At 65.1% G+C, this 110,779-nt stretch carries 89 protein-coding genes and 1 rRNA gene (2 of these 90 cut by a window edge); 47 read left to right on the top strand and 43 right to left on the bottom strand.

What is annotated here, in order from left to right; genetic code table 11:
• A 16S ribosomal RNA gene (locus ACYQ01_RS15580) occupies positions 1-570 on the bottom strand; it reaches 981 nt to the left of the window's first position.
• 827 nt (positions 571-1,397) lie between these two features.
• On the opposite strand from ACYQ01_RS15580, the gene ACYQ01_RS15575 reads away from it, so the two are divergent.
• Genes ACYQ01_RS15575 through ACYQ01_RS15560 form a run of 4 tightly spaced genes read left to right on the top strand, consistent with a single transcriptional unit; the run spans position 1,398 to position 6,642 of the window.
• Entirely contained in the window at positions 1,398-2,507 is a 1,110-nt protein-coding gene (locus ACYQ01_RS15575) for a PP2C family protein-serine/threonine phosphatase (RefSeq protein WP_459934779.1), read from the top strand.
• A gap of 12 nt (positions 2,508-2,519) precedes the next feature.
• The gene (locus tag ACYQ01_RS15570; protein WP_459934778.1) at positions 2,520-3,248 is read left to right on the top strand and encodes an ATP-binding protein; all 729 of its coding nucleotides are present in this window, start codon (positions 2,520-2,522) and stop codon (positions 3,246-3,248) included.
• 10 nt (positions 3,249-3,258) lie between these two features.
• Positions 3,259-4,398, top strand: a complete 1,140-nt coding sequence (locus ACYQ01_RS15565) for an STAS domain-containing protein (RefSeq protein ID WP_459934777.1) — start codon at positions 3,259-3,261, stop codon at positions 4,396-4,398.
• A gap of 9 nt (positions 4,399-4,407) precedes the next feature.
• Entirely contained in the window at positions 4,408-6,642 is a 2,235-nt protein-coding gene (locus ACYQ01_RS15560) for a chemotaxis protein CheA (protein WP_459934776.1), read from the top strand.
• A gap of 366 nt (positions 6,643-7,008) precedes the next feature.
• Here ACYQ01_RS15560 and ACYQ01_RS15555 read toward each other — a convergent pair whose 3' ends face one another.
• The 3 genes from ACYQ01_RS15555 to ACYQ01_RS15545 form a co-directional block, all read right to left on the bottom strand.
• Positions 7,009-8,796 (bottom strand): methyl-accepting chemotaxis protein, encoded by a 1,788-nt coding sequence (locus ACYQ01_RS15555; protein ID WP_459934775.1) that lies wholly within the window; start codon positions 8,794-8,796, stop codon positions 7,009-7,011.
• A 65-nt stretch (positions 8,797-8,861) separates the two neighbouring features.
• Positions 8,862-9,998, bottom strand: a complete 1,137-nt coding sequence (locus ACYQ01_RS15550; protein WP_459934774.1) for a glycosyltransferase family 4 protein — start codon at positions 9,996-9,998, stop codon at positions 8,862-8,864.
• A gap of 210 nt (positions 9,999-10,208) precedes the next feature.
• A complete protein-coding gene (locus ACYQ01_RS15545) occupies positions 10,209-11,321 on the bottom strand; it encodes a glycosyltransferase (RefSeq protein WP_459934773.1) in 1,113 nt (370 codons plus the stop codon).
• 115 nt (positions 11,322-11,436) lie between these two features.
• On the opposite strand from ACYQ01_RS15545, the gene ACYQ01_RS15540 reads away from it, so the two are divergent.
• The 3 genes from ACYQ01_RS15540 to ACYQ01_RS15530 are packed head-to-tail and all read left to right on the top strand — an operon-like array spanning position 11,437 to position 15,595.
• Positions 11,437-12,921 (top strand): B12-binding domain-containing radical SAM protein, encoded by a 1,485-nt coding sequence (locus tag ACYQ01_RS15540; RefSeq protein WP_459934772.1) that lies wholly within the window; start codon positions 11,437-11,439, stop codon positions 12,919-12,921.
• The gene (locus ACYQ01_RS15535; protein ID WP_459934771.1) at positions 12,918-14,456 is read left to right on the top strand and encodes a glycosyltransferase family 4 protein; all 1,539 of its coding nucleotides are present in this window, start codon (positions 12,918-12,920) and stop codon (positions 14,454-14,456) included. The genes ACYQ01_RS15540 and ACYQ01_RS15535 overlap by 4 nt, the downstream gene beginning before the upstream one ends.
• Positions 14,456-15,595 (top strand): glycosyltransferase, encoded by a 1,140-nt coding sequence (locus ACYQ01_RS15530; RefSeq protein WP_459934770.1) that lies wholly within the window; start codon positions 14,456-14,458, stop codon positions 15,593-15,595. The genes ACYQ01_RS15535 and ACYQ01_RS15530 overlap by 1 nt, the downstream gene beginning before the upstream one ends.
• Before the next feature lie 66 nt (positions 15,596-15,661).
• On the opposite strand, the gene ACYQ01_RS15525 is transcribed toward ACYQ01_RS15530, so the two are convergent.
• Positions 15,662-16,906, bottom strand: coding sequence for a diguanylate cyclase (locus ACYQ01_RS15525; protein ID WP_459934769.1), 1,245 nt, complete (start codon positions 16,904-16,906; stop codon positions 15,662-15,664).
• A gap of 296 nt (positions 16,907-17,202) precedes the next feature.
• The gene (locus tag ACYQ01_RS15520; RefSeq protein ID WP_459934768.1) at positions 17,203-17,619 is read right to left on the bottom strand and encodes a MarR family winged helix-turn-helix transcriptional regulator; all 417 of its coding nucleotides are present in this window, start codon (positions 17,617-17,619) and stop codon (positions 17,203-17,205) included.
• 233 nt (positions 17,620-17,852) lie between these two features.
• On the opposite strand from ACYQ01_RS15520, the gene tpx reads away from it, so the two are divergent.
• Positions 17,853-18,368: a thiol peroxidase gene (tpx, locus tag ACYQ01_RS15515; protein WP_459934767.1), complete on the top strand. Its 516-nt coding sequence runs from the start codon at positions 17,853-17,855 to the stop codon at positions 18,366-18,368.
• A gap of 1,717 nt (positions 18,369-20,085) precedes the next feature.
• On the opposite strand, the gene ACYQ01_RS15510 is transcribed toward tpx, so the two are convergent.
• A complete protein-coding gene (locus tag ACYQ01_RS15510; protein ID WP_459934766.1) occupies positions 20,086-21,042 on the bottom strand; it encodes a lytic murein transglycosylase in 957 nt (318 codons plus the stop codon).
• A 103-nt stretch (positions 21,043-21,145) separates the two neighbouring features.
• Between ACYQ01_RS15510 and ACYQ01_RS15505 the strand changes: the two genes are divergently transcribed.
• Complete coding sequence (locus tag ACYQ01_RS15505; protein ID WP_459934765.1) at positions 21,146-21,640, top strand: C40 family peptidase; 495 nt, start codon at positions 21,146-21,148, stop codon at positions 21,638-21,640.
• Between the two features lie 58 nt (positions 21,641-21,698).
• Here the strand turns inward: ACYQ01_RS15505 and ACYQ01_RS15500 are convergent, their stop codons facing one another.
• Positions 21,699-21,911 (bottom strand): dual CXXC motif small (seleno)protein, encoded by a 213-nt coding sequence (locus ACYQ01_RS15500; protein ID WP_459934764.1) that lies wholly within the window; start codon positions 21,909-21,911, stop codon positions 21,699-21,701.
• A 130-nt stretch (positions 21,912-22,041) separates the two neighbouring features.
• Between ACYQ01_RS15500 and ACYQ01_RS15495 the strand changes: the two genes are divergently transcribed.
• Positions 22,042-22,263: a hypothetical protein gene (locus ACYQ01_RS15495; RefSeq protein ID WP_459934763.1), complete on the top strand. Its 222-nt coding sequence runs from the start codon at positions 22,042-22,044 to the stop codon at positions 22,261-22,263.
• Between the two features lie 14 nt (positions 22,264-22,277).
• A complete protein-coding gene (gene proB / locus ACYQ01_RS15490) occupies positions 22,278-23,420 on the top strand; it encodes a glutamate 5-kinase (RefSeq protein ID WP_459934762.1) in 1,143 nt (380 codons plus the stop codon).
• Between the two features lie 259 nt (positions 23,421-23,679).
• Here the strand turns inward: proB and ACYQ01_RS15485 are convergent, their stop codons facing one another.
• The 3 genes from ACYQ01_RS15485 to ACYQ01_RS15475 form a co-directional block, all read right to left on the bottom strand.
• The gene (locus tag ACYQ01_RS15485) at positions 23,680-24,012 is read right to left on the bottom strand and encodes a hypothetical protein (RefSeq protein ID WP_459934761.1); all 333 of its coding nucleotides are present in this window, start codon (positions 24,010-24,012) and stop codon (positions 23,680-23,682) included.
• Positions 24,009-24,284 carry a hypothetical protein gene (locus tag ACYQ01_RS15480; protein WP_459934760.1) on the bottom strand — a complete coding sequence of 92 codons (276 nt, stop codon included), beginning with the start codon at positions 24,282-24,284 and terminating at the stop codon, positions 24,009-24,011. The genes ACYQ01_RS15485 and ACYQ01_RS15480 overlap by 4 nt, the downstream gene beginning before the upstream one ends.
• Before the next feature lie 367 nt (positions 24,285-24,651).
• Complete coding sequence (locus ACYQ01_RS15475; RefSeq protein ID WP_459934759.1) at positions 24,652-25,485, bottom strand: TatD family hydrolase; 834 nt, start codon at positions 25,483-25,485, stop codon at positions 24,652-24,654.
• An 87-nt stretch (positions 25,486-25,572) separates the two neighbouring features.
• Between ACYQ01_RS15475 and ACYQ01_RS15470 the strand changes: the two genes are divergently transcribed.
• The 5 genes from ACYQ01_RS15470 to ACYQ01_RS15450 all read left to right on the top strand — a co-directional run bounded on the left by ACYQ01_RS15470 (position 25,573) and on the right by ACYQ01_RS15450 (position 31,504).
• Entirely contained in the window at positions 25,573-27,039 is a 1,467-nt protein-coding gene (locus ACYQ01_RS15470) for a cyclic nucleotide-binding domain-containing protein (protein WP_459934758.1), read from the top strand.
• A gap of 67 nt (positions 27,040-27,106) precedes the next feature.
• The gene (gene murJ / locus ACYQ01_RS15465) at positions 27,107-28,648 is read left to right on the top strand and encodes a murein biosynthesis integral membrane protein MurJ (RefSeq protein ID WP_459934757.1); all 1,542 of its coding nucleotides are present in this window, start codon (positions 27,107-27,109) and stop codon (positions 28,646-28,648) included.
• Positions 28,649-28,655: 7 nt separating this feature from the next.
• A complete protein-coding gene (locus ACYQ01_RS15460; protein WP_459934756.1) occupies positions 28,656-29,864 on the top strand; it encodes a DUF1015 family protein in 1,209 nt (402 codons plus the stop codon).
• A 5-nt stretch (positions 29,865-29,869) separates the two neighbouring features.
• Complete coding sequence (locus ACYQ01_RS15455) at positions 29,870-30,637, top strand: tRNA1(Val) (adenine(37)-N6)-methyltransferase (protein ID WP_459934755.1); 768 nt, start codon at positions 29,870-29,872, stop codon at positions 30,635-30,637.
• A 144-nt stretch (positions 30,638-30,781) separates the two neighbouring features.
• Positions 30,782-31,504 (top strand): acyltransferase, encoded by a 723-nt coding sequence (locus ACYQ01_RS15450; protein WP_459934754.1) that lies wholly within the window; start codon positions 30,782-30,784, stop codon positions 31,502-31,504.
• A gap of 132 nt (positions 31,505-31,636) precedes the next feature.
• Here ACYQ01_RS15450 and ACYQ01_RS15445 read toward each other — a convergent pair whose 3' ends face one another.
• From ACYQ01_RS15445 to ACYQ01_RS15425, 5 genes are all read right to left on the bottom strand, one after another.
• Positions 31,637-32,098, bottom strand: a complete 462-nt coding sequence (locus tag ACYQ01_RS15445) for a hypothetical protein (RefSeq protein ID WP_459934753.1) — start codon at positions 32,096-32,098, stop codon at positions 31,637-31,639.
• Between the two features lie 233 nt (positions 32,099-32,331).
• Positions 32,332-33,678, bottom strand: coding sequence for a DUF1501 domain-containing protein (locus ACYQ01_RS15440; protein ID WP_459934752.1), 1,347 nt, complete (start codon positions 33,676-33,678; stop codon positions 32,332-32,334).
• Positions 33,679-33,700: 22 nt separating this feature from the next.
• Positions 33,701-35,173, bottom strand: coding sequence for a DUF1800 domain-containing protein (locus tag ACYQ01_RS15435; protein ID WP_459934751.1), 1,473 nt, complete (start codon positions 35,171-35,173; stop codon positions 33,701-33,703).
• Positions 35,174-35,343: 170 nt separating this feature from the next.
• The gene (locus ACYQ01_RS15430; protein ID WP_459934750.1) at positions 35,344-36,432 is read right to left on the bottom strand and encodes an acyltransferase family protein; all 1,089 of its coding nucleotides are present in this window, start codon (positions 36,430-36,432) and stop codon (positions 35,344-35,346) included.
• A gap of 400 nt (positions 36,433-36,832) precedes the next feature.
• Entirely contained in the window at positions 36,833-37,159 is a 327-nt protein-coding gene (locus tag ACYQ01_RS15425; protein WP_459934749.1) for a hypothetical protein, read from the bottom strand.
• A gap of 233 nt (positions 37,160-37,392) precedes the next feature.
• Between ACYQ01_RS15425 and ACYQ01_RS15420 the strand changes: the two genes are divergently transcribed.
• Entirely contained in the window at positions 37,393-37,719 is a 327-nt protein-coding gene (locus ACYQ01_RS15420; protein WP_459934748.1) for a hypothetical protein, read from the top strand.
• 183 nt (positions 37,720-37,902) lie between these two features.
• Here the strand turns inward: ACYQ01_RS15420 and ACYQ01_RS15415 are convergent, their stop codons facing one another.
• The 6 genes from ACYQ01_RS15415 to ACYQ01_RS15390 all read right to left on the bottom strand — a co-directional run bounded on the left by ACYQ01_RS15415 (position 37,903) and on the right by ACYQ01_RS15390 (position 45,649).
• Positions 37,903-38,772, bottom strand: coding sequence for a cell division protein FtsX (locus ACYQ01_RS15415; RefSeq protein WP_459934747.1), 870 nt, complete (start codon positions 38,770-38,772; stop codon positions 37,903-37,905).
• Entirely contained in the window at positions 38,769-39,476 is a 708-nt protein-coding gene (locus ACYQ01_RS15410) for a cell division ATP-binding protein FtsE (protein ID WP_459934746.1), read from the bottom strand. The genes ACYQ01_RS15415 and ACYQ01_RS15410 overlap by 4 nt, the downstream gene beginning before the upstream one ends.
• Before the next feature lie 109 nt (positions 39,477-39,585).
• Positions 39,586-41,820 (bottom strand): vitamin B12-dependent ribonucleotide reductase, encoded by a 2,235-nt coding sequence (locus ACYQ01_RS15405; RefSeq protein ID WP_459934745.1) that lies wholly within the window; start codon positions 41,818-41,820, stop codon positions 39,586-39,588.
• Positions 41,821-42,082: 262 nt separating this feature from the next.
• Complete coding sequence (locus tag ACYQ01_RS15400; RefSeq protein ID WP_459934744.1) at positions 42,083-44,047, bottom strand: molybdopterin biosynthesis protein; 1,965 nt, start codon at positions 44,045-44,047, stop codon at positions 42,083-42,085.
• A 142-nt stretch (positions 44,048-44,189) separates the two neighbouring features.
• Positions 44,190-45,182 (bottom strand): GTP 3',8-cyclase MoaA, encoded by a 993-nt coding sequence (gene moaA, locus ACYQ01_RS15395; RefSeq protein ID WP_459934743.1) that lies wholly within the window; start codon positions 45,180-45,182, stop codon positions 44,190-44,192.
• A gap of 233 nt (positions 45,183-45,415) precedes the next feature.
• The gene (locus tag ACYQ01_RS15390) at positions 45,416-45,649 is read right to left on the bottom strand and encodes a hypothetical protein (RefSeq protein WP_459934742.1); all 234 of its coding nucleotides are present in this window, start codon (positions 45,647-45,649) and stop codon (positions 45,416-45,418) included.
• 313 nt (positions 45,650-45,962) lie between these two features.
• Between ACYQ01_RS15390 and ACYQ01_RS15385 the strand changes: the two genes are divergently transcribed.
• Entirely contained in the window at positions 45,963-46,760 is a 798-nt protein-coding gene (locus tag ACYQ01_RS15385) for a 2-amino-3,7-dideoxy-D-threo-hept-6-ulosonate synthase (RefSeq protein WP_459934741.1), read from the top strand.
• A gap of 223 nt (positions 46,761-46,983) precedes the next feature.
• On the opposite strand, the gene ACYQ01_RS15380 is transcribed toward ACYQ01_RS15385, so the two are convergent.
• From ACYQ01_RS15380 to ACYQ01_RS15370, 3 genes are all read right to left on the bottom strand, one after another.
• Positions 46,984-47,298 carry a hypothetical protein gene (locus tag ACYQ01_RS15380; RefSeq protein WP_459934740.1) on the bottom strand — a complete coding sequence of 105 codons (315 nt, stop codon included), beginning with the start codon at positions 47,296-47,298 and terminating at the stop codon, positions 46,984-46,986.
• Positions 47,299-47,401: 103 nt separating this feature from the next.
• Entirely contained in the window at positions 47,402-48,358 is a 957-nt protein-coding gene (locus tag ACYQ01_RS15375; RefSeq protein ID WP_459934739.1) for an SU10 major capsid protein, read from the bottom strand.
• Between the two features lie 95 nt (positions 48,359-48,453).
• Entirely contained in the window at positions 48,454-49,437 is a 984-nt protein-coding gene (locus tag ACYQ01_RS15370) for a hypothetical protein (protein ID WP_459934738.1), read from the bottom strand.
• Positions 49,438-49,901: 464 nt separating this feature from the next.
• Between ACYQ01_RS15370 and ACYQ01_RS15365 the strand changes: the two genes are divergently transcribed.
• The 4 genes from ACYQ01_RS15365 (at position 49,902) to ACYQ01_RS15350 (ending at position 55,803) form a co-directional block, all read left to right on the top strand.
• Positions 49,902-50,168 carry a hypothetical protein gene (locus ACYQ01_RS15365; protein WP_459934737.1) on the top strand — a complete coding sequence of 89 codons (267 nt, stop codon included), beginning with the start codon at positions 49,902-49,904 and terminating at the stop codon, positions 50,166-50,168.
• A 1,085-nt stretch (positions 50,169-51,253) separates the two neighbouring features.
• The gene (locus ACYQ01_RS15360; RefSeq protein WP_459934864.1) at positions 51,254-52,276 is read left to right on the top strand and encodes a molybdopterin-binding protein; all 1,023 of its coding nucleotides are present in this window, start codon (positions 51,254-51,256) and stop codon (positions 52,274-52,276) included.
• 78 nt (positions 52,277-52,354) lie between these two features.
• Positions 52,355-55,072, top strand: a complete 2,718-nt coding sequence (locus ACYQ01_RS15355) for a molybdopterin-dependent aldehyde oxidoreductase (RefSeq protein WP_459934736.1) — start codon at positions 52,355-52,357, stop codon at positions 55,070-55,072.
• Positions 55,073-55,176: 104 nt separating this feature from the next.
• Positions 55,177-55,803 (top strand): NAD(P)-binding protein, encoded by a 627-nt coding sequence (locus ACYQ01_RS15350; RefSeq protein ID WP_459934735.1) that lies wholly within the window; start codon positions 55,177-55,179, stop codon positions 55,801-55,803.
• A 149-nt stretch (positions 55,804-55,952) separates the two neighbouring features.
• Here ACYQ01_RS15350 and ACYQ01_RS15345 read toward each other — a convergent pair whose 3' ends face one another.
• Complete coding sequence (locus ACYQ01_RS15345; protein ID WP_459934734.1) at positions 55,953-58,175, bottom strand: ATP-binding protein; 2,223 nt, start codon at positions 58,173-58,175, stop codon at positions 55,953-55,955.
• A 200-nt stretch (positions 58,176-58,375) separates the two neighbouring features.
• Here ACYQ01_RS15345 and ACYQ01_RS15340 point away from each other — a divergent pair, with 200 nt between their 5' ends.
• The 7 genes from ACYQ01_RS15340 to ACYQ01_RS15310 all read left to right on the top strand — a co-directional run bounded on the left by ACYQ01_RS15340 (position 58,376) and on the right by ACYQ01_RS15310 (position 70,948).
• Positions 58,376-59,068, top strand: coding sequence for a response regulator (locus ACYQ01_RS15340; protein WP_459934733.1), 693 nt, complete (start codon positions 58,376-58,378; stop codon positions 59,066-59,068).
• A 340-nt stretch (positions 59,069-59,408) separates the two neighbouring features.
• Entirely contained in the window at positions 59,409-64,106 is a 4,698-nt protein-coding gene (locus ACYQ01_RS15335; protein ID WP_459934732.1) for a DUF4347 domain-containing protein, read from the top strand.
• Between the two features lie 149 nt (positions 64,107-64,255).
• Positions 64,256-66,274: a TolC family protein gene (locus ACYQ01_RS15330; protein ID WP_459934731.1), complete on the top strand. Its 2,019-nt coding sequence runs from the start codon at positions 64,256-64,258 to the stop codon at positions 66,272-66,274.
• 24 nt (positions 66,275-66,298) lie between these two features.
• The gene (locus ACYQ01_RS15325) at positions 66,299-67,075 is read left to right on the top strand and encodes an efflux RND transporter periplasmic adaptor subunit (RefSeq protein WP_459934730.1); all 777 of its coding nucleotides are present in this window, start codon (positions 66,299-66,301) and stop codon (positions 67,073-67,075) included.
• Between the two features lies 1 nt (position 67,076).
• Entirely contained in the window at positions 67,077-68,447 is a 1,371-nt protein-coding gene (locus tag ACYQ01_RS15320; protein WP_459934729.1) for an efflux RND transporter periplasmic adaptor subunit, read from the top strand.
• Entirely contained in the window at positions 68,447-70,567 is a 2,121-nt protein-coding gene (locus ACYQ01_RS15315) for an efflux RND transporter periplasmic adaptor subunit (RefSeq protein ID WP_459934728.1), read from the top strand. Before ACYQ01_RS15320 ends, ACYQ01_RS15315 begins: the two co-directional genes overlap by 1 nt.
• Before the next feature lie 90 nt (positions 70,568-70,657).
• Entirely contained in the window at positions 70,658-70,948 is a 291-nt protein-coding gene (locus ACYQ01_RS15310) for a hypothetical protein (RefSeq protein WP_459934727.1), read from the top strand.
• Between the two features lie 206 nt (positions 70,949-71,154).
• Here the strand turns inward: ACYQ01_RS15310 and ACYQ01_RS15305 are convergent, their stop codons facing one another.
• From ACYQ01_RS15305 to ACYQ01_RS15260, 10 genes are all read right to left on the bottom strand, one after another.
• Entirely contained in the window at positions 71,155-72,489 is a 1,335-nt protein-coding gene (locus ACYQ01_RS15305) for a sigma-54-dependent transcriptional regulator (RefSeq protein ID WP_459934726.1), read from the bottom strand.
• Positions 72,482-73,696 (bottom strand): two-component system sensor histidine kinase NtrB, encoded by a 1,215-nt coding sequence (locus tag ACYQ01_RS15300; RefSeq protein WP_459934725.1) that lies wholly within the window; start codon positions 73,694-73,696, stop codon positions 72,482-72,484. The genes ACYQ01_RS15305 and ACYQ01_RS15300 overlap by 8 nt, the downstream gene beginning before the upstream one ends.
• Positions 73,696-74,838 (bottom strand): iron-containing alcohol dehydrogenase, encoded by a 1,143-nt coding sequence (locus ACYQ01_RS15295; RefSeq protein WP_459934724.1) that lies wholly within the window; start codon positions 74,836-74,838, stop codon positions 73,696-73,698. Before ACYQ01_RS15295 ends, ACYQ01_RS15300 begins: the two co-directional genes overlap by 1 nt.
• A 559-nt stretch (positions 74,839-75,397) precedes the next feature.
• On the bottom strand, positions 75,398-76,579 hold the full coding sequence (locus ACYQ01_RS15290) for an iron-containing alcohol dehydrogenase (protein ID WP_459934723.1): 1,182 nt from the start codon (positions 76,577-76,579) through the stop codon (positions 75,398-75,400).
• A 557-nt stretch (positions 76,580-77,136) separates the two neighbouring features.
• Positions 77,137-79,464, bottom strand: a complete 2,328-nt coding sequence (gene feoB, locus ACYQ01_RS15285) for a ferrous iron transport protein B (RefSeq protein ID WP_459934722.1) — start codon at positions 79,462-79,464, stop codon at positions 77,137-77,139.
• A 3-nt stretch (positions 79,465-79,467) separates the two neighbouring features.
• Positions 79,468-79,707 (bottom strand): FeoA family protein, encoded by a 240-nt coding sequence (locus ACYQ01_RS15280; RefSeq protein WP_459934721.1) that lies wholly within the window; start codon positions 79,705-79,707, stop codon positions 79,468-79,470.
• A 17-nt stretch (positions 79,708-79,724) separates the two neighbouring features.
• A complete protein-coding gene (locus ACYQ01_RS15275) occupies positions 79,725-80,045 on the bottom strand; it encodes a hypothetical protein (protein ID WP_459934720.1) in 321 nt (106 codons plus the stop codon).
• A gap of 336 nt (positions 80,046-80,381) precedes the next feature.
• The gene (locus ACYQ01_RS15270) at positions 80,382-83,456 is read right to left on the bottom strand and encodes an efflux RND transporter permease subunit (RefSeq protein WP_459934719.1); all 3,075 of its coding nucleotides are present in this window, start codon (positions 83,454-83,456) and stop codon (positions 80,382-80,384) included.
• Positions 83,453-84,610, bottom strand: coding sequence for an efflux RND transporter periplasmic adaptor subunit (locus ACYQ01_RS15265; protein ID WP_459934718.1), 1,158 nt, complete (start codon positions 84,608-84,610; stop codon positions 83,453-83,455). Before ACYQ01_RS15265 ends, ACYQ01_RS15270 begins: the two co-directional genes overlap by 4 nt.
• A gap of 32 nt (positions 84,611-84,642) precedes the next feature.
• Entirely contained in the window at positions 84,643-85,260 is a 618-nt protein-coding gene (locus ACYQ01_RS15260; RefSeq protein ID WP_459934717.1) for a TetR/AcrR family transcriptional regulator, read from the bottom strand.
• Between the two features lie 375 nt (positions 85,261-85,635).
• On the opposite strand from ACYQ01_RS15260, the gene ACYQ01_RS15255 reads away from it, so the two are divergent.
• Both ACYQ01_RS15255 and ACYQ01_RS15250 read left to right on the top strand, forming a co-directional pair.
• Positions 85,636-86,649: a diguanylate cyclase domain-containing protein gene (locus tag ACYQ01_RS15255; RefSeq protein WP_459934716.1), complete on the top strand. Its 1,014-nt coding sequence runs from the start codon at positions 85,636-85,638 to the stop codon at positions 86,647-86,649.
• 243 nt (positions 86,650-86,892) lie between these two features.
• Positions 86,893-87,282, top strand: coding sequence for a SpoIIAA family protein (locus ACYQ01_RS15250; protein ID WP_459934715.1), 390 nt, complete (start codon positions 86,893-86,895; stop codon positions 87,280-87,282).
• 133 nt (positions 87,283-87,415) lie between these two features.
• On the opposite strand, the gene ACYQ01_RS15245 is transcribed toward ACYQ01_RS15250, so the two are convergent.
• Positions 87,416-88,576, bottom strand: coding sequence for an NADH:flavin oxidoreductase (locus ACYQ01_RS15245; protein WP_459934714.1), 1,161 nt, complete (start codon positions 88,574-88,576; stop codon positions 87,416-87,418).
• Positions 88,577-89,022: 446 nt separating this feature from the next.
• On the opposite strand from ACYQ01_RS15245, the gene ACYQ01_RS15240 reads away from it, so the two are divergent.
• The 11 genes from ACYQ01_RS15240 to ACYQ01_RS15190 all read left to right on the top strand — a co-directional run bounded on the left by ACYQ01_RS15240 (position 89,023) and on the right by ACYQ01_RS15190 (position 100,755).
• Complete coding sequence (locus tag ACYQ01_RS15240) at positions 89,023-89,424, top strand: bacteriohemerythrin (protein ID WP_459934713.1); 402 nt, start codon at positions 89,023-89,025, stop codon at positions 89,422-89,424.
• Between the two features lie 142 nt (positions 89,425-89,566).
• Positions 89,567-90,376: a PAS domain-containing protein gene (locus tag ACYQ01_RS15235; RefSeq protein ID WP_459934712.1), complete on the top strand. Its 810-nt coding sequence runs from the start codon at positions 89,567-89,569 to the stop codon at positions 90,374-90,376.
• A 73-nt stretch (positions 90,377-90,449) separates the two neighbouring features.
• Complete coding sequence (locus ACYQ01_RS15230; protein ID WP_459934711.1) at positions 90,450-90,926, top strand: STAS domain-containing protein; 477 nt, start codon at positions 90,450-90,452, stop codon at positions 90,924-90,926.
• A complete protein-coding gene (locus ACYQ01_RS15225; RefSeq protein WP_459934710.1) occupies positions 90,913-91,341 on the top strand; it encodes an anti-sigma regulatory factor in 429 nt (142 codons plus the stop codon). The genes ACYQ01_RS15230 and ACYQ01_RS15225 overlap by 14 nt, the downstream gene beginning before the upstream one ends.
• The gene (locus ACYQ01_RS15220) at positions 91,332-91,922 is read left to right on the top strand and encodes a SpoIIE family protein phosphatase (protein WP_459934709.1); all 591 of its coding nucleotides are present in this window, start codon (positions 91,332-91,334) and stop codon (positions 91,920-91,922) included. The genes ACYQ01_RS15225 and ACYQ01_RS15220 overlap by 10 nt, the downstream gene beginning before the upstream one ends.
• Positions 91,919-95,065: a PAS domain S-box protein gene (locus ACYQ01_RS15215; RefSeq protein ID WP_459934708.1), complete on the top strand. Its 3,147-nt coding sequence runs from the start codon at positions 91,919-91,921 to the stop codon at positions 95,063-95,065. Before ACYQ01_RS15220 ends, ACYQ01_RS15215 begins: the two co-directional genes overlap by 4 nt.
• 231 nt (positions 95,066-95,296) lie before the next feature.
• A complete protein-coding gene (locus tag ACYQ01_RS15210; protein ID WP_459934707.1) occupies positions 95,297-95,845 on the top strand; it encodes a SiaB family protein kinase in 549 nt (182 codons plus the stop codon).
• Positions 95,846-95,860: 15 nt separating this feature from the next.
• A complete protein-coding gene (locus ACYQ01_RS15205; protein ID WP_459934706.1) occupies positions 95,861-96,241 on the top strand; it encodes a DUF1987 domain-containing protein in 381 nt (126 codons plus the stop codon).
• A gap of 4 nt (positions 96,242-96,245) precedes the next feature.
• The gene (locus ACYQ01_RS15200) at positions 96,246-98,312 is read left to right on the top strand and encodes an HD domain-containing phosphohydrolase (RefSeq protein WP_459934705.1); all 2,067 of its coding nucleotides are present in this window, start codon (positions 96,246-96,248) and stop codon (positions 98,310-98,312) included.
• An 82-nt stretch (positions 98,313-98,394) separates the two neighbouring features.
• Positions 98,395-99,402 (top strand): transporter substrate-binding domain-containing protein, encoded by a 1,008-nt coding sequence (locus ACYQ01_RS15195; protein ID WP_459934704.1) that lies wholly within the window; start codon positions 98,395-98,397, stop codon positions 99,400-99,402.
• A gap of 12 nt (positions 99,403-99,414) precedes the next feature.
• Positions 99,415-100,755, top strand: coding sequence for an ArsB/NhaD family transporter (locus tag ACYQ01_RS15190; protein WP_459934703.1), 1,341 nt, complete (start codon positions 99,415-99,417; stop codon positions 100,753-100,755).
• A 359-nt stretch (positions 100,756-101,114) separates the two neighbouring features.
• On the opposite strand, the gene ACYQ01_RS15185 is transcribed toward ACYQ01_RS15190, so the two are convergent.
• Together ACYQ01_RS15185 and ACYQ01_RS15180 are read right to left on the bottom strand one after the other, a co-directional pair.
• Positions 101,115-101,570, bottom strand: a complete 456-nt coding sequence (locus ACYQ01_RS15185; protein WP_459934702.1) for a Spy/CpxP family protein refolding chaperone — start codon at positions 101,568-101,570, stop codon at positions 101,115-101,117.
• 108 nt (positions 101,571-101,678) lie between these two features.
• The gene (locus tag ACYQ01_RS15180) at positions 101,679-102,464 is read right to left on the bottom strand and encodes a hypothetical protein (protein WP_459934701.1); all 786 of its coding nucleotides are present in this window, start codon (positions 102,462-102,464) and stop codon (positions 101,679-101,681) included.
• 296 nt (positions 102,465-102,760) lie between these two features.
• Between ACYQ01_RS15180 and ACYQ01_RS15175 the strand changes: the two genes are divergently transcribed.
• The 4 genes from ACYQ01_RS15175 to ACYQ01_RS15160 all read left to right on the top strand — a co-directional run bounded on the left by ACYQ01_RS15175 (position 102,761) and on the right by ACYQ01_RS15160 (position 106,348).
• Complete coding sequence (locus tag ACYQ01_RS15175) at positions 102,761-103,918, top strand: MlaE family ABC transporter permease (RefSeq protein ID WP_459934700.1); 1,158 nt, start codon at positions 102,761-102,763, stop codon at positions 103,916-103,918.
• 63 nt (positions 103,919-103,981) lie between these two features.
• Complete coding sequence (locus ACYQ01_RS15170; RefSeq protein WP_459934863.1) at positions 103,982-104,698, top strand: ABC transporter ATP-binding protein; 717 nt, start codon at positions 103,982-103,984, stop codon at positions 104,696-104,698.
• A 22-nt stretch (positions 104,699-104,720) separates the two neighbouring features.
• Entirely contained in the window at positions 104,721-105,734 is a 1,014-nt protein-coding gene (locus ACYQ01_RS15165) for an MlaD family protein (protein ID WP_459934699.1), read from the top strand.
• Between the two features lie 8 nt (positions 105,735-105,742).
• Positions 105,743-106,348, top strand: a complete 606-nt coding sequence (locus ACYQ01_RS15160) for a PqiC family protein (protein WP_459934862.1) — start codon at positions 105,743-105,745, stop codon at positions 106,346-106,348.
• Positions 106,349-106,456: 108 nt separating this feature from the next.
• Here ACYQ01_RS15160 and ACYQ01_RS15155 read toward each other — a convergent pair whose 3' ends face one another.
• Positions 106,457-107,107, bottom strand: a complete 651-nt coding sequence (locus ACYQ01_RS15155; protein ID WP_459934698.1) for a class I SAM-dependent methyltransferase — start codon at positions 107,105-107,107, stop codon at positions 106,457-106,459.
• A gap of 3 nt (positions 107,108-107,110) precedes the next feature.
• A complete protein-coding gene (locus ACYQ01_RS15150; RefSeq protein ID WP_459934697.1) occupies positions 107,111-108,337 on the bottom strand; it encodes a BtaA family protein in 1,227 nt (408 codons plus the stop codon).
• A 196-nt stretch (positions 108,338-108,533) separates the two neighbouring features.
• Here ACYQ01_RS15150 and ACYQ01_RS15145 point away from each other — a divergent pair, with 196 nt between their 5' ends.
• Positions 108,534-109,304, top strand: a complete 771-nt coding sequence (locus ACYQ01_RS15145; protein ID WP_459934696.1) for a gamma-glutamyl-gamma-aminobutyrate hydrolase family protein — start codon at positions 108,534-108,536, stop codon at positions 109,302-109,304.
• 256 nt (positions 109,305-109,560) lie between these two features.
• Here ACYQ01_RS15145 and tatC read toward each other — a convergent pair whose 3' ends face one another.
• Both tatC and secF read right to left on the bottom strand, forming a co-directional pair.
• Positions 109,561-110,697, bottom strand: a complete 1,137-nt coding sequence (tatC, locus tag ACYQ01_RS15140; RefSeq protein ID WP_459934695.1) for a twin-arginine translocase subunit TatC — start codon at positions 110,695-110,697, stop codon at positions 109,561-109,563.
• On the bottom strand, positions 110,694-110,779 hold the final stretch of the coding sequence (gene secF / locus ACYQ01_RS15135) for a protein translocase subunit SecF (RefSeq protein WP_459934694.1). It continues 1,003 nt past the right edge of the window; only the last 86 of its 1,089 coding nucleotides appear in the window; its start codon lies beyond the right edge, outside the window; the stop codon is at positions 110,694-110,696. Before secF ends, tatC begins: the two co-directional genes overlap by 4 nt.

Genomic DNA, 110,779 nt, shown 5'->3' with positions numbered 1-110,779 from the left:
ATTCCGATTAACGCTTGCGCCCTCCGTATTACCGCGGCTGCTGGCACGGAGTTAGCCGGCGCTTCCTCTGAAGGTACCGTCAGGCCTAGAGCCTATTCGACCCAAGGCGGTTCTTCCCTTCTGACAGAGGTTTACGACCCGAAGGCCTTCTTCCCTCACACGGCGTCGCTGCGTCAGGGTTTCCCCCATTGCGCAATATTCCCCACTGCTGCCTCCCGTAGGAGTCTGGACCGTGTTTCAGTTCCAGTGTGGCTGATCATCCTCTCAGACCAGCTACCCATCGTAGCCTTGGTGGGCCATTACCCCGCCAACTAGCTAATGGGACGCGGACTCATCCTCAAGCGATAGCTTGCAAGCAGAGGCCATCTTTGAACCCTCGTTGAAAAGGATTGTCATACGGTATTAGCGGCGGTTTCCCATCGTTATTCCGTACTCAAGGGTAGATCATCCACGCGTTACTCACCCGTGCGCCGCTCTACTCAGGAGCCGAAGCCCCCTTTCTCGCACGACTTGCATGTGTTAAGCACGCCGCCAGCGTTCAATCTGAGCCAGGATCAAACTCTCCAGTTTGAAATCCTTGTAGCTTGCTGAAACCCTCCCGGGTCCGAAAACCCAGGGGGTGTGGCTAATCGTAATTCACCCGACTCGCTATTTAATTGTCAAAGAACTTGTTCCGCGTTTCCTTGCGGCGGAAGGTGGTTCTTACTCCGACCTTCCCGGCGGTGTCAACGTTTTTTTTCGTCGACTTCTTTCAATTCGCTCCGGGAAGCATGCTTCCCTCGGCGGCTGGTCTGTCTAAGTGCTTCCAGCGTTTTTGTCAACCACTTTTTTTTTCAAGTCGTCAACTTTTTTTCTCGCCCCGATCCGGTTTCCCTTTTCGCGGCGGGCTCGGCTATTTACTGCCACCGGGCCTCGCTGTCAACATCTTTTTTCTCGCCAGCTTCATTTTTCAATTCCGCTTCAGGTCTCCCCTCGCGGGCGCCCTCTTGCGGGCGGGAGTGGCTACCTACGTTCGACCGGCCCGTTCGTCAACAACTTTCTTTCAAGTTCGTGACTTTTCCGCTTTCGCGGATGAACCGTCTCCGTCTGTGCCGCGTCCCATTCGGCGGATCGCTCCACCTCGTTTTCAATCCCTTCCCGGAAGCTCCCCTCGGCGGCGGATTGTCCATCCATACCTTATCCGATTGGTCCCCTCCACTCAGGGCCGCCAAGCAGCAACTTCGTTCCCGCAGGCAGGAGGCGCTTTGTATAGACCTCCCCCCCACCTGTCAACGGGTTTTTGGCATTTCTTTCTCAAATCCCTTGCGACCCACAGGGAGAAATCCCGGCCAACACCCTTTATCCTCCGCTCAAGCCGTGCTATTACTTGAAAAACTGAACCCTGACCCCCAACAACTATGGATGAAGCTCCTCTGATTTTAGTTGTCGACGACGAACAGATCAACCGCTCCCTTCTTCGCTGGTCTCTGATCGACGCCGGTTTTCGCGTGCTTCTGGCATCCAACGGCCCGGAGGCCAGACTCCTCGCCCTGGCCGAAAACCCGGACTGCATCATCCTCGACATCCTCATGCCCGAGGAGTCCGGATTCGAAACCTGCGCCAAACTTCTGGGGAATCCGGCCACGCGCGACATCCCTATCATCTTTCTCTCCGGGATGGATGCCGTGGACGACAAGGTGCGCGGCCTCAAGATCGGCGCGGTGGACTACGTGACCAAGCCCTTTTCCGGCGAGGAAGTGGTGGCTCGCGTCAAAATCCACCTGCGCCTGCGCCAAGCCAACCGGGCGCTCATCGCCGAACAGGCGGCCAAGCTGTCCCAGATCCGCGACGCCCAACAGGCCATCCTGGTCAGCCCCGGGGAAATGCCCGCCGCCAAGTTCGCGGTGCGTTACCGGCCCGCTCTGGAAGCCGGCGGCGACTTCTACGACGTCTTTCCCCTGGGCCCCAGCCGATACGGCTATTTCGTGGCCGACGTGGCCGGCCACGACCTGGGCGCCAGCTTCATCACCTCGTCGCTCAAGGCCCTCATCCGCCAGAACAGTGGCCCGCTGTACGGACCGGACGACACCCTGCGCACCATGAACGGCGTGCTGCTTTCGGTGCTCGCTCCGGGCAAGCACCTGACCGCCGCCTACCTGACCGTGGCCCGTCCTTCCGGTCGATGCCGTCTGGTCAACGCCGGGCACCCCTGCCCCATCCTGGTCCGGTCCACGGGCGAGGCGGAAGTGGTTTCCGGCGCGGGCGACGTGCTGGGGGCCTTCGAAAGCGTGCATCTCGAAATAATGAGTGTGGCCGCCAAGCCCGGCGACCGGTTCTTCCTGTGCACCGACGGCCTGCTCGACCTGGCCGGACGCAACCAGGAAAAGGCCCTGGCCCGCCTGGCCGAAGTGTGCGCCAAGACCTGCGGCGCTTCCCTGGAGGAAGCCGCGGACCAGGTGGTGAACGCCCTGCTTCCCGGCCAAGCCCCCTCGGTGGACGACATCGTGCTCATGGCCGTGGAGGTGTAGCCGGTGGAAGACATGATGGACACGCCGCTGCAAGTCTGGACCGAGGGCAACCGCTCGCGTATCGTCGTGCCGGCCACCCTGGACGCCGCCGAAGCGGCCGTCGGCCTGTTACGAGAGCGATGGACGCGTTTGGGCCTGAGCAAGGAGACGCTCTTCAAACTGGGACTTGTGCTGCGCGAAGCCCTAATCAACGCCGTGACGCACGGAAGCGCCGGCGACCCTTCGAAACGGGTGAGCGTGCATACGCTCACGGGTTCCGGCGGGGCCACGATAACGGTCAGCGACCAAGGGCCCGGTTTCGACTGGCGCGCACGCCTGCCCGATTGCGACACGCCGCCCGATCCGACTTGCGCAACCGGGCGCGGGTTGTGCATTATGCGTCTCTATGCAACGAGCATGCGCTATAACGAACCCGGCAACGCCCTGACCCTCACGGTGTCATGGCAAGAGGAATCGCCCATGAAGAATTCCGCCGTGGCCTCCGGTCCGTCCGTGGTGGCGGCCAACGCCCAAGTTTTCAAAGACAAGTGCCTCGAAGCCCTCTCCACGGACCCCGCCTCCCTGACCGTGGACTGCCGGGAACTGGAACAGATCGACTCCGTAGGCATCGGGGTGCTCATCCAGGCCCACAACTCGGCGTCCAGGTCTGGCGGCGCGCTCACCCTGGTGGACGTGTCGGACGATATTCTCTCGCTTCTTCGCGCCATGCGCCTCGACAAGCATTTCCACATCAACCCGTAAAGGGGCCGGGATGGACAACAGCGACTTTCTCGAATCCTTCATCGAGGACACGCGGGAGCACCTCGACGACATCGAGACCAACCTCATGGATCTCGAACAGGCCGGGGACAACGCCAGCGAAGAGCTGGTCAACACGGTGTTCCGGGCGGCGCATTCCATCAAGGGCTCGGCGGGGTTTCTCGGCCTCTCCAACGTGCGCGACCTGGCCCACAAGCTGGAAAACATCCTGCACATGGCGCGCAACAGGGAAATCGTCATCGACAAGCGCATCGTTTCGTCCCTGCTCTCCGGATTCGACCGGCTCAAGTCCCTGGTGGCCATGGGGGCCAAGTCCGAAGAGGAGAACATCGAGGCCAACCTGGCCGAGCTGGCCGCCTTGACCGAGGACTTGCTGCCCGAAGAGCGCAAGGACCAGCAAAATCAGTCCGCCCAGGTCTCGCTTCCAGGCGGCCCCATGATCTTCTCGCCGGACCTGCTCTCCCTGAAAAACGCCCTGAGCGGGGGGAAATTTCTCTATTTGGTGGAATACGACCTCATTCACGACGTACACGCGAGAGGCAAGACCCCACTGGACATCATCCGCACCATGGAGTCGAGCGGCCTCATCGTGGACTGCCGCGTGGATCTGGGGCCGGTGGGCGACCTGGACGCCCCGCTCTCCAACAAGCTCCCCTTTTACGTGCTGTTCGCCACCATCGTCGAACCAGATGTCGTCGGCTACCTTTTCGCCCTGGATTCGTCGTGCATCCATCTGCTCGACCCAGAAACCTTTTTCGGAAAGCCCGAGGCGGCGGACCAGCCCCGTCGCGAAAACCTCTTCGGCTTCGAGGCCCTGGTGAACGAAAACGCGCTCACTCTGTCCGGCCCCGAGGAACTCACCCTGGACGCGCTGGGCGATCTGCGCCAAGCCCTGATGGCCGCCCTGGCCCGCAATCTGGACGCCGTGCTGGACGTGAGCCGGACCGTCTCCGTGGACACGGCCCTGGTGCAGTTGCTCTGCGCGGCCCACCGATCCTTCATCGGGGCGGGACGATCGTTCTCCCTGTCCTCGCCCACAGCGCCCGTCTTGGCCGAACGTCTGGCCCGGCTGGGCTTTTGCGCCGCGACCATCGAACACTGCGGCCAGCCGACCTGCCCGTTTCCAGCCTAGGAGCGCCCCGTGAGCATCGATTCGGAAAGCATGGCCCTGTTTCGCGAGGAAGTGTGCGAACTCCTCGCCCAGTTGGACACCTCGCTCATGGCCCTGGAGCTTCAACCCGACAGCGCCGAAGCCATCAACGACACCTTCCGCGTGGTCCATACCCTGAAAAGCGACTGCGGTCTGGTGGGACTCGCCGACATGGAGAAGCTGCTCCACGACCTGGAGACCCTCTACGACTCCGTGCGCCGCGGCGACCTGCTCATCGACAAGTCCGTCATGGACCTGACCTTCGCCATAAAAGACCGCGTGGCCTCCATCCTTCAGGACGAACAGACCGATCGGAACGAAAACACGGACAGCGCCCTGTCGCTTTCCCTGGCGGAACTGCTCGAACGCGTGGCCGACGAGCAGGGTGCGCAAACGCTCCGGCCGGAGCCTGAGGCCGAGGACCGGGAGGCCGCGCCCCCGCGGGAGCTCCCGGAAGAGGCCTCCGAATCCGGAGAGAGCCGGACCTACCGCATCCGCTTCGCCCCCGCTCAGCCAGGCCTGTTCGATTCCCTGGCCCCGGTGTCGCTGCTCGACGAACTGCGCTCCCTGGGAGAGGCCCGCGTGGTCCTTGACAGTTCGAACGTGCCCTCCCTGAGCGCTCTTCGTCCAAACGACTGCCACCTGGTCTGGGACATCGAACTCACCACCGACGCCACCGAAGACGCCATCCGCGACGTGTTCGTGTTCCTCGACGACCAGTCCGGAGTGCGCATCGAGCCCCTGGAGGGCCAGTCGCCCCGGCCGATCCTTGCGCCATGTCCCGCCCCGGCGGTCGAGCCGGTGGCCGAAGGCCCATCCGGTCCCGAGCCGTCGGAAGGCGTTCTCGCCCCGGCTTCGCCCGCGTCGCACGACGCCTCCCCGGTCTCCGCCGAGCCTCGGCCCGCCGCGCCGAAACCGCAAGCGGCCCCAGCCGACGCCCCGGGATCGAGCCCGGCGGGCAAGCCCGCGCCCGACGCCCAGGCCAAGGCCGACTCCGACGCGCCCCAGGCCCCCAAGGCCAAGGCGACCAAGGCCCCCACCGCCAAGTTCGCGGCCCGGGAGCCGTCCCAGAGCCTACGAGTGGAGGCGGCAAAGCTCGACAATCTGGTCAACCTGGTCGGCGAGCTGGTCATCGCCCAGGCCAGGCTCACCCAGATCGCCTCGCGCACGGGAAAAAGCGACCTGACCGGCGTGGCCGAAGAGATCGAACGCCTGGTGTGCGAACTGCGCGACAACACCTTGAACATCCGCATGTTGCCCATCGGCACCACGTTCAGCCGCTTTCGCCGCCTGGTGCGCGATCTTTCCTCCGAGCTGAACAAGGAAATCGAGCTGGTGACCGAGGGTGGCGAAACCGAACTGGACAAGACCGTCATCGAACAGTTGGGCGACCCCCTGGTGCACCTCCTGCGCAACTCCATGGACCACGGCATCGAGATCCCGGAGGAACGCGAGGCGGCCGGCAAGCCCCGGCGCGGCTCCATCGTGCTCTCGGCCCGCCAGGCGGGGGGCGCGGTCATCATCCGGCTGAGCGACGACGGCCAGGGGCTCAACGCCGAGCGGATACGGGCCAAGGCCGTGGAACGCGGCGTCATCCCGCACGACGCCAGGCTTTCCGAACAGGAAACCTTCGAGCTCATCTTTTCCCCCGGGTTTTCCACGGCCGAGAAGGTCACCAACGTGTCCGGCCGGGGCGTGGGCATGGACGTGGTGAAACGCTCCATCGAGACCCTGCGCGGCAAGGTGGACATCACCAGCACCCGGGGGCAGGGGACGGTCATCACCATCTCCCTGCCGCTGACCCTGGCCATCATCGACGGTCTGCAGGTGCAAAGCGGCGCGGATCTGTTCATCATTCCGCTGACAATGGTCGAGGAATGCGTGGAATTTCACGCCGACAGTCGCAAGGGCTTGGAGCGCAACCGCACCATCAGCCTGCGGGGGGAGATCGTCCCCTTCGTACGCCTGCGGGAAACCTTCGCCATCCAGGGCCAGCCCCCGGGCGTGGAGCAGATCGTCATAACCCGACACGAAAACGGCCGAACCGGCATAGCCGTGGACAACGTGGTGGGACAGCAGCAGACCGTCATCAAGAACCTGGGGCGCTACATCGGGCGGATCGACGGCATTTCGGGCGCCACCATCAACGGGGACGGCTCCATGTCGCTCATTCTGGACGTGCCCCAACTGGTGGAAAGCGTAGTCCGCCAGAATCTGGACGGCTAGGAGCCTGAAAAATCCTTGCCGGCTGCGTTGCTGCGAAAAACGCAACCCCTCAACGGATGCCCAATACGCTTCGGGTCTGATCGGGTCTGCTTTTTTCTCGCGCCGTGCCAGCGAGTTTTTTGAACAGTCTGCAAAAATCGACTTTTTGGGCGGCCTGCGCGGAACCTCCCGGGGATGTCGCCCCTGAGGTCCGAGGGAAATGCCGCTTCAAGGGCCTTCGCTCTGCCCTGAACGACCGACGCCGCCTGTTTCAGGCCGTGCGTTGATCAAGACGCCCCGGAGGGGACGAAACGACAAAAACCGGGAAAGGTTCGTTGCAAAACGCCCCTTTCCCGGTTGTGCTTTTGGCGTGTCGTCGCCGAACGGCTAGTGGCTGATGCCGTCGATGAGCTTTTCGAGCTTCTGGGCCAGTTCGGCCAGGCCGGCCACGGCCTTGGACGAGCTGCTCATGCCGCTGGTGGTTTCGGTGCTCACCCGGCGGATGTCCTCCACGGCGCGGTTGATTTCCTCGCTGGCCGCCGACTGTTCCTCGGCCGCGGTGGCGATGGAGCGCACCTGGTCGGAGGTGTGGATCACCAGTTCCACAATGCGCTTGAGCGCCTCCCCGGACTTGTTGGCCAGGTCGGTGGCCAGGTCCGCGGCCTGACTGGAGGCCTCAACGCTTTGCACGTTGGCCTTGGCGCCGTTCTGGACCGCTCCGATGACCTGTCCCACCTCCTTGGTGGCGTTCATGGTCTTTTCGGCCAGCTTGCGCACCTCGTCGGCCACCACGGCGAATCCGCGTCCGGCTTCTCCGGCGCGAGCCGCTTCGATGGCGGCATTCAGGGCCAGCAGGTTGGTCTGGTCCGCTATGTCGGAAATCACGTCCAGGATGCGGCTGATGTCTTCGGCCTGCTTGCCCAGGGCGGTCATCTGGCTCTTGAGCTCCTGGGCCTTGTTGTTGACTTCCTGAATGGCCTCCACGGCCCGGGCCACGATGGTCGCGCCGTTTTGGGCCTCGCTCTTGGCGGTGTCCGCCGATTCGGCGGCCGCGCCCGCGTTTCGGGCCACTTCCAGCACGGTGGCGTTCATTTCCTCCATGGCCGTGGCGGTCTCTTCGGTGCGCTGGTTCTGAATTTCGGCGCCCTCGGTAACCTCTTCCACCTGGGCGGCCAGGGCCTCGGAGGCCGTGGCCACCTGCCGGGCGATCTCGGCCGAGTCCGCGGCCACGTGGGTCATCTGGCCGAGCAGGCTGGTGACCTTGGATTCCTGGGATTTGGCTTCGGCCATGGCGACTTCGGCGTTGCGCCTTTCGATGTCGGCTTCGCGCGACTTTTTGTCGGCTTCCCCGATCTTGGCCTTGAGGTTGTCCACCATGGTGGCGATGGCGGTCTTGAGCACGCCCAGCTCCGCGGTGAACAGCCCTTCGGGCTTGGCCTCCAGGTCGCCCTTGGCCACGGCTCCGGCGTAGACCTGAATGCTCGACAGGGGCCGCATGATCTGCGCGCCGGTCAGCCACCAGGCCACGGCGACGATGAGCGCGAGCACCGCGAGGGTGGCCAGTCCCGCCACCACGCCGGCCTGGCGTTCCTGGGCGTCGGCCCGGGCCAGGGATGAAATAATCTCGAAAGCGCCATGCATGTCGCCCACCCGCCAGCCTTCCTTGACGCCTCCCAGGGGGTCCTTTTCGCCCTTGGGGTCGCCATGGCAGAGCAGACAGTCCTTGGTGAGATATATCGCCCGAAAATAGCGGATTCTGCCCGGTTCCCTGATCACGGTTTCCTGTTTCCCGGACTTCTCCATTTCCCGCAACACCTTGCGTTCCAGCTCGGTGGGCTCGTTGGCGGGATTGCGGGGATTTTCCTTGGGGACGCGGAACTCGTAACCCAGTTTCGAGGCGTTTTCCTGCGCCATGTTGATGGCCGCGATGACCGGCACGGCATCCAGGAGCTTGTCCTTGGGGATCTGGTCGAACGGGCGCATGACCCCGCTTTCGAGTTTGGCGGCCATGTCCTTGCGCGCGGCTTCGGCCATGAAGACCACGCTCCGGGCTTCATTGAGTATGCCCTGCTCTGCGGCTTCGGTGATGGAACGCATCTCCATGGCCAACATGCTTGCGGCGAGGACGATGGGGCCGGCAACGGCGATGAGAAGAATTTTCCACTTGATGCTCATGTCATGTCTCGCGGGGAGCCAGAGGTTAAACGCAAGAATACGCAAAAAACGCTATGGCTTCGTTTTCATCGCCGGTCAAGGGGCAGACGCAAAAAAGACTGCGCCGCGACCTGGGCGCTGTCGGCCCAGGAAAAGCGCTCGGCCTGGACCAGGCCCTTGGTCCGCATTTCGTCCGCCAGGCCCGGCGTTCGGGCCAGACGGAGCATGGCCTGGGCCATTTCCTCAGGATCGGAGGGATCTTCCAGATACAAACAGGCCTCGCCCCCCACTTCCGGCAGGCTGGAGGAACGGGCCGTGATCACCGGACATCCGCAAGCCATGGCCTCCAGCACCGGCAAACCGAACCCCTCGTAAAGACTTGGGTACACGAGGGCCAGGGCATTCGAATACAGCCCGGGAAGATCTTCGTCCGGCACGTAGCCCAGCTCCACCACGCGCGCCCCGCCCGAATCGCGTCCGCTCCAGCCGGACCAGCCGGCCAGGACCAACGGGATGTCCAGGCCGCTCTTGGCCAGGGCCGGTGCGATCACCTGGGGATTTTTGCGCGGGTCCTTGGTGCCCAGGAACAGGAAATACGGTTCGCCCGGCGCCAGGCCCGGAACCGTCTTTCCCCCCGGTCGGGGATGAAAGCGGGTTTGGTCCACCGCGTTATAGGTAACGTCGGTACGCGAGGGGTCGATGCGCAGCCAGGTGGACATTTCCTGCCGGGTGAAGCGCGACACCGCGAAAAAACGCGACACCCGCTTGAGACGGCGTTTAAAAAAGAGGGCGTTGTAGAGCACCCGTTCGCGCGGATGGTGTTCGGGATAGCGCAGGAGGGACAGATCGTGGATGGTGAACACGGTCTTGACCCCGCGCGGGGCCAAAAAGGGGAAAAACGAGGCCTCGTGGTAGATGTCGAACCCCTTGGCCGCCTGGCGAAAGGCCCATTCGCGCCGGGCGTGCACGGCCAGGCGAACGCCAAGCCCCACGGCGGCCGGCATGCGCCAAAGCAGGCTCGTCAGCCGGGAGCGCCCGGACACGTCCTTCGGAGGGGGCGGCATGGCGGACACCGCCTGACGACCGTCGAAATAGGCGATTTCGAAATCCCGGCCGTGATCGTTTTCCAGTTGTTCGTACAGGCAGCGCAGGTGACGACCGATGCCGGTGTTGACCGTTGTCAGGGGCAAGGCATTGACGATGAGCTTTATTTTTCGGGCCACGCGGGATTCCTTGGCGATCGTGCGGGTATCGTGGTTGAGCGCTGGCCCGTTTCGGGTCAAAAGCGCGCGCCCCTCACGGGGCCGAGTCGGCAAAAAACGGCCGGCGTCGCGCCGGCGGAGCCGGTCCGACGCGCGTCGGGAACGCCCTGGCAAGTTCGACAAACGAAACCGGGACCGCGCAGGCGACGCCCCGGCCACAGCGAGACGTTTTCAATCCCGGCGGCAAGCCGCCAGGACCTCTTCCACCACCTGGCGCATGCGGTTTCGAAAAACCGCGTCGTCGAACAAGGCGGCGCGCTCGTGACAGGCCTGGCGCATGGCCAGGGCCCGCTCGGCGGTCATGGCGCGCACGGCCTCGGCCACGGTCTGGGGGCCGGGATTGGGCGGCAGGAGCAGCCCCGTCACGTTCTCCTTCACGGTTTCCAGCAGCCCCCCCTCGGCGACGCCGATAACCGGCTTGCCCGCGGCCATGGACTCCACGGGAGAGATGCCGAAGTCCTCGCTCCGGGGGATGTAGACCGTGGCCAGGCATCGGCCCATCAGGTCGACCAGGGTTTCGGGAGCCACCCAGCCGAGCACCTGGATATTGGGGCTCTGCGCGGCCAGGGCCCGCACGCGTTCCAGTTCGCTGCCGCCCGAAACCACCACCAGGCGCTTGTCCGGCATGGCGACAAAGGCTTCGACGATCACCTCCACCCGCTTGAGCTGGTCCACCCGGGCGGTGGAGAGGTAAAAGTCCTCCTGTCCCTTCCAGGCGTAGGCCGCGGTGTTCACCGGTGGAGAAACGATCACCGAATCCAATTGCAGGTAGCGGCCCAGACGCGAGGCCACGTTTTGCGAATTGGCCACAATGCGGTCCATGCTCCGGGCGGCCTTGACCCAGGCCCGGCCGAAAGCGGCGAGAAAGGCCTTGTACAGGGGGGCCTTGAGCGCGCGCTGGCGGGAAAGATAGAACTGGCGCTGGTCGAAAAGAATGCGCGGCGGCGTGTGACAATAGAGGATCTTCGGCCCGGCCGTCCGCCGGTACGCCATGGGGGCAAGCGACCCGCTGAACACGGTAAAAGGGGGCTTGGACTGGGGAAACTCCGAAAAACACCGCCACAGGCAAGCCGTTTCGGACCGTTTGGCCAAGCCGGGATGGCGTTCGAGGGCGCGCATGTCCATGGGCGGGCGGCCGGCGAAATAGTGCGGCGGAAAGGCTTCGGGAACAAAGCGCGCGGTCCAGAGCATGCCGGAAAATTCCTGGGCCAGAAGCGCGGCGACCCGCTCTCCCCCGCCGGGAAAAGTGAAGGCGTCGTGCAAAATGAGGGGACTTGGGCGCATTGGCGTTCGCGTTTTTTTGGGGTAGAAGCCGGTTGGCCGTTGTACGTAGCGGCGTCGGGGGCACCCTGGCAACTCTTTTCGCAGCCAACCTCAACCACTTCGAAGTTCAATACCTATGAATATTCTCGTGGCCAATCTGGCCGGCGTCAAGATCGAAGCCGACGGCTCGGTCAAGCACTTCATCAAGGCTGGCTCGCGCTGGCCCATGACCATCGGCAAGTCCCGCACCGTGGACTATTATCCCTTTCCCTTCTGGCTGGCCTACACCTCGGCCCTGCTCAAGCGCGACACGCGCGCCAACGTGCAGGGACTCGACGGCGTGGTGCTCGACAAGACCGGCGACGAACTGCTGGGCGAGGTCGTGGCCCGCAAGCCCGACCTTCTGGTGGTGGAACTGGCGTCGCTGACCCTGGCCGACGACCTGGAGTTCCTGGCCCGGGTCAAGAACGCCACGGGCTGCAAGATCGTGGTGTGCGGCAATTACGCCACGGTCCGCGACAAGGAACTTCTCGACCAAAATCCCCAGCTCGATTTCGCCGTGCGCGGCGAATACGAGATGACCGTACGCGACCTGACCCGTGCGCTCATGGACGAGGGGCAGATCGAGGACGTAGCCGGACTCACCCGGCGCGGCCCGGACGGCAAGGCCGTGCAAAACGCGCCCCGTCCGCTGCTGGAGAACCTGGACGAGCTGCCCTTTCCCGACCGGGACGACTTCCCGGCCACGATCTATCCCGACTTCACCCTCTATTCGCCCTGCATCAACGTGCTGTCCAGCCGGGGATGCCCCTGCGGCTGCGTCTACTGCCAGGAGCGCCACGTCATGTACGCCTCCCCCAAGTACCGCGCCCGCTCGGCCCAGTCCGTCGTGGAGGAAATGATCCTGTGCCGGGACCGCTTCGGAGCCAGACAGTTCTACTTCGACGACCAGAGCTTCGTGGTGCGCAAGAAGCACGTTCTCGAAGTGTGCGCCGAAATCCTGCGCCGCAAGCTCGGCGTGCCCTGGACCGTCATGGGCGACGCCATGTTCGTGGACCGCGAAATGCTCGAAGCCATGGCCAAGGCGGGCTGCATCGGCATGAAGTTCGGGGTGGAGAGCGCCGACAAGGGTATCCTCAAGAACATCGGCAAACCCCTGGACCTGGAAAAAGCCAAGACCGTGGCCAAGTGGTGCAAGGAGTTGGGCATCCGCACCCACGCCACCTTCTGCCTGGGCCTGCCCGGCGAGACCGAGGAGACCATCAAGAAGTCTCTGGCCTACATGGAAGCCCTGGACGTGGACACGGCCCAGGTCTCCAAGGCGGTGCCCTATCCGGGCACGCCCATGTACGACTGGGCCCTTTCGCACGGTTTTCTGGCCACTACCGACCTCAACCGCTTCGACGGCATGGGGAGTTCGGTCATGAGCTACCCCGGACTGCCCTCGACCGAAATCGACCGCTGGTACGCCCTGTTCTCGCGCCGGGTGGCCCGCAAGAAGCTCTTCAAATACCTGTTCGAGCCGGGCCAGAGCTTTTCCATCATGGCCGAAATGTGGCGCAGGAAAGGCCCCCTCAGCTTGTCCAAGGCCCTGTGGACCTTCGTGAGGCGCGCATTTTGACGGTTGCGGTTCTCACGGTCTTTGGCGCGGCCCTGGGCTGCGCCCTGATTTTCACGCCGGCCGCCGCGGCTTTCGGGCGGGTTTTCGGTTTCATGGACGCCCCGCAAGGGCGCAAGATCCATTCCACGCCCATTCCCCGGTCCGGGGGCCTGGCCCTGCTCCTGTCGTTCTTTGCCGCCCTGGGCGCGGCCTGGCTCACCGGCGACCACCAGATCCGCCGCCTCCTGGGCGACCAACAGGCCTGGGCCGTCCTGGGCGGCGGCCTTTTCATCTTCGGCGTGGGCTTCGTGGACGACCGCCGGTCCCTGCCGGCCAAGGTCAAGCTGCTGGCCCAGATCGCGGCGGCCAGCCTGTGTTTTTATTACGATGTGCGCATCGGCTCGTTTAGTCTGGGCAAGTTCCTGTTCGTGGACTTCGCCCTGTTCTCCTACGTGCTCACCGTGTTGTGGTTCGTGCTCTTCATCAACGCCATCAACATCATCGACGGCCTGGACGGCCTGGCCGCCGGGGTGGTGTTCTTCGTGTGCGCGGTGCAGGCGGTGCTGGCCACCATGCGCCAGGACGCGGCCACGGCCATGGTCTTCGCGGCCCTGGGCGGATGCTGCCTGGGATTTCTGCGCTACAACTTCAACCCGGCCTCGGTGTTTCTGGGCGACGGCGGCAGCTACTTCCTGGGCTACACCGTGGCGGCCTTTTCCGTGCTCTCGTCGGTAAAGTCCCAGGTGGGCGCCACCATCCTCATGCCCATTCTGGCCTTCGGCGTGCCCCTGCTCGACACAGTGACCTCGCCGCTTCGCCGCTTTCTGCTGGGCAAGAACATCTTCGAGCCGGACCGCCAGCACGTGCATCACAACCTGTTGGCCAAGGGCTGGTCCCAGCGCAAGGCCGTGGTCTTTCTCTATGGCGTGACCGCCTTCCTGGCGGCCATGGCCCTGATCATCGTGAACATGCGCGACGCGCCCTCGGGGCTCATCGTCCTGGTGCTCGGGGGCGGACTCATTCTCTTCGTGCGCAAGGCGGGGTATTTCAGCTACTTCGCCATGGATAAGATCTTCGGCTGGATTCGCGACATTTCCGACGTGGCCGGCATGAGCCACGACCGGCGCACGTTTCTCAATCTTCAAATCGAAATCGCCCAGTCGCACTCCCTCGAACAACTCTGGACCGCAGTCTGTCTGGCCCTGGAGCGGTTGCACTTCGATCTGGCCGAACTCGAAATCACCCCGGACGCGGCCCACGCCTGCCGCCTGGACGCCTCCCCCCGCCCCGAAAGCCCGATCCGCGACGCGGAGGGCGGCCTGATGTTCGAATGGAGCCGCGAAGGCCTCAAGACCGACAGGCGCGATTACCTTTGCCGCCAATCCCTGCTCAAACTGGAGTTGCCCCTCATGGGCAAGGACGGCCATTCCCTGGGTTCACTCTGGTTGGTCAAGGATCTGACCAACGATCCCCAGACCGATTTCACCCTGCGCCGGGTGGAACATCTGCGCCGAAGCGTCATCTCCACTCTGGAACCCCTGCTGGCCAGGTCGTGATGCGCGTCCTGCAACTGGGCAAATACTTTCCCCCGGCCACGGGCGGCATCGAGACCGTCACCTGGGAGCTGGCCCAAGGCCTGGCCGCTCGCGGCGTGGATTCGGACGTGCTCTGTTTCCATCCCGGCGGCCCGGACGCGGTGGAAGACCACCACGGCTACCGGGTCTACCGGGCGGCCACCCCCCTGGTGGCCCTGTCCACCCCCCTGTCCTGGCGCGCCGTGGCGCTTTTGGCCAGGTTGGCCCCGAACTGCGACATCGTGCATGTGCACTGCCCCAACCCCATGGCCTTCCTGGCCCTGTGGCTGGTCCGCCCCCGCGCGGCCCTGGTGTTGCAGTGGCACAGCGACGTGATCCGCCAGAAAACGGCGGCGGCCCTGTTCCGGCCGCTGGAGCGCTGGGTCATCAAGCGGGCCTCGCGCGTGATCGGGGCCACGCCCGCCCACCTGGAGGCCTCGCCCCACCGCGACCTCTTCGCCGGCAAGGGGTGCCTGGTGCCCTTCTGCATAGACCCCGCCCCGTTTCGCACCCAAAACGCCGACCCCGCGACCCTGGACCGGCTCAAAAAGCGCCATCCCGGCAAAAAGGCCGTGTTCGCCCTGGGGCGGCTCATCTACTACAAGGGATTCACCCACCTGCTGGACGCCGCCGCGCTCCTGCCCGACGACTGGATGGTGCTCATCGGCGGGGAGGGCCCGGAGCGCGACGCCCTGGCCGCTCGGCTGCGCGAGAAGGGCCTGGAAGGCAAGGCGGAATTGGTCGGGGCGATCCCCCGGGAAGAGCTCGGCGCCTACTACGCCTTCTGCAGGGTGTTCTGCCTGCCCTCCACCCACCGTTCGGAGATGTTCGGCATGGTGCAGCTCGAAGCCATGGCCGCCGGACGGCCCATCGTGAGCACGCGCATTCCGGGCTCGGGCGTGCCCCATGTTAACCGCCACGGCGTGACCGGACGCGTGGTCCAGCCCGGCGACCCTGCGGCCCTGGCCGAGGCATTCCGCGACATCGACGCCGATGCAGCCCGCTATCAGGCCATGAGCCGGGCCTGCCTGGAAACCTTCGCCGCCCACTACACCCGCGAGGTGTTCATGGACGGCGTTTTGGACTGTTACCAGACGGCGTTGGATTCCACAGGTCGATAGCCCTTTTTCGTGACTGCGCGGCAAACGCCTTGGCGCGGACGCGGACAAACGCGCCCGGGGAACGCTTCAGGCCGTTTCAACCCGGTTGCGGCCGTGGGCCTTGGCCGCGTACAGGGCCGAATCCGCGCGGCGGATGATGTCTTCGACGGAAGCGTCCCCCGCCAACAGGCCGGTGAGGCCCAGGCTGATGGTGACGGATCGTTGCGCGTCCAGACCGGAGCGTTCCGCCAATTCGCCCTCCACCCGGCGTCTGATCCGTTCCGCCAGGGCCTGAGCGCCCCGGGCGTCGGTTTCGGGCAGCACCAGTAGGAACTCCTCCCCCCCCAGTCGCCCGAACAGGTCATAGGGCCGTATGGTCTCTTGAACGATGACCGCGAGTTGCTTGAGGACGACATCGCCCATGATATGGCCGTACCGGTCGTTGATATCCTTGAAGTGGTCCACGTCGATCATGAGGCAGGCGGCCGGGCGTTCGTTCCGGCTTGTCCGGGCGAGCTCGTCGTTGAAATGTTCGAGCACGTGGCGGCGATTGCTTATGCCGGTCAGGGGGTCGATGTGGGCGATGGCGTTGAGGGCTTCCCGGGCCATGTCCAGGCGCTTTTTCAGAAGCCGAAACGCCGTGTAGAGCAATCCGAGCAGGGAACAGGTCGTAAGGACGGAAAGCGCGATGATGACGATCATGTTTTGGCGCAACGCGCCTTCCAGGTCGGTGATGTCGAAAGAGACGTCCAATCCTCCCCGGACGTCGCCCACCTTGTAGCCCTGCTTGGCGTGACAGCTCAGGCAGGACGGCTCGATCAAGAGCGCGGACATGTACCGGAACCGGCAACCGCCTTCGCTGCGAACCTTCTCGAAATATTCGTGCTTTCCCTGCTCAAGGACCTTGAGTCCCCGCTGTTCGAACGCGTCGGGCTTGTTGGCGGGGTTCAGCAGCTTGTCGCTGGTGATGCGAAAGCTGAACAGATCGTTTCCGTGGGACAGGTCCGAAATCTCGCGCAGCATGTAGGCCGGATTTTGCAGGGTGTAGGTCTTGCCGTTGGTGGCGTAAATATCCGGGTCATGCAAAAAGGGGTTGGACTGCACCCCTGCGGACTTTTCCACGAACACGCCGCTGTGGTTGGCGTTCCACTTGCGGGTGATGATCATGGCCTGGACCAGGGAACTTCCGTGCAGGCGCATCTCTTCGTTGAGAAGGGACCGGCTGCGAATGGCCAAGCCAAGGAAAATGGTGGAGATGAACAGCGTGACAATAAGCCCGCTGGAGAAGAGAAAATGTTTGTAGGCCTTGGTTTCGAGCGTGTCCATATTCATACCGCGGAGGCTTCAACCGAATAGTGCGAAATATTTCAATGTTTTTAATTATAGCAAAATCTATGCGCTCTGTAAACCGCAGACCTCCCCTTCCGCAACGCGGGACCCGCGACCGTGACGCGTCGCCAGACCGATGAAGACGCACGGACAGCGATGTCCCCGCATGTGCCGAAACCGTATGGGGGCATAGGCAGCGCATTGCCCTCATACGGCGCAATCCATGGGAAACGCGGGAGATAGCCGGAGGAATAACGGAAGGCCGGGCTCATGTCCCAGACTCCGGGCGCATCACCCGTTCAAAAGGCCTGGTTCATCTTGACCAAAAGCGCGCCCAGGTTTTCCACTTCCTCCCGAGACAAGACAGCGGTGAGGTCGCGGGTCAGCCCGATGTGCAAGGCGTGGTGCTCCCCGAACACCGCCCGCCCGGCCTCGGTCAGGGTGACCAGAATGGAGCGCCGGTCGGTCTCGTGGGGTATGCGGACCACCAGCCCGCGTTTTTCCAGTCGGTCCACGGTTATGGTCAGGGTGCCGGTGGTCACCCCCATCTTGGCCGCCAATTCCTTCATGCGCAGGCTGGGAGACTGGCCAAGAATCTCCAACGTGTGCATCTGGGGCAGGGAAAGTCCGCTGCCGCGCACCACGGCCGCCTCCCACGAGGAAAGCTTCTCGTAGAATTCGATGACCTGGGCGCTCAAGATTTCCAGTTCGTCCATTCCTTTTTCTATCCCGGCTCGCGGGCTTTCGCAACGGTGCGCTGCCCTGCGAGGCGACCTCCCCCTTTTGGTCGCGGACCACGTTGCCGGGACGCCCGGGGTGTGCCATCATGGGGACAGGGCGAAGCGAGCGCAAACAGGTTTCGCCGCGCGTCACTTCGCTCTTACGTGAAAGGCGCTTCCAGTATAACGTATAGTTCCAAATTAAGAATAATTCTCGAAGGAGATACCTCATGAGCGACCGTACAGGCCTTGTCACCATGCTGGGCAACCCCATGACCCTGACCGGAACCCCTGTGCTGGTGGGCAAAAAGGCCCCCGACTTCGCCCTGGTCGACAACGATATGGCCCCCAAAACCCTTGCCGACTACGCCGGCAAGGTGCTCATCGTGTCCGCGGTGCCTTCGCTGGATACCCCCATCTGCGACATGGAGACCCGCCGCTTCAACGCCGAGGCCTCGAAACTCGGGTCGGACGTCATGGTGCTCACCGTGAGCATGGACCTGCCCTTTGCCCAAAAGCGCTGGTGCGCCGCCGCCGGCATCGACCAGGTGGTCACGCTCTCGGACTACCGCGACGCCTCCTTCGGCCAGAACTGGGGCGTGCTCATCAAGGAGCTGCGCCTGCTGGCCCGGTGCGTGTTCGTGGTCGCCAAGGACGGAACCGTGAAATACATGGAGCTGGTGCCGGAAATCGCCTCCGAACCTAACTACGACGCGGCCTTGGAAGCGGCCAAGGCGCTGATGTAGTGTTTCGCGAGCGGCAATCGCACGCGGAATTTGCACGAATCGCAGGTTGAAAAGCCGGTAAACACGGGGAGATTCCGGGCGCAAGGCCGCAAAAGCATTGCGCTGGCGGGCCGGCGTCGAAGAGATGCCTCCGGCGGCCAAAGGGCTCGCGCCCTCTGGACTCCCCCTCGGCTTCGCGACGCGAACAGACGAATCGCGTTGTTTTGCAGAAGCCTGCCTGTTTTTCGTACACGCAGTGCGAGACGCGAAGGATCAATACTTACAAATGCCGCCAGGGCGAAAGCCCTGGCGGCCTTTTCGCGTTGCGGAAATAAGGGACGGGCAGAGGCCTTGCCCATAACCGGCCAAAAATCCGCCCTGCCGGTCACAACGGATTATTCCGACAAGCGAACCCAGTTTGTCGTTGCGTGGCGCTATGGTTGCTTTGGGCCTCTATCTCTTGCTCGGTCTTGTGGATGCCGACTCCGTTGGCTTCAACGTCCTTGAGCGAAAACGCCCTGGACCTTTCGCCGCTCTAGCGTGCTGGCAAATCGAAAATGTCATGCCCAAGAATCCCTGCGCCTCGTTGGCGAAATCAGCCAACCGAATCCAGTTGGGGCCGTACTCCCGGTGAGCAGAAAACTTACCGGACGTGGCGGGTCTCAGAATCTTTGTGTTTTTCCATCTGATCCTGTCCCCCCAATCGGAGCTCCTTCGCCCTCTGACAAGGTTCAAACGGACAAGCTATAGTATATGCGCAGCACCTATCAGGTCTTCATTTCGACGTCCAGCAGGACGAAGGAGGAAAATCGAAAGTATTTTCCTTTTATCTCATTATGTTCGGGTGTTGTTGGTTCAACAGATTGGCTCCGTCTTTCCTGGGGGCTCATAACACCACGAATTATTGAGAGAAATATAATGCACCTTCAATATTGACCGGTGCGTGCAAGTACTGTAAGAAATTATTTATAAGGTTGATTAAATTTCAGGCAGAAGTCCATGTTCAAAAGGTTTGCCAAGTCTCTGAGAGATCCGCTCTCCGCGCCTTCTGATTGGGAGCAAATTCCGGTGTGGAAAGCACTTGTACTGACGGTTTTACCCGTTCTGCTGGCGCTTCCTCTAAGCTATGTTGTCATAGTAACAATAAATAGATTTGTACGGGGATGAAATGTATCGAGGCGGAAGCTATTTGTTTTATTTTGTCGACATGTTGCTTTCCTCTGTTTATATCTTTGTTGTTGCATTTTATTTTTTAGGAAAAATTTTTGTATGGTGTATCTAATGTGAAATCATGCCCGAGCGCTTCTACGATTCACATTAGAATTGACGGTGATTTATGTTTGTTTGTATTACTATTTCATACTTCCATATTTCGCCATATGTAATAAATAAATGCAAAAACCACCTCATAGGTGCGTATTGATTTTCTCGATGAATCCTCCGACGCTCCTCCCACGCCAAGGGGGGAACCAATTGGTCCTGCTCGACAAGCCGAGCGGCAGAACGCCATGTGGATCTGCTGCCGCTGGAAGTCACGCCAATTAATTGAGCTTCGTATTGAACCAGTTGACCAAACACGGGTGGTCAACTGGCCGTTGAGAGAGTCAATTCTTACAGAAGAGTTCAAAAGACTTGCGACTGCGCGCAAGAAAAAGTCCAGCCTGAAACGTAGTTCCTATACGCAAGAACTTGGCTTTTTTTGAAACAACGCAGTCAGCGAGAAGTTTTCAACAGGCCGCTAAAGCGCCGACGCCTGGCGCTTGCCAACCGGGGGAGCTGTTCTGGCCTGGTGCAGCCGATCGGCCACGGTCATGACGGCCAGCACGTAGAGATCGGAGTGGTTGTAGGCGTAGATCACGGCCTTTTGCCGTTCGGTGTCGATTCCGGGCTTCCAGCCGTGGCCCACCAGATAGTTCGCGATGCTCACGATGGCGTCCTCGGCCTTGAACAAGTCGGCCTGAGGCGCGCCGTTGAGGGCCACGCCGAATTTCAGGGCGTTGGTGGGCATGAACTGACAGATGCCTATGGCCCCGTAGATGGAGCCGGGGATGGTGAGCGGCGACTGTCCCAAGGCCTTGGAGTACAGAATCAGGGCCTTGAGTTCGGCGTACGCCCAGTCGGACTTTTCCTTGGCCGAGGCGTCGGCGAAGGTCGCCCGTTCCGGGGCCGTGCCCAGGCGCTTGAGGTGGGGCCGTATGCTGGCCAGGGAGTCGCAGGCCGCCATACTGGCCAGCACGGGAAAGGCCTGGTCGTTGCCCAGGAAGGTGCCCAGCTTGGTTTCCACCAGCATGAGCGCCACAATGACGTCTTGCGGAACGCCGTAGCGGTCCTGGGCCTGGCGCAGGGCGGCGGCGTTGGTCCGGGCGAAATCGTTGGCCCAGTTGAGCACCCAGGGTTTGAGAAAATAAGCGTAATTGCTGCGTTGCAGGGTGCGCTTGCTGGGTGGCCCCTTGGGCTCGAACTGCTTGGTGAGCATCCGGTCCACTTTGTGGGCCATGATGGAGGCGTCCAGATTGACGGAAGGATCTTGAAACAGGGCGGCCATTTCGGTCCGGTCGAAGCCGTCGGCCGCGAGCCGGTCGATGAGGGGAATCCAGGCGGAGTCCTGCGCCGTGGCCGGGCGGCTGTCCGCTGTGACGGTCAGGGCCAGAAGGACCAGCGACGCCAGCAGGGCGTGTCGGAGGATGTTGCGCATTTGGGACGCATCATGCCCGATATTCGCCTCGATGTCCACTGCCGCGGGCCTTGCCTGGCGAAGCCGGCAAGGGTATGGGGCGGCCATGGGGACCCCGGAGGCCATGCGTCGAAAAGGCGAGCGAAACACTTCGGGCCTGCTGCTCGCGGTCCTGGCCCTGGTCGTGCTGGCGGGATGCGCCGGCGAGATCCCGGGCCCGCAGCGCCGCCAGGTATACAAGGAAAGCGTGCTCGAAACGGCCCGGCAACAGATCGGCGTGCCCTACCGCAGCGGAGGGGAGTCCCCCCGCGAGGGGTTCGACTGTTCGGGGCTCGTGCAGTGGACCTACGCCCGGCACGGCGTCAAGCTGCCCCGCCGCACGGAGGACCAACTCAAGGCGGGACGCCCGGTCTCCAAAAGCGACCTCATCCCCGGGGACTTGGTGTTCTTCAATGTCAGCCGCAAACGCTGGGGGCTGCACGTGGGAATCTATTCCGGCAAGGGGCGCTTCATCCACAGCCCCACGCCCGGCTCCCGGGTGCGTGAGGAATCGCTGGACATCCGCTACTGGGTGCGCACCTACATCGGAGCCAGACGCGTCGACTCCCTGTCCCGCTAGCCGGCCCGAGAAAAAGCCGATTCGCGCGGCCTGTTCAACGCAAAGCCCGGACCACGCGCTACATGCGGTTGACGGGGATGTTGGCGTAAAACTCTTCCCAGTCGTCCTCCATGAGGTCGGCGAAATCCTCCAGTCCGTAGACGCTCTGGCAGCGCACGCAGCGCAACAGCGCCCGGGTGCAACGATGGCCCGGCCGCAACGAACCGCCGCAGCGGGTGCATACCGGAGATTTGCGAACTGTCGACGTGGGGGGAACGGAAACGGTGTGCATGAGGTCTTCCTGAAACGAAAGAGTATGCGCGGGAAGCATCCCGCGTCCGGCCAGCAGTAGTCAATCGAACGGAAAAAGGCTAGAGTCGAATCTATCGGCCGAAACCTCGGCCGCAAGGAAGCGTGCCCCGATGATCGACATTCTCGGCTCCACCGGCGTCCCGGACGACCTGACCGGAACGCCCCTGCTCCAAAAGGTCGCCGGCCTGGTAAACCAGGACTTGGCCGTGGCCGCGGGACGGTATTTCTCGGGGTTTTCCGCCCGGCAACAGGCCATGGGCCTGCGCCAGGGCGTTTCGCTGTTGCGCGTTCCCGAAGTCGACCTGGGCGCGCTCATGGACCTGGGCTCCTGACAGAATTTCCCCCCATGCATGACTCGTTCTCCAAAATTCGCCCGGCCTTGACCAAGGCCAAGCGCGTGGTGGTCAAAGTCGGCAGCGCCGTGCTCACCTCGGGCAACGGCCTCGACATGGACGTGGTGGCCAGCCTGGCCAAGGACTTGAGCGCCATGCAACGGCAAGGGCGCGACGTGCTGCTCGTCAGCAGCGGAGCCGTGGCCGCCGGCAGGGCCGTCATCCGCCAGCGCGAGCTTTCCGCCCTGCCCGACCGCCAGGCCGCCTCGGCCATCGGACAAAGCCGGCTCATGCACGCCTACGACCAGTGCTTCGCCACGCACGACGTGGTCACGGCCCAACTGCTGCTCACCCGAGACGACCTGGAGCACCGCGAACGCTGCCTGAACGTGCGCCATACCCTGCGCACGCTCTTTTCCTGGCGCGTGCTGCCCATCATCAACGAAAACGACACCGTGGCCGTGCAGGAACTGGTCTATGGCGACAACGACAGCCTTTCCGGCTTTTTGGCCGGCATCGTGGGGGCGGACCTGTTCGTCAACCTCACCTCGGCCAAGGGAGTCTTCGAGGGCAACCCGGCCGTGAACCCGGACGCCAAACGCCTGAGCCTCATCGAGGACATCGCCTCCCTGGACCTGGAAACCCTGTGCCAAGGCAAGACCGACGCCGGAACCGGCGGCATGTACTCCAAGCTGCTGGCCGCCAAGCGCGTGGCTCAACTCGGCGTGCCCACAATCATTGTGGCCGGACGCGAACCGGACCGCCTGCGTCGCGTCTTCGAGGGCGAAGACCTCGGCACCTGGGTGCTGCCCGAAGGCCGCGCCATCAACCGGCGCAAATACTGGCTGGCCTACGCCTCGGACCCCAAAGGCGAATTGCGAATCGACCAGGGCGCGGCCAAGGCCCTGCGCCAGGGCGGCAAAAGCCTGCTGCCCGCCGGCATCGTGCAGGTCGATGGAGAGTTCGAAAAGGGCGCGGCCGTGCGCATCCTCGACGACCAGGGACACGCTGTGGGCGTGGGCCTGGCCAACTACGAAGCCGCCGACCTGAACAAGATCATGGGGCTCAAATCGAACCGTATCGCGCAGGTGCTGGGACAAGCCCCCTACCCGGAAGCCATCCACCGCGACAACATGGTGCTGGACGCCGCGCTGTAGGCAGCGAGCGAAGGAAGAATCACGAGGGAAGATCGGGGGAGGCACCCTTGTGAACAAAAGGCGCCTCCCCCGAACCCCCTCCTCCAAAAAACTTCTCCGTGGGGGGAAGGGGAGCAAAACGCGCCAGCAGTATCGGCGCCACGTTGTTCTCGGCGCTACGTTGCGGGGAAACAGGCCATGCGGGGGAGCGGGTCGTACAAGACGGCGTGTTCCCCCGATGCAATTTGTGCGGTCCGGTCGTCGCGTGGGCCGCCGGGATCTACCAGTTGCCCTCGCCCTTGGTGTGTTCGAGAATGTCGTCGTAGCGGAAGGTCTTGGCGCTGTGCCCTCCGTGAGCCAACTCGATACGCGTGAGACTGCGTTCGTCCTCGTCAAAAAGGTCGAGATGACCGCCTTCCCCCGGAGCGAGCAACACGGCCGCCGCTTCGAGAAAGGGATCGGGATCGAAATAGAACCCCTCGTGCTCGATTTCCAGCCGTTTGCCCTCTATGCCGCCCGCGTCGTCGGGCAGGACGGCCAACAACGCGGCAAGCGTGGCCGGCGAGGACGACTCCACCTGACCATAGACCCGCAGAACCGTGCGAACGCTCAATGCGTGGAGGCTTCACCGGCCTCGGCCAACAACTGGTCGGCGATGCGCAGGTCGTAGAGCAGCAGGGGATTGGCCGCGCGCCCGCGCTCCTTGTACAGGGCCGCCGCGCGTTGGATCTCATCGTAGGGCACCCAGCCGTGGCGATCCCACACCTCGGGCAGGTCCAGGTTGTGCATCCGAAATTCCACGGCTCCGAAAATCTTGCGCACGTACATGCGAATGCGCTTGTTCTCGGGAGCGGGATAATAGTACAATCCGCGGTCGTCCTTCATGAGGGGCTCCTTGAAAAAGCCTCTTTTACCCAACCGCGCCCCAAATGAAAAGTGCGGGGAGAAGCGGAAACGTTGGGAAGGAAGAGGAAGGTTTGGGGGAAGGGACCTTTTGTCAACAAAAGGTCCCTTCCCCCAAACCCCCATCCTCCCAAAAACTTCACGTTGGGGTGCGTAGCCCGCGCGGCGCGGTGTCGGCCGGCCCGGGGCTGGCGTTCGCAATATCCGCCCCCCTACGAACCCCACGCCAACCACAGACAAGCCAAAAAGTTTTTTGGTGGGGGGAGATCGGGGAGGGGAGCCCCTTTTTTTCAAAAAAGGGGCTCCCCTCCCCGATCTCCCCCCCCTTCCCCCTCTACCGATTCCCCGCCTATTCCAGCGGCGCAAGTCCGAAAAAGGAGCGAGCGTTGTCGCCGGTGACGCGCCAGACGTCTTCCACGGGAAGGTTTTTCACCTTGGCGACGCAGGCGGCGGTAAAGACGTTGAAGGCCGGTTCATTGGGCTTGCCCCGATAGGGTTCCGGGGTGAGGAAGGGCGAATCGGATTCGAGGACCAGGCGTCCCAGGTCGATCTCGGCCACGGCTCGTCGCAGGTCTTCGTTTTTGGGGTAGGTCACGGGTCCGGGAACGGACAGGGTATAGCCCCGCGCCAAGAGTTCGCGGGCCACGTCGGGCCCTTCGCCAAAGCAGTGCCAGAGCACCCGTTCGCCCGGGAACTTGCTGTCATCAAGCACGCGCAGGCTTTCGGCCGTGGCCTGGCGGCTGTGGATGACCACGGGCTTGTCGAACTGGCGGGCCAACTCCAACTGCTCGCGGAAAAGCGGGAGTTGCACTTCCGGCGAGGTGTGGTCGCGATAGAAGTCGAGACCGATCTCTCCGACGGCCTTGAGTCGTTGGTCCTTGGCGAAAAATTGGGCCATTTCGGCCAATTGATCCATGGAATCGGCCTTGACGTCGTTGGGATGAATGCCCAAAGTGAAGTCGACGCCTGCATGCGCTCCCAGTACGGAAGCTCCCGCCCGGTAGGCCTCAAGTCCCAGGAATACGTTGACGATTCGGTCCACGCCGGCCAGTTTGGCCCGGTGGACGGTCTGGGCGATCTTGCCCGGGTCGAGCCAGTTGTAATCGAGGTGGGCGTGGGTTTCCACCCCCACCGCGGGCAGTCCCAGGGACTGCGGGTCCGGTCGCTGAGTATGTGCGCTCATGGCCGGCGGGTATACCAAGCGGACGCCGCACGCAATGAAAAAACCGCCCCGCTGCCGAGGCGGGCAAACTCCCGAAGAAAAAAACATATGTCTGATTGGATAGCTTCCCTGGTTGGCTCTGTCGACGCACGCCATGCGGCGGCCCTGTGGCGCGCCGGGGCGGCCGGCGTCCTGGGTCTGGCGCTTTCGGCCCTGCACGTTCGTTTCAAGGACAAGGGCGCGGCCGGCGTGATCGACCTGTTGCGCTGGTTGGCCCTGCTTTGGACCCTGGAGACCCTGCGCCCTGTGATCCTGACCGGCCGTTTGGAGGCCCTGACCCTCACCGTGGAGGGGCTCTTCGCCTGGCTGGCGGTTCGGGCCGCCCTGCACGGGGTGTACGCCGAAATATTTCTCGGCCGGGTGCGACGCGTCACGGTCAACCCCATCGTGCTCAATCTGGTGTCGTTCGCCGCCATGGGCATGGTGGTCCTCTGGGTGCTCAACACCGCCTTCGACGTCCGCCTGGGCGCGCTGCTCACCTCGTCCGCCATACTCACCGCCGTGGTGGGCTTTTCCATGCAGGACACCATCGGCAGCCTGTTTTCGGGTCTGCTCATCCATATGGAGAAGCCCTTCAAACCGGGCAATTGGATCAAAACCGGCGACCAGGAGGGCAAGGTCGTCGAAATCACTTGGCGGTATACCAAACTGCGCACCCTGGACGAGACGCTGGTGCTCATCCCCAACAACGCCATCGCCAAGGAGCGTCTGACCAACCTGACCGAGCCCATCCCCCAGGTGCGGCTCATGCAGGACGTGCCCGCCCCGTTGGGCATTCCGCCGGTCAAGGTGCGAAGCGCCCTGGAAAACGCCCTGCGCAAGTGCTCCCACGTGGCCGCGCGTCCGGCCCCGTCCGTGCGCCTGTGCGAAATCACCCCGAGCCGGGCCGTCTACCGCCTGGCCTACTTCATTGAGGACTACGCCCAGTCCCGCGCGGCCCGAAACGAGGCGCTTTCCGCCGTATGGTACGAATTTCTGCGCCAGGGGATCGACTTTCCCGCCGAACGGCGCGAGATCATCCAGTCGAAAACCTGTTCCGCCAACGCGGGCCAGACTGCGGAGATGCTTGCCCAGGCGCCCCTTTTCTCGGGCATGCAGCCCGCGGAGCTCGAACTGTTGGTCAGTTGTTCGGCCAACCGGTCGTACCCGGACGGAGCGGTCATCGTACAGAAAGGCCAGCGCGGGGACACCTTGTTTCTCATTGTTTCGGGCCTAGTTTCCGTGCGCCTGGGCGACCGGGAGTTGTCCCGCCTGGGACCGGGCGAGGTGTTCGGCGAGATGGCCCTGCTCACCGGAGAACCCCGTCAGGCCGACGTGGTGGCCATGGAACGCACCGTGTGCCTGGAAGTGGACCGCGAGGCCTTCCGCGTGGTGCTGGAAAAAAACCCCGTGCTCTCCAACAACGTAAAAAGCGTCTTCAAGGCCAGGGACGGCGAACGGCGCGCCAAGCCCAGCCAGACCCGCAAGAACGGCGACGAGGGTCTGTTCGAGGTGTTCCGCAAGCTCTTCTGGTGAACGCGGGGTCGCCCCGGAACGCCCGGCCCGCTGGACGCCGGAGCCGCTTTGCCCTAGGGTCCGCCGCATGAGCGCGCACGTCAAACAGATCGCCAAGGACGCCTCCATCGTGGGCGGAGCCACCCTGCTGTCGCGGGTGCTGGGATTTTTCCGCGACGTCATCGTGGCCGCCGTGCTTGGCGCGGGTCCGGCCGCCGACGCCTTCTACGTGGCCTACCGCCTGCCCAACATGCTGCGCCGGCTCTTTGCCGAAGGGTCCATGACCATGGCCTTCGTGCCGGTGTTCTCCAGGCTGCGCCAGGAAGGCGGAGACGCCCCGGCCTTCGCCATGACCCGCTCGGCCCTGGCCTGGCTGCTCATGATTTTGGGCGTGGTCACCGCGCTGGCCCTGTGGCAGGCCGAACCCATCACCCTGCTCATCGCTCCGGGGTTCGCCAAGGAGCCGGCCCAGTTCGCCCTGACCGTGGATCTGGTGCGCATCGTGTTTCCCTACATCATTCAGATTTCCATCGTGGCCCTGTGCATGGGCGCGCTCAACGCCATGGGCCACTTTCTGGCCCCGGCCCTGGCCACCAGCGAACTCAACACCGCCATCATCATCGGGGCGGGCGTGGCTTGGCTCTTCGGGCTCAACGTCCCCCACGCCCTGGCCTGGTCGGTCATCGTGGGTGGATTCGGGCAGATTCTCATGCAGGCCCCGGCGCTCAAGCGTTTCGGATTCCGCTGGCGCGGCCCCTGGCGGCTGGCGGACAAGGGCGTGATCGACATGGGCAAGCTCATGCTGCCCACCGTGTTCGGCGCGGCCATCTACCAGGTCAACATCGTGGTGGGCACGCTTCTGGCTTCGTTTCTGCCCGCCGGCTCCATCTCGGCCCTGTACTACGCCGACCGGCTGGTGCAGTTTCCCCTGGGCGTTTTCGGGGTGGCCGTGGGCACCGTGGCCCTGCCCAGCCTGGCCCGCCTGGCCGCCCGGGCCGACCACGGCGAATTCGCCACGACCCTGCGCTCCTCCGTGGACCTCACCCTCTTCATCTGTCTGCCCGCCACGGCCGGCCTGGTGGCCCTGGCCGATCCCATGGTGCACGTACTCTTCGGCCGGGGAGCCTTCACCCCCCAGGCCGCCCAGGCCACCTCGGCCGCGCTCGTCGCCTACTGCGTGGGCCTGCCGGCCTTCGCCTGCGTGCGCCCCCTGGTCTCGGCCTTCTACGCCCTGTCCGACACCAAGACCCCGGTGCGGGTGGGCGCGGTGTGCCTGGTCGTCAACGTGGTCCTGGCCGTGGGACTCATGTTTCCCTTCGACCAGGTGGGCTTGGCCCTGGCCACGTCGATTTCCTCTTGGGCCAACGTCTGGCTGCTCGGCCGGGAACTCGGCCTGCGCTATCCGGGGCTGTGGCGTCCCTCGCGCACGCTGGCGGTCTCCACCGCGCTCTCGGTGCTGGTGGGCCTGGGCGCGCACCTGACGGCCGATCACCCCTGGCTGTCCCTGGGGCTCATTCTGGTCTGGGCCGCCGCGTACATGGCCGCCTCCGCCCTGCTCAAAGTGGAGGAAGCCACGTTGCTGCTGGGCTTTCTCAAGAACAAGACCCTGGCCAGGCTGCGTCGCGCGTGAGACTCCGGTGCCGGTACTCGCACCCCTAGCCTTTTCCCATTTCGACTGGCGAAACCCCGACCTGTCCCCGGACAAGACCTGCGCCCCGCCCCTGGAAAGCCTGACTCCGGCCGACAAGGCCCTGTACGCGGCCAAAAGCCCCTACAACATCGTGCATGCGGACCAGCCGCACGCCCCCCGAGCGGCCGCACGCCTGATCGGGGCGTGGCGCGACCAGGGCGCGCTCATCAAGCGCCAACCCGCCTACTATCTCATGCGCAGCCACTTTCCCGATCCGGCCGATCCCGACCGGCCCCTGGTGCGGTGGAGCGTGTTCGGCGGGCTGCGGGTGGGCAGCCCCGGTGTGCTCCCCCTGGAGACCGCGGGGCCCCAGGACGTGGCCATACGCCTGGCCGCCCTGCGCGAAGCCAAGGCCCAGCTTTCGCCGATTTTCGCCCTGTTCGACCTGCCGGACGTTCACCTGGCCAACATGGGCCGCGAGGTGCAGGGCCTGCTCCAACCCCTGGCCGTGCTTCGCGACAACGACGCCGTTCACCGACTCTGGCGCCTGCCCGCCCGGCACGAATCGGACCTGGGCCGGGCCCTGGCCGGAGCCGAGGTCATCGTGGTTTCGGGAACGGAATTTTTCGAGGCGGCCCGCATTCATCGAGAAGAACAGGGCGGCGGCGAGTTCTATCCCTGGGACTTCGCCTGCGCCTGCCTGGCAAGCGTGTCCGAGCCGGGCCTGGTCGTCCAGGCGCGCCCCGTGCTCATCGGCCCCCACTCCAAAGTGGATTTTTCCTTCGCCTTGCAAGCCGCGACCGAACGTTTCGACATCCTCCCCATGGAGGACCTGTCCGAACTCCACGCCTGTCCGGACCAGGGCGCGTTCGCCCTGGAACACAAGGGCGTTCTCCACCTGTTGCGCCCCAAATCCAAGCCCGACCTCGCGCCGGTGCGGCAGGTGCTGGACGCCCTGTCCCAGCGCCAGGCGCTATGCGTTTTCTGGCGGCGCTACCTGCGCCTCGGCGGACACCATACCCCCAAAACAGCGGACGACCCGACCCAGGCCCGCCTGGCCCAAGCGGAAGAACGGGCCCAGGCCGCGCTCTATCCCAAGCCCCCCACCCCCCGCACCCTGGTCTTGGCCGCACGTCTGGGCGTGACCCTGCCCCCCGGAACCGTACGGCTGGCCGCCGCGCCCCCGGCCGGACTCGTCACCCACCTACCGCGTTGATCGCCATGAATTCGCCAGAAGACGCCAGGGCTTTCTTTCCCCGGGGCCTGGTCCAGCCCCGGACCGGATACCGCTTCTCCCTGGACCCGCTGCTTTTGGCCGCCTTCGTCAAGCCCGGCAAGCGCGCCCGACTGCTGGATCTGGGCGCGGGCTGCGGCGTGGCCGGCTTGGCCGCCCTGCTCCTCAACCCGGAACGCGACCTCATCGTCCTGGGGGTGGACATCGACCCGGAGCAGGCACGGGCCTCCCGACAGAACGCCCGTCTGTTGGGCTTCGCCGACGCCTGCCAGACCCAGGAACTGGACCTGCGCCGCGTGCGCGAAGTTCTGCCGCCCGAAGGATTCGACCTGGTCCTGGCCAATCCGCCCTATCGCCCCCTGGGCACGGGGCACGTCTGCCCGAATCCCGGCCGGGCCGGGTCACGGGACGAATCCACCGCCACCTTGCGGGACTTTCTCCAGGCCGCGTCCTTCACCCTGGCCAACCGGGGCCGTTTCGCCACGGTGTTTCCGGCGTGGCGGCTCGTCGAATTGCTGGCCGGATGCCAGCTCGCGCGCCTGACGCCCAAACGGCTGCGCCTTGTCCACTCGCGCCTGGAGGAAAACGCCCGCCTGGTTCTTCTGGAGGCGGTAAAAAACGCGGGCGAGGAACTGACCGTGGAGCCTCCGCTCGTCCTCTACGAGAACACGGGCAAAGACACCCGGCTCACCGACCGGGCCCTGGAATTCTGTCCATTTCTGGGAGCGGGACGAGAGCAATCGCCCCCGCTGTAGCGACCGCAAAAAAGGACTTGTCCGTGCGCCCTCCCCCGGCGATAACGTCGACGGCGGACGCGCATGCAGCGTCCCGTACGTCGCGCGCGGGCCGAGACTCAATCCGGCAACGGCGCGGGAAACCCGAAACGCGAAGGAGCCGGCATGGCGCTATGGTTTTCGAAAAGGCTCAATCACATCGGTGAAGTCCTCGACCGCATCGAGGACCCGGAAGCCGTGCAGGCGGCCCTGGGCTTCCTGGAAGCCCCTCCCATGGAGCTCAACACCATCTGCCGCATGCGCCTCTACGCCGAAACCCTGCCCAAGGCCCAGGAGTGCCCGCTTACCACGGCGCAACGCCATCTCCATTTTCTGTGGGACTACTTCGACAAACTCCCGCTGTCGCTCATCGTGGGGTTCGCCATTCCGTTCCGCCGGCTCCTGGCCGAGCGCTTGTTCGGAAAATGCGGCCCGGCGCTCATCGCCGAAGAAAACGTCCGCTTCAACTTCGGACCGCTGCTCGAAGTGGGCGAAGGCGTGTTCTTCAACCGCAACGTGTTCATCGACTCCAAGGGCGGGGTGAAACTGGGCGACGGCGTGGCCCTGGCCGAAGACGTGCGCATCATGACGCACACCCACAGCGAGTCCTCGCACATCGAGCGGGAATACAAGCCGGTGGTGGTGGGGGACTACGCCAAGGTCTATTCCGGGGCCATGCTGTTTCCCGGCGTCACGGTGGGACGCCAAGCCATCGTCGCGGCCGGGGCGCTGGTGACCCGGGACGTGCCGGACAACATGGTTGTGGCCGGACGCCCGGCCCAGGTAATCCGGGAAAGACGCACCGAAGGCAAGGAAGGGGCGGATCTGGACCACATCTGGCTGTTCTGAACCAACTCGCGCGCGGGTTTGGGCAAAGGCCGCCCGGCGGCTTTTCCCGCCACGCCCCGCCGAACGTTCTCCAGGCCCGCCGCGCCGGGGGAAGGAGGGGAGTCCCTCCCGCGCGGCGCGGCGGACCGGCCGTCACGTCTGCGGCTGCTCGACCAGGGGCTGAATCACCCCTCCCCGCAGGGCGTTGCGAAACCCCGGGGCCTTTTCGATCAAGTCCAGGATGAGCAGCACGGCGTACATGTTCTTGCGGTTGGTGGCGTCCACCGCCTGCAAGACATAGTTGCGCAGATGCGAGCAGGCCTCGCGCAACTCCGACTGGCTCCGGGGTTGTCCCTCAAGCGCCGCGTCGAGCAGGTTCAAGAGCAGGTAGGCCCATACGTCCTCGTAATAGAGGTAGTAGTTGAGCACCTCCCTGATCTTGAGCACACCGAAGACCACGTTTTCCAGCTTGCTGTAATCTCTGGACCAAATCTGGCTGTCGTTGATGTGGGGCTCCCCGGACCCGGGGTCCTGGGGCGGGGCATCGACCTGATACTTTCGGGTGAGATACGCTTCCAATGCAATAACCTTGGCCATGGGCGACTCCTTGGGCATGAGGACATCCTTGTCTGACCGCGCCGGGCGCGGACTCTTCCCTAAGGCCTCTGTTCGGTTGAACCGTGGAAAACTTAACCCCCGGAACGCCCTCCGGGTCGGGCGAAGCCGACGGCAAGCGGAGGAAATCCGCCCAGGTGACACACGCCCGGACACCCCGTCCACGGTGGCGGCCAAGAGCCCCCCGCGGCGATAGCCGGAAAAACGGCCCGCCGAACGGGCCATCCGTTTCGTCAGGATTTGGGAAAGAGGTCTTTAAGGCTGCGCGTGGGAAAGTAGCCGGGCAACACCCGGGAAAGACCCTCGCGGGGCAGACCGAAATGGCTCAGACAGATTTCGGCCACCACTTCCCGGCTGTCGACGGTTACGGCCAAGTCGGCTCCATCCGTCAGTTTTTCGGGTTCAAGGCCCGGCCAGTCACCCAAAAAACGCCCTCCGGCCGTTCGTCCGCCAAACACCATGGCCATGCCGCCGTAGCCGTTTTCCGTGCCCCCGTAATCGTTTTCCGCCAGGGACCGGCCAAACTCCGAAACGACCAGCACCACCGTGTCGTCGAGCGCAGGCCCCAGGCCCGTGGCCAGCCCGGCCAATCCCCGGCCCAGGGAATACAACACCTCGGCCAGGTGCCCCTTGCCGGCGCCCTGGGCCGTATGGCTGTCCACCCCGCCCAGCCCCAGGAACACCAGTCGCGTCGCGGGTTTTTTCTTGACGTATTCCACGATTTTTCCCGCCAGGTCCGGCAAGGCGTGCACCGAGGGCGCATCGCCCGTAGACCCCCGTATCTCGCGCTCCAGGGCGGTGAGCTTGCTGCGCAACAGGACCTGGGACTGGCGATAGGCCTTGTCCAGCGGACTTCCGCCCGTATAGAGATGGTCCAGCGCGGCAAAGAACTCGGGGCGCTCGACCGGCCAGCCGGCCCGGGGGAACCCCTGGGGCGCGATGTTCACCGTGCCGCTCCCTCCCTGGCAGATGAGCGGAGTCCGGGGCGCGAGGGACAAGGTCTTGGCCCCCGAGCCCAGAAGCGGCAAAAGCCGTCCTATCCAGCCGTCGCGGGGATAGCGGTCCAGGGGCAGACCGGATTCGAAGGCCTTCTGCGCGTCCAGATGCACCCGCTGCGGGGCCGGAAGGCCCACGCCGCGCACCAGGGCCAGGCCGCCGGACTTCCAGAAATCGAGCAGGGGGGCCAAGGCCGGATGCAGGCCGAAATCCCCGGCCAAGGGAAGCGCTCCCCCGGGTTGTCCGGGCGGGGGCAAGGCGATGGAGGGCCGTTGGCCGTAGTAGCGGGCCAGGCCCACCGGGGGCACGGCGGAGAGCCAATCCAGCCCGCCGCGCAAAAAGATCGTGATCAGCCGTTTCACGCCGTCGCTTTTGGGTCCGGCCTGGGCTTGGCCATTTTCCCGCGAGACGGGAGCGTCGCTCCCCGGACCGCCCGGGGGGGTGGCCGTGTCCGGCGCGGGGTTGTCGGGCGCGGTCCCGTCCCGCTTCCGGCCGGGCTGGGGCGCGGCCGTTCCCAGACGCGCCCCGCCCAGGGCGCACAGGGCCGAGGCGGTCAGGGCGGAGAGAAAACGGCGGCGATTCACGGGGCGCTCCTTGGCGTTTGGTTCAATACGACTGGGCCTGCGGTCCGGCCAGCAGCACCGCGGCCTTGAGATGCAGGGTGCAGGCGTCCATGACCCGGCGCGTCTGGGCGTCCGGTTCAAACCCCAGGGTTTTGGCCAAGAGGCCCGGGTCCAGGGGCGCGGGAGGCTTGTAGGCCGCCGGCGGCGCCACCGGGTCCGGTCCCCAGCCGTCAAGCGTCCCCTCCCCGGCCTTGGCCGCGAACAGCAGACGCTTGAGCTGCCCCTCGGCGGTGAGCCAGGAGTCCCGGTCGTCCTTGTATCCCTGGGAGCTTGGACAGTCGTAGAGGGGCTGCCCCATGTCGGCGATGGTCCGGACCAGGCCGGAAACGTCCGTCACGGGACGCCCGGCGGCCCGCACGGTCCCCAGCACATAGCGCAGGGGCGGTTTGAAGGCGTCGCCCATGACCTTGGGATCGAAAAATTCCCGACTGTCGAAAAGCGCGGCCAACACGGCCTTGATGTCGCCCTTGGTATCCAGAAAGGATTTGACCAGACGTTCTTCCAGATCCTTGCCCGGATCCTGGCCCAGAAAGCGCCGGGCCAGCTTGCGGCTTATGAAGTGGGCCGTTTCGGGCCGAAGGGCCAGAAGCTCCAGGGCTTTCTCGCCCTCGTGTATGCCCCCGCCCTTGATGACCACGCCCAGCAGGGTCTTGTCCCTGGATTCGTGTCGACGTTCGTCGAAAACAAAGCCGTTGCGATCCGTGGCCGCGCGCGGCGAGCCGATGCTCCAACCGGCCAGCATCCGGGCCAGGGCCACGACGTCGGCGGGCTTGAAGCTCCTGGGCCCCATGGTCTGGGAGGCGAGGATCTCGCGGGCGTGGGCGTCGATGAGCGGCCTGGGCCGTCCCTTGCCCTGGGGGCTCTCCGGCGCGGCGCTTTGCCAGTTGTCGTAGGCGATGAGCATGGCCGGATGCTTGGTCACGGCCAGGAGCAGTTCGGGAAACTTGCCCATGGCGTTTGGCCGTATGGCCTCCCGTTCGAAGGAGCCCACCCAGAGATGGTCGAGCCCCTTGCGGGCCGAGATGTTGAAGTGATTGTACCAGAAGTCGATCATGAGCTCCTGGAGTTGACGCGGCGAAAGGATGGCCCGCCAGAGTTTGGCCTGGGCCGCTTCGTTCAGCACCACGGCGGCCTTTTTGCGGGCGGCCTTGATCTCGTCCAGGGTGGGGCGGGTGCGGGGACCGCCGGGAGCCTTGGGGCCGTACGCCCGAAAAAGGCGGACGGTATCCATCTCCTGGGTCTTCAGGGGAGCGATGCGCCGAAGCAACTCGTCCGGCTCGGCCAGGGTCTCGGGAGCGAGCTGCTCGGCCACCCAGGCCCTGACGCCCATGGACGCGGCCCGGTCGATCTCGCCCGGGGCCGGGCCGAACGTGAGACGGTTGACCGCATGCGCGGCCTGCGCCCGGGTGTCGACCTCCTGGGCCATGGCCCAGGACCCGAACGTCAGGACTATCAAAACTCCCAGTAGCCAGAATCGCGCCGCCATGGGCAAGCAGATAGCCCGAGCCGGGAGGGGATGGCAATTTTTTTCGGACCGTTTGGCCGAACCGCCGGGGCCGGAAGGGGCGAATCCGAGGCCGCCGGCGCCACCCGCCGCATCCTCGCCCAAAGGCCTCTCGCGGCCTCTCAGCGTCGCCGTCTCGTCCCTCCGGGCAAGCGGCTCATGACCCAGGCCGTGGCCTTTTCCAAAAACGCGGCTTCGCGCACGGTGACCAACCACGCCAGGACCATCAACGTGAAAAAGCGCAGCCAGGGAGAAAAGGCCTGGGTCACCAGATCCAGATAGCTCATGATGGGCTGATGGAGCAGGTAGATGGCGTAGGAGGCCAGCGAAAGCCAGAGCACCATGGGCCGTCGTCCCAGGCTCGCCGTGTGCGGCAGGGCGAAGAGAACGACGAAAAGGGCCATGGTCCAGGCCAATCCGGCGAACCAGGGCGTGGGCGCGCCGGAGACAAGCGAGAGCGCAAGGCACAGGGCGCAGGCCCCGAAGATGAGCCCGGCCAGGGATTTGTCCACGATCCAGACCCGGCCCGGGCATTCCCGCCACAGGCTGGCCATCCACATGCCGACGCAAAATTCCGGCAGGCGCGCGGGCAGGTTGACCGAAAAGAGAAAGGACACGGTCGAGCCCAGACCGTCCGGCGCGCCACGGCTCCACATCTGGAGCAACTCCATGAGGGGCCAGGCCACCAGAGTGACGGCCAGGGTCACGCGAGCCGGACCAAACCGGCGAAAATACTTGAGCAGCAGCGGAAACGCCAAGGTGAACTGGAGCATGAGCCCCAACCACCAGTAGGCCGCGGTGTTGGAATAAAACGACTGCGGCCACAGGGAGTCGAGGAACAACAAATGGCGCAGGACGTCGGGGATCCAGTCTCCGGGCGCGGTCACGCGAAAGACCACGGCGTTGGCCAGGGCCACGAAGGCCACGCACAGGTAGTACCGGGGGCACAGGCGCGACAGCCGGCGAGGGAGATAATCCCTGTAGCGGGGAACCGGTGCGGCCTTGTCGCCCATAAAAGGCAGGGCCAAAAGAAAGCTGGTCATGAGGTTGAAGGCCACCACGCCCAGGGAAAGGTCCGAAAAGAAATGGCCGAGCACCGTGCCCGCCAGGGCCTGGGTCAGGGGCGCGTTGCCCATGGCGGCATGGTGGACGAAAATACCCGCCACGGCCAGCGCCCTGATGGCGTGCAACTGGGGAATGTCTTTGCTCACGCGGGCCTCCTTTTGCGCTGGCCGTTTGTACGCGAGGCCAGGGTTCAGGGCAAGGCGCGGGGGAGCGATCCTGTGTGGAAATCCGGCCGGTTCGCCCTGGGGAAGCCGTAACGAGAACGGCGACGAGAGCGCACGTGTCGCGCTTCGGCCGGGCCACGCGCGGATCCGTGCGCACTTCCGCATCGGACGTTGGGAGAGACTCAGGCCTCCCTTAACAGCCCGCCCCAAAAGTCGAGTCTTGCAGACTGTTCAAAAAACGTGCTGTCAAGGCGCGAGAAAAAGTCAAGCCCGAAGCGGAGTTGGCATCCGTTGAGGGGTTGAGTTTTTCGCAGCAACGCAGCCAGCAAGGATTTTTCAACAGGCTGTTAAGGAGGCCCGCAAACTTTCCGAGAAAAGACGGCTACCGTTCGGTGGCCATTTCGGTCTTGCGATCGTACTCGCGTCGTTCGGACAGGGCTTTCTGGTATTGCGCGTTCAAATGCTTGTAGGCTTCCAGGGCCTTGTCCTTGGCCTGCCGATAGAGCGCGGCCTGTTCCGGCATGCCGTCCTGAACGGCCTCGCGCTCGGACATTTCATACCGCTGGTAGGCGTAGAGTTGGTTTTTGGCCTTGTGCTCCATTTTTTCCAGCTGTTCGCGAGTCCAATAGTCGCGGGCCTGAACAGGGAGAGCCAAGCCCGATCCGAGCAGAACGAACGCCGCAAACACGGCGGCCGCGAAACGTTTCATAAGCGAAATCCTCCTCTGCGGAATACCCCGGACTGACGCCCCGAGGGCCTCCATCACTTTGAAAAGGGTAGCATGGGCCGCGACCGCGAACAATCGTTAGCATATTACTCTTTGTTCATGTACCCGTAATCTCCGGGAGATCTTTTCCGGCCGGGAAAGCGAAAAGGGGTTGTCCCTGGTACGGAAGAATTGGTAGGGTCAAAAAAACAGCGCAGCGCGCAGGCGAGGCAGTCATGAACGCATCAGTTAGAAAATGGACCTGGGCGGCCGTCTTGGCCTTGTCGCTAACGGGTTTCGCCCTGCCGGCCCTGGCGGAAACGTCCGACGACTATATGGACCTTCTGCCGGATCAACTCGAAGAGCGCATCGCCCAGGAACGCCAAGTCTACAAGCGCACCATGGACGAACTCAGAATCTTGGAAAACGGTCCCATGGACAAGTCGAGCGAGCTCTACCGCACCCAGCTCGACCGACTCATCGGCGAAGCCGAACGCAGCAAGGTGACGCTCGACTGTCTGAAGGAAGCCTTCAAGGCCAGAAAGCAGGAATTTCGCCGCTGATCAGGGCGACGCTTGGTCTTTTCCGGCCGGGCCGCGGACACCGGTGTCCGTTGCCCGGTCATTTTGTTTGGGCTTTTTTCCGCTGAAAGGCGCGCAACGGCCTCACGCCCGAAGCGTCGCGGCAGATGTCGAGGCCCGAACCGTTGAGAAGCCGGGCGGCCGACGGCGAATGGTCAACACCCGCTACTCCCTGGCCGCCAGCCATCCGCCCAGAGCGCTCATGGCCAGGGTCATCCCTCCCATGACCAGGGCTTCCTCGATGGGCGGCGGGGACAGCCTGATCCACAACGGGGCCTCGTACAACACTCCGGCCAGGGCGGTTTGCAGAAGCTTGAGCGCTCCCAGGCCCGCCACAGCCCCAACCAGACCGGTGCAGGCGGCGCTCACGGCCCAGGGCAGACGCACGAACCACTCCTGCGCCCCCACCAGACGCATGATCTCCACCTCGGCGCGCTGCCCCTCCAGGGTGAGACGGGCCGCGAAGTACGCCACCAGGGCGATCACCAGCGAAAGCGAAACCGAAAGCGGAGCCAGGGCCTTGATCGACAACGCCCGCAGGGCCAGGGCCACATCGAGCTGCAAAGGGCTCATGCGCACCTTGTCCACTCCGGGCAGGGCGCGCAGTCGTTCGAGAAAGGCCCGGGCCTGGCCGGTATCCGGGCTGTTCACGGAAAAGGTGACCAGGGCCGTGGCCGGCATGGGGTTGACGCCCCCCAGCCACGAAAAGTCATAATCCGGCCCCAACGTCTTCTTCAGGCTTTCCAGGGCCAGCTCGGGAGTGAAAAACACCGCGTCGCGCACGCCCTCCGTTTCCCGTATGTCCTCCCACTGCTTGCGCACCTGGGCCGCGTCCGTTCCCGGCTTCCAGTAGGCCTGAAACTGGGCGCTGCCCTGGTGACGATACAGATGGCGGTCGAGATTGTGCAGAAACATGCCGAACGCGCCCGCCAAGAAGCAGGTCAGGGCCAGGGCCGTGGCGGCCATGGCGTGCACGCCGGGATTGTGGGCGATCTGGGCCAGGGCCCGGGCCAAGGCCCGCTTGAGAAGAATCACGGCAGGGCCTCCCAGCCGGCCGGTTTGTCGAATCGACCGTCGCCGCCGGCGTCGGCCACCAGATGGCCGGCTTCAAGGTGCAGCACCCTGGCCCTGGGGTTGGCCCGCACCAGATCCTGGTTGTGGGTGGCCATGAGGATGGTCACCCCATGGGCGTGGAACTGCTTGAAGACTTCCATGAGCTGGCTGGACATGGCCCGATCCAGGTTGCCGGTGGGCTCGTCGGCCAAAATCACCTGGGGACCGCCGGCCATGGCCCGGGCAATGGCCACGCGCTGCTGTTCGCCGCCGGAAAGGCTCACGCAGGGCAGGTCGGCCTGGCGTTCGAGCCGCAGGGAGACCAGAACCGAATCCACCCGGCGGGCGATGGTCTCGTTCGGCAGGCCGCGCACCTCCAGGGGAAGGCGCACGTTTTCGCGCACCGTGCGGTCGGGCAGGATCTTGAAATCCTGAAACACCACCGACACGTCACGTCGCAGAAACGGCAGATCGGCCCGGCTCAGGGTGCGCAGGTCGAACCCGGCGATGAACCCCGCCCCCTGGGAGAGGGACAGTTCACCGTGCAGCAGACGCAAAAGGGTGGTCTTGCCCGCGCCGGAGGGTCCGGTCAAAAAGGCGAATTCACCCTTGTTCACGGTAAAGCTCACCGCGCGCAACGCGGCGTGCGCCCCGAAATTGTGGGAGAGCGATACGGCCCGTATCATGGCCCTGTGCCTGCCTCGTGATGCGGTCTCGAAAAAGGATGCCTATGCTTTTTCCGGCCAAAGTAAAGGGGGGCGCCCTCCCCGGGAAGCGCGCCCCGTGCGCCCGGCGTCATCCGCAGCGGGTGAACCCGCAGGACTTGCAGTTGAAGCAGCCTTCTTCAAACGTCAGGGGTTCCCCGCACTCCGGGCATGCGGGATGGCCAAGCGATGCCGCGTCCTGCGGTACGGACCGCCCCTGGAGATATCTGGTCTCCAGGACCCAGGCCACGGCGTCGGGCAGGGAGAGCAGAAGTCCTTTCTTCCGAAAAACCGGATTCTCCCCGCCGATCCCCTTGAGCTGCCCCACGATGTCGGCCACGTCCACCCCGGAGCGTAGCGCCAGGGAAACCAGACGCCCGATGGCCTCGGCCTTGGCCGTGATGGACCGGCCGGACTTGCCGATGGTGGCGAACACCTCGAAGGGTTTGCCGTCCACCTCGTTGACCGTGAGATAGAGTTCGCCCAGGCCGGTATGGATCTTCTGGGTGAAGCCGCTCACCACGTCCGGGCGCTTGCGCACCTTGGACTCGGGACGGGAGTCGGACTGGCCCTGCCGGGACTGGTCCCCCGTGCACAGCACCTGGGCCGACTTGCACCCGTCGCGGTATACGGTGACGCCCTTGCACCCCTGCTCGAAGGCCATCCAATAGATGTTTCGGATTTCCTCGGCCGTGGCCTGGTTGGGCAGGTTCACGGTCTTGGACACGGCGTTGTCCGTGTATTTCTGAAACGCGGCCTGCATCTTGAGATGCCACACCGGTTCGATGTCCATGGCCGTGACGAAGATCGTGCGCACTTCCTCCGGGATGTAGGCAACGTGCTTGACCGAACCTTTGGCCGCCACCTCCTCCATGAGCGCGGGGGAATGGCAGCGGGCTTTTTTCACCGCGGCCTCGAAATAGGGATTGGATTCCACCAGCCTTTCGCCGTCCATCACGTGGCGGGCGAACGACAGGGCGAACAGCGGCTCCACGCCCGAGGAGCAACCGGCCAGAATGGAGAGCGTGCCCGTGGGCGCGATGGTGGTCGTGGTGGCGTTGCGGAAAGGTCCCTGCTTGGCGGCGGCGTAGGTCGAACGCTCAAAGTTGGGAAACGCGCCCCGCTCCTGGGCCAATTCGGCGGACACGGCCCGGGACCGGGTCTGTACGAAGTCCATCACACGTTCGGCCAGGCGCAGGCCCTCCTGCGAGTCGTAGGGCACGCCCAACTGATAGAGCAGGTCGGCAAAACCCATGACGCCCAGTCCGATCTTGCGGTTGGCCCGCACCATTTCGGAAATTTTCTCCAGCGGATACACCGAAGCGTCGATGACGTTGTCCAGAAAACGCACGGCCAGGCGCACCACCCGGTCGAGTTCTTCCCAGTTCACCCCGTCCGGCGTGTCGGCGGCCATGAGGGCCAGGTTCACCGACCCCAGGTTGCAGGCTTCGTAGGGCAGCAGGGGCTGCTCGCCGCAGGGGTTGGTGGACTCGATTTCTCCCACCTCCGGCGTGGGATTGTCGCGGTTGATGCGGTCCAGGAAAATGATGCCCGGATCGCCCGACTCCCAGGCCTTTTGCACCAGGATGTCGAACACCTCCCTGGCGTTGAGCGAGCCCGTCGCCTCTTGGGTGTTGGGGGCCACCAGGGGATAGTCCTCCTGGGCCTCCACGGCGCGCATGAAGGCCTCGGTGAGGGCCACGGAGATGTTGAAGTTGTTGAGCTCGCCCTCGCGCTCCTTGCAACGAATGAATTCCAGGATGTCGGGATGGTCCACACGCAAGATGCCCATGTTCGCCCCGCGCCGGGTGCCGCCCTGTTTCACCTGCTCGGTGGCGGTGTTGAAGATGCGCATGAACGACACCGGCCCGGAAGCCACTCCGCCCGTGGAGCCCACCCGGGCGTTTTTCGGCCGCAACCGGGAAAAGGAAAACCCCGTGCCCCCGCCGGATTTGTGGATCATGGCCGCGTTCTTCACCGCGTCGAAGATCTCGTCCAGGGAGTCGCCCACCGGAATGACGAAACACGCCGCCAACTGGCCGAGTTCGGTGCCGGCGTTCATGAGCGTGGGCGAATTGGGCAAAAACTTGAAACCCACCATCAGGTCGTAGAAGGCGCGGGCCAGTTCGTCCACGGTAAAGGGCGACTTGGCGTACTTGGCCTCCTCGGCGGCCACGGACCAAGCCACCCGCCAGAAAAGCTCCTTTTCGGTCTCCACGGGTTCGCCCTGGGGGCCCTTGCGCAGGTAGCGCTTGGCCAGGACGATCCTGGCGTTTTCGTTCAAGTCTGGTTCCGGCAGATCGGCGGGGACATCCACGACGGACATGGGCGGGCTCTCCTTGCAACAAAAAATATGTGTGACGCCTTGCGGCTGTGTGGAAAATCTCGGACTGTTTGAAGCAGCGACCGGGTGTAAACCAACTCCCACAGGAAGAAAAGCGGGATGCGCGGCCGGGCGTGGACGCCCTGGGGCACCGCGCTTCCCATCCGCTTGCCCGCACACGAAAAAGATCGCATCACGGTTGCCGAACGCAAGGCCCGGCCCCGGCCGGCATCCCGGCGTCGCGGCTCTTCGCGCTCCGTGCGGCTCAGTCTCCCGCGCCCTGCCCGGCTCCGGGCAGGCCCATGCCGGCGTACATGATCCGCCCGGTCCAGACCGTTTCGTAACCGCCCAGGGCCGCCACCTTGGCCTTGAAGGCCTCGGAGCGCATCACGTGCAACAGCATGTCGATCCGCGTCTCCTCCAGGTTGGACGTGGCCAGGGCCAAGTCGTAGCGCTCCCGGGCCAAGGGAACAAAGTCCAGGCCAAGGGCCTTGGCCGCGGCGAAAACGCCCAGGCCGCAGTCCGCCGCCCCGCTCTGCACGTTGGCGGCCACGCCCATGTGGGTGGTTTCCTCGTGATCGTAGCCGCGCACCCGGTTCGGGTCCATGCCGGCCCGCTTCAGGTGATGGTCGAGCAGAATGCGCGTTCCCGATCCCGGCTGTCGATTCACGAAAACCACGTCCGCTCGGGTCAGGTCGGCCACACCGGCGATGGCCTTGGGGTTTCCCGAGGCCACCATGAGTCCCTGATGCCGCACGGCCAGGTTGACCAGGGTCGCGTCAAAGCGGGGCAAGTGCTTTTCCAGGAAGGGAAAATTGAAATCCCCGCTCTCGGGATCGAAAATATGGGTCCCGGCCAGCAGAGTGAATTCCCGGGCAAGAACGTCCAGACCTTCCGCGCTGCCCACGTGGCTGGAGGCCAGGCGCAGGGGGATGTCCAGGCGCATGAGCTCGTCGGCCAGCAGATCCAGGATGACATCGTGGCTGCCCACGACCAGCAGGGTGTTCTCCAGCTCCTCGGGCTCCACGAGCAGTTCGGCCAGGACGATGTCGCCCCGCGCCAGGCCTTCCCTGTCGGCCGGGATGCGGGTCACGGCCTGGGCCCGGGTCAGGGCCGAGACCAGCCCGACCTCTCGCGCCAGGGGAATGGCGCAGAGTTCGAGCCCCACCCGCCCCACGCACAGGCGCAAGAACTCGGTCATGCCCAGGCGTGAAACCGCGTCCCGGGTCAAATACATGGGAATCTGGCGACGCTTGGGCGGGTCCTGTCGGCTGAGCCAGGACGCCAGGGGGGCCAGAAGCTCCTCGAAACAGACCACCGCGCCCGCGGGGCGGCCCGGAGCGCCCACCACCAGCTTGCCCCTGGCCACGCCCAGCAGGGAAGTCCGGCCCGGAATAGCGGCCACGCCCTGCACCAGCACATCGCCGAACCGCTCGATCACACCCTTTGTATGGTCCCGCTTGCCGGCCGAGGACCCGGCCACCAGCACCACCACATGGGCGCGGGAATCCAAAGCCCGCTCCAACGCCCGGCTGAGCGTCTCCACATGGTCCGACGCCGGCGGGTAGCGCCTGGCGTCCAGTCCCCAGAGGCCGGCCATGGCGCAAAGCATCACCGAATTGCTCTCCACCACCTGGCCCGGACTCGGATTGGGCCGCTTCGTATAATCGAGCACCTCGTCGCCCGTGGGAATCACGGCCAGGCGCACGCGCTCGTAGACGTCCACCTCCCACACGCCGCAGGAAAGCAGGGCTCCCAGGTCGTAGGGCGTGAGCTTGCGCCTGCGTGGCAAGACCAGCTCCGTGGCCACGATGTCCTCGCCGATGCGACGCACGTGGGTCCAGGGCAGGACGGCCGTTTCGACGAGCACATGTCCATCCTCGCCCTGGGTCACGCACTCGCCCATGACCACGGCGTCCATGCCCTCGGGCAGGGGCTGGCCCGTGTTGACCGGAACGTAGTCCCGCTTGGGGGCCAGACTGACGGGATGGTCCTTTCGGGCGGCCGCGGTGTCTCCGGCGCGCACGGCCACGCCGTCCATGGCCGCGCAGTGGTGCAGCGGCGAACTGAACCGAGCCACCACCGGACGGGCGGTCACCCTGCCCAGGGCTTCGGCCGTGGGGACGCGCTCCATCCCCACCAGGGTCTTGCGGTCCAGGGCGGACTTGAGAATATCCAGAGCCTCGGCGAGGGAAACGTTCTTCTGGGCGATGCTCGGCTTTCTGTTCATAGCGTGTGTACCGCCTGGGTTGTTCCGGTTGCCAGGCCGCCCTGGTCCGCCGGAATGCGTGCGAGTTCTCGGGCCGGACGCCGGTTTGGGCAAAGCGGCCCGCCCCGGATGTCGACCGGTTGGAAACGGGCCGTCTCCGCGTTCATCCGCCGATGGCGGTCATGGCCTTGCGGCAGACCGCGCGGGTCGATTTGGCCATCAGGATGTCGCGCCCGACCGGCTTGCGGGCCAGGGCCGCCCGGATGACCCGCTCCACGCTGGCTTCGGACACCTTGGAATTTCGCAGCATGGGGCGCAACCGGTATTCCCTGTCGCTGTACAGACAGGGGCGCAGCCGGCCGTCGCTGGTCAGGCGCAGCCGGTTGCACTGGGCGCAGGCGTGCCCCGAGATCCCGGAAATAACGCCCAGGCGTCCCAGTCCACCGGCAATGCGCCACATTCTGGCCGGGCCGGCGTCGGCGACCGTTTCCGCTTCGGGCACCAGTTCGACGTGCCGCGAGGCCTGGGCCAGAATGTCCTGGCCCGACCAATAGAGAGAGCTCTCCCAGGCCGTGTCCAGTCCGATGGGCATGAACTCGATGAAACGCACGTCCAGCGGCGCCTGTGTGGCCAGTTGAAGAAAGTCGGGAAGTTCCGCGTCGTTTATGCCCTTGAGGGCCACGGCGTTGATCTTCACCGTCAGTCCGGCCTCCAGGCACTCGTCCACGGCCCGGCGGGCGCGGTCGAAGAGGTCGCAACCGGTGATGCGGCGAAAGGTTTCCGCCCGCAGGGAGTCCAGGGAGATGTTCACCGCGCGAAGCCCCAATCCGGCCAAGCGCCGGGCATGTCCCGGCAGCAGGGTGGCGTTGGTGGTCATGCGCAGGTCCAGGTTCGGCCACGAGTCGGCCAGACGGCCCAAAAAGCGGTCGAAACCGCGCCTCGTCAGGGGTTCGCCGCCTGTAAGGCGCACTTTCTTCAGCCCCTGGGGAACGAGCAGGCCAATGAGATGCAGGTGCTCTTCGTAGGAAAGCAGCCCGAAATGGGGCATTTCCTTGAAGTCGCGCACCGGGCGGCAGTAAAGGCAACGCAGGTTGCAGCGATCGGTCACGCTGACCCGCAGATAGGTGACCACACGTCCGTGGCCGTCGGCTAGCATGCGCGTCGTTCTCCTGGTTAGAGGGGGGAGGACAAGCTGCTTCACTCCGGCATCTACGCTCAAGCGGGAAAAGTGGCAATCGAACGGACGCGCGCAACACGCAAGGCGCCCCCGGGAAAGACCAGAACGGCTCGCGCCGAAAACGGCGCGGACACGCCCGCCCCAAGGGAAAACGCCGCGTCGGCAAGGACGGGACCCGGCGCGGTCCCAACCCGGACCGCGCCGAACAAAGGCTATTTCACGTCGTAACCCTTGGCTTTCATGCACTCGTCAATGCGTTTTTCGCGCAGTTCGTCGGGGCTCTTGCCCTTGGGAACCAAGGCCGCGGCCAAGGCTCCCTGGCTCAGGCACTCGTCGTAGTCGGCCTGGGCCTGGGCCTGTGTTTTGTTGGAATTGCTCACCGAGGGTCGTCCCGAACACGCGGCCAGAACGAAAACCATCAGCGCAAGAACGCACACTTTGCTCATCGCCACTCTCCCTATCCTCAGGAAATTTTGACATAGTAGGCGCGTGCGCCCCACGGGTCAACAACGGTTCTTGACAGACCATGCGAAGCGGTATAGCTAGCTTTTCATGCGCTCGAATATTTCATCCCTTTTTGGTCACTCGTATTATTACGCCTACGGGTTCCGCGTTTGCGGGGCGTGGCTGGGCGCGACCATCTAGGGTACACCACAAAAACCAAGCGCCTATCCACGGGGCCGCGAACGCAAGGTTCGCGGCCCTTTTTTGCAAGCCGCGCAACCTGGCCCCGCAAGGCGACACCTCAGGAGGTGCGGCATGCACATCGGAAAATCCATTCGCCTCGAACGTATCGTCAATCGCGACACCGGACGCGCCATCATCGTTCCCCTGGACCACGGCGTCAGCGTCGGCCCCATCACCGGGCTCACCGACGTGCGCGACACCGTGACCAGCATCGTGGAAGGCGGAGCCAACGCCGTTCTCATGCACAAGGGCCTGGTGCCCTGCGGCCACCGGGCCCGGGGTCGCGATATCGGTCTGGTGGTGCACCTGTCGGCCTCCACCAATCTTTCACCCTTTCCCGGGGCCAAAACCCTGGTCTGCTCGGTGGAAGAAGCCATACAACTCGGAGCCGACGCCGTGAGCCTTCACCTCAACCTGGGCGACGAGTCCGAACGCGACATGCTCTCCGGCATGGGCGAAGTCACCCGTCAGGCCTCCCACTGGGGCATCCCGGTGCTGGCCATGGTCTACGGGCGCGGCCCCAAGATCGCCAGCGAATTCGACCCCGAGGTGGTGGCTCACTGCGCCCGGGCCGGCATGGAGCTCGGCGCCGACATCGTGAAGGTGCCCTACACCGGCGACCCCGAATCCTTCTCGCGCGTGGTGGACGGAGCGTGCGTGCCCGTGGTCATTGCCGGCGGTCCCAAAACGCCCACCACCCGGGCCTTTTTGCAGATGGTGCACGATTCCGTGCAGGCCGGCGGCTCCGGGCTGTCCGTGGGGCGCAACATCTTCCAGCACAAGGACCCCACCCGCCTGCTCCAGGCCCTGGGCAAGATCGTGCACGACGGCTGGGACGTGGACCAGGCCATGGTCGGGCTAGGCGAATAGCCTCGGCCTGGCCGGACTGACGGTCGCGCCCGGCCCGCGCGAGTCCCCCGCGGGACGAAACGAGCGCCGCGCGTCGCGCATGGCCGCCAACGCCACACGCCGCCAAAACGCCGGAACCTTCGAAGGGTTCCGGCGTTTTTTTTAAAAATAACCAGATGCGGTCGCCGTTATCACGGACCTGCAAAGCGGCGCGGCCGTCTCCTGGGCGCGCGCGGTTTCCCCCTCACCAGGCCCCGACCTTGCGTCCGGTCACGGTGGAGGCGTTTCGGGTCTCGTCGTTGACCAAAAATTCCGGATGCTCCCGCAGGAACCACTCCATCTGGTCCTGGTCCAGGGAGAGGGCGTGCTCGGCGGCGCTGAAATCGCCGCGAGGCAAGTACACCGGAATGAGCGCGGCAAGGCGGCAATCCTTGAAAAAGCCCTTCTGGTCCTCGGGCAGCGAGCGCAAAAACCTGGCCAGGGCCAGCACGGGCAGGTTGTTCTGCACGGCTTGCGTGCGCAGTTCCTCGTCGGTGAAGGTAATGCGGTGTTCGATCATGAAAATACCGTTCGGACCCGACCCGGCGGCCGGGTCCGTTTGTTGTGAGTCGCAAGGGCAAGGGGGCCGCCCGGAGCGATTTTCCGGGCGGCCCGGCAAGGGGCTAGTCCGTGGCGCACTTGGCGCACTTGGCGGCGCTCTTTTCGTTGTGCATCACGAAGGTGGCCTCCACGACGGACTGGAACTTTTCCGAGTCGCCGCTCTTGGCCAGGCGGTTGCACCGCATGGGGCGCAGGTAGGCGATCTTGCAGCGCTCCGGATCGTAGACGTACACCCGGTCGTACATGGCGCCGCTGTCCTCGTCCTTGGCGATGTAGCGGTCGATGGTCACCTTCATGCGTCCGAACGGAGTTTCCAGGACCATGACGGCCATGACGAGGGTCTTTTCCGTGGCGTTGGTGTTGACGGTAACGCGTCCGGCCTGGTTCCAGTTGGCGATCTTGCGGGCCTGCACCGGTCCCACGAGAATCACGGACGGCTCGCCGCCGGCCTCATAGCAGCTCTGGGCCATCTCCATGAGCTTGTTTTCGCCGAAGTCGTTGGTGGCGCTGAAGTCCGCGTAGGACTTGTCGTTGCTGGACACAAAGCCTTCCAGGCCCTTCATCTGCCGGGCCGCGCCCGCGTCGCCGGCGCTGGAGGCCGCGTTGTTCAGCGCGGCGTACTCCAGTTCGGTGGCCAAGTACTTGAGGGACTTGCTCACCTCGTGAAGCGACTGGGCCTTGCGCCCGATGAGGGTCACGGCCTCCAGCGTGCCGGACACCTTGAAGCTGTCTTCAAGGATCTGGCAGTAGTTGGCCATGCGCGCCGGGGTGATGCGGGCCGTGGCCACGGCGTCGGCGCCTTCCAGGGCCTTGTTGGCCCCGGTGGGGGTTTTGAGTTCGTCTTCGAGCCATTCATGCAGCACGTTGGCCGCCCGGGCCTTGCCGATGGAGGCGATAAAGGGCGTCTTGTGCGGCGTTATGGTCTGAATCTGGCCTTCGACATCCTGAAAGACGGTGTCCTTCATCTCGCGAACGCCCGGAGACTGGTTGGAATAGTACGACGTAAGCACGTCAGCCATGCTGAGGGTCCTCCTTTGGAGAAGCGGGTTGGTGTTTCGTCCGCCTGAGGGCGGGCCTGGAAAGCGTCACGGACGGTCCGATGCCCGGCGGGGGCTCAGCGGACCATCCTGTCGGCCACGCCAAGCAGATCAAGGTAGCGTTCCATGTCGCCGGGGCCGGCTCCCTGGGCGTTCATGCGGGCCTTGAGCGCGGCCAGTTGCGCCGGGCGCGACCCCCTCGGCGCGGCGGAGTCGTCCATCACGCCGGGGTTTTCCAGGGACGGGGCGGCCATGCGTCCGGCCACGGCCCTACGCACGGCGGCGCGGGGATCGCCCTGGAAGTCGTCCGGAAAAGGATGGGCGCCGGCCCCCTGCGGGTCGAAACCCTCCTGATCCGGAAAGCCTTCCGCCCCCTGGGCCTGTCCCCGGCTCGAAGCCTGGCCGGCCGACATGGCCACGAACTGGCGCATCTGGCCGTAGAGCTCCAGGAACTTGCGCGGGTCCTGGTCCACCTCGGGGATCAGACGGGCCAGCACGCCTGGGGGCTGGTGGCGCAGAGAATCGACCAGCAACCGGTAGGTGCGTTCGAACAGGGGGTCGGACTGGGATAGGGCGCGCAGAAAATTCTGGTTTCCGTATTGCATGGACTGGGCCTTGGCTTGGGCCCGGGCCTGTTTTCTGGCCATGCGGGCGCGTCGCGCCGCGATCAGGTGCTTGTGGACGCCATGGGCCACATCCCACTTCATGCGCTCCAGCGGATCGTAGGGCGGAGGTCCGAAGTCGGCCGGACCGAGGTCGTCGTCCCGGTCGTCGTCGAGTTCGCCTTGCAGGGCGGAAAAGTGGGCCACCATCCGGGGATCGGCCAGCAGGCGCTCCACCACGGTCTCGAAGCCGGGAAGGTCCCGCGCGCCGGAACCGGCTTGCGCCCAAAGGCGGTCGGCGTCGGGTCCCTGAACGTCGCGACCGGACTCCCCGGAGACCATACGGGCGGCGGCCTGTTCAAGGGCGCGTCTGAGCGAGGCGGGCATGCCGTCGGTATCGGGCATGGACTGGGCATACGGATCGACGCCCTGCGGGGCGGCGTTTGGCATGTAGGGCATGAAGGAATATCCTCCTGTGTTTTTCTTCGGTCTTGGCCGAAGTGCCCGCAGACTATTCAGGAGGATATTTTTTGCATCCCATATAGGGCTATATGGGAAAAAGCGGGAATTTTCTCGAAGGCGAGGGCTTCGTTTCCGGATATGCGGCCACCAGGGCGTGGACGCCGCCCCACCGGTTCCCCTGCCCCAGCCTGTTTCCCGGCTCTCTTGCGAGGAGTCCTTCCAGCCCCGGCCTCGGGGCCATAGGGTCACGCCTGTGCAAAACGCGGGATGTGCAGGGAGGCATGTGCAGAGTTTTGCACGCCTTTATTTCCTCGCAGAATGGTATGGAATGATGAAATAGCAGAAAAACCATACGCCGCTCCACCTGGCACTCTTCCTGCTTTATTCGTGATGGTCGTGCGCAACACCCCGAGCGGGTTGCACACGGCCATCAACCTGCAACGCGAAAAAGGAAAACAGCGATGAAGCGATTTCTTCTGTTGGCCATGGTCATTTCCGCTTTGGGCCTGTCCACCCAGGCGTTCGCCCAGGCCGCTCCGTCCTGGGCCGGCGGGTGGAGCACCGATCTGATCGACGGACCCGGGTACGGGGCGCAAACAGCAGTCACTCCCAGCGGAACCGGAACCTGCGTGCCCCTTCTCAACGGCCAAGGGTACGGCCCCGGTAACGGAACCTCCCCCCAGCCGCAGGACGGCACCGGTTTCGGCAGTCCCTGGACATCGCGCTAGTGTGGGATCCACGAAATACGCGCAGACGTGTTTCGTGGAGCATGCCATGAAACGCTTCTTTTTCTCCTGGAAAAACAGATGCGCGCTTTTCCAGGACGCCCACGCGCGCATAACCCGAGGCGCTCCGGCGCCGACCGGCCGGGCGGGCCACCAAGGGACTTTCCGTTCCAGACGTACGCGCTTCCCACGGCGCGACGCCGCGGACGAACGCGATGTCCGGGAGGGAACCCTGCCCTTCGCAACGCCACACCCAAGGCGACCTGCCCGCCGGTTTCAGGAAAACGCCCTCCTCGCCCCCATGGCCGGGAGGAGGACGGAGCGCGGGAGACGCGCTCCGCCGGATCCAGCCCGCAAGAACTCCAGAAGCGACGCAACGATGTCTCCGGCTGAAAGCGCTTCTCCCAAACACCATACGCTGCCGGGCCAGGAACGGGGAAGAACATGGTTTTCTTCCTTGCTCCACCCTGTTTCTTGAATTTTCTTTCCGTCGTTCTGTTTTCCTCTGATCGCGTTTCCCTTCTCCCAAAAATTCTCCACTTTTTTTCAACACGATTCCCAGCCGGAGCGTGATGTTGTGTGTCATTTTTACCCACTCCGGCGCATGCCCTGTCCCCTTTTGACCCACAACGGCCAACAGCCTTGAATACTTGTATTTCCTCTCAAGCAGCCCAATCAAATGACGCAACGCCTCCTGGCGAGACGGTCATTTCTTTTGCTTTTTCCCGGGCCGCCCCGCCCACTCCAAGGGAACATGCCGTTATAAAAGGACTCTTCTCATGGCGCGGACTTTGCTTTCAGGAAATATCCCAAGCGACGCCATGCTGAAGCTCCCCCAGACGCCAGGCAGTGACGCAGCGCTCGGCAACGGCACAGGTCCGTACATCACAAAAGTTTTATGCTAGAATAAACATACGTCTCGCGCCGGAGACCCGGTTGAAGGTTTTGCATTCGCGCAACCGACCAATCCGGCAAACCGCTTCCCCGTCGCGGCCGCTGGCCGTTCGAAACGGCTCCCGGCCCGGGATGAAAGCGCACCCCGAAAATCACCAACCTCCAGGAGGAAATCCGTGCGCATGTTGAAAGGCCTGAAGGCCATCCCCGTCGAGGAGTCCGTGGGCACGGTGCTGGGGCACGACATCACCCGTATCGTGCCCGGGCAATGCAAGGGCGCGGCGTTTCGCAAGGGACACGTCATCACCAAGGAGGACATCCCCGCCCTGCTCACCGTGGGCAAGGAACACATCTTCGTCCTGGACCTGGCCCAAGGACTGGTCCACGAGGACGACGCCGCCCTGCGCCTGGCTCGGGCCGCCGCCGGACCGGGCATCGAGCTCTCCGCCCCAAGCGAGGGCAAGATCACCCTGCGCGCGGCCCGACCCGGGCTGGTGTGCGTGGACGTGGAACGCCTGAACCGGCTCAACGCCCTCCCAGACATGGTCATGGCCACCATCCACACCCATCAGCAGGTCATGGCCGGGCAACCCCTGGCCGGAACCCGCGTGGTGCCCCTGGTCATCGAGGAGGAAAAACTCGCCCGGGCCGAGCTCGTCCTGGCCGACGGTCCCCTGATCGCGGTCAAGCCCTTCGCCACGCTTCGGGTGGGCATGGTCACCACCGGCAGCGAGGTCTTTCGCGGACGGATCAAGGACGCCTTCGGACCCGTGGTGCGCAAGAAATTCGAGCGGTTGGGCAGCACCATCATGCGCCAGATCGTCGTGCCCGACGACATCGCCCAGTCCGTGGCCGCCATTCGGGGGCTGCTGGCCGAGGGCGCCCAGATGATCGTGGTCACCGGCGGCATGAGCGTGGACCCGGACGACCAGACCCCGGCCGCCATTCGCGAGGCCGGAGGCAAGGTGGTGCGCTACGGCGCGCCGGTCCTGCCTGGGGCCATGTTTTTGCTGGCGCGCATCGGCGCGGTCTGGACCCTGGGGCTGCCCGGCTGCGTGATGTACCACAAGGCCAGCATTTTCGACCTGATCGTTCCCCGGCTCCTGGCCGGCGAGGACGTAAGCGAGGCCGACATCGCCGCGCTGGGACACGGCGGGCTCTGCCTGGGCTGTCCCGAGTGCTCCTACCCGGCCTGTCCGTTCGGCAAGGGCCACTGAACCGGCGGCTCGCATCCGCGTCGGGAACCCCGCGCAACAACGTGCAACAACGCGTCGACCCCCGAGGAGGCACAGACGATGATCAAAAAGTATCTGAGCATAAACGGAAAATCCCAGTTCGTGGTCGTGGACCAGGAGGAAACCCTGGCCAACGTCCTGCGCGGCCAGCTCCATCTCACCGGCACCAAGGTGGGCTGCGGCGAGGGCCAGTGCGGGGCCTGCAACGTGATCGTAAACGGCAAACTGGTGCGTTCCTGCGTGACCAAGATGAAGCGCGTGCCCGAAAACGCGGCCATCTACACCATTGAAGGCATCGGCCAGCCCGGCAATCTGCATCCCCTGCAACTGGCCTGGATGGTGCACGGCGCGGCCCAGTGCGGCTTCTGCACCCCGGGTTTCATCGTGAGCGCCAAGGTCCTGCTCGACGCCAACCCCGACCCCACCCGCGCCGAGGTGCGGGCCTGGTTCCAGAAAAACCGCAACGCCTGCCGCTGCACCGGCTACAAACCCCTGGTGGACGCGGTCATGGACGCGGCCAAGGTGTTGCAGGGCAAGCTCAAGCCTTCGGAGCTGGCCTTCAAGCTGCCCGCCGACGGACGCATCTGGGGCACCAACCTGCCCCGGCCCAGCGCCGAGGCCAAGGTCAGCGGCACCTGGAAGTTCGGCGCGGACATGGGCTTCGACCTGCCCGACGACACCCTGTGCCTGGCCCTGGTGCAGGCCGAGGTTTCGCACGCGCTCATCAAGGGCGTGGACGCCTCGGAAGCGCTCAAGATGCCCGGCGTGCACAGCGTGCTCACCGCCAAGGACGTCAAGGGCAAGAACCGCATCACGGGTCTGATCACCTTTCCCACCAACAAGGGCGACGGCTGGGACCGTCCCATCCTCTGTGACGAAAAGGTCTTCCAGTACGGCGACGCCATCGCCATCGTGTGCGCGGACACCGAAAAGCACGCCCGCGAGGCGGCCAAGAAGGTCAAGGTCGACCTGGAGGAGCTGCCCGCCTACATGAGCGCCCCGGCGGCCATGGCCGAGGACGCCATCGAGATCCATCCCGGCACGCCCAACGTGTACTTCACCCAGAAGATCGTCAAGGGCGAGGACACCAAGCCCGTGTTCGCCAACGCCCCCGTGGTGGTGGAGGACGACTTCTACGTGGGACGCCAGCCCCACATGCCCCTGGAGCCCGACGTCGGGTTCGCCTACACGACCGACGACGGCAAACTGGTCATCCACTCCAAGTCCATCGGCGTGCACCTGCACCTGTACATGATCGCCCCGGGCCTGGGCGTGGAGGCCGACAACCTGGTGCTGGTGCAAAACAACGCCGGCGGCACCTTCGGCTACAAGTTCAGCCCCACCATGGAAGCCCTGGTCGGCGTGGCCGCCCTGGCCACCGGACGCCCGGTCTACCTGTGCTACGACTGGCGCCAGCAGCAGACCTACACCGGCAAGCGCTCGCCGTTCTTCATGAACGTGCGTTTCGCCGCGGACAAGAACGGCAAGCTCCTGGGCATGGAGTCCGACTGGTCCGTGGACCACGGCCCGTATTCCGAGTTCGGCGACCTGGTCACGCTGCGCGGCGCGCAGTTCATCGGCGCGGGCTACGCGATCCCGAGCATCCGGGGCGAAGGCCGCACGGTGTGCACCAACCACGCCTGGGGTTCGGCGTTTCGCGGCTACGGCTCGCCCCAGAGCGAGTTCGCTTCCGAGGTGCTCATGGACGAGCTGGCCGAAAAGCTCGGCATGGACCCCCTGGAGTTGCGCTACATCAACTGCTACCGCAAGGGCGACACCACTCCCACCGGCCAGGACCCCGAGGTCTACAGCCTGCCCGAGATGATCGACATCATGCGGCCCAAGTACCAGGCGGCCAAGGCCAAGGCCAAGAAGAACTCCACCGCCGAGATCAAGCGCGGCGTGGGCGTGTCGCTTGGCGTGTACGGCGCGGGCCTGGACGGCCCCGACACCTCGGAATGCTACGTGGAGCTCAATCCCGACGGCACGGTCACCATCTTCAACTGCTGGGAGGACCACGGCCAAGGCGCGGACATGGGCACCCTGGCCACGGCCCACGAGGGCCTGCGTCCGCTGGGGCTCAAGCCCGAACAGATCCGGCTGGTCATGAACGACACCAGCCTGGCCCCCAACTCGGGCCCGGCCGGCGGCAGCCGCTCGCAGGTGATGGTGGGCAAGGCCATCGAGGCCGGATGCCAGCTTCTGCTCGCGGGCATGCGCAAGTCGGACAAGACCTTCCGCACCTACGACGAAATGGTGGCCGAAAAGATCCCCACCAAGTACACCGGCCAGTGGACCGCCCCGGCCACGCACTGCGACGAGAACGGCGTGGGCAATCCCTTCAGCTGCTACATGTACGGCCTGTTCCTGGCCGAGGTGGCGGTGGAAGTGGCCACGGGCAAGACCCAGGTGGAAAAGATGACCCTGGTGGCCGACCTGGGCTCCCTGGCCAACAAGCTGGTGGTGGACGGACAAATGTACGGCGGCCTGGCCCAGGGCATCGGCCTGGCGCTGACCGAGGATTTCGAGGACATCAAGAAGCACGCCACCATGGTGGGGGCGGGTTTTCCCTACATCCAGCAGATCCCCGACGACCTGGAGGTGATCTACGTGGAGACGCCGCGTCCGGACGGTCCGTTCGGCGCATCGGGTTCGGGCGAGCTGCCGCTCACCTGCCCCCACGCGGCCATCGTCAACGCCATCCACGACGCCTGCAAGGTCAGAATCACCAAGCTCCCCGCCCTTCCCGAAAAGGTCTTGGCGGGACTCAAGGGGTAGAAGGCATACCATGCGGGCGTCGACCAATCCCCGACGCCCGCAAACGCAAACCCGGGGAAAAGCGGGGAGACCCTCCGCCTTTTCCCCGGCCTGCCGGGGGACGTATGGAACAAACCGATTCCCGCCGCCTGGAAGACCTCCCCGTACGGGAGCATCCACCCGTCAAGGTTCGCAGGGCCGCCGTCCTGGGCTGCGGCCTGGCCGCCCTGATCTGCGCCTGGGACCTGGCCCGCAAGGGCGTGGGCATCACGGTGTTCGCTCCTGGCGAGCGCCTGGGCGGACGCCTGGCCGAACTCGGCGAGGAGGCCCTGCCCGCCAAGGTGCTGGAAGGCGAACTCGCCCGGCTTATGTCCATGGGCGTGGCCTTTCGCCTGGGCGCGCGCCTGACGCCGGAAATGTTGCGGGGTGTGCTGACGGAATACGACGCCGTGTTCGTCGAGGGCGGCGCTGCCGCCGGCCCCTCCCCGCGCGGACGGCGCGCCCCCGCGGACCCGGAGATTGCGCCCCGGGAGGCCCCGGAAGCGACCTGGCCGCAGAAGGCCACGGGCCTCGATCCGACCCTGCGGGCCAAGGTGTTTTGCTGCGACAGGCCCAGGCCCGACGGCCGACACTCCACATTGGACGAGGTGGCCGAGGCCAGACGCGCGGCCAGCGCCATGGACCGGCTCATGACCGGGGGGCGGTCCGCGCCTCCCTCCTCTTCCGGCCCATATTCCAGATTCGTGCGATAGAGCGTCTCGCGGCGAAGGCCCTGGGTCCGGGCGGCCGAGAGGAGTCGCCCGGTGGGCCACGCCGACGGCCGGCGGGGAGTCGACGCCGATCTCGCGGCCCCCGGTGCTTCAAGGGATGAAACAGAGACGCCGCCGTCCCGGACAGGCGCTCAGCGGACGTTTTCCCGCGCGGCGACCGGACCGGCTGGCGCCCCCTGGTCGGCGAAAGCGCCAAGTTCCCGAAGCAGGATGCGCAACCCGCTTTGCAGTCCCGGCGAAAGCCGTGACAACACCTCGCGGTCGCCCTTTTCAGCGGACAACTCGGCCTGTTCCAGGGTTTGCGCAAGCCTGACGGCCCCCAGCCCGGCGGCCAGGGACTTGAGCGAATGGGCCTTGCCCGAAAACAGCGACAAGTCCTTGTCGTTCAAGGCATTGGCCATCTCCTCGATCTCGCCGGCCAAAAGCCTGGCCACGTTGGCGCAATACAGACGCAATTCCGCCTGGTTTCCCCCGGCGTAGGCCAGGGCCACGGCCCAGTCGATCATGCCGGCCGTCCCGTCGGCGGCGGATTCCGGGCGTTTGGCGGCGTAACGGGACAAAACCCGGGCCAGATCGTCCGGGTTGACCGGCTTGGCCAGGTGAACGTCCATGCCCGCCTCCAGAAAGCGCTCGCGTTCCCTCTCGAAAGCGTGCGCGGTCATGGCCACGATGGGAATCCGCCTTTTCACGGGATCGGAAAGCGCCCGAATGCGCCTTGTCGCCTCCACTCCGTCCATGACCGGCATCCGCACGTCCATGAGAACCACGTCGAACTCGCCGTTGTTCACGGCCTCGACGGCTTCCCGGCCGTTTTGCGCGCACTGTGTCGCGTGGCCGGCCCGGGTCAGGATGCGGGAAAGCGAAAGGCGAATGGGCTCGAAGTCCTCCACCAGCAGGATGCGCAGCGGCGAAAGCTCGGCCAGCAGGTTCAGGTTCGGCAAGGGCGTCGTCTGCCCGCCCAGGGCAGCGACGACCTCGCCCGTGGGCCTTTGCAGCGTGACCGCGAAAGTGAACCGGCTGCCGACGCCCGGCTGGCTTTGCACGGTGATGTCGCCGCCCATGGCCCTGGCTATGCGGCGGCAGATGGCCAGGCCCAGTCCGGCCCCGCCCAGGGACGGGTCGCCGTGAACCTGGGTGAATTTGTCGAAGATGTTCTCCACCTCGCCGGCCAAAATGCCGATGCCGGTATCCTCGACCACCAGGCGCAGTGCGGCGCGGCCGCCTCCGACCTCGCACACGTCGAGAGTGACCGCCACGCGTCCGGCCGGAGTGAACTTGACGGCGTTGCCGACCAGATTGAGGGCCACCTGGCGCAGACGTTTGGGGTCGCCCAGCAGGAGGCCGGAGGCCCGGGCCGTATCCAGAAGGAAATCCAGCCCCTTGCGCCTGGCCAGAACCTCCAGGGGATAAAGCGCCTCGGCCATCAGCCTGGACGGATCGAACGCCGACTCGTCGATCAACTCTCCCCCGACCTCGACGCGGCTCACGTCCAGCAGGTCGTCGATCAGGGCGGCCAGACTGTCGGCGGCCTGCAGCGCCGAGGTGACGTATTTTTGCCGAACCGGATCGAGGTCGTCGATTTCCAACAAGCGCAAGAGGCCGCTCAGGCCGGCCAGGGGAGTGCGCATCTCGTGGCTCATGTTGGCCAAGAACTCGCTCTTGGCCCTGGAAGCCGATTCCGCCGCGTCCTTGGCGGCGCGCAGGTCGTTCAGCAAGCGCTCGCCAAGCATCATGATCAGGCCGAGGATCAAGGAAATCACGTAGACGATCTGGAGAAGCAGCATCCACCCGGTCGTGCCCTTGCCGGAAAGGAACTTTCCGGTTTCGCCGGTTATCACGGGTTGCGCGGCGAAGGCGAACAGGGCCAGGGCGTTGATGACGTGGAGCCAGCCGAAAAGCCGTTGGGAACGGCCGAATTTGCCCTCCCCGCCCGAGAGAAGTTCGTAGCCCATGGCAGCCATCAAGAGGGAGACGCACAGGCGGATGAACAACGCGCGCACGCAGAAGCCGGACCGCTGCGCAAGCAGCCAGGCCATGCCGCAAGAGGTGAACAGCACGCCCAAGGCGACGACCCTGACAAGGGGCGGTCGGTCCAAAAAGCGTCGAACCCCGGTCCAGTACAGGGCGTAGGCCAGAATCAGGCAGGTGTTGCCCAGCACGATGGAGAAGAAATCCGGAATGACTTCCCGGGCCCCGCTCAGGAAAAGTCCCACCAGCAGGACGGTTCCTCCGGCCAAAAAGGAGCCCATCCCCGGAACCGGATATCCCAGCCGGTACAAAAAGACGAGGAAGCCCTGGCCCATCAGCAACGTCATGCACAGGACCAGGAGGAGGGTTCGGACGTCGAGTTCCATGTCGTCTCTTGCCGAAAAGTCCGGATTGCGCGTAGCGAGGGCGAAACCCTACCCGCCCCGAAAGTATCTGTCCAGCCAACCCGGCTGCGGGCATGGTGGTTTGGCGGAGCCAATCCACAAGGCCTCACCTGTTTCCTGGACCGTTTTCCGGTCCAGGCCCCTTGCGTCGCCGCCATTTTTTTCCGTATGTTTCACGAACCATGCTAGAGAAAATCCTTTTCGTGGACGACGACCCCATCGCCCTGGAAGGGCTCAAGCTGGCGGCGGGCGGGATGTTTGACGCAACGTACGCGCTTGGCCCCGAGCAGGCCCTGGAAATAGTGGAAAAGCGGGGACCGTTCGCAGTCATCGTCTCCGACTTGAAGATGCCTGGAATAAACGGCGTGCAGTTCTTTACCCAGGTGCGTCGCAGCCACCCCGAAACGATACGCATCATGTTGACCGGAGTCCAAGACATGGACGCCGCGGCCAACGCGGTCAATGTCGGAGAAGTCTACAGATTCTACACCAAGCCGTGCAAACCGGAAACCCTGCGGGAGGCGTTGCGGTCCGGCATAGAGAAATACAATTCCGGAACGCTCCAGAGCCAGGACGCCTACGAACTTCGCATCAAAGACATTTTCAACGAACTGCAACGATCCACGGCAGAGTCTGCGACACGCGCGCTGCGATCGGGAACCAAGTTTCGCCTCAGCCCGAAAGAACTCTGCATCGCCAGCTTCATATGCGCCGGAGCCTCGACAAAAGAAATAGCCGTCGCGTTGAGTCTCTCCGCCAGAACCGTGGAGAGCCATCGCGAGAACATCAGAAAAAAATTGCGGCTCACACACCGCGAGACAAACCTGCGGGCCTATCTCCTCTCCCTGCTCGACGGCGCCGGCTGGAGCCCGTAACGGCCCAAGGCGCGATTCGCCGCGCGCCCCGCCAAGGCGGCGAACCAAGGCCCCCCGGCCGGTTCGGGCTCCATCCTCAGGGCTCCGTATTTTTTCCGTAGTGCCTGAACGCCCCGAACGTTGTAGCATTAAGCAACGTGGTCCGCATTGAAGCGCGGGACGCCAAAACTCGCGGCGTTCCAGCATCCCGCCGGTCCGGAAGGATCGCCCCCCCTTCAGCGCCGACCCGTCGAACCCTCGGAGCGGGGCTGGATCAAAGCAGTCTTTCCTTCCCCCTTCCATGCTCTTCTTGCCTCGTCCCGCCGGGTGAACCCGATCCTTATGCTTATGGAGGTATGGTATGGGACTTTGCTTCATGCGCCTTGAAGACCGTATCGTCCTGGACGGAGCGGCAGCGGCCGTTATCCTGGCCGCGACCTCCACCCCCGCCACGGACACGGGATCGTCCTCCGGCGACACGTCCTCCACGGACGCCAAGACGACCACGGACTCGGATTCCTCCTCCAAGACCGCCTCGGACGGCGCCCAGGCGGCCGACGCCCAGACCGCAACGGATTCCAGCTCGTCCACGGACGCCACGACGACCACGGACAGCGCCTCGTCCACGTCCGACGCCAGCGCGGACGCCAGCGCGGCCGACAGCGCGGCGGACGCCTCCGATTCGAGCGCGACCGGCGTCAGCACGGCCGCCACGACCACGACGAACTCCGCGGCCACGGACGCGACCGACGACAAGACCGCCTCCCCTTCCACGGCCGACGCGTCCGCCGGCTCCGTCACGGTGGTGGGGCCGGATGCGAGCGATACGGATTCATCGTCCTCCACGACCTCCGAGCCCTCCACGCAAACGTCCGAGTCCAGCGGCGCGCCCAGCGCCGAGTCCACTTCGTACGATTCTTCGTCAGACTCCTCTTCAGGCGACGGCGCGACGTCGAGCGTCCAGTCCGACCAGGGCGCGTCCCCCCCTGATACGGCCCTGGCCGGCAACGACGCCGACACCGCCTCCACGCCCCAGGACGACGCCTCCGCGGCCCAGACCGCGGACGCCGACACCGCCCTGGACAACGCCACCACCAGCGACGCAGCGTCCCCCTCGCGCGTCCTGGTGGTGGCCTCGGACGTGGCCGACGCCCAAGGCCTGGCCGACGACGTGAACGCCGACACGGTCTGCGTGGTCTACGACGCGTCCACGGCCACGACCACCGACGTCCTGGACATGGTGAGCCAGGCCCTGGACGGGACCAAGGCCCAGAGCATCGCCTTCGCCACCAACGGCCTGGGCGCCGGACAGATGGAGCTGACCAAGGACCTGACGATCAGCCTGGACACCCTGGACAGCGACCAGAATTTGCAGGACTTCTGGCAATCCATAGGGTCCATGGTGGAAAGCGACGGGCGTATCGACATTCTGGCCTGCGACGCGGGCGCCGGCACCGAAGGCGCGGCCATGGCCTCGGCCATCCGGGACCTCTCCGGGGTGGACGTGGCCGCTTCGGTCAACACCACCGGCGACACGGACTTGGGTGGCGACTGGACCCTGGAGACCCGCAACGTGGACGTCGCCACGCTGTATTTCGACACCACGAAGCTCAACACCTACACGGGAACCCTGGACAGCGCGGCCGCCGCGTCGGCGATCGCGGGAAGCGCGACCACCGCCTCGACCTCCGCCCCGACTTCCGCCGCGTCGGGGGCGGTCCGGGTGATGGCCGTCTCCTCGGCGGTGGCCAACGCCCAGACCCTGGCCTCGGACGTGGCCGACGGGGTGATCGCCCTGGTGTACGACGCGGCCGACACGGCCGAGCACGTTCTGCAACTGATCACCCAGGCCCTGAACGGCCAGCAGGCCGAAAGCATCGCCTTCGCCAGCCACGAGAACGCCACTGGCTCCTTCGACCTGGTGGACGGCCAGATCGTGAGTCTGGACACGGTCATGACCGACGACGCCCTGCAAGACTTCTGGCGGGGCGTCGGCGACCTGCTCACCCGGGACGGGTCCATCGACATTCTGGCCTGCGACCAGGGGGCCGTGACCGAAGGCCAGCTCACCGTGGCGGCCATCGCCAAGGCTTCCGGCCACGAGGCGCACGCCTCCACCGACGCCACCGGCAACGAAACCAGCGGCGGCGACTGGGTGCTGGAACTGGGCGACGTGGACCTGACGCGCACGTATTTCAACGCCGAAAAGCTGGCCAACTACGGCGGGGTGCTGGGAACATCCCTTGAACTCACGGCCGCCGACGGAGAGGCGGAAGACGAGTATGGATTCGGCGTGGCCATTGACGGCGACACCATCGTCGTGGGCGCGCGCGGCCACGACTCGGGAGCGGTGTACATCTATTACAACGACGGCTCGTCCTGGACCTTCCAGGCCGAGCTCACCCCCACGGACGGAGGGTCCTACGACTATTTCGGCCAAAAGGTGGCCATCGACGGAGACACCGTGGTCGTGGGCTCCCCGGGTCACAACGCATACACCGGCGCGGCCTATGTCTACACCCGCTCGGCAACGACATGGACCCTGGAGCAGGAGCTCACCGCCAGCGACGGGGTAAGAGCCGAGCGCTTCGGCACAAGCGTGGACATTGACGGGGACACCATCATCGTCGGCGCCTACTACCATAAGGTCGGCGACAATATCGGCCAGGGCGCGGCCTATGTCTTTGTCCGGTCCGCTTCGACATGGACCGAAACCGCCGAACTCACCGCCAGCGACGGAAGGGCCAGAGACTATTTCGGGGCCAGCGTGGCCATAGACGGCGACACAATCGTCGTGGGCGCCTACCAACATGCGGTCGACGACCACACGACCCAGGGCGCGGCCTATGTCTTCGTCGGCTCGGGTTCGACCTGGACGCAGCAGGCGAAGCTGCTTTCCGATGACGGAGCATCCGCCGACAACTTCGGCATCGGCGTGGCCATCGACGGGGACACTGTGGTCGTGGGCGCATACCATCATAACGTAGGCGACGCCTCGAACCAGGGCGAGGCCTACGTCTACACCCGTACCTCGGAGACATGGTCCCAGCAGGCGAAGCTCACCGCCAGCGACGGGAAGGCGGACGCCAGTTTCGGCTACAGTGTGGCCATCGACGGCGAGTACGTCATGGTGGGCGCAAATTGCATGGACGGCACGAAGGGCGCGGCCTATCTCTACAAGCGCGACGCAGCATCGTCCTGGATCCAGATACAGGAGCTCACCAGCTCCGTCACGGCCTCTCTCGGCAATAGTGTGGCCATTTCGGAGCATGTCATCATCGTGGGCGCTCCACGCCTCACGATTGGCGATAACTCCAAGGTAGGCGCCCTTTATGTCGACGACATCCCAGTGACCGGAATCACCCTGGACGGAGCCGAGGCCGACCAGGCCCTAAACGACACGGGCACGATACAGCCTTTCGCCCATTTCACCATCGATGACTCCAGCGGCGACACCACCGAACAGAACCTGACCGTGAGCCTGAGCAGCACGGCCAACGGCGGCTTCACCACGCTGAGCGGCTTCACGGACAACCACGACGGCACCTACAGCTTCACCGGCACGGCCGCCCAGGCCCAGACGGCCATACAGGGCCTGGTGTTCACGCCCACCGCCCATCAGGTCGCGCCAGGCCTGACCGTCACCACCACCTTCACGGTCAGCGACTCCGACGGAACCTTCTCCAGCAGCAACAACACCACCTCGGTGGTGGCCACCTCCCTGCGCGACACCCCGACCTTCACCGGCGCGGTGGCCGACCAGGCGGTGAACGACGACGCCACCATCTCGCCCTTCACGGGCTTCAGCGTCGTCGACCCCGATATCGGCCAGACCCACACGGCCACCGTGACCTTGAGCGACACAGCCAACGGCGCGCTCTCCAACCTGGGGGGCGGCGCCTATGACGCCGATACCGGCGTGTACACGGTCAGCGGAACCCTGGCCCAGGTGAACACGGCCGTGCAGGGTCTGGTGTTCACGCCCACCGCCCACCAGGTCGCGCCAGGCCAGACCGTCACCACCACCTTCACCGTGACGGACACGGCCGCCGACGCGCACGGCTCGTCCAGCGCCACGCCCAATAGTGTCACAACCGTGGTGGCCACGGCGATGGCCCTCCCAGCCCCTGCCCCTGCCGGCGGCGGCGGGAGTGGCGGCGGTGGCGGGAGCGACAGCGGCGAGAGTGGCGAGAGCGGCGGCGTCAGCGGTCCGCCCGTACCGGCCGTGAGCCCTCCGATCTCCCAGACGCAGCCCCCGACGCATTCCGAGACCCCGGTCGTAACGGCGTCCACGCCAACGCTCGACACAACCAGCACGACCTCCACCGGCGTGGTCAACAACGCTTCCACCGCCTCGGGCTTGAACGGCACGGGCCTGCCTTCGGCCGACTCCAGCGCCGGGACGGCCGGTGGCAACGCCAGCCAGGCCGCAACCACCCCGGGTATGTCCCAGGCCCAGCAGTTGGCCCCCACCGGCGTGGCCGACACCACGAGCTACGCAGTCACATCCGACCAGACCCTGACCATCGCCCCCAGCGGCACCGTCCAGCACGCGGTGTCCGTGACGGCGGGGACCCTGGGGCCGAGCCTGCCGCTGCTCACGGTCGACGCCGGCCTTGCGGGCTTTGGCGGCCTGACCGTGCCAGGCCAGACCGGCTCGACCTTGTCGGGACAGACCGGCTCGGGACAAACTGGCGCGGGCCAGTCCCCCGTGGCGACGGGCCCCGCCTCGTCCCAGTCGGGACTCGCTCCGGCCGGGACCTCCGGCGCGACGGCGGACTCCTCCATGACCACCCAGATCGAACAGACGGCCACGATCCTGGGCGGCGGAGACCAGGTCAGGACAAGCCACATCAAGGAGGCCATGACCGACGTGGTCCAGACCATCAGCGACATCATCGGCAGCCAGACAGACCAGGCCGCGGCCCTGGCCGAGATCGAACGGTCCGTGGCCGAAGCCGCGGCGGACAAGGGCGTCACCGATCCCGCGGTGATCGAGGGCATGCGGACAGCGGCCGTGGCGCTGTACCAGCAACTGCGGGAGGGCAACGCCCGCTAGCGTGACCCCCGCGAAATACGTGCGCTCACACAGAGAATACTCTATTGAAAGTATTCATCTTGTTCTTGAAAAACAGCGAGGGGGCCTTCACGGGCGCAACACCGGAACGGGCCCGCCCGCAAACCAAGCGAAACAAGGAGCTTCGGATCGTGTCAGCAGTCAGCACAGTCGTCCCGCTTTTCAAACCGGGCGTAAAACGCCTGACAATGCTTCTTTGCGCCTGCCTGATCCTGGTCGGCTGCTCCAACCTGCGCAAGAGCCCCCAGGCCCAGCGCGAGGAAAACGCCAGGAAAGACGTGGCCAACATAACACAGGCCGAGGCGTCCAAAGCGGGCACAAAGGCGGACAGGAACAAGCCCGCCCCCAAGACGGCCTCGACCGTCCCGGTTTTGTCCAGGCCCCTGACCCTGGACCAGGCCGTGGCCTTCGCCCTGGAGCACAATCTCGAGGCCCTGATCTCGGCCCAGGAGCAGAAGGTCCAGGCGGAGATGGCCACCGGCGCCATGTATCGCCTGCTGCCGATGCTGCTGGTGGAGGGCGATTCTTCCAACAAGTCCTGGGACGTGCCCAGCCGGTCGGTCAGCGCCTACACGCACCAGGAGTCCCTGGAGCCTTCCATCTCCACGGAACGTTTGAGCCGCACGGCCAACGTCACCTTGTCCTGGGATCTTCTCAACCTGAGCGTGAACATGGTGCGTTGGCGTCAGGCCAAGGACCGCGTCCATATCGCCGGCGAACGCCTGCGCCGCCTCAAGCAGGACATCGTCCTGAGCGTCACCCGGGCCTATCTCAAGGCCCAGGTGGCCAAGGACGCCGTACAAAAAGCCACCGCCCTGCTGGGTGATATCGACAAGCGCATGGTCATCATCAACGGACAGATCGAATCGGGACTGCTCTCCCGGCTGGACGGTCTGCAAAACCGGGCCAACCTGACCGAGATGGCCCTGCGCCTGAAGACCTACTCCAGCGAGTACCGCACAGCCATGGCCGAGCTGGCCGAAATGCTCGGAGTCAAGGATGTGGACGGCCTGTCCGTGGCGGACATCGACCTGGGCACCCCCCTGGGCATGCCCGAAATTCCCCTGGCCTCCCTGGAGAACGAGGCCCTCCGCCAGCGCCCGGAACTCTACCAGCAGGACCTGGAGCAGAACGTCTCCCTGGACGAGGCCAACGCCGCCCTGATGCAGATGTTTCCCGCCATCACGCCCTACGGCAAGTATTCCGCCGACTCCAACAAGTACCTGAGCCGCAACGACTGGTACATCGTAGGCGTGCGCCTCTCCTGGGATTTGTTCTCCCTGCCCAAGACCATGTACGATCGCTACACGGCCCAGAGCCAGGCCCAACTGGCCGCGAAACGGCGCATGCGCCTGACCTTGGCCGTGACCACCCAGATCAAGCTCTCCATCATCGAGTGCCAGGAGACCTTGGGCCGGCTGCAACTCTCCAAACAACTGGAGGCCGAACGCCGCGAGGTGCTGGACATGGTGCGCGACCAGGTGCGCCAGGGCAAGCTCAAGGAGAGCCTGCTCCTGGACGAGGACCAGCGCTACATGAGCGCCAGACTGCGGCACCTGGGCAACTATGCCGGCTTTTTGGCCGCCAGGGCCCGGCTGATCAACTCCCTGGGCCGGGACTGGAATGCCCCCAGCACGCTTGTCGCCTCGGCAAGCGCCCCCAAGTCCGGGGAAACCGTCCGCAAGGGCCGTTCGCAAGCTTCGCCCGAAAAGGCCCTGGCCAAACCGGCGTCCAAGGCCGAAGCGGCCGGGAAGTCCCGGCCGGCGAAGGAGGCCCGGAGCGAACAGCCGCGCCAGGCCCGCCCCCAACAGACCGCCGCGCTCGAACAGACGAGCACCGCCCAGACGGATCAGGCCCGGTCCACGTCGGCCCAGGCCGCGCAGGGTCCCCAGACCAAGCCCACGGCCCAGGCTCAAGCGGAGCCCGCGCAACTGGGCCAGGCCGACCCGGCGAGCCGCGCAACCGGCCAGGTCGCGCCCCCGGCCTCCCCGAAAGTCCAGAAGGCGACCGCCCAGGGCGCCCCGCGCGAGAGCGTCACGTTGAGCCCTCTGCATGACAACCAACCGGACATCCTCACCGAGGCGGAAGAACGCCAGGCCCGCAGGGAAGAATTGCGCCTGGCGTCCAAGACCCGTCACGGCAAGTCCTGAAACCGGCCTTCAGCCCCGAGGCGCATGATGACTCCGCTTCGCTTTGTCTGTCTCCTGTTCGTGGCCTGCTGCCTGGCCTTTTCGCCGGCCCGCGGGCTGGCCCAGACTCCGGTCGCGGGCTCGCCCCTGGCCGCCAAGCCCCTGTCCCTGGTCTTGGACCCCAAGCACCAGGCCGTGCTTTCCGCCGAGGTTTCGGCCAAGGTGGAACATATCCGGAAACACCTGGGAGAAAAGTTCGAAAAGGGCGATCTGCTCGTGCAACTCGACGAGGGAATCTACCGCCCCAACGTGCAAAAAAACCAGGCTGCGGCCACGGCCGCCGCCAAGAGCCTCCAGGTGACCGAACGCCTGTTCACGGGCAAGTCCGCCTCCGCCCTGGACGTGGAAAACGCCCGCAAGGACAACGGCATCGCCTCGGCCGGCCTGCAACAGGCCCGCAAGGAGCTGGCCTCCTGCCGGGTCTGCGCCCCCTTTCCCGGCCGGGTGAAGCGGGTCTTCGTCCACGAGCACGAGTGGGTGGACAAGGGCCGGCCCCTGATCGAAGTGGTGGACGACCGGGTCCTTCAGGCCAGAATCCTGCTGCCCTCCACCATGTTCGGCAAGGTGCGCATCGGCCAGACCATCGAAATCGCCGTGAACGAGGTGGCCACCTCGGTGCGGGGGGTGATCACCCACGTGGGCCAGGTTCTGGACCCGGCCAGCGCCACGTTCGAAATCCATGCCGACGTGGACAACGCCCGGGACACCCTGCGCAGCGGCATGACCGGAACCCTGCGGCGGGCGGACGCTTCCGGCGAATAATATGACCTCCCCGTGGACCAGGCCCGAGGCGGGGCAACGCGCCCTGAGCGCCCTGGGAACGCTCAACCGGCTGATCCTTGAGGCGGGCCAATCCCAGGACCGCACCGAGCTCACCTTTCGCCTGCTGAACAGGACCATCACGCTGACCCGCTACGACCGGGCCTGCCTTTTCGGCCTGGAAGGCGCAAAACCCGTGCTGCTCGGGGTCTCCGGGCAAAGCCGCCGGCCCAAGGATTCCGAGCTGGCCGAGCAATGGACGGACATTCTGGCCGGGCTGCCCGGCCTGGACCAGGCCCGAATCCTCACCGGGCAAAGCCTGGCGTCGGACCAGGCCCAGGCCTGGAGCGCCCTTTCCGCCCGAACCGCCGGTCTCTGCGTGGTCTGGCTGCCGCTCTTCAGCCGGGGCCGCCTGGCGGCCGGGCTGTGGCTGGAGCGATGGGCCCAGGCCCCCTGGCTGGACATGGAGCTCGAACTTCTGGTCCCCCTGGCCCAGGGCTACTCCATCGCCTGGGAAAAATGCGCCCCGCGCTTCGACGCCCGCAAATGGATTGGCACGCTCACCCAAAAACGCCGGGTGGCCGCCGCCCTTGTGGTCGCGCTGATTGTCCTGTGCCTGCCGGTCTCCCTGCGGGTGGTCGCGCCCTGCGAGGTGACCGCCAAGGACCCGTTCGTGGTCACCGCCCCGCTCAACGGCGTGATCGCCGAGGTCAAGGTCCAACCGGGGCAGAAGGTCGACACGGGCGAACCGCTCTTTGTCTATGACAAGCGCGTGGCCGTCGAGGACCTCAAGGTGGCCAGGCAGCAGGTGCAGATCATCCAGTCCTCGCTCACCCGCTCCAACCTCCAGGCCTTTCTGGACACCAAGGCCAAGGGCGAGATGGCGCTTTTGGAGCTTCGCCTGGAGCAGGAAAAGTCCCGCCTCGAATTGGCCGAGAGCAACGTGGCCAAGCTGGAGGTGACGGCCGAGATCCCCGGAGTGGTGGTGATCGACGACCCCAACGAATGGCGCGGCCGGCCGGTGGCGGTGGGAGAAAAGGTGCTCATGATCGTGGACCCGGCCCGGACAAAGCTGCGCGTCTGGCTGCCCGTGGACGACAACGTGCCCTTCGACCCGGACAAGCCCGTTCACGTGTACCTCAACGCCTTTCCCGAAGCCGACATCCAGGCCAGGCTCACCCATGTGGCCAGAAACGTCGGCGTCAGCCCGCAGGGCTTTCCCTGCGTCATGGCCGAGTGCGAATGGACCAAGGGCTCGCCCCCGCTGCGCATCGGCCTGCAGGGCACGGCCGTGATCCGGGGCCACCGGGTGGCCCTGGCCTACTGGCTGCTGCGCAAGCCCCTGGCCTGGATGCGCAGGACCCTGGGACTGTGATGGACCAGCGCGACATCGACCTGCCCGTCCTGCGCCCGGACATCGAGATCCATTCCGGTCCGCCGACCCCGGACGGCTCCCCCACCTTCACGGTCTACGACCCCCTCAACCGCACTTTCGACAAGGTGGGATGGACCGGGGCCGAAATCCTCGTCCGCTTGCGCGCCAAGACAACCTTGACCGAACTCATGGACCGCATCGTCCAGGAGACCACCTTGCGCCCCGCGCCCGAGGAAGTCCTGGCCTTTTGCCGCGAGGCCGAAAGCAAGGGCTTGACCAGAAGCCGCCCCACCAGGACGGTGAAAGAGCTTCTCGCGGAGTTTCGCCGAAACAGGGTCGATCCGGTTCGCTGGCTCCTGCACCACTACCTGTACTTTCGCGTTCCGCTTCTCAAGCCGGACGGCTTTCTCGAACGCACCCTGCCCCTGGTCGCCCCCCTGGCCTCGGGCAAGGCCCTGATCCTCTACGCGCTTTTGGCCGCGATCGGGTTGGTCATGTGCGTCGAACGCTTCCAAGAATATCTGGGCACCTTCCCCTACTTCTTCAACTGGCAGGGCCTTGCGGTCTTCGGCCTGGTGGTGGCCCTCATCAAGACCGTCCACGAGTTCAGCCACGCCTACACGGCCAAAGCCCGGGGTCTGCGCGTCCCGACCATGGGCGTGGCCTTCATCGTCATGTGGCCCGTGGCGTTTTGCGACGTGACCGACGCCTGGAAGATCAAGGACCGCCGCAAGCGGCTGGCCATAACCTTCGCCGGCGTCAAGGCCGAACTGGCGATCGCCGGACTGGCCCTGTTCGGCTGGGGGATGACCGGCGCGGGTCTGCTGCACGGCATTTTTTTCGTCATCTCCTCCTCGTCGCTTTTGTCCACGCTTCTGATCAACATCAATCCGGCCATGCGGTTCGACGGCTATTTCCTGCTCATGGACCTGTGCGGCATCGACAACCTTCAGCCGCGGGCCTTCGCCCTCACCCGCTGGGCCTGCCGCAGGTGGCTGCTGGGGACCAGGGAGCCCCACCCCGACCCGGAAATCACCGGAGGCCGCTTCTGGGCGGTGATCGCCTACAGCTTCTACACCTGGGCCTACCGCCTGACCCTGTACATGACCATCGCGGTTCTGGTGTACCACAAGTTCTTAAAAATACTTGGGATATTCCTCTTCCTGGTGGAGGTGTGGTGGTTCATCCTGGGCCCGATACTGCGCGAGACCAAGGCGCTTCTGGACATGCGCCAGAGCCTGGCCTGGAACCGCCGGACCCGGACTCTGACCCTGGTCCTGGCCGCCGCGCTTCTTTGGTACGCCGTGCCCCTGCCTCACGAGATATCCGCGCCCGCCGTGCTGACCGCGGTGCACGACCAGGTGATCTACGCCCCGTTTTCCGGGGAAATCCACGATATCGCCGTCTCCCGGGGCGCCGAGGTGAAACAGGGGGCCGTGCTTTCCCGCATCACGTCGGACAAGCTCGACGCCGACACCCGCATCTTCGAACTGGAGAAAAGGATCTCCGAGAAAAAGCTGGAACTCTTCGGCTTGGACGATCAAAACTGGGCCTACATACCGCAGCAGACCGAGGAAATAGCCGACGCGCGAGCCAGGCTGGCCGGCCTGCATCAGCAAAAGGAGCAAAGCCGCCAGGTGGCGAAGGTCGGCGGCGTTCTCTACGAATGGGACGACACCCTGCGCGACGGCATGGCCGTGAAGCAGTTGCAGGTGTTGGGCCGAATAGCCGACTTCACGGACCTGCGAGTCTACGCGTTCGTCAGCGAGGACCGGGTGATGGATCTGCTTCCCCAAGGCGAAGTCGAATTTTATCCCGATGACCGGGCGCGCCCGTTGTCGGCGCGCATCGCCTCGATCCATCCCGTGCGAACGGAGAACATGGAATACCTGGGCCTGACTTCGGCCGCCGAGGGCAGCCTGCCCGTGGTCAACGCGGGCAAGGGCAAGCTGGCCATGCTGGAGAGCTATTACGCGGTGGAGGCCAAGGTCGACACGCCGGCCGAGGACCTGCGTATCGGCCAAAGCGGTCTCGCGCGGCTCCAGGCGAAAAGCGTTTCACGCCTGGCCCAGGGCCTGCGGCGGATCTACCGGGTGCTTATCAGGGAAATGAGCTTTTAAGTGTCGCGCCCCTTTTCAACCGAAGCCGGCAAGCGAAGCCGCCTTCCAGGGGCGCGTAACCCACTGACCGCAACACGGAGGAATACAGACATGTCCGAGCAACAAACACCAGACTCCTTGCAGACGCACATACCGTCGGACCTGGAATACTGTTACCGGGACATGTTCACGGTGTACGCCGGTCCCGAGGAGGTTATCCTGGAATTCGGCAACGTGCACCGCTCCATTCCCAACCAGGCCCGCGTCGCCAACCGCATCGTGTTGCCGGTGTCCAAGGCGTTTCAGTTGCGCGACTCCCTGCACCGGGCCATCCTCGAAATGACCCGTCGCCAGCGGGAGGCCGCGGGAGGCTTTCCCGGCGAGGAGGAATCCGCGCAATAAACAAACACCCCGGCGGCCGATGCGCCTTTACGCGCCTTGTCTCGCCCTATCGCGCAGGGAGCGGGGCATTCCCCCCGCTCCCCCCGGACTGCCGAAAAACGCCCGCCCGGATCGGCCACGCCCGGACCGTACACGCCCGGCCTGGGCGCCGGGCTCTTTCGGGCGCTCGCCGGCCAGCGCGCGACGGACGCGCGGTCCTCGTCCGGCTATCCTTCCAGCCCGTATTCCAGAATCTTGCGGTAGAGCGTCTTGCGGCTGATGCCCAGGGACTGGGCGGCCAGGGAACGGTTACCCCCGTGGAACTGGAGCACGCGCCGTATGTGCGCGCGTTCCATGTGCTCCAGGGAGAGCGCGCCCAGTTCGTCCCCGCCCTTGTCCATGAACTCGCGCGGCAGGGCCTGCTCGGTGATGAGGCCGTTCTCGGCCAGGATCATGCCGCGCTCGATGACGTTGCGCAGCTCGCGCACGTTGCCCGGCCAGGAATATTCCAGCAGGCAGCGCAAAGCGCCGTCGGTGACCTTGCAGGGGGGGTGGCCGGGACTGAGGCGGTTCAGGAAGTACTCCACCAGGAGGGGGATGTCCTCCTTGCGCTCGGCCAGGGTGGGGATGTGGATGTTGAAGACGTTGATGCGGTGGTACAGGGCCTCGTGGAAGCGGCCCTCCTCCACCTCGGTCTGGAGATTGCGGTTGGTGGCGAAGAGCAGGCGCACGTCGGTGTGGCGCTCGTCCTTTTCCCCCACCCGGCGGTAGCTCTTGCTCTCCAGCACGCGCAGGAGCGACCCCTGCACTTCCAGGGGCAACTCGCCGATCTCGTCCAGGAACAAGGTGCCCTGGTGGGCGAAGGTGAGCAGACCCTCGCGGCTCTCCGTGGCGCCGGTAAAGGCCCCCCGACAGTGGCCGAAGAGTTCGCTTCGCGCCAATTCCTTTTGCAGGGTGGCGCAATTCTTGATGATGAGGGGCTTGTCCGCGCGCCTGCTGGAGGAATGGATGGCGTTGGCCACCACGTCCTTGCCCACGCCCGACTCCCCGGTGAGCAGCACCGGCACCTCGGTGGGCGCCACCTTTTCCACCAGAAAGCGCACCTGGCGGATGGCCTGGGAAAGCCCCACCAGCATGGGCGGCTTTACGCTCATCTGGGAATGTTTGAGACTTCGGTTTTCGCGTCCCAGGCAGACCCGCTGCCAGGCGCGCTCCACCACGATCTCCAACTCGTCGAGCTTGAAGGGCTTGGTGATGTAGTCGTACGCGCCCATCTTCATGGCCTCGACGGCGCTGTCGATGTTGCCGTGCCCGGTGATCATGATCACCTCCACGTCCGGGATGCGGCCGCGAAACTCCACCAGGAGCTCCAGGCCGTTGGCGTCGGGCAGGCGCAGGTCCAGCACGATGACGTCGTACTGGGTCTTGCGGCACATGTCCCGGGCCTGGCGGGCGGACCCGGTGGTGTGGACGGTGCGGGTGGGGCTGGAAAGTTCCTTTTTGAAAAGCTTGGTCAGAGACTGTTCGTCGTCCACGACAAGAACGCTGTATGGGCTATTCACGGGCATGTTCCGGATTGGAAGGCAACTGGACGATGAACCGCGATCCCTTGCCGGGTTCGCTGAGCGCCACAATCTCGCCGCGGTGCTCCTTGACTATGCCGTAGCAAATGGACAGGCCGAAGCCAATGCCCTTGCCCACGGCTTTTGTGGTGAAAAACGGCTCGAACAGTTTGTCGAGGTTTTCCCCGGGAATCCCGCACCCCGAATCCTCCACCTCCAGGGCGACGCCGTCGTCCTCGGTCGCGTACGTGCGGATGGCTATGGTCCCCTTGCCCGTCCCGGTCTGCTCCACCGCGTCGGTGGCGTTGATGAGCAGATTGAGCAGCACCTGCTTGAGTTGGGCTTCGTCTCCCAGGATCAGGGGCAGGCCCTTGGCAAGCTCCGTGCGCACGGAAATTTCCAGGTCCGTGGTCTTGATGTGGTGGCGCAAAAGTTTGAGCGTGTCTTCCACGACGACGTTAATGTCCAGGTGGGCGAAACCTCCCGAAACCGGCCTGCTGAACGTGAGCAGGGTGCGCACGATGTCGCGGCAGCGATTGCACTCGGCCAGGATGGTGTCCGCGTAATCGATCATGTCTTCCAGGTCGGTTCCTTCGGGCGACTCCATTTTGTCCAGGCGCCTGCGAATGCCCTGGGCGAACCCCGAAATGGCGGCCAGGGGATTGTTCACCTCGTGGGCCACGCCCGCGGCCAGCATGCCCACCGTGGCCATCTTCTCGGCCTGATAGAACTTGGCCTGAAACTCCTTTTCCCTGGTGACGTCGCGCTTGAAGATAAGGATGTGACGCTCGTCCTTGTCCGGGTCGCGAATGGGAGAGGCCACCATCTCGAACTGTCGATTCTTGCCGCACACCCGGAAGATGGCGGTTTCGCGGCACACCTCCCCCGTCAGGAACGAGCGGTGGGCCGGGCACTCCGGGCAAGGTCCGCTCGCGCCCCGAAAGATCTCGTAGCAAAAGCGGCCCTCGGGCGCGTCGATGCCCATGACTTCGCGAAAAACGTGGTTGGCCGAGAGGATGCGCATATCCTCGGAAAGGACCATCATGAGATCCGCTATGCCGTCCAGGATCGCGGCGATTTCCCGCCGCCGCCGCTCGGACTCCAGGTTGGCCCTTTGCAGCTCGTCGAGCTTCTGGCGCAGTTCCTGGTAAAAGCCCAACTTGCAGTGGTCGATGCCGACCAGGTCTTCCAAGGAGGGAGCGCGCATTACCAAACCTCCTCGCAGATGGCCAGCAGGCTCTCGAAGTCGGCCTGCCGGGGGTTGGTCAGGTTGCAGGCGTCGTTGAGGGCGGCCTTGGCCAGCCGCTCCAGGGGGGGGCGTTCCGGCAGGATGTCGCGCAGACGCACGGGCACGCCCAGCCTGGCGAAGGACTGCCTGAGCTTGTCGATGCCGGCCTGGGTCGCGTGTTCGTCCGAGAGGTCGTGTCGGCCCAGGATCAGGCGGCCGACGGTTCCCATCTTGGCCGGCGCGGCCGGGGTGTTGAAGCGCATGACGGCGGGCAACAGCACGGGATGCACCAGGCCGTGCAGGATGTCGAACATGCCGCCCAGGGAGTGCGCCAGGGCGTGCCCGACTCCGAGCCCGGCGTTGCTGAAGGACATGCCGGCGGCGGTGCTGGCGATGGAAAGCTGTTCCAGGGCGTCCAGGGAGCGGTGCTCCACCGCGGGGCGAATGTTTTTGATGACCAACTCGATGGCCTTGAGAGCCTGCATCTCGGTGAAGGGCGAGGCCAGGCGCGACAGGTAGGACTCCACGGCGTGGGCGAAGGCGTCGATGGCCGAGGCGATGATGAGGTGCTGGCTCTTGGTCAAAAGGAGCATGGGGTCGATGATGGAGATGTTGGGGACCAGCGACCGGCTGATGATGGACATCTTGAGCTGGCGCTTCACGTCGGTGACGATGCAGAACTGGGAGACGTCGGACCCGCTTCCGGCCGTGGACGGCACGAAGATGGTGGGGGGCAGGGGCCGCTCCACGCGGTTGGCCCCTTCGTAGTCCGAGATGACTCCGCCGTTTCCGGCCAGGAGGGCGATGCCCTTGGCCGCGTCGATGGGGCTGCCCCCGCCGATGGCGATGATCACGTCGGCCCTGCTCTCCAGATAGAGTTCGGCTCCCGCGCGCACCTGGTAGTCGCGGGGATTGGAGCTCACGTCGCCGAAATAGACCCACTCCAGCCGGTCGTCCTCCAGGTGTTCGGTCATTTTGTCCACCCAGCCCGAGCGCATCACGCCTTCGTCGCTGACCAGCAACACGCGTTCGGCCCCCAGGCGTCGGGCGCACTTGGCCACGTAGACCATGGAGCCTCGGCCGAAGATGATTTCGGGAATGGCGAATTTCGTGACGTTCATGACCAACCCTCGGCGAATCGAAAGGCGAAACGCCGGCGGCGTTCGACCTCGGGTGGGGGTGTATCAGGGCGTGCCTGTCGACCAGCGCGAACAACGGACGATTCCTGTCGCATACCCCAAAATATGCACGCCGCTCAAGAACGTCTGGACCATTTTGTGGAAAATCTTTGCGTCCGAAGGGGCCGGGCCCGCAGCGCCTCGCGTCGCGGGGGAGCGCGACGCGAGGCGAACGACGCGCGCCGGTCAACGGCGAAACGCCCCGGAGCAAACGCGTTTCCGGGACGACATCGGACGCGGGGAAACGCCGACGGCGCGGCGTGACGGCCGCCCCGCCCCGGCGACGCGCCGCGCAGGCGCCCGGCGGACCAGACGGCGGGCCGGGCGCGAGCGCCTCATACAAGGTGGCCGGCGGCCGAAGGAGACGGACTCCCCGGCCGCCGGACTCGACGACTTCGGGCTTGCGTCGCATCCCGGAGCGCCCCGGGCGCCTCGGGACGTGCCCTCTATTTCAAAATGTCGCCCGCGAAAGCGGCCGAGGCCGTTTTCGCGGCCGGCGACACTACAGGGCGGCGGTGAAAATGGCCTCCACATCCTTGTCCGTGGGGCAGCGCGGGTTGGTCAGGCCGCAGGCGTCCTTCTGGGCGTTCTGGGTCATGATGCCGATGTCTTCGGCCCTGACCTCCTTGCCGTAGCGCTTTCCAAGCTCCACCAGCCCGGTGGGGATGCCCACATCGGCGGAGAGTTCCTTGATGGCCTCCAGCGCCCTTTCGGCGGCCTTGCGCGGCGAAAGTCCCTCGATGTTTTCGCCCATGATCTTGGCCATTCGAGCGAACCGCTCAAGCTTGGCGATAAGATTGAACTTCTCCACATGCGGCAGCAAGATGGCGTTGCACTCGCCGTGGGGCAGGTCGTAAAAGCCGCCCAACTGATGGGCCATGGCGTGCACGTGTCCCAGGCTGGCGTTGTTGAAGGCCATGCCGGCCAGGTACTGGGCGAAGCACATGGCCTCGCGGGCCTCCAGGTCCTGGCCGTTGGCCACGGCCTTGCGCAGGTACTTGAAGACCAGTTCGATGGCCTTCTCGGCGCAGGCGTCGGTCATGGGAGTGGCGATGGTGGAGACATAGGCCTCCACGGCGTGGGTCAGGGCGTCCATGCCCGTGGCCGCGGTGAGCGCCGGAGGCATGCCCACCATGAGCATGGGATCGTCGATGGCCAGGTTGGGGGTGACGCGCCAGTCCACGATGGCCATTTTCACATGGCGGGAAAGGTCGGTGATGATGCAGAAACGGGTCATTTCCGAGGCGGTGCCGGCGGTGGTGTTCACGGCCAGGTAGGGAGGAAAGCGCTTGGTGGACTTGTCCACGCCTTCGAAGTCGTGAATCTTTCCGCCGTTGGCCACCACCAGGCCGATGCCCTTGCCGCAGTCGTGGGAGGACCCGCCGCCCAGGGTGATGATGCTGTCGCAGTTGTTGGCCTTGTAGATCTCCACGCCGGCGTGCACGTTGGCGTCGGTGGGATTGGGCACGGTTTCGTCGAAGACCACGTAGTGCATGTCAGCCGCGTCGAGCAGGTCGGTGATGTGCTTGCAGATGCCGGCGCCTACGATGCCCTTGTCCGTTACGATGAGAGGCTTGGCTCCGTCGAGGGCCTTGATCCGTTCGGGAATCGAGTTGGACGCGCCGATGCCGATCAGGGTGACGCGGGGAATGAAAAATCCATAGACTTGTTCGTTGACGGCCATGATGCCTGCCTCCTTGGGTTGGTGTTCCGGGCTGGGCGTACTTCTCCTTTCGGGCTTTTTCCTAAGAAAGCAACTTTCAGGCCAGCGCTTTATATGAATATATTCAATAGGTTAAAACGACTAAGCGTCCCAAGGGATGACCACGGGCTCCTTTTGTCCATGCGAAACCGGACAAAACGACTCCCCGCGCCCGCCCCTGGGACACGCCCGGACGAATGAAGTCCAACAATCACGGATCAATAGAAAACGGTGAGACAAAATGACCGATTGGTAAGCCCGAGTGTGGCAATTTGGCTCACAACGCCACGGCGCGGACCGAAATTTTCGACATCGGACACATGAACCGGAAACCCGGACTGGAAAAGGCGGCTCCCGCCCGTCGCCGGACGCGCGCGGCAGGGGCTTCGTCATGGTCCGGCCGCGCGGTCCGGGTGGGGCCGCGCGGCCGGGGAGCGGGAGGAGCCGGGCGTTTCGGGGTCGCCGACCGGGAATGGCCAACCCCGGACCGGCCCCCTCCTGCTCGCCTCCGTCCTGCGGACGTCAGCCTCCGGGTTGGGCTACACCAGCCGTCCCACCTGGTAGATGGCCACCGCCACCAGGAACCCCAGCGCGGTGTTGGCCACCACGGCGAATCCGGCCCACTTCCAGGAGGCTTCCCTGGCTATGGCCACCACGGTGACGAAGCACGGGGCGTAGAGGATGGTGAAGGCGATCAGCGACAGGGCCACGAGGGGCGAAAACGCCGGATCGGCGGCGATGCGCTCCGTCAGGGAACCGGCCTCCTCGGGGTCGACCTCACCCAGGGCGTAGGCCGTGCCCAGGGTGGAGACCACCACTTCCTTGGCCGCGATGCCGCCGATGAGCGCGATGTTCACCCGCCAGTCGAAGCCGGCCAGCCCGCTGACGCCCTCCAGGGCCACTCCCAGGCGTCCGGCCAGGGAGTTGCGCAGGGCCGCTTCGGCCTCGCGGTTGTCGATCTCGTCGAGCTTGGCCTGCCAGGGGTCCTCGGGTTCCTCGGCGGCTTGGTCGGATGGCCCCGCCGGCTTGTCGGGCGCGACCCCGGCGGCCGGTTCGGACGCGTGTTCGGGCTGGACCGGGGCCTTGGCCACGTCGGTCCTGTCGGCCCCGTCGGTCCGGGGAGCGGCGTCGGCCCCCGCCTCGGCGTTCCCGCCCGTGGCCGCTTCCATCGCGGCGCCCACGGCGGCGCGCTCGGCCTCGAAGGCGGCCGCCTTGTCTTCGGGCAGGCCCGGAAAGGTCATGGCCGCCCACATGAGAATGGAGATGGCCAAAATCACCGTGCCGGCCTTCTTGATGTACTGCCAGGCCCGTTCCCAGGTGTGGATGCAAAGCCCCCGGAAGGTGGGCAGACGATAGGGGGGCAACTCCATGATAAAGGGAGTGCCCTCCCCGGCGATGACCGTGGACCGCCACAGTCTGGCCACCAGCAGGGCCGCGCCCCAGGAGGCCAGGGTGATCAAAAACAGGGCCGCGCCGCCCCCTTGTGGGAAAAAGGCCGCGATGAGGAGCAAGAAGACGGGAATTTTGGCCCCGCAGGCCATGAAGGGCGCGGCCAGGATGGTGGCCAAGCGCTCCTTGGGGCTGCGCAGGGTCCGGGCGGCCATGACGCCGGGCACGGCGCACCCGCCCGGGATGCCGCCGGAAATGATAAAGGGCATGACCGAGCCGCCGTGCAGGCCGAAGGCCCTGAACACCCGGTCGAGCATGTAGGCCACGCGGGCCATGTAGCCCAGGTCTTCAAGAAACGAGAGTTGGAAAAACATGATGACGATAAGGGGCAGAAAGCCCAGCACCCCGCCCACGCCCGCGATGACGCCCGACACGAGCATCGAGTTCAGCAGCCCCTCGGGCAGGGTCGCGCCCACCCACGCGCCCAGCGCGTCGAAACCGGCCTCCAGCCAGTCCATAGGGTACTGCCCCACCAGGAAGGTGAGTTCGAACATGGCATAGAGCACGCCCAGCATGATAAGCGGACCGAGAACCCTCTGGGTGAGGAGACGATCGATCCTGTCTGACCCGGCGATGCGATCGTAGGCGGAATCGTACCGGAGCACCCCCTGGCGCAGGAGCGATGCGATGAACCCGTACCGATGGTCGGAAATAATCTCCTCCGGGTACGCGCCCAGGGTGGCCTCCACATGCCGGGACAACCGGGCGGCCATGTCTTCCAGGGCGGCCGAGGTCGGGCCGGCCGCACGGCCCATTTCGACGACATCCCGGTCGCCCTCCACGTACTTGAGAGCCAGCCAGCGCGCCGGGAACCGGTCGGTCAGGAAACGGTCCGCCTCGATGCGCTCCTCCATGCGCAAAAGGGCCTGGTCTATGTCCGCGCCGTAGGAAATCTCCAACGGTTTCCAGGCCCCGCGCCGTTTTTCGGCAAACGCCAGGGCCTCGCGCACCAGATCGTCCTTGCCCTCGCCCACGCGGGCCACGGTCTCCACCACGGGCGCGCCCAGCAGGCGCGAAAGAAGCTTGGTGTCGAGTACCAGATTGCGCCGGCGCACTTCGTCCATCATGTTGAGGGCCAGAACCACCGGCACGCCGAGCTCCATCAATTGGACCGTCAGGTACAGGCTGCGCTCCAGGGTCCCGGCGTCCAGCACGTCGATCACGCAACTGGGCTTTTCGTCCACGAGAAAGGCCCGTGCGGCCAATTCGTCGGCGCTGTAGGCGGTCAGGGAGTACATGCCGGGCAGGTCCACCACGGAAAACTCCCGCGCGCCCACCCACAGTCGGCCCTCGCGCTTTTCCACGGTGACGCCGGGATAGTTGCCCACGTGCTGCCGGGCCCCGGTAAGGGCGTTGAACATGGTGGTCTTGCCGCAGTTGGGATTTCCGGCCAAGGCGAAGGTAAACGTCGGGGGCATGGACTATTCCTCCGTGTCGACCAGGATGTGGTCGGCTTCGCTGTTGCGCAGGGTCAGGGTGAAATCCCGCAGACGCAGGGCCACGGGATCGTGCAGGGGCGCCCTGCCCATGACCGTGACTTCGGTTCCCGGCACGATTCCCAGGTCCCGGATGCGCCGACCCAGTTCTCCCTTGGCGCTTATGGCGCGCACGCGGGCTTTCTGATTGACGCGCAGTTCGCGCAAGCACACTCCTTGGGGCATGTCGTCCTCCTTGTTGATTATTTTCCGGAGCCCTGGGGCGCGACCGACAAGGCCTCGGCCAGGGCTTCTCCGTCTCCACCGGAGGCCTTCACGCGGTATAGGGCCGCGTCGCACCGGGACACCAGGGACCGCGCTGGGCACGTGGCGTCCAGGGTCTGCGCGATCACGGCCACTTCTTCGGAATGGGCCAGGGTGTGACGGTCCTTGGCGTCGATGGCCCGGCCCAGGGACTCGGCCAACTGGTGGACGATCCCGGTGACCGCGCACGCCCCGGCGCAGGCCTGAAGCGCGCCGTCCGGGGGACATTGCAGGTCGTGATGGGGACTTTTGAGCATCATGGAATCCTCGTGAACCGTTGCCGGCCGCATTGCGGGAGCGCCCGCTTGACCGGACGTTCCGGCGCAACGATGGCTTTCGCGGGGCTCCGGTCGTCGTTGGACGCGTTGATAACGAAAATGATTTTCATAATCAACTAAAAACAGGCCGTCGGCATTTTCCGTTCGGCAAAAGGGCGCGCACTCGGACGGCCACGCCTTCCGGCCACACACCGCCGTCAGGCGAAACCGCGCGGACACCGCCGGTTGGGCAAGGGAGGTATTGAGGAGGGTGGGGAGAAGGACATCTCCCCTTTCACGAAACAGGCCGGAAGAGACAGCGTCCCTTCCGGCCCGGCGTCAGTTCGCGCTCACGCCCTCTTTCGGCCTTTTGACCCGAAAGATCATGGCGTAAAGCGCCGGAGTGAACAACAGCGTGAGCACCGTGGCCACGAGCAGCCCGCCCATGATGGCCACGGCCATGGGCCCCCAGAACACGTTGCGCGACAGGGGGATCATGGCCAAAATCGCGGCCAGGGCCGTAAGCGCCACGGGACGGGCCCGACGGATGGTGGCGTCCACCACGGCCTCCCATTCGGACATGCCGCCCTCCCGATCCTGGGCGATCTGGTCCACCAGGATGACGCTGTTGCGCATGATCATGCCGGCCAGGGACAACACGCCCAGCATGGCCACGAAGCCGAAGGGCTGATGAAAGGCCAGAAGCGCCCCGACCGCGCCGATAAGGCCCAAGGGCGAGGTGGCCAGCACCAGGAGCAGGCGGGGAAAGTTCTGCAACTGCATCATAAGCAGCAGGAGCATCACCCCGGCCGACAGCGGCAGCAGGACCACGATGGAACGGTTGGCCTTGGCGCTCTCCTCCAGCGACCCGCCCACCTCGATGCGGTAGCCGGGAGGCAGCTCCTTCTTGATGGGGCCCAGCCTGGACAGAATGCGCGTGGCCACGTCCGGGGGCTGCACCCCCTGGGCCACCTCGGCCCGCACGGTAATGACCAGATCCCGGCTTTGCCGCCAGAGAATGGGTTCCTCCTGGACGTATTCGATCTTGGCCACCTGGGACAGGGGAATGATGCGTCCGTTTTGCGCGGCGATGGTCAGGTCGGGCAAGAGTTCGGGACGCAGCCTTTCCTCGGGGGTGGCCCGCACCACCACGTTCACCAGTTCGATGCCGTCGCGCACCTGGGTGACGGTCACGCCGGAAAGCAGCATGCGCAAGGCGTCGGCGATGTCCTGCGGGGTCAGTCCCAGCGCCCGGGCCCGGTCCTGGTCCACCACCAGGCGCACGGCCTTGGCCTGTTCGTTCCAGTCCAGGTTGACGTCGCGGGTGTCGGGGTCGGCGCGCATCACGTCGCGCACCGTGTAGGCGATCTGGCGCAAGACGAGCGGGTCCGTGCCGATGACCCGGAACTGCACGGGAAAACCCACCGGCGGTCCCAAAAACAGGGTGGTCACCCGCACCCGGGCCTGGGGCAGTCCGCCCCGGGCGGCGTAGGCCTCCACCCGGGCCTTGACCCGGTCCCGGGCCCGAGCGTCCGCCGTGTTCAGCACCACCACGCCATAGCTCGGATTGGGCAGTTCCGGGGCCATGGCCAAAAACCAGCGCGGCGCGCCGGACCCGATGTAGCTCGTATAGGTCGTGACTTCCGGGTCCTTCTTCACGAAGGCCTCCATGGCGTCCACGGCCTTGGTGGTGGCCTGGATGCCCGAGCCCTCGGGCAGGCGCAACTCCACCAGGAGTTCGGGGCGGGTGGAGGCGGGAAAAAACTGGCGCGACACGAAAAACGATCCGACAATGGCCAGCGCGAAGAGCAGGGCCGTGGCCGTCACCACGACCGCGCGGCGTTCCACGCACCAGACCACCACCCGGCGCAACCGGCGATAGATGGGCGTCTCGTAGATGGCGTGGGGATTTTGCGCGTCGGCCTTGTGAAAGTCCGGCAACAGCTTGTAGCCGAGATAGGGCGTGAACACCACGGCCACGAACCAGGAGGCCACCAGGGCGATGCACACCACCCGGAAGATGCCGCCCGCGTATTCGCCGGAGGCCGACCGGGCCAAGCCCACGGGCAAAAATCCCGCCGCCGTGACCAGGGTGCCGGTGAGCATGGGGAAGGCCGTGGCGGTCCAGGCGAACGTGGCGGCCGATATGCGGTCCAGGCCCTGTTCCATTTTCACCACCATCATCTCCACCGAAATGATGGCGTCGTCCACCAAAAGCCCCAGGGCGATGATGAGCGCACCCAGGCTCACGCGCTCCAGGCTCATGCCCAGGGCGTCCATGACCGTGAGCACCACGGCCAGCACCAGGGGCACGGCCAGGGCCACCACCACGCCCGTGCGCCAGCCCAGGGAAAGAAAGCTCACGCCCAGCACGATGATGAGGGCCTCGGCGAAGGAGCGCAAAAACTCGTTGACCGATTCGTCCACCACCTGGGGTTGATCGGCCACCCGGTCCACCTCGTAGCCCAGGGGCAGGTTTTCGCGAATGCGCTCCATGGCCGCGTCCAGGCGCTCGCCAAAGCGCAGGATGTTGGCCCCCTTGGCCATGACCACGCCCAGAGCGATGGCCGGTTGTCCCGCGTGGCGCACCACGAAGCTCGCCGGATCCTCGGGCCCGCGGGTGAACGTGGCGATGTCGCCCAGGCGAAAGATGCGCTCCCCGGCCCGCACGGGCACGGCGGCCAGGGCGTCCACGCCGGTGAGCGCGCCGTCCACGCGCAGGCGGATGGTGTCGGCGTCGGTTTGCAAGTCACCCGCCGAGGCCACGGCGTTCTGCTTGGCGATGGAGGAAAACACCGTTTGAAGCGGAATGCCCAGGGTGGCCAGCTTGGCGTGGCTGACTTCCACATAAATGCGCTCGGCCTGGTCGCCGTAGAAGCGCACCTTGGTCACGCCCGGCACGCGCAAAAGCTCCTGACGCAGGGTCTCGGCCTCGTCCTTGAGCTGGCGCATGGTGAAGTCCTTGCCGGTGAGCAGGTAGAGCACGCTGTCCACGTCGCCGAACTCGTCGTTGAAAAAGGGTCCCAGCACCCCGGACGGCAGGCTGGCCGTGATGTCGCCCACGCGCTTCCTGGCCTGGTACCAGCACTCCCCCACCTGCGAGGGTGGGGTCGAATCGGCCAGCACCAGGTGCAAGACGGTCACTTCGGGCCGGGAATAGGTCTTCACCTTGTCGAAATACGGCACTTCCTGAAGCTTCTTTTCCATGGGGTCGGCCACGAGACGGCGCATCTCGTCCGCCGTGGCTCCGGGCCACTTGGCGGTGATGATCATGTCCTTGACCGTGAAGTCCGGGTCCTCGGCCCGCCCCAGGTGCACGTACGACCACGCGCCCGAACACGTCACCAGCAGGATGAGAAACAGGGTGAGCGCCCGGTGGTTCACCGCCCATTCGCTCAGGTTGAAGCGCTTCATCGCCCGGCCTCCTCCGGGGTCCCGGCATCGGTTCTGACCGCCGATTCCTCGAGGCGCACCCGGACGCCCGGGTCGAGCTTCTGCACCCCGGCCGTCACGGCCACTTCGCCGTCCTTCAGCCGACCGCGCACGTAGGCGTCGCTGTCGGTGTAGTGATCCACCGTGACCGGCCGCAGGCTTATGGAGCCGTCCGCCGGGTCGACGATCCACAGCCCCGGCCCGCCGCCCTGGTCGAACACGGCCGAAAGGGGCACCCGGGCGGTCGCGGCCGCGGCCGGGTCGGAAAGGTGCAGCGTGGCGGTCATGCCCAGGCGCACGGTCGAGTCGGCGTCCGGCAGGACGTAGCGCACGGCGTAGGTGCGGGCGGCCGCGTCGGCGGCGGGGGCCACCTCGCGCAGCACGGCCTTGTGGCGCGCGTTGTCGTCGGCCCAAAGCGTCACCTCCGCCGAAGACCGCCTGAGGTCGGCCAGCCGGCTTTCCGGGATGTCCACCAACACTTCCCTGTCGCCCTTGCGGGCCACGCTGACCACGGTCTGCCCCGCCGCCACAACCTGCCCGGGTTCGGCGCTCACGGCCGTGACCACGCCGTCTCCGCTGGAGAGCAGGCGCGCGTAGCCAAGCTGGCGCCGGGCCAGATCCAGGGAGCGCTCGGCCCGTTCCAGGCGCGAGCGAGCTTCGTCGGCGGCCAGGTGGCGCTGGTCGTAGTCGGACTGGCTGACCACGCCTTGGCGCAACAAGGTGGCAAAGCGCTTTTCGTCTGTAACGGCCCGATCCCGGTTGGTGGTCGCGGCCATGCGTTCGGCCTGGGCGCTCTCCATGGAAAGGCGCAGGTCCTTGTCGTCCAGAACGGCCAAGTCTTGGCCCTGACGCACGCGGTCGCCCACGTCCACCAGACGCTTTTCGATGCGCCCGCCCACGCGGAAGGCCTCGCGCACCTCGTGGCGCGGGACCACCACGCCGGAATAGGTGCGCTCCCCGCCGCCGCGCGCCAGCTCCAGGCGCATGGTCTTGACCACGGGCCTGGCCTGGACGGGCGCGGCCTTGTCCCGACAGCCGGAAAGGCCCGTAACCGCCAGCGCGGCGCAGGCCAGCCCCAGGAGCAACGCCCGAAGCGTCGCCCGGGATATGATGTGTGTGACCGTCTTCTGTCTCATGGGTGTGCTCGCGTGCGCGCCGGACGTGTTCCTCAGGCCCGCAGGCCGTGAAAAACCAGGTCCAGCAGATTGCCGAGACGATGCTCGGTGTCGCCCGTGGGGCCATCCTCTTCCATGAGGCGCTCCACGATGTTGGGATAGATGAAAACCGTCACCGCCTCGAGCAGGGATTCGGCCATGGCCCGCGTGTCCATGCTTCGAAATTCGCCCGAGGCCACGCCGTGGTCCAACAGGCTGGACAGATGCCCCTCCATGCGTTCGGCATGGCTCTGGATCACCGACCAATGCTCGTCCATGGCCGAAACCACCATGTCGTGCAAACGGCGGTCCTTGAGCACGTTGTCCTTCACCGCCCGATGGTATTCGAACAGCAAACGCTCCAACCGTTGAGCGGCGGTTCCGGGTCGGGCGAGCGTTTCCTGGCAGCGGGCCTCGATGCGGCGCACCAGGCGCTCGCAAATGGCCTCGTTGATGGCCGCCTTGGCGGGGAAATACCGGTAGACGTTGGCCGGGCTCATGGAAAGCGCCCGGGCGATGTCGGCCACGGTGGTCTTGGCGTACCCCACCCCGCGAAACAGGGCCTCGGCGGTTTCGATGATGCGGTTTTGCATGGCCCGCGCGTCCGGCGCGGGCGTTTTCTTGCGTCCCATGGCGGGTCTCTGGGTGGGCGTCCCACCCGGGTTGTTTGGTGAAAAAAAATTTCTGATGAATTTTATAAATCATCATTTTTCACTGTCAAGCACAGTTCTCCCAAGGAGGCCTGGCGACCACTCCGCGCTGGCCGTGAAAAGGGACTCTTGCAACGCCTTGGTCGGGCCGGGCCGGGTCTGGTTCGCCGGCCCGACCAACCAAGATTTTTTCGCGGAAAAGGGTACGGAGGGCCAATAGCGGCTTGTCGAAGCCAAGCGGCTTTCGCTAGTATGCCGGGGCGTCGCCCATCCTTCGCCTCACGCGCGCGAAACCGCGACCCCGCCAGCCCCGACGCGGGCGGTTGATCGCGGAAATGCAACCTCTGGAGCCTCTCCATGACCGACACCCGGGGAAACCTGCCCAACGACACGCTGTTGCGCATCATCGCCATACAGACCCGGATCGTCCAACTCGGCCTGGACCTGGGCGGCGTGATGGCGTTTGTGGCCGAAGAGCTGCTCGAACTCACCGAGGCCGACGGAGCCATCGTCGAACTGGCCGAAGACGACGAGGTGGTGTACCGGGCGGTTTCCGGCATGGCCAAGGACCTGCTCGGGCTGCGGCTCAAGCGCGCGGCGAGCCTTTCGGGATTGTGCATCGAAAGCGGCAAGATTCTGGTATGCCGGGACTCCGAGACCGACCCGCGCGTGGACAAGATCGCCTGCCGCCGGGTGGGCTTGCGCTCCATGGTCGTGACCCCGCTCGTGCACGAGGAAGCGGCCGTGGGCGTGGTCAAGATCGCCTCGGCCGAGCCGAACTTCTTTACCGACCGGCACGTGGAAATTCTGAAGATGACATCCGGCCTGATCGCCTCGGCCATGTTTCACGCGGCCAAGTTCGAGATCAAGGAACTCTACCGTCAGGCCACCCACGACATGCTCACCGGCCTGGCCAACCGGGCCCTGTTCTACGACCTGCTGCGCCAGCACATGGCCCGGGCCAGGCGCGGCAGCGCCGCCATGGCCGTCCTCAACCTGGACATGGACGGCCTCAAGGACATCAACGACCGCCACGGCCACCGGGCGGGCGACGCCGCCATACGCGAGATGGCCAGGCGGATCGAAAGCTGCGTCCGGGAGTCCGACCTGGCGGCCCGCCTGGGCGGGGACGAATTCGGGGTCATCCTCCCCCACGTGGGCGGACGCGAGGACGCCGCCCAGGCCGCCAAACGCTGCGCCCAGGCCATAGAGCGCCCCTTTCATTTCGAGCGTACGTCCCTCCCTCTCGAAGTCAGCATCGGCCTGGCCATGTACCCCGACGACGCCCAGGACCTCGACGCCCTGCTGGATGAAGCGGACCGGTCCATGTACGCGGTCAAGAAATCCAGAAAAGGCGACAAGACCCGCTAGCGCCCGGCCGAAACCCACGGTCCCAAGGTCTGTGCGACCACCGCCCGGCGAAACGCGAACCCGTCCCCCCGAACCGCGGTTCGCAGCGGCCCGGCGCGGACTTTCGCGCCTCGACGCGGCCACCGGAAAGGTGCCGACAGACCGACAGCCCTGCCTGCTCCGGCGTCGCCTTGACACGGGAGACGTCTTTTGGCACAAACTGAACCAATCCCTGAAAAGTTTCGCATTCTCGAGGAGGTGGCCATGTTTTCGGTACTGGAAGGCAGCAAAAACAACATCCTGGCCGTGGAAATATCGGGCGGGTATACGAAAAACGACGTGGACGAACTCAAGAAGATCTTTGAAGCCGTTCTTGCCAAAGGCCAGACCAAAGTGAACTTCCTGGTGAAGATCGACCGGATGTCGATACGGGAAAGCGAATTCGGCGCGTTTGTGGAGGACGCCCGCTACGCCTTGAGCCACATCAAGGAAATCGGCCTGATCGCCGTCGTCGGCAAAAGCGACGTGCAGAAATTTCTGACCAAAGTGGACAACCTGGTCTTCGGCAGCCCGGAAAAGGGGCGCATCGAAAAATATTTCGACGTCGCCGACCTGCAAAGCGCCTGGGATTTCGTGAAAGGACAAGCCGACTGACGACAAGACCGCGCCGCCCAGGCCACAGACGGCCAGGCGCTTGCGGCGCCATGTTTCGGATATCGCCCCCCGGGGGTGCCCGCATCGAAAAGGCCCCCGGGAGGGAAAAGGCGACGGGCAAACCCGCTCGAACTCACGCGTTGTCCGCCGAAGCCGCCCGGGCCCTGGCCGCCTTTTCCCGCTGGCGTTTCTCGGTCAGGCAGGAGATCCCCTCGCCGGCCATGGCCGGACGAAAACAGAAGCTGTCCGACACGCAGGCCGAAGGTCGCCGGTCGCCGGACTTCCACCGGGCCACCAGATCCGGTTCCCGGATAAGCGGACGGCACAGCGACACCGCGTCGCACACGCCCTCGGCCACCAGCTCGCTCGCCGCCTCCAGGGAGCGAATCCCGCCCACCAGAAGGAGCGGCAGGTCGCATTCGGCCCTGACCCGCGCCGCCGCCCGCCGGAAATAGCCTTCGTCCCCGGGGGACTTGATACGCAGTTGGCGCACCGGCCCCAGCCGCCCGGAATCGCCCGTGCCACCGGAAAGCTCCACCGCGTCCGCCCCGGCCGGTCCCAGCCACGAGGCCACCCGGGCGGCCTCGTCCACGCTGAAACCGCCGGGCAGGCAGTCCTCGCTGTTGATCTTGACCAGCACGGGGAAATCGTCCCCCACGGACCGACGCACGCCGCGCACCACGTCCAACAGCGCGCGGGCCCGGTTCTCCAGGCCGCCGCCGTAGTCGTCCGTCCGGGCGTTGTAGGCGGGCGAAAGAAACTGGCTCAACAGGTAGCCGTGGGCGGCGTGAATCTCCACCGCGTCGAAGCCGCACTCCCGACACAGGGCCGCAGCCGTGGCGAAGGCCCGGACGGTCCGTTCGATCTCGACGACGGTCATGGCCCGGAAGCCTTCGCCATCCGAGGGCCCCAGGGCTTCGCACCCGGAAAGCGCGGTGACGGCCGCCTTGCCGGCGTGGGCCAGTTGGACGGCGATCTTCGCGCCCGCCGCGCGTACGGCCCCGGCCAGGTCGGTCAGCCCGGGACGCATGGCCGGATCGTGCGCGCCAAGCTGCCAGGGACTGGCCTGACCCTGTTTGAGCACGTAGGCGTGCCCGGTGATGACCAGCCCCACCCCTCCCTCGGCCAGACGAACCAGCAAGCGGGTGAGTTCCGGCGTGACCCGCCCGTCCTCGGCGGCCAGTCCCTCCCAGGTGGCGGCGCGCACGAACCGGTTGGGCAGGGTCAGGCGTCCCAGGGTCACGGGGGCGAACATGTCGACGCAGGGAACGGATTTCAAGGGATCGGGGAACATGAAAGAGGCCTCCTTGATGGGGGGGCGCGGGCGAACGAACGGCCCGGACAGGCGCTTGCGCCGGAAAAGAAAACCAGAGGGTTCGCGGCCCTTTATAGCCGCTACCGCGCCGGGCGGCAAGGGCCCCCGGACGCGCCTAGGCCCGTCCCCAACGATTGCCAGCAGTTGCGAAAGCCAAAGCGAGGGAGCGCATGCCCGGACGAAGAAACGCGCCTCGCCTGGACACAGGAGCCGCACTGACCAAGGAACTTCTCGCAGCAGCAGCGGAAACACGGCGCGCAATGGACAGGAAGGCTGGCACTGTGTATAAAAATACTATTTTGGAACGATTTTATTTGATATATCAATAAATAGGCGGCGCGCTGCCAAACCGGGAAACACTCGCTCCACGCGGACCGCGAAACGCCCGGGCCGACACCCCGCCGGACGCCACAAAGGAGTTCCCTATGCCGTTCTTGCAATGGAGCGACGACCTCTCCATTGGAATTCCCGAGATCGACGCGCAACACCAGTCCCTGGTGGAGATGCTCAACTCCCTGCATGACGCGGCGGAAAACGGCGACGCTTCCGCCTACCCGGCCACCGTGAAAAAGATGAAAGAGTACGCCATCATGCACTTTTCCACGGAAGAGCGGCACATGAAACGGCACAAGTATCCCGATCTTTTCGACCACATGGCGGAACATGCGTTTTTTGTCTCGAAAGTGAAGGATTTTACGGCCTCGACCGCCGAAGAAATCCAGATGCTGCCCGCCGTGCTCGACTTCCTGAAGCAGTGGCTGGCCGGCCACATCAGCGGCGTCGACGTCAAAATGGGACACTTTCTGCGGGACAAGATGGGAGCCTGACATCGCGGCCAGCGACGAAAACGCCTGACCGGGAAACGACGATTCACAAAAGATTTGCCCGGGCGCGACCTTGTGGACTATCTGTTCGGAAAGCCGCCGGCGAACGCCTTCACCACCATCCCCAACCCTTGGGAGGCCACCCATGACGAGCCAGACCGACGCCCCGGCCACCACCCTCGGGGCCGATCTCGCCGTACGCGTTCTCGAACAGATCCCCACGCCCATCATGGCCGTGGACATGGACTACAAAATCATCTTCATGAACGCCGTGGGGCGCGAGCTCACCGGACTTTCGTGGGACAAGCTGCAGGGCGCGCCCTGTTACGAGGTATTCCACTCGCTGCACTGCGGCACTCCCGAATGCTGCATGGCCAAGGCCTGGGCGGCAGGCCGGCCTTTTTCGGCCTTGAACGAAGCGGAATTGGGCGGCCGAAAAACCCCCATCGAATACTCGGCCACTCCGCTCAAGAACGCCCAGGGACAAATCGTGGGCGGCCTGGAATACATTCTCGACATCACCGAGCGGGTGCGGGCCGAAAAAAAACTGCGCGAGCAAAGCCGCACCATTCAGGAAATCTCCACCCCGGCCATCAGCCTGTGGGAGGGCATCGTGGTGCTGCCCGTGGTGGGCGTGGTGGACTCCGTGCGGGCCAAGCAGATGATGGGCGCCATGCTGGGCAAGATCAAGGAGACGGCGGCCAAGATCATCATCCTGGACATCCAGGGCGTGGCCGCCGTGGACACCGCCGTGGCCAACCATCTGATCAAGATCACCAAGGCCACCAAACTCATGGGCTGCCGCTGCATCATTTCGGGGATTTCCCCGGCCGTGGCCGAAGCCATCGTGCAATTGGGCATCGACCTGGGCGACGTCGCCACCAACTCGACCCTGCGCGACGCCCTGAGCGACGCCTTCGCCCTGCTGCACATCGACGTGAAGAGGACCAAATGACCGACCCCCCGGGCGAAAGACCGTCCGCGCGGCCGCGCCGGGTCCCCAGGCGGACCGCGCCCCGGAAGCGGCCATGACCGCAAATTCCGGCAACCGGGTTTTGGAGGGCGTGCTTGTGGTCAACGCCCCGGACGACTGCGAAGACCAGGCCTTCGCGGCCATGCGTCGGCGCGTGTTGGCCGACGTGCACACCCAGGCCGCCCGCGCCCTGGTCATCGACATGTCGCGGGTGGAGATGCTCGACTCGACGCTGTTCTCCATCCTGAGCGAAACGGCCCGCATGGCCGGCTTGCTGGGCGCCAGGACCGTGTTCGCCGGCTTCCAGCCCGGCGTGGTTTCGGCGCTCATCGACCTGGACGTGGCCTGCTCCGACATCGAAAGCGCCCTGAATCTCGAAGACGCCTTCGAGCTTTTGCGCGCGCTCCCGACCGAGTCCGATCCCCCGGAGGACTCGCCCCAGGCCCCTGGCGACGCCGAGGCCGAAACCCCGCCGGAAGGGACCCCGCCGCCGCTTCCGTCCGCCATGGACCCGGGTCGTGGTCGCGACTGAGCGCCCGGCGGTCGTCTTTCTGGACATCCGGGAGAGCGCGGACAACGCCCTGGCCATCAGCGCGGCGCGCAAGCTGGCCAGGGAGCTGGGCTTTACGGAAACCGAGGAGTTTCTCATCGCCACCGCGGTTTCGGAGCTGGCCACCAACATCCTGCGCTACGCGGGCACGGGTCAGGTGACCCTGCGCTCCCTGAAAAACGGCCAAGGGCGCGGGGTGGAGGTGGTGGCCATGGACAGCGGTCCCGGAATAGAGAACCTGGAAAACGCCATGCGCGACCATTTCAGCACCGGCGGCAGTCTGGGGCTGGGCCTGCCCAGCGTCAAACGCATTATGGACCAGTTCGTCGTGGAGGCTCGCCCCGGGGGAGGAACGATCTGCACGGCCCGCAAATGGTTGGACACCCCATGCTCATAGCGAAATGCCATTGCGTAAAGTCCGCCCTCACCGGAGCGCCCGACGAATGCGGCGACATCGGGGTCATCCGCGAGGGACCGGACGCGTGTTTCGTGGCCCTGGTGGACGCCCTGGGTCACGGAGTCGCCGCCGCGGAAGTGGCGGCCCTGGCCGAAGCGTTCCTCGCGGCCAACCCCGCGCGGGAGCTTGACGCCCTCATGAACGGCCTGCACGATCACTTGAAGGGTTCACGGGGCGCCGTGGCCTTTCTGGCCCGCCTGGACCTTTCCACCGGGGAGCTTCGGTACTGCGGGGTGGGCAACATCACCGCCAAGATCTTCGGCGCGGACGACCCCGTGCGTCTGATCTCGCGCGACGGCATCGTGGGCTACATGATGTCCACGCCCCGCGAAGGCTCGCACGCGCTGGGACCGGGCGACATTCTCATGCTCTGCTCCGACGGCGTGCGCGACCACTTCGAATTGTTCGACCACCCCGGACTCTTGCGGGGACAGGCCCGGGACATCGCCGAGAACGTGCTGCAAGCCCTGTCCAAGGGCGACGACGACGCCTCGTGTCTGGTCATGCGGGTGAGCCGATGATCGTTTTGGTGGAATTCGCCGTGGACACGGCGGAAACCTTCAACGAATCCCGGCGCAAGATGCTGCGCCTGGCCAAACGCCTGGGCTACGACGCCATCGGCTCGTCCCGGCTGACCACGGCTTTTTCCGAAATCGTTCGTCCCCTGGCCGGACGGCCTCCCGTGACCGTGCGCCTGGGCCTGACTCCCGTCACGCGCGGGTACGCCCTGGCCGCGACCTTTTTCGGAACGCGGACGCCGGCCCGGCAGGTGGGCCGATTCTTCGACTGGACGCAAGAGCTGGACGACTCGGCCGGGTTCCAGGCGTTCCGCTATCTTCCCGACCAGACCCTGGAGCCCTCCCCGGACTTTCTGGACGAACTGCGCGAGATGCTGGCCAAGCCCTCGCGCGAAGAGCTGTTGCTGGCCCTCAAACGTCAAAACGACGCCCTGGAAGGCGAAATCGCGGAGCGCCGCAGGACCGAAGAGGCCTTGCGCCACAGCGAAAGCCGCATCCAGGCGGTGCTGGAGGGCACCCCCGACCCGCTGATTCTTGTGGACCGGGAAGGGCGCCTCATCTACCTGAACTCCCAGGCGGAAAAAACCTTCGGCTACGCCCGCGACGAACTTCTGGGCCGCTCGGTGGACGCGCTCGTGCCCATGGAGCGCAGACCCGACCACGCGCGCAGGGTCCGCGAATTCGTGCTCCAGGGCCGAACCCTGAGCCTGGGCATGGATGCCGGCCTGGAAGCCGTATGCAAGGACGGACGGCGCATCGCCATCGACCTCAAGCTGAGCCCCATCGCCGGCGAGTCCGGGCCCCAGGTCATCGCGGCCATCCGCGACGTGACCGAGCAGAAAAAAGCCCTGGACGCGGTGCGCAAACTCTCCCTGGCCGTGGAGCAAAGCCCGGTCGCCGTGGCCATCACCGACCGGCAGGGCAACATCGAATACGTCAACCCGGCCTTTCTCTCCACCACCGGATACGCCGCCGAAGAGCTCATCGGACAAAATCCCCGGCTGCTCAAGTCCGGGCGCACCCCGGCGGAGGTGTACGCCTCCCTGTGGGACACCATCGGCTCGGGCGGCACCTGGCGCGGGACCCTGGTCAATCGCAAGAAAAATGGCGAGGAATTCTGGGAGAGCACGGTCATCGCCCCCATTTTTGGCGACAAGGGGGCCATCACCCACTTCGTGGCCGTCAAGGAAGACATTTCCGAACGCATCCGGGCCGAAGAGGAGCTCAAACGCCAACGCGCCCTTCTGGACACCCTGGTCAACGCCCTGCCCCTGGCGGTCTTCGCCAAGGACGTGGAAGGCCGATTCCAGGTTGCCAACGACTTCTTTTGCGCCCTGCTCGGCCGCAAACGCCAGGAGGTGAGCGGACTGACGGCCCGCGACGTGTTCGACCCGGACACGGCGCGCCACATCGAGCGCATCGACTGCCAAACCCTCGTGGAGTCCGGCGTGGTCACCGAGGAGGACTGGCGCAGCCATCCCGACGGCTCGCTTTCGCTCTACCACATGATCCGCGCGCCCATCCGCGGCGAAAAGGGAAGCGTCACCGGGCTGGTGGGGGCCTACATCGACATCACCGAGCGCAAGAAGGCCGAGGACGCCATCCGCGCCGCCCAGGCCGAAATGACCCTCATCTTCAACACCGCGGCCAGCGGCATGCGCGTGCTCGACACGAACTTCACCGTGCGCAAGGTCAACGACGCGTTCGTGGCGCTTTCGGGATTCAGCCGCGAAGAAGTCGTGGGACACAAATGCCACGAGTTCTTCGACGGCGGGGACTGCCATACCGAAGACTGCCCCCTGGCGCGCATCCTGGCCGGGGAGGAACGCGTCGAAGGCATGGTCATCAAGGCCCACCGGGACGGCACCCCCATCTATTGCGAGATGACGGCCACCAGACACCTCTCCCCGGACGGCGAGCTTCTGGGCATCATCGAGGACTTTCGCGACGTGACCGAGCGCATGAAGGCCCAGCACCTCCTGCGCCAGAGCGAAACCAAATACCGGGAGCTGGTGGAAAGCGCGAGCAGCATCATCCTCAAGCTCGACATGCGGGGCAACATCACCTTCTTCAACGAATTCGCCCAGAAATTCTTCGGGTTTAGCGCCGACGAGGTGGTGGGCCGGTCCATCGTGGGCACCATCGTGCCCCACTCCGAAAGCGGCGGACGCGACCTGGACGCCCTCTTGCAAGACATCATCCGCCACCCGGAACGCTACGAAAAAAACGAAAACGAAAACATCTGCAAGGACGGCGGCCGCGTCTGGGTGAGCTGGACCAACCAGGTGGTACGCGACGACATCACCGGCCAGGCCCGCGAACTGCTCTGCATCGGCCAGGACGCCAGCGCACGCAAAAAGGCCCAGGACGCCCTGGAAGACGCCATGGACGTCATTTCGGGCAGCATCCGCTACGCCAGCCGCATCCAGCGCGCGGTGCTACCCACGGGGGAGGACTTCGCCGCGGCCTTTTCCAGGCACTTCATTGTGTGGACCCCGCGCGACGTGGTGGGCGGCGACATCTACTGGACCGCCAAGTGGGGGGAGGGGGCGCTCTTCGTGCTGGGCGACTGCACCGGACACGGCGTGCCCGGCGCGTTCATGACCCTCATCTCCACCGGGGCGCTCTCGCGCGCCCTGGGCGAAGTGGAACCCGGTCGGCCCGGACCGCTCATGCGACGCGCCCACCAGCTCGTGCAGACCAGTCTCAACCAGCACGTGGACGGCGGCGACTCGGACGACGGCATGGAGCTTGGCATGTGCTACCTGGAACCGGGCGCCGAACACCTGATTTTCGTGGGGGCGCGTTTCCCCTTGTTCGTGGTGACCGGCAAGGATATCCTGGAAATTAAACCGGACCGGAAAGGCATCGGCTACCGGGGGTTGCCCTATGATCCGGAATTCACCGAACACCGCCTGGCCCTGGAACCGGGACTGCGCCTGTACATGGTGAGCGACGGGGTGTTCGATCAGGTCGGCGGAGAAAAACGACGCGGCTTCGGCAAGAACCGCTTCAAAGAACTTCTGGCCTCCCTGGCGGACGTCCCCTTCGAAGAGCACGGAGAGCGCATCTATCAGGCGCTTTGCGCCTACCAGGGAGACGAAAGCCGGCGCGACGACGTCTCCATCATGGGGCTTGAGTACTGAGCCCGCGCCGCAGGCGAAGACAAATTTTTTTATAGCGAAGCGACGCTCTCGCTTTTCTCCTTGCAACGGCATGCCCACGCCCCGCAAGGACGCGGCACAAGGCCCCCGAGCCGACAACGGGCGCTATCTGGAACCACGCGGCGGCGCGCCCCCCCACGCCGCCGGGATCGAACCCCGAACCGGGACTTCGCCGAAAACCGAGCCATGCCCAGACCGGGCGCGGGAGAAACAATGCTCGCCCAGTACATGTTGGCCTTTCGTAATTCCCTGCACGCACACGGCATCTCTTTCTGCTACAGCGGGTACATGACCGAAGAACTGCTGCTCGGCATCGGCAACACCATCAAGAAAAAGATGGAATTGACCGAAGTGGACAAAAAGAAGAGCAAATCCGTATTTTCTGTCTTCGTGGAGCAGATGCAAAACGTGATCCGCTATTCCGCCGAACGCGAGACCCACCAGGACAAGACGGATCTCTCCTATGGCATTCTGGCCGTGGGGGAGGAACAGGGCCGGCTCTTCGTCACCTGCGGCAACGTGGTGCGCGCCCACGACGCCGAAAAGCTCAAAGCCGGCCTGGACCGGATCAAATCCCTCGACAAGGAGGGCCTCAAGGCCCTGTGGAAGGAAACGCTCAAGGGCGAAACCCCCGAGGGCAGCAAGGGGGCGGGAGTGGGATTTATCGACATCGCCCGGCGCGCCCAGGGCGGCATCGAATACGACTTCGCCCCACTTGACGACCAGATGTCCTTTTTCACCCTCAAGGCCTTCATCGAGTAGGACGGGAAGAGAAACATGAGCACCCTGCAGATCAGCGCCACGGAACGATCCCCCGAAGTGTCCTTCGACTTCGCCAACAACGTCTTCCTGCTCAAAGGGGAATCCTACCCCGAAGACGTCAAGGATTTCTATGGCCCGGCCATCGAACGGCTGGAAAAACACCTGACCGACCTCGACGGGGCGGAGGTGACCTTCACCTTCGAATTCATCTACTTCAACAGCAGCACCGCCAAGGTGCTCATGGGCCTGTTCGACCTGCTCGACGCCACCGCGGAACGGGGCAACACCGTGACCGTCAACTGGGCCTTCGAATCCGACGACGACAACATGGAGGAACTGGGCGAGGAGTTCGGCGAAGACCTGGAGCACGCGACCTTCAATCTTCTGGCCCTGTAGTCCCATGGGATTTGACACCTACCAGGCGGAGCTCAAGATCATACAGCACTGCGAGGACGTGCTGGCCGCCCCCGAGGGGGCGGACTTTCCCACCGAGTTCAAGACGCTTTTCAAGAATTACGCCAAGCTGCTCAAGACCACCAACCGCCTGGTGCGCATGAGCGACCGCAACGAGGAGCGTCTCAAGGACGCCAACGCCAAGATCGGCCAGCAGCAGGTGGAATTGGCCAAGGCCCACCAGAAACTCTCCGAGCACGCCCAGAACCTGGAGGAAAAGGTCAAGGAGCGCACCCGCGAACTCTTGGCCGCCCAGGACAAGCTGGAAGGCCTGGTCCGGTTGGGCATCGCCCTTTCCATGGAGCGCCAGCACGCCCGGTTCATGGAAATGATCGTGCAGGGCCAAAAGGAACTGACCAACGCCGACGGCGGCATCCTCTATTCCCTGCGCGACGACGGAACCCTGGGGCACGAAATCCTGCGTTTCGACACCCTGGAGCTGCGTATGGGCGGCCTTTCGGGACGAAACGCTCCCCCGGAGACCATCCCCCTGCGCGACGAGGAGGGCCGGCCCCGCTATTTCCATCCCATCGCCCACGCCTTTCTCACCGAGCGCACCGTCAACGTGCAAAACGTCTACGAGTGCCCGGACTACGACTTTTCCGACATCTTCGAATTCGACAGGCGCCACGGCTACCACTCCCAGTCGCTCTTGGCCGTGCCGCTCAAGCCGCGCAAGGGCGAAGTGCTCGGCGTGCTGGTGCTGGTCAACGCCCGCGTGACCGGCACGGGACGCCTGATCGGCTTCAACGAGGACGCGGAAAGCTTCATCGAGGCCCTGGCCTCCCAGGCGGCCGTGGCCCAGGACAACCAGAACCTGCTGGAGGCGCAAAGCCGCCTGCTCGACGCCATCATCCAGGTGTTGGCCGGGGCCATCGACACCAAGAGCCCCTACACGGGCGGACACTGCGCCCGCGTGCCCGAAATCGGGGCCATGCTGGCCAAGGCGGCCTGCGAAATCGAAGAGGGACCGCTGGCCGAGTTCGACATGACCGAACCCGAATGGCGCGAGTTCCACCTGGCGAGTTGGCTGCACGACTGCGGCAAGGTGACCACGCCCGAATACGTGGTGGACAAGGCCACCAAGCTCGAAACCCTGTACAACCGCATCCACGAGGTCAGGATGCGCTTCGAGGTGCTGCTGCGCGACGCCCTCATCGACTACCAGGAGGCGTTGCTGGGCGGAGTGGACGATACCGAGTCCCTCAAACGCGCCCTGGGGGAAAAGATCGCGACCCTGCACGACGATTTCGCCTTTGTGGCCGAGTGCAACGTGGGCGGGGAGTTCATGAGCCAGGAGCGCGTCGAGCGCCTGGAGCGCATCGCCGCGATCACCTGGCGCAGGAACTTCGACGATCGCCTGGGGCTTTCCCAGGCCGAACTCATGCGCCTGAGCAAGACCCCGCCCGCCCCCTTGCCCGCGGTGGAACAGCTTCTCGCCGACAAGAAGGAGCACATCATCCGCCGCTCCAAGGTGGAGACCGGGTACGATCCCAAGGCCTACGGCATCAACATGGAAATGCCCCGCTCCCTCTACAACCTGGGCGAGCTCTACAACCTGCGCGTGCCCCGGGGCACCCTGACGCCGGAGGAGTACTTCAAGATCAAGGAGCACGCCATCCACACGCTCATCATGCTGGATCAGGTGCCCTTTCCCAAGCAGTTGGCCCACGTGCCCCAGATAGCGGCCTCGCACCACGAAACCATGGTGGGCACCGGCTACCCGCGCGGCCTGAAAGGCCAGGACCTGACCGTGCAGGCCCGCATCCTGGCCATCGCCGACATTTTCGAGGCCCTGACCGCCTCGGACCGGCCCTACAAGGCGGCCAAGCCCCTGAGCGAAGCCCTGAAGATCATGAGCTTCATGCGCAACGACAAGCACATCGACCCCGACCTTTTCGACCTGTTTCTCGAAAGCGGCGTCTACCGGACCTTCGCCGAAAAGCACCTCAAGCCCGAGCAGTTCGACGAGGTGGATATTTCGGCGTTCGTCAGCCGCCAAACTGGGGGATGACGAAACGAGCGGGCCGGACGCGCCCCGCGCCGGACAGCGCGCCCGCCCCGCCAACGCCCCTCTCTTTCTCGTGAGGACCGCCATGCGACGCGTGTTGTGTTCCGTGATCGGCCTGCTTCTGGTGGCCGCTTCGGCTTCTGCGGGAGAGGTCTTCAACGCCATCAAGTCCGCCAAGAGCATCCATTGCGGCGTAAGCACCGGCGTCCAGGGCTTTTCCGAGCGCGGTCCCGACGGGCGCTGGCGCGGCCTGGACGTGGACTTCTGCCGGGCCGTGGCCGCCGCCGTGCTGGGAGACCCGGAAAAGGCCGCCTTCAAGCCCCTGCCCAGCCTGGCCCGCTTTCCGGCCCTGATGAGCGGAGAGATCGACCTGCTGGCCCGCAACACCACCTGGACCCTGAGCAGGGAAAGCGGCATGGGAGTCAGCTTCGTCGGTCCGTTGCTGTTCACCCGGCAGGGGGTGATGGTGCGCAAGGCCGACGGGTTCCGGCGTCCCGAGGACCTCAGCGGCGCGGTCGTGGCCGTGGTCAAGAATTCCACCCAGGAAATCGGTCTGGACTTCTGGTCCACCATCAAGAGCATCCGGTCGAAAAATCGCTTCTTCGACAGCAACGAACTGGCGCTGGAAAGCTATCTCAAGGGCGAATGCCAGGGATTGGCCAGCGACGTGTTCCTGCTGGAGGCCATGCGACACCACGCCCCGGACGGCGCGGACAAGCACATGATTCTTGTCGAAAACAATTCCATGGCCCCCCTGTCGCCGGCCGTGCGCAGCGGCGACCGGAAGTGGCTGCTCGCCGTGCGGGCCGTGTGGGCCTGCCTGCTTCTGGCCGAGGAAATGGAGCTCACCCAGGCCTCCTTCGCCGACGCGGCCGCGCCCACGCCCATGCGACTGCGATTCAACTCCCGCACGGACTCCGTGGCCAAAAGCCTGGGATTGGAGCCGGGCTGGGCCGCCCGGGCCGTGGCGGCCGTGGGCTCCTACGGCGAAATGTTCGAGCGCAACCTGGGGTCGGGCAGTTCCCTGCACCTGGAACGGGGGCCCAACCGGCTCTGGTCCAAGGGGGGACTCATGATTCCCCCGCTGTTCTAGGGGACTCCCGCCATGTTCGAACCGCAAGCCCTGGTCGTTTATGTGGTTTTCGCCCTGGTCATCGGCGGCATCGCCCTCAACCTGGCGGATATGACCCTGCTCGCCCTGCTGGGGATCTGCGTCCTCAGCCTGGGCGGGCTGGTCACCCCGGCGGACGTGTTCAACGCGGTCAAGACCTCTTCGGGATCGCTCTCCCTGCTCTTCGGCGGCATGGTGGTGGCCCGGGTGCTCACGCCCACCGGCGTGTTCGACAACCTGGGGGCGCGCTTTCTCAAGCTCACCCGGGGAGATGGCAGGCGCTTTCTTTTGCTGCTCACGGCCATGACCGCGGGGGTCTGCGCCGTCTTGCCGAACGCCACCGCCGTCATCCTCATCGCCCCCATCGTGGTGCGGGTCTGCCGGGAACTGGAAATCGACTTCGTCGGTCCGCTCCTCCTCACGGCCATCGTCAGCAACGCCGCCGGCCTGCTCACCCTGGTGGGCGATCCGGCCACCTTTCTTGTGGGCCAGACGGCGGGCATGACCTTTGTCGACTACCTGAAACACATGTCCCCCGGAGGCGTGCTGACCATCCTGGCGACCGTCCCCCTCATGCCCGTGCTCTTCGGCCAGGCCTGGCGGACCAGGCGCGAACCTCCCTCCGATCTTCAGCCCGTTCCGGTGGCCCGCCCGGGCTTCTGCCTGATGGCCCTGGGCGCCCTGGCGGTCATGGTCGCGCTGTTTCTGGTCGGCGAGGCCATGCCCAACCCCATCGTACCGCCCGCCGCCGCCATCATCGGCGCGAGCCTGGCCCTGCTCGCCCTGCACGTGACCAAATACGAACCCATCGAAAACATCTTTCGCGACGTGGACTGGCGAACGCTCATCTTCATCTTCTGCATGATGTGCTTTGTGGAAGAAATCACCAAGACCGGCATCATGAGCGCCCTGTCCCGCACGCTTCACACCGGACTGGGCGACAACGTGCTCCTGGCCTCCCTGGTGCTCCTGGCGGCCCTGGGCCTGGTGTCGGGCTTTCTGGCCAACATCCCCGTGGTGGCCGCGGCCATCATCTTGGCCAAAGGCTACCTGGTAATGGCCCGAGTGGCCCCGGAAGCGGCCATGGCCTACGGCTTTTCCGACTGGCCCCCCGCCACGCTGCCGATCTTCGCCGGCATGATGTTCGGCGGCACCCTGGGCGGCAACGCCACGCTCATCGGCTCCTCGGCCACCCTGGTTGCCGCCGGCATCTGCGCGGCCCAGGGCCGGCCGATAAGCTTCGCGGCCTTCATGCGCTATGGCGTGCCCCTGGCCTTCGTCCAGCTTGCGGCCGCCGCAGCCTACATCTGCTTCCTCGCCCGGCTGTCGCCCTAACAGCCTGTTGAAAACTCCTTGCTGGCTGCGTTGCTGCGAAAAACCCAAACCCTCAACGGATGCCAACTACCCTTCGGGCTTGACTTTTTCTCGCGCCTTGCCAGCACATTTTGTAACAAGCTGCACGAATCGACTGTTTCAACGCGCAGCTAACGGCCCGCCCAAAAGTCGATTCGTGCAGCCCCTCCACGCAAAGCCCGCCCCGGGCTCGTCGAAAACGGATCGAATTTTTTTTCGTTTCCAAACATATTTTCCGCCATTCCCGATGGCCACGCAAAAGGCCCGGAAGCGCGTTCGCGCCCCCGGGCCTGACACCGCGACGACTCCCGGTCACAAGGTCCGTTCGTCGTACCGGGGAGTTACCCCTCGTTTTGCATTTTCTCCCAGCGCTGCATCCACTTGGCGCGATCCTGACGCTCCTTGGCCTCGAAGGCGTCGACCTTGGCCAACTGCTCGGGAGTGGCGATCTTGCGCACCGCGCGCAACATTTCCGCCCGCTTGACCACCATCCGCGACACGGTTTCCGCACCCTTCATGACCTGGGCCTTGAGGGCGCTCTCCGACACGGAAGCGTCCTTCATCATGGCCCGAAGCTCCTGATGCTGCTGGATCATTGCTTTGCGAAACGGAGCGATGTCCTTGCGAAAGTTGTCCACCAGGACATCGAGCTGTTTGTTCTGCTCTTCGGAGAACAACATTTTGTAGGCTTTCACGCCTCCGCCGAAGTCCGGACCGTGCCCTTTCGCCAGCGCTCCTTGCGGAACAGCGGCAACCAACAGACAAAACAGACAAACCACTATGGACAATTTACCCATGTGACAACTCCTTGCGGGGATTTGTCGGGTAGTCGTCCGAAAACGCGTTCCGGTTACAGTGCGCGCGCACCAGGGGCACGCAACGCGACGTTTTCCCGGCCCGCCTCTTCAGGTCGTGACGTTGAGCGTTCCCGCCCGCGCGGAAGTCCCGGCCAGGCCCGTCCCCTGGGCCGTCAGGGTCGTATCGTCGTTGTTGCGATATCTGAAAAGGGCTCGCCGGGTGGCGTTTTGGGCCCGAACAATGCCGGCCAACTCGCGCCCCGTGACAAAGCCGTCCTCCGCCGCCTCGGCGATGAGGTCGTCGTTGGCCGCGATCTTGGTTTCCAGTTCCCGCTGTTCGTCGGCGGTGATCCGGCCGGAGTCCAAGCCCTTTTGCATGCGTTCTTCCAACATGTCCTGGCGCAGCTGGGCCACGCCGAGAAGATACGAGCCCAGTTCCGACAAATATCCGTCCGAACTCGTCTTCCCGGACCCTTGTCCGCGCGACGAGCCCTCGTCGTAGCCCGTCTCTTCCATCAGGATGTCGTCATAGCCCGTATCGCCCGTCGCGGAGTCGGAAACCGCGGCCCCGCCCTCGCGGCTCACGGAGTCGATGGTCTGCCGTCCCGATTCGCCGCGCGCGCGACGACCGCCGCGCCCGGTCTCGGACGCGCCGTCATCCGACCGGGAGTGCGTCCGCATGGCCCTGGCGAAACCGGTCTCGCTTGCGGAATCGGTCTTTTCGGTGGCGCGGTCGTGACTGTCCGTCCGTTCGTTTTGTTGAACGGACCGGCTCCGGCTCGGCTTCGCCTCCTGCGCGGTGGAGCGCTTGGCCTGGGACGTCTGGCCGCCCTGGAGCATCGCCCCGATGTTCGAGGAGCCCGACCCGGACCGCGCGTCTTGCACCGTATTCATATATCGCCCTCCTTTCCTCCGCTGAGCGTTCCGGCAGGGATTTCCCACCGAAACCGCAACGCCCGATATCGTGCAACACCCTTGCCATGGGACGATATTTCCCACAGACGATGCGCTTGCGACAAAGAACCTCTCGCGACCGGCTTTTCTCCCCTCCGGTGACGAAAGCGTTTTGACGCCCACGCGGCAAAGTCCGCCTGGACTTTTGCACGGCCCGGTGGTTAATCAGTCCGAGCCTGTGGACGGCCCACGCGTCCCAGGCGGGCGTTTTTTCGATTCCAAGAGGATTCAGAGGCATGACTGACGCCGACAAGAGCCCTGACGCGCCCGGCCCGGCCGCCATCACGGTCTCCCGCAAGGACGGGGCGGTGGTGGCCACCGTTTCCGGGGCCTGGATCATGACCGGCAGCCTGCCCGACACGCGCCCCATCGTGCGCGCCGTGGCCGGAGCCGCCGGGGCCTCGGCCCTGCGCTTCGAGGCCGGCGGACTTTCCGGCTGGGACAGCCGCTTTCTCTCCCTGTGCCGATCGCTGTGCGCGGCCGCGCGCCAGGCCGGCCTGGCCTGCGACCTGGAAGGCCTGCCCGAGGGCGTTCGCTCCCTGCTCGACCTGGCCGACAAGGTGCCCGAGCGCAAGGGCGCGGCCCAGGCCAAAACCAGCGAAGCGTTTTTGGCCCGCGTGGGCGACTGGGCGCTTTCCGTATGGAGCGCGCTGCCCAGCGTGCTGGAATTCCTGGGCGACACCACGTTGGCCTTCGTCAGCCTGGTCAAAGGCCGGGCCGTGTTCCAGACTTCGCAACTCACCACCCTGATTCTGCGCGTGGGCGCGCAGGCCCTGCCCATCGTTTCGCTCATCAGCCTTCTGGTGGGGCTCATCCTGGCCTTCGTGGCCTCGATCCAGTTGCGACAGTTCGGAGCCCAGATCTACGTGGCCACCATCGTGGGCATCGCCATGGTCCGAGTCATGGGGGCCATCATGACCGGCATCATCATGGCCGGACGCACCGGGGCCGCCTTTGCCGCGGAAATCGGCGCCATGCAGGTCAACGAGGAAGTGGACGCGCTGACCACCTTCGGCTTTTCCCCCACGGAATTTCTGGTCATGCCGCGCGTTCTGGCCCTGGTGCTCATGATGCCGCTTCTTTGCCTCTACGCCGACCTCATGGGGGTGCTCGGCGGGTTCCTCGTGGGCGTCGTGATGCTTGGCATCACCCCGGCCCAATACATGTCCCAGACGTTTTCCTCCATTCCCCTGCCCAATCTCTGGATCGGCCTGGTGCACAGCACGGTGTTCGGCGTGCTGGTGGCCCTGGCCGGCTGCTACCAGGGCATACGCTGCGGACGCAGCGCCATGGCCGTGGGACAGGCCACCACCGCGGCCGTGGTGTCGGGAATTCTGCTCATCGTCATCGCCACGGCCATCATCACCTGGCTGTGCAACATCATGGGAGTGTGACGCCTCGTGTCCGAGTCCTGCGCCCAAACCCCGACCCCGCGCATCGTCGTACGCGACCTGACCATGGCCTACGGCGACTTCGTGCTCATGCGGGACCTGAATTTCACCGTCAACCGGGGAGATATCTTCATCATCATGGGTGGCAGCGGCTGCGGCAAGAGCACCCTGCTGCGCATGCTGGTGGGGCTCAAAAAACCGGCCAAGGGACACGTGCTCTACGGCGGCCGGACCGACCTCTGGGCCTGCGACGAGGAAAAACGGCGTTCGCTGCTGCGCGGCACGGGCATTCTTTTCCAGAGCGGGGCGCTGTTCAGCTCCATGACCCTGGCCGAGAACATCGCCCTACCCCTGCACCAGTACACCAAACTCTCCGCGGCCGAGGTGCGCGACCTGGCCTCGCTCAAGCTGGCCCTGGTGGGCCTAGCCGGGTTCGAGGACTACTACCCCTCCCAGATCAGCGGGGGCATGTGCAAACGCGCCGGTCTGGCCCGGGCCATGGCCCTGGACCCGGACATCCTCTTCTTCGACGAGCCCTCCGCCGGACTGGACCCGGTGAGCGCCCACCTGCTGGACGAACTCATTCTCGAACTGCGCGACAGCCTGCAGGCCACCTTCGTGGTGGTCACCCACGAGCTGGCCAGCATCTTCGACATCGGCAACAATTCGGTCTTTCTGGACGTGGACTCGCGCACCATGACCGCGAGCGGCGATCCCAATTTCCTGCTGCAACACTCCACCGATCCCACCCTGCGCCACTTTCTGACCAGGGGCCGGGAATAGCCGGCCAAACAAGGAGCGCGCCGTGAGTCAAACGTCGAACAAAACCCTTATCGGCCTTTTCGTGCTGGGAGCGGCCGCCCTGTTGGTCGTCGCACTGGCCGTGTTCAGTTCGGGCATGTTCTTCGCCAAACAGTTCGAATGCGTGCTCTACTTCGACAGCTCGGTCTCCGGCCTGGACGTGGGCTCCCAGGTGCTGTTTCGCGGTGTGCCCGTGGGTTCGGTCAAGGCCATCAGCATCCGCACCGATCCCAGTCAGCTCAAGTTTTCCATACCGGTGCTCATCGAACTGACCGGCGGCAAGGTCAGCGTGGGCCCCATGGGCAAGATCAAGGACCGCGACAGCCTGCTGGGCGTCAAGAAGATGGACCCGGACGAACTCATCAAGGCCCTCATCGCCAAGGGGCTGCGCGCCCAACTCGTGACGCAAAGTTTCGTCACCGGGCAACTGGCCATCTCCCTGGACCTTTTGCCCGACAAGCCCCTGCGCCTGCGCGGTGACGGCTCCATTCCCGAAATTCCCACCATCCCCTCCCAGTTCGAGGAGGTGACCCAGACCCTCAAGAGCCTGCCCCTCAAGGAACTGGTCTCGCGGTTGAGCAACGCCGTGGGCGGCATCGACGCCCTGGTCAACTCGCCCCAGGCGGCCCAGATCCCGGCCCGGCTCGACTCCACCCTCGAAGCCGCCACCAGCCTGCTCAACGACACCAGGGAAAAAGTGAACGTGCTTTCCAAAAATCTGGACCAGGCCGTGCAACGCTACTCCGATCTGGCCGGCAACCTGGACCAGCGCTCGGACAAGCTTTCCTCGAGCGCCCGCAAGTCCCTGGAGGCCCTGGACCAGTCGCTGTCCGAAGGGCGCCAGGCCATGAGCAAGTTCCAGAAGGTGGTCAGCCCGGAGTCGCCCTCCGTGGTTCAACTCAACAAGGCCATGGCGGAAATCGCCCAGGCCGCCAAGTCCATCCACGCCCTGGCCGACTACCTGGAACGCCATCCTGAAGCGCTTATCCAGGGCAAGGGCGCTCCCGGCAGGAGGTAACCGTGTTCATGTCGTCCCCCAAGCGTCTTTCCCCCCGGCTGGCCATGTGCCTGCTGCTGGTTTCGCTCCTGGCTTCGGCCTGCGGCAGGAGCGCGCCGACCCACTTCTATTCCCTGACCGAGCCCCAGGCCGCCGAAAAGCCCAGGCCGGCCGGCCCCTGCCTGGCCCTGGGCGTGGGGCCGGTGGAGCTTCCTCCCTACCTCGAACGCACGCAGATCGTCACCCGGGGCCAGGGCAACCATATGAAGCTGGCCGAATTCGACCAATGGATCGAACCCGTGCAGGCCAACTTCACGTCCGCCCTGCAAGACGCCCTTGCCGCCCGCATCTGCGCCGAGCCCATGGTGGGCTATCCCTGGCCCGACGACGTGACCCCGGATCGGCGCATCGCCGTGCGGGTGCGCCAGTTCGACGGCGTGCTGGGACAGACGGCCGTGTTGCGCGCCGACTGGTCCGTGGCCGACAAGGAAGGCAAGGTGCTTGTCTGGCGCACCTCCACCCTGAGCGAACCCTGCGCCAGCGCCGAGTATTCCGCCCTGGTGGCCGCCCAAAGCCGTCTCGTAGCCAGGCTGGCCGACGAGATGGTCAAGGTCTTGCCCGGCGCGGGAAAGTGAACGCCTGAAAAATTCAAGCGGAAAGCGAAAAAGGCCGTTCCGACGGGATCACAATCCCCGGAACGGCCTTTTTCGCGCCCACAAACCGACGCGCAAGGGCAAACACGGTCAGGCTTGGCGTTTGGTCAACTTGGCCAAATAGGCGTAGCCGCGTCCCACGCTGTCCAGACGCAGCTCGGCCCGGCCTTCCCGGTGCATGGCCTCCAGGTGTTCGAGCAGTTCGGGCCGATGGCGAACGCCGAAAAGTTCCAGCCACTTGCTGAGCATGCCGGCGAACCAGCGAGGCAAGCCGCGCTGGTCCCAGAAATCCACCACGGCCAGGGTGCCGCCCACGCGAAGGGCGTTCCATCCGGCCTCCAGAACCTCCTTCCAGTTGCCGGTCATGGAGAGCATGTAGGAAAAATACACGACGTCAAAGGGCAACCGGCGGCTGAAGTCTTCCAGGGGGTCCAGGTCCTCGCCCATTTTCCGGGCCAGTTTGATGCGTCCGTCCGTGCCGGCCCGTTTGAGTTTGGCCTGGGCCGTGGCCAGCATGCGCTCCGAGGCGTCCAGACCGCACAGGGTCAGGCCCGGCCGCATGGCGTTCAGCTTGAGCAGGTTACGCGCCGTGCCGCAGCCCACTTCCAGGACCGCGTCGCCGATGCGCACGGGAAGTTCTTCCAGCAGGGCGTCGCGCCCCAGCAGATAAAAACGCCTGGTGACGTCGTAGATGTGGCGTTGCGGGCCATACATCCGGTCCATTTGCAGGGCGTGTTCCATGGGTCACCTCGCCAGTCGGTAAAGATGAAAACCGCCGTAGATGCCGGAGCGATCCCGCGCGTGCAGGGCGCGCGAGAGGGCCTTTTCGTAGAGGAACGCCCGGCGCAGGTCTTTGGGAAGCGCCGTCTCCACCGGGGAGGCGGCCCCGGCGGTGCGAAAGATCACCCGGGCTCCGGGTCTGGCCGTGCGAACGATTTTTTCCCACAACCCGGCCACGGCCGCGGGCGACATCCAGTCCTGCGAATCCAGCAGCACATACCGGTCCAGACTGGCGTCCGGTCGGGAGTCCAGAAACGCATCCAGGGATGTCAGGGTCAGGCTGACCCTGTTCGCGCGTTGCTTGATGCCGCAAAAGTTGTCTTTATGCAAGTAGTCCGGCACGCCGTGTCGGTTTTTCACGTCGTAGCGTCTGGAAAAGGCCTGCCACGCGTACGGGTTGTCCCGCACGGGAAAGGCCGTGGCCAGGCGTTCGACCCTCGCGCGCAAGTCCTCGGCCACCGAGCCGGCGCATTCGCGTTTGAGGGCCTCGAACTGGCTGGGAGGGATGCCCAGGCTGAAGACCGAAAACGAAAACCGGGAAAGCAGCCGGACCACCGGGTGGAGCAACAGAGGCTCGATCTCGGACCGGTAAATTTCGCGTTGTTCCCGCAGGGATGTGGCGGCCAGCAGCCGGGCCGGGTCTTTTCCCAGCAGCCGGCACAGGCCCGAGAGCAACCGCAGAAACGACCCCATGCGCGCGTGGTCGTAGAGGCCTCGGGAAAACAGGCTGATCCGTCTGGCCGCGCCGGGGACGGGTCGGGCGTCCCAGTACGCGCGCGTGTCGTGGGGCAGGCTGGGCCGGATAGCGTTCTCGTAGGCCTCCAGGTTGGCGGGCTGGTCGGCTTGGCCGAAAAAGCGAAAAAACTGGTCGTGTGAGGGCAGGCGCCGGACCGCCGCGACTTTCAATCGACTCAGATGCAGATGGTGGTGATTGAGGTCCACGGCGGCCACTTCTTCGGGATCGGCCATGAGATAATGGAGAATATTGCAGCCGCCCGAGGCGATGGTCAGCACCCGGTGGCCCGGCCCGAGGGCCATGGCTTCCACGTCCACGCGGGGGTCTTCCCATATCTGGTTGTAGACCATGCCGGAAAACCAGGAACAAAACAGGCCTTCCAGGACTCCCCGGGACGAAAAGGCGGGACTGCGACGCACCGCGGACTTGAGCAGTCCGCTGGAAACTTGGCTCATGGTATCCTCTTGACGAAAGAACGGCCGGATTGGTTACGGCCAAGCTACCGTCGCAACATGACGCCTGGGCGTCGGGCTGGCGTCAATCGTCGCGGGGCGTCACGGAAAAACGCTTTCGGACCGCCCTGGCCGCAAAACCCGTTCGCCCCCTGCGAAGCCTTTGACCACAAATTTACAAAAGAGTAAAATACTCATCATGAACACGCCGCAACCGCTCATCGGTCTGACCGCCAAGACCCGCCCCGCCGCTTCCGATTCCGTGTACAGCCGGGGGCAATTTCAGGATTTCGTCTATCGTCTCTACGCCCGGGCCGTGCTCGCCGCGGGAGGGTTGCCTGTTGTGCTGCCGGCCTGTCTCTCCGAGGACGAGTCCCGTCAGACTGTGGACCGGCTCGACGGGCTTCTGCTCACCGGCGGCGAAGGCGACCTGGACCCGGCCCGCTACGGCAAGCCCGGAGACGGTCGCGCCTGCGATCCCGACCCGGCCTGCGACGCGGCCGAACTGGCCGCCCTGGACCGCGCCCTGGACCTGGGGCTCCCGGTCTTGGGCATCTGTCGGGGATTGCAGTTGGTCAACGTGTTCTTCGGCGGCGACCTCCACGTCCATCTGCCGGACGACCGTCCCGGCTCCATTCTCCACGAGCAGGACCGGCCCATCGAAGCCTCCACCCACACGGTGGACGTGGCCCCGGGTTCCTTGCTTGCCCGCTTGACCCGATCCCCTGGCCTGCGCGTCAACAGTTTTCACCATCAGGGTGTGGATCATCTGGGGTACGGCCTTGTCGTCACGGCCGCCGCCCCGGACGGGTTGCCCGAAGCCCTGGAGTTGCCGGAACACCCTTTTCTGTTGGCCGTGCAGTGGCACCCCGAGGGGCTGTATCGGCATGACCCCGGTGCCTTGGCCCTGTTCCAGGGGCTGGTGCGAGCGTGTCGGGAGAGGATGGTGGGAGAGGCAAGAGTGAGGTGAGACGGCGAAAGCTAGGCGAGAGTTGGGGGAGAGTTGGGGGAGAGTTGGGGGAGGAAACTTTTGTGAACAAAAGTTTCCTCCCCCAAACCCCCTCCTTCAAAAAACTTCAGTTTGTGCTCGGAATTGAGCGGGGATATTCAGCAGGCGGCGCAAGGTGAAGGATGGGGAAAAGAAGCCGGGTGCCGGCCTGGGTCGAAAAAAAAGGCCGGGAAAGCAGTTGTGCGCTTTCCCGGCCGTGTGCGTTCAGACGATTCGTTTACGGTTTGGACTTGGGCTCGTGGGTCGGAACCTCGGACTCCGGCCTTGCGGGTGTGTCGGTCCCTTCGGGCTGCTCCGTCGGGGCCTGCCCCGGCGTCGCAGCCGCGTCCTCGGAGTCGGACGTGGAAGACCTGGACTCGTCGGCAGGTTTGGTCGCCTCGGACTTCGGCGCCTTGTCGTCCGTCCCCTCCCCCCCCGGCGGCGAAGTCGATTCCGATGCGGAACTTTCGCCCTCGGGCGAGGTCGGTAGGGCCCGTTCCGAGGCACTCGCCGCGTCAGTCCCGCCGCCGGAAGATTCCGCTGCGCCGTCTGCCGGAGGCGCGTCGGACGGAGGCGTGTCGGACGGGGGCGTGTCCGTGGGAACGGGCAGGTTTTCGTCCGTCTTGGGGCTTTTGCGTTTGCCGAAAAAGTGCGCCACCCAGATGCTGATCTCGTAGAGCGCCACCATGGGGCAGGCCATGAGCAACTGGTTCACCACGTCCGGCGTGGGCGTGAGCACGGCCGCCACAATGAAAATGATGACGATGGCCCACCGTCGTTTGTTGCGCAGTCCGCGCGAATCCACAATTCCCAGCCTGGCCAGAAAGAAAATGAACACCGGCATTTCGAAGATGACCCCGAAAGCCAAGAGCAGGGAAAGAGCGAAGGAATAGTAGTCCTTCAGGTTGGGCATGAGGGTGACGACTTCCGAGGCGTAGTTGGCCAGGAACTTGAACCCGAAGGGGAATACGATGAAATAGCCGAAGCACGCCCCGGAAACGAAACACAAGGCGGTAAAAAAGCCCACCGGAATGAGCAGGCGTCGTTCCTCCTCGTAGAGTCCCGGCGAAATAAAGCGCCAGATCTGCACGAAGATGTACGGGCTGGTAAGGAAAATGCCGGCCACGAAGGCTGCCTTCATGGAGACGAAAAGCGGCTCGGTCAGGCCGGTGCCGATGACTTGGCTTTTGGCCGGCAGCACCGCGTTGAGCGGGTGCAGCAGGATTTCCAGAATCTCCTTGGCGAAGGCGAAGCACACCAGAAAACCCACCACCGCCGCGACGATGCAGCGAATGAGGCGGGTTCTGAGTTCCTCCAGGTGGTCGATAAGGGTCATCTCGTGACCCGGCCCCTGGGGGGTGGGAATGGGACTCACGCCGCGCTGCCCTCGGCGGCGTCGGGTTGACTGCGGTTCAGGGCGTCCAGGCCGGTGCCCAAATCCACCAGGATCGGACTGG

The sequence above is a fragment of the Fundidesulfovibrio butyratiphilus genome (assembly GCF_054657235.1).
This window is presented reverse-complemented; position numbering and strand designations above follow the sequence as displayed.

Bases quoted from the DNA above. Each gene is read 5' to 3' on its own strand.
- ACYQ01_RS15575 (WP_459934779.1), top strand. From the start codon at position 1,398: ATGGATGAAGCTCCTCTGATTTTAGTTGTCGACGACGAACAGATCAAC.
- ACYQ01_RS15570 (WP_459934778.1), top strand. From the start codon at position 2,520: ATGATGGACACGCCGCTGCAAGTCTGGACCGAGGGCAACCGCTCGCGT.
- ACYQ01_RS15565 (WP_459934777.1), top strand. From the start codon at position 3,259: ATGGACAACAGCGACTTTCTCGAATCCTTCATCGAGGACACGCGGGAG.
- ACYQ01_RS15555 (WP_459934775.1), bottom strand. From the start codon at position 8,796: ATGAGCATCAAGTGGAAAATTCTTCTCATCGCCGTTGCCGGCCCCATC.
- ACYQ01_RS15545 (WP_459934773.1), bottom strand. From the start codon at position 11,321: ATGCGCCCAAGTCCCCTCATTTTGCACGACGCCTTCACTTTTCCCGGC.
- ACYQ01_RS15540 (WP_459934772.1), top strand. From the start codon at position 11,437: ATGAATATTCTCGTGGCCAATCTGGCCGGCGTCAAGATCGAAGCCGAC.
- ACYQ01_RS15530 (WP_459934770.1), top strand. From the start codon at position 14,456: ATGCGCGTCCTGCAACTGGGCAAATACTTTCCCCCGGCCACGGGCGGC.
- ACYQ01_RS15525 (WP_459934769.1), bottom strand. From the start codon at position 16,906: ATGAATATGGACACGCTCGAAACCAAGGCCTACAAACATTTTCTCTTC.
- ACYQ01_RS15520 (WP_459934768.1), bottom strand. From the start codon at position 17,619: ATGGACGAACTGGAAATCTTGAGCGCCCAGGTCATCGAATTCTACGAG.
- tpx (WP_459934767.1), top strand. From the start codon at position 17,853: ATGAGCGACCGTACAGGCCTTGTCACCATGCTGGGCAACCCCATGACC.
- ACYQ01_RS15510 (WP_459934766.1), bottom strand. From the start codon at position 21,042: ATGCGCAACATCCTCCGACACGCCCTGCTGGCGTCGCTGGTCCTTCTG.
- ACYQ01_RS15505 (WP_459934765.1), top strand. From the start codon at position 21,146: ATGCGTCGAAAAGGCGAGCGAAACACTTCGGGCCTGCTGCTCGCGGTC.
- ACYQ01_RS15500 (WP_459934764.1), bottom strand. From the start codon at position 21,911: ATGCACACCGTTTCCGTTCCCCCCACGTCGACAGTTCGCAAATCTCCG.
- ACYQ01_RS15495 (WP_459934763.1), top strand. From the start codon at position 22,042: ATGATCGACATTCTCGGCTCCACCGGCGTCCCGGACGACCTGACCGGA.
- proB (WP_459934762.1), top strand. From the start codon at position 22,278: ATGCATGACTCGTTCTCCAAAATTCGCCCGGCCTTGACCAAGGCCAAG.
- ACYQ01_RS15480 (WP_459934760.1), bottom strand. From the start codon at position 24,284: ATGAAGGACGACCGCGGATTGTACTATTATCCCGCTCCCGAGAACAAG.
- ACYQ01_RS15475 (WP_459934759.1), bottom strand. From the start codon at position 25,485: ATGAGCGCACATACTCAGCGACCGGACCCGCAGTCCCTGGGACTGCCC.
- ACYQ01_RS15470 (WP_459934758.1), top strand. From the start codon at position 25,573: ATGTCTGATTGGATAGCTTCCCTGGTTGGCTCTGTCGACGCACGCCAT.
- murJ (WP_459934757.1), top strand. From the start codon at position 27,107: ATGAGCGCGCACGTCAAACAGATCGCCAAGGACGCCTCCATCGTGGGC.
- ACYQ01_RS15455 (WP_459934755.1), top strand. From the start codon at position 29,870: ATGAATTCGCCAGAAGACGCCAGGGCTTTCTTTCCCCGGGGCCTGGTC.
- ACYQ01_RS15450 (WP_459934754.1), top strand. From the start codon at position 30,782: ATGGCGCTATGGTTTTCGAAAAGGCTCAATCACATCGGTGAAGTCCTC.
- ACYQ01_RS15445 (WP_459934753.1), bottom strand. From the start codon at position 32,098: ATGCCCAAGGAGTCGCCCATGGCCAAGGTTATTGCATTGGAAGCGTAT.
- ACYQ01_RS15425 (WP_459934749.1), bottom strand. From the start codon at position 37,159: ATGAAACGTTTCGCGGCCGCCGTGTTTGCGGCGTTCGTTCTGCTCGGA.
- ACYQ01_RS15420 (WP_459934748.1), top strand. From the start codon at position 37,393: ATGAACGCATCAGTTAGAAAATGGACCTGGGCGGCCGTCTTGGCCTTG.
- ACYQ01_RS15410 (WP_459934746.1), bottom strand. From the start codon at position 39,476: ATGATACGGGCCGTATCGCTCTCCCACAATTTCGGGGCGCACGCCGCG.
- ACYQ01_RS15405 (WP_459934745.1), bottom strand. From the start codon at position 41,820: ATGTCCGTCGTGGATGTCCCCGCCGATCTGCCGGAACCAGACTTGAAC.
- ACYQ01_RS15400 (WP_459934744.1), bottom strand. From the start codon at position 44,047: ATGAACAGAAAGCCGAGCATCGCCCAGAAGAACGTTTCCCTCGCCGAG.
- moaA (WP_459934743.1), bottom strand. From the start codon at position 45,182: ATGCTAGCCGACGGCCACGGACGTGTGGTCACCTATCTGCGGGTCAGC.
- ACYQ01_RS15390 (WP_459934742.1), bottom strand. From the start codon at position 45,649: ATGAGCAAAGTGTGCGTTCTTGCGCTGATGGTTTTCGTTCTGGCCGCG.
- ACYQ01_RS15385 (WP_459934741.1), top strand. From the start codon at position 45,963: ATGCACATCGGAAAATCCATTCGCCTCGAACGTATCGTCAATCGCGAC.
- ACYQ01_RS15380 (WP_459934740.1), bottom strand. From the start codon at position 47,298: ATGATCGAACACCGCATTACCTTCACCGACGAGGAACTGCGCACGCAA.
- ACYQ01_RS15375 (WP_459934739.1), bottom strand. From the start codon at position 48,358: ATGGCTGACGTGCTTACGTCGTACTATTCCAACCAGTCTCCGGGCGTT.
- ACYQ01_RS15370 (WP_459934738.1), bottom strand. From the start codon at position 49,437: ATGCCCTACATGCCAAACGCCGCCCCGCAGGGCGTCGATCCGTATGCC.
- ACYQ01_RS15365 (WP_459934737.1), top strand. From the start codon at position 49,902: ATGAAGCGATTTCTTCTGTTGGCCATGGTCATTTCCGCTTTGGGCCTG.
- ACYQ01_RS15355 (WP_459934736.1), top strand. From the start codon at position 52,355: ATGATCAAAAAGTATCTGAGCATAAACGGAAAATCCCAGTTCGTGGTC.
- ACYQ01_RS15350 (WP_459934735.1), top strand. From the start codon at position 55,177: ATGGAACAAACCGATTCCCGCCGCCTGGAAGACCTCCCCGTACGGGAG.
- ACYQ01_RS15345 (WP_459934734.1), bottom strand. From the start codon at position 58,175: ATGGAACTCGACGTCCGAACCCTCCTCCTGGTCCTGTGCATGACGTTG.
- ACYQ01_RS15340 (WP_459934733.1), top strand. From the start codon at position 58,376: ATGCTAGAGAAAATCCTTTTCGTGGACGACGACCCCATCGCCCTGGAA.
- ACYQ01_RS15335 (WP_459934732.1), top strand. From the start codon at position 59,409: ATGGGACTTTGCTTCATGCGCCTTGAAGACCGTATCGTCCTGGACGGA.
- ACYQ01_RS15325 (WP_459934730.1), top strand. From the start codon at position 66,299: ATGATGACTCCGCTTCGCTTTGTCTGTCTCCTGTTCGTGGCCTGCTGC.
- ACYQ01_RS15320 (WP_459934729.1), top strand. From the start codon at position 67,077: ATGACCTCCCCGTGGACCAGGCCCGAGGCGGGGCAACGCGCCCTGAGC.
- ACYQ01_RS15315 (WP_459934728.1), top strand. From the start codon at position 68,447: ATGGACCAGCGCGACATCGACCTGCCCGTCCTGCGCCCGGACATCGAG.
- ACYQ01_RS15310 (WP_459934727.1), top strand. From the start codon at position 70,658: ATGTCCGAGCAACAAACACCAGACTCCTTGCAGACGCACATACCGTCG.
- ACYQ01_RS15300 (WP_459934725.1), bottom strand. From the start codon at position 73,696: ATGCGCGCTCCCTCCTTGGAAGACCTGGTCGGCATCGACCACTGCAAG.
- ACYQ01_RS15295 (WP_459934724.1), bottom strand. From the start codon at position 74,838: ATGAACGTCACGAAATTCGCCATTCCCGAAATCATCTTCGGCCGAGGC.
- ACYQ01_RS15290 (WP_459934723.1), bottom strand. From the start codon at position 76,579: ATGGCCGTCAACGAACAAGTCTATGGATTTTTCATTCCCCGCGTCACC.
- feoB (WP_459934722.1), bottom strand. From the start codon at position 79,464: ATGCCCCCGACGTTTACCTTCGCCTTGGCCGGAAATCCCAACTGCGGC.
- ACYQ01_RS15280 (WP_459934721.1), bottom strand. From the start codon at position 79,707: ATGCCCCAAGGAGTGTGCTTGCGCGAACTGCGCGTCAATCAGAAAGCC.
- ACYQ01_RS15275 (WP_459934720.1), bottom strand. From the start codon at position 80,045: ATGATGCTCAAAAGTCCCCATCACGACCTGCAATGTCCCCCGGACGGC.
- ACYQ01_RS15270 (WP_459934719.1), bottom strand. From the start codon at position 83,456: ATGAAGCGCTTCAACCTGAGCGAATGGGCGGTGAACCACCGGGCGCTC.
- ACYQ01_RS15265 (WP_459934718.1), bottom strand. From the start codon at position 84,610: ATGAGACAGAAGACGGTCACACACATCATATCCCGGGCGACGCTTCGG.
- ACYQ01_RS15260 (WP_459934717.1), bottom strand. From the start codon at position 85,260: ATGGGACGCAAGAAAACGCCCGCGCCGGACGCGCGGGCCATGCAAAAC.
- ACYQ01_RS15255 (WP_459934716.1), top strand. From the start codon at position 85,636: ATGACCGACACCCGGGGAAACCTGCCCAACGACACGCTGTTGCGCATC.
- ACYQ01_RS15250 (WP_459934715.1), top strand. From the start codon at position 86,893: ATGTTTTCGGTACTGGAAGGCAGCAAAAACAACATCCTGGCCGTGGAA.
- ACYQ01_RS15245 (WP_459934714.1), bottom strand. From the start codon at position 88,576: ATGTTCCCCGATCCCTTGAAATCCGTTCCCTGCGTCGACATGTTCGCC.
- ACYQ01_RS15240 (WP_459934713.1), top strand. From the start codon at position 89,023: ATGCCGTTCTTGCAATGGAGCGACGACCTCTCCATTGGAATTCCCGAG.
- ACYQ01_RS15235 (WP_459934712.1), top strand. From the start codon at position 89,567: ATGACGAGCCAGACCGACGCCCCGGCCACCACCCTCGGGGCCGATCTC.
- ACYQ01_RS15230 (WP_459934711.1), top strand. From the start codon at position 90,450: ATGACCGCAAATTCCGGCAACCGGGTTTTGGAGGGCGTGCTTGTGGTC.
- ACYQ01_RS15220 (WP_459934709.1), top strand. From the start codon at position 91,332: ATGCTCATAGCGAAATGCCATTGCGTAAAGTCCGCCCTCACCGGAGCG.
- ACYQ01_RS15215 (WP_459934708.1), top strand. From the start codon at position 91,919: ATGATCGTTTTGGTGGAATTCGCCGTGGACACGGCGGAAACCTTCAAC.
- ACYQ01_RS15210 (WP_459934707.1), top strand. From the start codon at position 95,297: ATGCTCGCCCAGTACATGTTGGCCTTTCGTAATTCCCTGCACGCACAC.
- ACYQ01_RS15205 (WP_459934706.1), top strand. From the start codon at position 95,861: ATGAGCACCCTGCAGATCAGCGCCACGGAACGATCCCCCGAAGTGTCC.
- ACYQ01_RS15200 (WP_459934705.1), top strand. From the start codon at position 96,246: ATGGGATTTGACACCTACCAGGCGGAGCTCAAGATCATACAGCACTGC.
- ACYQ01_RS15195 (WP_459934704.1), top strand. From the start codon at position 98,395: ATGCGACGCGTGTTGTGTTCCGTGATCGGCCTGCTTCTGGTGGCCGCT.
- ACYQ01_RS15190 (WP_459934703.1), top strand. From the start codon at position 99,415: ATGTTCGAACCGCAAGCCCTGGTCGTTTATGTGGTTTTCGCCCTGGTC.
- ACYQ01_RS15185 (WP_459934702.1), bottom strand. From the start codon at position 101,570: ATGGGTAAATTGTCCATAGTGGTTTGTCTGTTTTGTCTGTTGGTTGCC.
- ACYQ01_RS15180 (WP_459934701.1), bottom strand. From the start codon at position 102,464: ATGAATACGGTGCAAGACGCGCGGTCCGGGTCGGGCTCCTCGAACATC.
- ACYQ01_RS15175 (WP_459934700.1), top strand. From the start codon at position 102,761: ATGACTGACGCCGACAAGAGCCCTGACGCGCCCGGCCCGGCCGCCATC.
- ACYQ01_RS15170 (WP_459934863.1), top strand. From the start codon at position 103,982: ATGGCCTACGGCGACTTCGTGCTCATGCGGGACCTGAATTTCACCGTC.
- ACYQ01_RS15160 (WP_459934862.1), top strand. From the start codon at position 105,743: ATGTCGTCCCCCAAGCGTCTTTCCCCCCGGCTGGCCATGTGCCTGCTG.
- ACYQ01_RS15155 (WP_459934698.1), bottom strand. From the start codon at position 107,107: ATGGAACACGCCCTGCAAATGGACCGGATGTATGGCCCGCAACGCCAC.
- ACYQ01_RS15150 (WP_459934697.1), bottom strand. From the start codon at position 108,337: ATGAGCCAAGTTTCCAGCGGACTGCTCAAGTCCGCGGTGCGTCGCAGT.
- ACYQ01_RS15145 (WP_459934696.1), top strand. From the start codon at position 108,534: ATGAACACGCCGCAACCGCTCATCGGTCTGACCGCCAAGACCCGCCCC.